General features: G+C 70.2%; 94 protein-coding genes (2 of these 94 only partly in view). 43 read left to right on the plus strand and 51 right to left on the minus strand.

The window, feature by feature from the left end:
* From G6O68_RS03830 to G6O68_RS03855, 6 genes are all read right to left on the minus strand, one after another.
* A protein-coding gene (locus tag G6O68_RS03830; protein WP_165244997.1) for an outer membrane beta-barrel protein crosses the window boundary here: on the minus strand, window positions 1–362 show its 5' portion. 1,360 nt of this gene lie to the left of the window's left edge; 362 of the gene's 1,722 nt are visible here — the first part of the coding sequence; its start codon is at window positions 360–362; its stop codon lies beyond the left edge, outside the window.
* Window positions 363–614: 252 nt separating this feature from the next.
* Complete coding sequence (locus G6O68_RS03835; protein WP_165244999.1) at window positions 615–2,087, minus strand: glutamate synthase subunit beta; 1,473 nt, start codon at window positions 2,085–2,087, stop codon at window positions 615–617.
* Complete coding sequence (gene gltB / locus G6O68_RS03840; protein ID WP_165245001.1) at window positions 2,080–6,651, minus strand: glutamate synthase large subunit; 4,572 nt, start codon at window positions 6,649–6,651, stop codon at window positions 2,080–2,082. The genes G6O68_RS03835 and gltB overlap by 8 nt, the downstream gene beginning before the upstream one ends.
* Window positions 6,652–6,972: 321 nt before the next feature.
* The gene (locus G6O68_RS03845) at window positions 6,973–7,935 is read right to left on the minus strand and encodes a LysR family transcriptional regulator (RefSeq protein WP_165245003.1); all 963 of its coding nucleotides are present in this window, start codon (window positions 7,933–7,935) and stop codon (window positions 6,973–6,975) included.
* Window positions 7,936–8,124: 189 nt separating this feature from the next.
* Window positions 8,125–11,502, minus strand: a complete 3,378-nt coding sequence (locus G6O68_RS03850) for a serine/threonine-protein kinase (RefSeq protein ID WP_165245005.1) — start codon at window positions 11,500–11,502, stop codon at window positions 8,125–8,127.
* Window positions 11,499–12,104 (minus strand): RNA polymerase sigma factor, encoded by a 606-nt coding sequence (locus tag G6O68_RS03855; RefSeq protein ID WP_240911029.1) that lies wholly within the window; start codon window positions 12,102–12,104, stop codon window positions 11,499–11,501. Before G6O68_RS03855 ends, G6O68_RS03850 begins: the two co-directional genes overlap by 4 nt.
* A gap of 197 nt (window positions 12,105–12,301) precedes the next feature.
* Here G6O68_RS03855 and G6O68_RS03860 point away from each other — a divergent pair, with 197 nt between their 5' ends.
* Window positions 12,302–14,320 carry a hypothetical protein gene (locus G6O68_RS03860; RefSeq protein WP_165245007.1) on the plus strand — a complete coding sequence of 673 codons (2,019 nt, stop codon included), beginning with the start codon at window positions 12,302–12,304 and terminating at the stop codon, window positions 14,318–14,320.
* A gap of 205 nt (window positions 14,321–14,525) precedes the next feature.
* Here G6O68_RS03860 and G6O68_RS03865 read toward each other — a convergent pair whose 3' ends face one another.
* From G6O68_RS03865 to G6O68_RS03875, 3 genes are all read right to left on the minus strand, one after another.
* Complete coding sequence (locus G6O68_RS03865) at window positions 14,526–15,164, minus strand: flavoprotein (protein ID WP_165245009.1); 639 nt, start codon at window positions 15,162–15,164, stop codon at window positions 14,526–14,528.
* A gap of 50 nt (window positions 15,165–15,214) precedes the next feature.
* Complete coding sequence (locus G6O68_RS03870; protein WP_165245011.1) at window positions 15,215–15,454, minus strand: hypothetical protein; 240 nt, start codon at window positions 15,452–15,454, stop codon at window positions 15,215–15,217.
* A 272-nt stretch (window positions 15,455–15,726) separates the two neighbouring features.
* Entirely contained in the window at window positions 15,727–16,560 is an 834-nt protein-coding gene (locus tag G6O68_RS03875; RefSeq protein ID WP_165245013.1) for a restriction endonuclease, read from the minus strand.
* A gap of 246 nt (window positions 16,561–16,806) precedes the next feature.
* On the opposite strand from G6O68_RS03875, the gene ispD reads away from it, so the two are divergent.
* Window positions 16,807–17,595: a 2-C-methyl-D-erythritol 4-phosphate cytidylyltransferase gene (gene ispD / locus G6O68_RS03880; protein ID WP_165245015.1), complete on the plus strand. Its 789-nt coding sequence runs from the start codon at window positions 16,807–16,809 to the stop codon at window positions 17,593–17,595.
* 1 nt (window position 17,596) lies between these two features.
* Here ispD and G6O68_RS03885 read toward each other — a convergent pair whose 3' ends face one another.
* Window positions 17,597–18,334 (minus strand): platelet-activating factor acetylhydrolase IB subunit, encoded by a 738-nt coding sequence (locus G6O68_RS03885; RefSeq protein ID WP_165245017.1) that lies wholly within the window; start codon window positions 18,332–18,334, stop codon window positions 17,597–17,599.
* Between the two features lie 100 nt (window positions 18,335–18,434).
* Window positions 18,435–19,127, minus strand: a complete 693-nt coding sequence (locus tag G6O68_RS03890) for a nitroreductase family protein (RefSeq protein ID WP_165245019.1) — start codon at window positions 19,125–19,127, stop codon at window positions 18,435–18,437.
* Between the two features lie 138 nt (window positions 19,128–19,265).
* On the opposite strand from G6O68_RS03890, the gene G6O68_RS03895 reads away from it, so the two are divergent.
* On the plus strand, window positions 19,266–19,889 hold the full coding sequence (locus G6O68_RS03895) for a 3-keto-disaccharide hydrolase (protein ID WP_165245021.1): 624 nt from the start codon (window positions 19,266–19,268) through the stop codon (window positions 19,887–19,889).
* Window positions 19,890–20,072: 183 nt separating this feature from the next.
* Window positions 20,073–21,659 carry an amino acid permease gene (locus G6O68_RS03900; RefSeq protein ID WP_165245023.1) on the plus strand — a complete coding sequence of 529 codons (1,587 nt, stop codon included), beginning with the start codon at window positions 20,073–20,075 and terminating at the stop codon, window positions 21,657–21,659.
* Between the two features lie 599 nt (window positions 21,660–22,258).
* Here G6O68_RS03900 and G6O68_RS03905 read toward each other — a convergent pair.
* Window positions 22,259–24,430, minus strand: a complete 2,172-nt coding sequence (locus G6O68_RS03905; RefSeq protein ID WP_165245025.1) for a carbon starvation CstA family protein — start codon at window positions 24,428–24,430, stop codon at window positions 22,259–22,261.
* Between the two features lie 101 nt (window positions 24,431–24,531).
* Window positions 24,532–25,086 carry a Uma2 family endonuclease gene (locus G6O68_RS03910; protein WP_165245027.1) on the minus strand — a complete coding sequence of 185 codons (555 nt, stop codon included), beginning with the start codon at window positions 25,084–25,086 and terminating at the stop codon, window positions 24,532–24,534.
* A 379-nt stretch (window positions 25,087–25,465) separates the two neighbouring features.
* Here G6O68_RS03910 and G6O68_RS03915 point away from each other — a divergent pair, with 379 nt between their 5' ends.
* Window positions 25,466–25,780 (plus strand): hypothetical protein, encoded by a 315-nt coding sequence (locus G6O68_RS03915; protein ID WP_165245029.1) that lies wholly within the window; start codon window positions 25,466–25,468, stop codon window positions 25,778–25,780.
* Between the two features lie 243 nt (window positions 25,781–26,023).
* Here G6O68_RS03915 and G6O68_RS03920 read toward each other — a convergent pair whose 3' ends face one another.
* The 6 genes from G6O68_RS03920 to G6O68_RS03945 form a co-directional block, all read right to left on the minus strand.
* On the minus strand, window positions 26,024–26,377 hold the full coding sequence (locus tag G6O68_RS03920) for a translation initiation factor (RefSeq protein ID WP_165245031.1): 354 nt from the start codon (window positions 26,375–26,377) through the stop codon (window positions 26,024–26,026).
* Between the two features lie 11 nt (window positions 26,378–26,388).
* Window positions 26,389–26,892 carry a DinB family protein gene (locus G6O68_RS03925; RefSeq protein WP_165245033.1) on the minus strand — a complete coding sequence of 168 codons (504 nt, stop codon included), beginning with the start codon at window positions 26,890–26,892 and terminating at the stop codon, window positions 26,389–26,391.
* Window positions 26,889–27,419, minus strand: coding sequence for a hypothetical protein (locus G6O68_RS03930; RefSeq protein ID WP_165245035.1), 531 nt, complete (start codon window positions 27,417–27,419; stop codon window positions 26,889–26,891). The genes G6O68_RS03925 and G6O68_RS03930 overlap by 4 nt, the downstream gene beginning before the upstream one ends.
* 45 nt (window positions 27,420–27,464) lie before the next feature.
* Entirely contained in the window at window positions 27,465–28,148 is a 684-nt protein-coding gene (locus G6O68_RS03935; protein WP_165245037.1) for an endonuclease III, read from the minus strand.
* Between the two features lie 50 nt (window positions 28,149–28,198).
* Window positions 28,199–28,483, minus strand: coding sequence for a 30S ribosomal protein S20 (gene rpsT / locus G6O68_RS03940; protein ID WP_165245039.1), 285 nt, complete (start codon window positions 28,481–28,483; stop codon window positions 28,199–28,201).
* A gap of 190 nt (window positions 28,484–28,673) precedes the next feature.
* Window positions 28,674–30,056: a tetratricopeptide repeat protein gene (locus tag G6O68_RS03945; protein WP_165245041.1), complete on the minus strand. Its 1,383-nt coding sequence runs from the start codon at window positions 30,054–30,056 to the stop codon at window positions 28,674–28,676.
* Window positions 30,057–30,215: 159 nt separating this feature from the next.
* Between G6O68_RS03945 and G6O68_RS03950 the strand changes: the two genes are divergently transcribed.
* Both G6O68_RS03950 and infA read left to right on the plus strand, forming a co-directional pair.
* A complete protein-coding gene (locus G6O68_RS03950) occupies window positions 30,216–31,112 on the plus strand; it encodes an SMP-30/gluconolactonase/LRE family protein (RefSeq protein ID WP_165245043.1) in 897 nt (298 codons plus the stop codon).
* Window positions 31,113–31,327: 215 nt separating this feature from the next.
* Entirely contained in the window at window positions 31,328–31,546 is a 219-nt protein-coding gene (gene infA / locus G6O68_RS03955) for a translation initiation factor IF-1 (RefSeq protein ID WP_165245045.1), read from the plus strand.
* Between the two features lie 78 nt (window positions 31,547–31,624).
* Here infA and G6O68_RS03960 read toward each other — a convergent pair whose 3' ends face one another.
* The 8 genes from G6O68_RS03960 to G6O68_RS03995 form a co-directional block, all read right to left on the minus strand.
* The gene (locus tag G6O68_RS03960; RefSeq protein WP_165245047.1) at window positions 31,625–32,626 is read right to left on the minus strand and encodes a hypothetical protein; all 1,002 of its coding nucleotides are present in this window, start codon (window positions 32,624–32,626) and stop codon (window positions 31,625–31,627) included.
* Window positions 32,627–32,671: 45 nt separating this feature from the next.
* On the minus strand, window positions 32,672–33,529 hold the full coding sequence (locus G6O68_RS03965) for a ParA family protein (protein ID WP_165245049.1): 858 nt from the start codon (window positions 33,527–33,529) through the stop codon (window positions 32,672–32,674).
* Window positions 33,530–33,702: 173 nt separating this feature from the next.
* Window positions 33,703–34,653: a CHAD domain-containing protein gene (locus G6O68_RS03970; protein ID WP_165245051.1), complete on the minus strand. Its 951-nt coding sequence runs from the start codon at window positions 34,651–34,653 to the stop codon at window positions 33,703–33,705.
* Between the two features lie 90 nt (window positions 34,654–34,743).
* On the minus strand, window positions 34,744–35,244 hold the full coding sequence (locus G6O68_RS03975; protein ID WP_165245053.1) for a peptide chain release factor family protein: 501 nt from the start codon (window positions 35,242–35,244) through the stop codon (window positions 34,744–34,746).
* Window positions 35,241–36,272 carry a bifunctional heptose 7-phosphate kinase/heptose 1-phosphate adenyltransferase gene (locus tag G6O68_RS03980; RefSeq protein ID WP_165245055.1) on the minus strand — a complete coding sequence of 344 codons (1,032 nt, stop codon included), beginning with the start codon at window positions 36,270–36,272 and terminating at the stop codon, window positions 35,241–35,243. The genes G6O68_RS03975 and G6O68_RS03980 overlap by 4 nt, the downstream gene beginning before the upstream one ends.
* Complete coding sequence (locus G6O68_RS03985) at window positions 36,269–37,372, minus strand: hypothetical protein (protein WP_165245057.1); 1,104 nt, start codon at window positions 37,370–37,372, stop codon at window positions 36,269–36,271. Before G6O68_RS03985 ends, G6O68_RS03980 begins: the two co-directional genes overlap by 4 nt.
* Window positions 37,369–38,208 carry an HAD family hydrolase gene (locus tag G6O68_RS03990; protein ID WP_165245059.1) on the minus strand — a complete coding sequence of 280 codons (840 nt, stop codon included), beginning with the start codon at window positions 38,206–38,208 and terminating at the stop codon, window positions 37,369–37,371. The genes G6O68_RS03985 and G6O68_RS03990 overlap by 4 nt, the downstream gene beginning before the upstream one ends.
* The gene (locus G6O68_RS03995) at window positions 38,205–38,771 is read right to left on the minus strand and encodes a D-sedoheptulose-7-phosphate isomerase (protein WP_165245061.1); all 567 of its coding nucleotides are present in this window, start codon (window positions 38,769–38,771) and stop codon (window positions 38,205–38,207) included. Before G6O68_RS03995 ends, G6O68_RS03990 begins: the two co-directional genes overlap by 4 nt.
* 215 nt (window positions 38,772–38,986) lie before the next feature.
* On the opposite strand from G6O68_RS03995, the gene G6O68_RS04000 reads away from it, so the two are divergent.
* From G6O68_RS04000 to G6O68_RS04010, 3 genes are read left to right on the plus strand one after another with little or no spacing between them, the layout of a single operon-like run.
* Window positions 38,987–40,072: a lysylphosphatidylglycerol synthase transmembrane domain-containing protein gene (locus G6O68_RS04000; protein ID WP_165245063.1), complete on the plus strand. Its 1,086-nt coding sequence runs from the start codon at window positions 38,987–38,989 to the stop codon at window positions 40,070–40,072.
* A complete protein-coding gene (locus G6O68_RS04005) occupies window positions 40,069–41,076 on the plus strand; it encodes a glycosyltransferase family 2 protein (RefSeq protein WP_165245065.1) in 1,008 nt (335 codons plus the stop codon). Before G6O68_RS04000 ends, G6O68_RS04005 begins: the two co-directional genes overlap by 4 nt.
* 6 nt (window positions 41,077–41,082) lie before the next feature.
* Entirely contained in the window at window positions 41,083–42,624 is a 1,542-nt protein-coding gene (locus G6O68_RS04010; protein WP_206108008.1) for a hypothetical protein, read from the plus strand.
* 12 nt (window positions 42,625–42,636) lie between these two features.
* Here G6O68_RS04010 and G6O68_RS04015 read toward each other — a convergent pair whose 3' ends face one another.
* Both G6O68_RS04015 and G6O68_RS04020 read right to left on the minus strand, forming a co-directional pair.
* The gene (locus G6O68_RS04015; RefSeq protein WP_165245067.1) at window positions 42,637–44,073 is read right to left on the minus strand and encodes an ATP-binding protein; all 1,437 of its coding nucleotides are present in this window, start codon (window positions 44,071–44,073) and stop codon (window positions 42,637–42,639) included.
* Complete coding sequence (locus tag G6O68_RS04020; protein ID WP_165245069.1) at window positions 44,070–44,747, minus strand: response regulator transcription factor; 678 nt, start codon at window positions 44,745–44,747, stop codon at window positions 44,070–44,072. Before G6O68_RS04020 ends, G6O68_RS04015 begins: the two co-directional genes overlap by 4 nt.
* A 278-nt stretch (window positions 44,748–45,025) precedes the next feature.
* Between G6O68_RS04020 and G6O68_RS04025 the strand changes: the two genes are divergently transcribed.
* Together G6O68_RS04025 and G6O68_RS04030 are read left to right on the plus strand one after the other, a co-directional pair.
* Window positions 45,026–46,378, plus strand: a complete 1,353-nt coding sequence (locus G6O68_RS04025; RefSeq protein WP_240911030.1) for a hypothetical protein — start codon at window positions 45,026–45,028, stop codon at window positions 46,376–46,378.
* Window positions 46,379–46,455: 77 nt separating this feature from the next.
* Complete coding sequence (locus tag G6O68_RS04030; RefSeq protein WP_165245071.1) at window positions 46,456–47,058, plus strand: Uma2 family endonuclease; 603 nt, start codon at window positions 46,456–46,458, stop codon at window positions 47,056–47,058.
* A 15-nt stretch (window positions 47,059–47,073) separates the two neighbouring features.
* Here the strand turns inward: G6O68_RS04030 and G6O68_RS04035 are convergent, their stop codons facing one another.
* Entirely contained in the window at window positions 47,074–48,576 is a 1,503-nt protein-coding gene (locus G6O68_RS04035; protein WP_165245073.1) for a DUF1501 domain-containing protein, read from the minus strand.
* 237 nt (window positions 48,577–48,813) lie between these two features.
* Here G6O68_RS04035 and G6O68_RS04040 point away from each other — a divergent pair, with 237 nt between their 5' ends.
* Entirely contained in the window at window positions 48,814–50,196 is a 1,383-nt protein-coding gene (locus G6O68_RS04040) for a DUF1501 domain-containing protein (RefSeq protein ID WP_165245075.1), read from the plus strand.
* Between the two features lie 50 nt (window positions 50,197–50,246).
* Window positions 50,247–50,813, plus strand: a complete 567-nt coding sequence (locus G6O68_RS04045) for a GlcG/HbpS family heme-binding protein (protein WP_165245077.1) — start codon at window positions 50,247–50,249, stop codon at window positions 50,811–50,813.
* Between the two features lie 10 nt (window positions 50,814–50,823).
* Here the strand turns inward: G6O68_RS04045 and G6O68_RS04050 are convergent, their stop codons facing one another.
* The 3 genes from G6O68_RS04050 to G6O68_RS04060 all read right to left on the minus strand — a co-directional run bounded on the left by G6O68_RS04050 (window position 50,824) and on the right by G6O68_RS04060 (window position 55,571).
* Window positions 50,824–52,431, minus strand: a complete 1,608-nt coding sequence (locus tag G6O68_RS04050) for a hypothetical protein (RefSeq protein ID WP_165245079.1) — start codon at window positions 52,429–52,431, stop codon at window positions 50,824–50,826.
* Between the two features lie 183 nt (window positions 52,432–52,614).
* Entirely contained in the window at window positions 52,615–54,447 is a 1,833-nt protein-coding gene (locus G6O68_RS04055; RefSeq protein ID WP_165245081.1) for a DUF11 domain-containing protein, read from the minus strand.
* Window positions 54,448–54,587: 140 nt separating this feature from the next.
* Window positions 54,588–55,571, minus strand: a complete 984-nt coding sequence (locus G6O68_RS04060) for a hypothetical protein (RefSeq protein ID WP_165245083.1) — start codon at window positions 55,569–55,571, stop codon at window positions 54,588–54,590.
* A gap of 310 nt (window positions 55,572–55,881) precedes the next feature.
* Here G6O68_RS04060 and G6O68_RS04065 point away from each other — a divergent pair, with 310 nt between their 5' ends.
* The 8 genes from G6O68_RS04065 to yidD all read left to right on the plus strand — a co-directional run bounded on the left by G6O68_RS04065 (window position 55,882) and on the right by yidD (window position 61,667).
* Window positions 55,882–56,952, plus strand: coding sequence for a LolA family protein (locus G6O68_RS04065; protein WP_165245085.1), 1,071 nt, complete (start codon window positions 55,882–55,884; stop codon window positions 56,950–56,952).
* 147 nt (window positions 56,953–57,099) lie between these two features.
* On the plus strand, window positions 57,100–58,878 hold the full coding sequence (locus tag G6O68_RS04070; protein ID WP_165245087.1) for an NADPH-dependent assimilatory sulfite reductase hemoprotein subunit: 1,779 nt from the start codon (window positions 57,100–57,102) through the stop codon (window positions 58,876–58,878).
* 27 nt (window positions 58,879–58,905) lie between these two features.
* The gene (locus tag G6O68_RS04075; RefSeq protein ID WP_165245089.1) at window positions 58,906–59,316 is read left to right on the plus strand and encodes a cytidine deaminase; all 411 of its coding nucleotides are present in this window, start codon (window positions 58,906–58,908) and stop codon (window positions 59,314–59,316) included.
* A gap of 92 nt (window positions 59,317–59,408) precedes the next feature.
* Window positions 59,409–60,383 (plus strand): DnaJ C-terminal domain-containing protein, encoded by a 975-nt coding sequence (locus tag G6O68_RS04080; protein ID WP_165245091.1) that lies wholly within the window; start codon window positions 59,409–59,411, stop codon window positions 60,381–60,383.
* Between the two features lie 45 nt (window positions 60,384–60,428).
* Entirely contained in the window at window positions 60,429–60,746 is a 318-nt protein-coding gene (locus tag G6O68_RS04085; RefSeq protein WP_165245093.1) for a chaperone modulator CbpM, read from the plus strand.
* A 14-nt stretch (window positions 60,747–60,760) separates the two neighbouring features.
* Window positions 60,761–61,030, plus strand: a complete 270-nt coding sequence (locus tag G6O68_RS04090) for a hypothetical protein (protein ID WP_165245095.1) — start codon at window positions 60,761–60,763, stop codon at window positions 61,028–61,030.
* Entirely contained in the window at window positions 61,027–61,413 is a 387-nt protein-coding gene (gene rnpA / locus G6O68_RS04095) for a ribonuclease P protein component (protein ID WP_165245097.1), read from the plus strand. The genes G6O68_RS04090 and rnpA overlap by 4 nt, the downstream gene beginning before the upstream one ends.
* Window positions 61,410–61,667, plus strand: coding sequence for a membrane protein insertion efficiency factor YidD (yidD, locus tag G6O68_RS04100; RefSeq protein ID WP_165245099.1), 258 nt, complete (start codon window positions 61,410–61,412; stop codon window positions 61,665–61,667). The genes rnpA and yidD overlap by 4 nt, the downstream gene beginning before the upstream one ends.
* Window positions 61,668–61,696: 29 nt before the next feature.
* On the opposite strand, the gene G6O68_RS04105 is transcribed toward yidD, so the two are convergent.
* Window positions 61,697–62,749, minus strand: a complete 1,053-nt coding sequence (locus tag G6O68_RS04105) for a DUF1559 family PulG-like putative transporter (RefSeq protein ID WP_165245101.1) — start codon at window positions 62,747–62,749, stop codon at window positions 61,697–61,699.
* A 918-nt stretch (window positions 62,750–63,667) separates the two neighbouring features.
* Here G6O68_RS04105 and G6O68_RS04110 point away from each other — a divergent pair.
* On the plus strand, window positions 63,668–66,004 hold the full coding sequence (locus G6O68_RS04110; RefSeq protein WP_165245103.1) for a hypothetical protein: 2,337 nt from the start codon (window positions 63,668–63,670) through the stop codon (window positions 66,002–66,004).
* 44 nt (window positions 66,005–66,048) lie between these two features.
* Window positions 66,049–67,467 (plus strand): c-type cytochrome domain-containing protein, encoded by a 1,419-nt coding sequence (locus tag G6O68_RS04115; RefSeq protein WP_165245105.1) that lies wholly within the window; start codon window positions 66,049–66,051, stop codon window positions 67,465–67,467.
* A gap of 156 nt (window positions 67,468–67,623) precedes the next feature.
* Here G6O68_RS04115 and G6O68_RS04120 read toward each other — a convergent pair whose 3' ends face one another.
* From G6O68_RS04120 to G6O68_RS04130, 3 genes are all read right to left on the minus strand, one after another.
* Window positions 67,624–69,300, minus strand: a complete 1,677-nt coding sequence (locus G6O68_RS04120; protein ID WP_165245107.1) for a serine/threonine-protein kinase — start codon at window positions 69,298–69,300, stop codon at window positions 67,624–67,626.
* A 27-nt stretch (window positions 69,301–69,327) separates the two neighbouring features.
* Window positions 69,328–70,155: a hypothetical protein gene (locus tag G6O68_RS04125; protein ID WP_165245109.1), complete on the minus strand. Its 828-nt coding sequence runs from the start codon at window positions 70,153–70,155 to the stop codon at window positions 69,328–69,330.
* A gap of 74 nt (window positions 70,156–70,229) precedes the next feature.
* Complete coding sequence (locus G6O68_RS04130; protein ID WP_165245111.1) at window positions 70,230–71,405, minus strand: DUF1501 domain-containing protein; 1,176 nt, start codon at window positions 71,403–71,405, stop codon at window positions 70,230–70,232.
* A 369-nt stretch (window positions 71,406–71,774) separates the two neighbouring features.
* On the opposite strand from G6O68_RS04130, the gene G6O68_RS04135 reads away from it, so the two are divergent.
* On the plus strand, window positions 71,775–73,409 hold the full coding sequence (locus G6O68_RS04135; protein WP_165245113.1) for a TolC family protein: 1,635 nt from the start codon (window positions 71,775–71,777) through the stop codon (window positions 73,407–73,409).
* Window positions 73,410–73,516: 107 nt separating this feature from the next.
* Here G6O68_RS04135 and G6O68_RS04140 read toward each other — a convergent pair whose 3' ends face one another.
* The 3 genes from G6O68_RS04140 to G6O68_RS04150 form a co-directional block, all read right to left on the minus strand.
* Window positions 73,517–73,936 (minus strand): ArsR/SmtB family transcription factor, encoded by a 420-nt coding sequence (locus tag G6O68_RS04140; RefSeq protein WP_165245115.1) that lies wholly within the window; start codon window positions 73,934–73,936, stop codon window positions 73,517–73,519.
* Window positions 73,937–74,324: 388 nt separating this feature from the next.
* Window positions 74,325–75,317, minus strand: a complete 993-nt coding sequence (locus G6O68_RS04145; RefSeq protein WP_165245117.1) for a copper-binding protein — start codon at window positions 75,315–75,317, stop codon at window positions 74,325–74,327.
* Between the two features lie 62 nt (window positions 75,318–75,379).
* The gene (locus G6O68_RS04150; RefSeq protein ID WP_165245119.1) at window positions 75,380–76,162 is read right to left on the minus strand and encodes a creatininase family protein; all 783 of its coding nucleotides are present in this window, start codon (window positions 76,160–76,162) and stop codon (window positions 75,380–75,382) included.
* Window positions 76,163–76,351: 189 nt separating this feature from the next.
* Here G6O68_RS04150 and G6O68_RS04155 point away from each other — a divergent pair, with 189 nt between their 5' ends.
* Both G6O68_RS04155 and purB read left to right on the plus strand, forming a co-directional pair.
* Window positions 76,352–77,581, plus strand: a complete 1,230-nt coding sequence (locus G6O68_RS04155) for a Glu/Leu/Phe/Val family dehydrogenase (protein ID WP_165245121.1) — start codon at window positions 76,352–76,354, stop codon at window positions 77,579–77,581.
* Between the two features lie 89 nt (window positions 77,582–77,670).
* Complete coding sequence (gene purB / locus G6O68_RS04160; RefSeq protein ID WP_165245123.1) at window positions 77,671–79,101, plus strand: adenylosuccinate lyase; 1,431 nt, start codon at window positions 77,671–77,673, stop codon at window positions 79,099–79,101.
* A 184-nt stretch (window positions 79,102–79,285) separates the two neighbouring features.
* Here the strand turns inward: purB and rpsU are convergent, their stop codons facing one another.
* Entirely contained in the window at window positions 79,286–79,480 is a 195-nt protein-coding gene (gene rpsU, locus G6O68_RS04165) for a 30S ribosomal protein S21 (RefSeq protein WP_197490704.1), read from the minus strand.
* 427 nt (window positions 79,481–79,907) lie between these two features.
* Complete coding sequence (gene csrA / locus G6O68_RS04170; protein ID WP_165245125.1) at window positions 79,908–80,102, minus strand: carbon storage regulator CsrA; 195 nt, start codon at window positions 80,100–80,102, stop codon at window positions 79,908–79,910.
* Window positions 80,103–80,565: 463 nt separating this feature from the next.
* On the opposite strand from csrA, the gene ispF reads away from it, so the two are divergent.
* From ispF to G6O68_RS04205, 7 genes are all read left to right on the plus strand, one after another.
* On the plus strand, window positions 80,566–81,051 hold the full coding sequence (gene ispF, locus G6O68_RS04175) for a 2-C-methyl-D-erythritol 2,4-cyclodiphosphate synthase (RefSeq protein ID WP_165245127.1): 486 nt from the start codon (window positions 80,566–80,568) through the stop codon (window positions 81,049–81,051).
* A 49-nt stretch (window positions 81,052–81,100) separates the two neighbouring features.
* Window positions 81,101–82,570: a cysteine--tRNA ligase gene (gene cysS / locus G6O68_RS04180; RefSeq protein ID WP_165245129.1), complete on the plus strand. Its 1,470-nt coding sequence runs from the start codon at window positions 81,101–81,103 to the stop codon at window positions 82,568–82,570.
* A 67-nt stretch (window positions 82,571–82,637) separates the two neighbouring features.
* Window positions 82,638–83,216: a crossover junction endodeoxyribonuclease RuvC gene (locus G6O68_RS04185; RefSeq protein WP_165245131.1), complete on the plus strand. Its 579-nt coding sequence runs from the start codon at window positions 82,638–82,640 to the stop codon at window positions 83,214–83,216.
* A 358-nt stretch (window positions 83,217–83,574) separates the two neighbouring features.
* Window positions 83,575–85,344, plus strand: a complete 1,770-nt coding sequence (locus tag G6O68_RS04190; protein ID WP_165245133.1) for a hypothetical protein — start codon at window positions 83,575–83,577, stop codon at window positions 85,342–85,344.
* Between the two features lie 30 nt (window positions 85,345–85,374).
* Window positions 85,375–86,175, plus strand: a complete 801-nt coding sequence (locus tag G6O68_RS04195) for a WD40 repeat domain-containing protein (protein ID WP_165245135.1) — start codon at window positions 85,375–85,377, stop codon at window positions 86,173–86,175.
* 34 nt (window positions 86,176–86,209) lie between these two features.
* The gene (locus G6O68_RS04200) at window positions 86,210–87,694 is read left to right on the plus strand and encodes a sulfatase (protein ID WP_206108010.1); all 1,485 of its coding nucleotides are present in this window, start codon (window positions 86,210–86,212) and stop codon (window positions 87,692–87,694) included.
* A 30-nt stretch (window positions 87,695–87,724) separates the two neighbouring features.
* Window positions 87,725–88,006 (plus strand): hypothetical protein, encoded by a 282-nt coding sequence (locus tag G6O68_RS04205; RefSeq protein ID WP_165245137.1) that lies wholly within the window; start codon window positions 87,725–87,727, stop codon window positions 88,004–88,006.
* 10 nt (window positions 88,007–88,016) lie between these two features.
* Here G6O68_RS04205 and G6O68_RS04210 read toward each other — a convergent pair whose 3' ends face one another.
* Together G6O68_RS04210 and G6O68_RS04215 are read right to left on the minus strand one after the other, a co-directional pair.
* The gene (locus tag G6O68_RS04210; RefSeq protein ID WP_165245139.1) at window positions 88,017–88,679 is read right to left on the minus strand and encodes a Uma2 family endonuclease; all 663 of its coding nucleotides are present in this window, start codon (window positions 88,677–88,679) and stop codon (window positions 88,017–88,019) included.
* Between the two features lie 92 nt (window positions 88,680–88,771).
* On the minus strand, window positions 88,772–89,173 hold the full coding sequence (locus G6O68_RS04215) for a VOC family protein (RefSeq protein WP_165245141.1): 402 nt from the start codon (window positions 89,171–89,173) through the stop codon (window positions 88,772–88,774).
* 355 nt (window positions 89,174–89,528) lie between these two features.
* On the opposite strand from G6O68_RS04215, the gene secA reads away from it, so the two are divergent.
* The 4 genes from secA to G6O68_RS04235 all read left to right on the plus strand — a co-directional run bounded on the left by secA (window position 89,529) and on the right by G6O68_RS04235 (window position 100,220).
* Complete coding sequence (gene secA, locus G6O68_RS04220) at window positions 89,529–93,158, plus strand: preprotein translocase subunit SecA (protein ID WP_165245143.1); 3,630 nt, start codon at window positions 89,529–89,531, stop codon at window positions 93,156–93,158.
* A gap of 330 nt (window positions 93,159–93,488) precedes the next feature.
* Entirely contained in the window at window positions 93,489–94,799 is a 1,311-nt protein-coding gene (locus G6O68_RS04225) for a 3-deoxy-D-manno-octulosonic acid transferase (RefSeq protein WP_165245145.1), read from the plus strand.
* Window positions 94,800–94,936: 137 nt separating this feature from the next.
* Window positions 94,937–95,293 carry a DUF3467 domain-containing protein gene (locus tag G6O68_RS04230; RefSeq protein ID WP_240911031.1) on the plus strand — a complete coding sequence of 119 codons (357 nt, stop codon included), beginning with the start codon at window positions 94,937–94,939 and terminating at the stop codon, window positions 95,291–95,293.
* 352 nt (window positions 95,294–95,645) lie between these two features.
* Window positions 95,646–100,220 (plus strand): hypothetical protein, encoded by a 4,575-nt coding sequence (locus G6O68_RS04235; protein WP_165245149.1) that lies wholly within the window; start codon window positions 95,646–95,648, stop codon window positions 100,218–100,220.
* Window positions 100,221–100,316: 96 nt separating this feature from the next.
* Here G6O68_RS04235 and G6O68_RS04240 read toward each other — a convergent pair whose 3' ends face one another.
* The 6 genes from G6O68_RS04240 to G6O68_RS04265 all read right to left on the minus strand — a co-directional run bounded on the left by G6O68_RS04240 (window position 100,317) and on the right by G6O68_RS04265 (window position 108,026).
* The gene (locus tag G6O68_RS04240) at window positions 100,317–100,823 is read right to left on the minus strand and encodes a hypothetical protein (protein ID WP_165245151.1); all 507 of its coding nucleotides are present in this window, start codon (window positions 100,821–100,823) and stop codon (window positions 100,317–100,319) included.
* Between the two features lie 126 nt (window positions 100,824–100,949).
* Window positions 100,950–101,219 (minus strand): hypothetical protein, encoded by a 270-nt coding sequence (locus G6O68_RS04245; RefSeq protein WP_165245153.1) that lies wholly within the window; start codon window positions 101,217–101,219, stop codon window positions 100,950–100,952.
* Window positions 101,220–101,664: 445 nt separating this feature from the next.
* Complete coding sequence (locus tag G6O68_RS04250; RefSeq protein WP_165245155.1) at window positions 101,665–102,417, minus strand: hypothetical protein; 753 nt, start codon at window positions 102,415–102,417, stop codon at window positions 101,665–101,667.
* Window positions 102,418–102,601: 184 nt separating this feature from the next.
* Entirely contained in the window at window positions 102,602–104,794 is a 2,193-nt protein-coding gene (locus G6O68_RS04255; RefSeq protein WP_165245157.1) for an HlyD family efflux transporter periplasmic adaptor subunit, read from the minus strand.
* A gap of 102 nt (window positions 104,795–104,896) precedes the next feature.
* A complete protein-coding gene (locus G6O68_RS04260; RefSeq protein WP_165245159.1) occupies window positions 104,897–105,829 on the minus strand; it encodes an efflux RND transporter periplasmic adaptor subunit in 933 nt (310 codons plus the stop codon).
* Between the two features lie 100 nt (window positions 105,830–105,929).
* A complete protein-coding gene (locus G6O68_RS04265) occupies window positions 105,930–108,026 on the minus strand; it encodes an efflux RND transporter periplasmic adaptor subunit (protein WP_165245161.1) in 2,097 nt (698 codons plus the stop codon).
* A gap of 424 nt (window positions 108,027–108,450) precedes the next feature.
* Here G6O68_RS04265 and G6O68_RS04270 point away from each other — a divergent pair, with 424 nt between their 5' ends.
* The 3 genes from G6O68_RS04270 (at window position 108,451) to G6O68_RS04280 (ending at window position 111,762) form a co-directional block, all read left to right on the plus strand.
* Window positions 108,451–110,046, plus strand: a complete 1,596-nt coding sequence (locus G6O68_RS04270; protein WP_165245164.1) for an OprO/OprP family phosphate-selective porin — start codon at window positions 108,451–108,453, stop codon at window positions 110,044–110,046.
* Between the two features lie 130 nt (window positions 110,047–110,176).
* Complete coding sequence (locus G6O68_RS04275) at window positions 110,177–110,569, plus strand: Fur family transcriptional regulator (RefSeq protein WP_165245166.1); 393 nt, start codon at window positions 110,177–110,179, stop codon at window positions 110,567–110,569.
* A 32-nt stretch (window positions 110,570–110,601) separates the two neighbouring features.
* A complete protein-coding gene (locus tag G6O68_RS04280) occupies window positions 110,602–111,762 on the plus strand; it encodes an NAD-dependent epimerase/dehydratase family protein (protein ID WP_206108011.1) in 1,161 nt (386 codons plus the stop codon).
* On the opposite strand, the gene G6O68_RS04285 is transcribed toward G6O68_RS04280, so the two are convergent.
* Window positions 111,683–113,476: an SUMF1/EgtB/PvdO family nonheme iron enzyme gene (locus G6O68_RS04285; protein WP_165245168.1), complete on the minus strand. Its 1,794-nt coding sequence runs from the start codon at window positions 113,474–113,476 to the stop codon at window positions 111,683–111,685. The genes G6O68_RS04280 and G6O68_RS04285 overlap by 80 nt on opposite strands.
* Window positions 113,477–113,643: 167 nt before the next feature.
* Here G6O68_RS04285 and G6O68_RS04290 point away from each other — a divergent pair, with 167 nt between their 5' ends.
* Window positions 113,644–114,615, plus strand: a complete 972-nt coding sequence (locus G6O68_RS04290) for an aldo/keto reductase (RefSeq protein WP_165245170.1) — start codon at window positions 113,644–113,646, stop codon at window positions 114,613–114,615.
* A gap of 113 nt (window positions 114,616–114,728) precedes the next feature.
* Window positions 114,729–115,343, plus strand: partial view of a hypothetical protein gene (locus G6O68_RS04295; protein ID WP_165245172.1) — the 5' portion only. 270 nt of this gene lie beyond the right edge of the window; 615 of the gene's 885 nt are visible here — the first part of the coding sequence; its start codon is at window positions 114,729–114,731; the stop codon falls past the right edge of the window.

A 115,343-nucleotide genomic window follows, 5' to 3' on the forward strand; every position in this document is an offset into this window, starting at 1 on the left:
TCCGGCAGCGTGGGCTGACCGACATCGCCGATCGGGGGCTCGCCGCCGCCGATGTTGCGATCCGCGGCCGGGACCGAGAGGTCCGGCTCCTGCTGGACGAGCCGCAGCCGCGAGTCGCGCGGCGGGGTCGCGGCGGTCGCCGGGGCGTCCTGCGCCCGCACCGTGCGTCCCGAGGCGGGCGAGGCGGTCGCGGCCTTCCCCCAGGTCGACGGGTCGAAAAACTTGCGGGCCCGGGACGGCTTCGAACCTTCGGCCCCGAAGCGGCCGAGTTCCTGGGCCCCCACCGTCCCCGGCAGAGCGACGACGATCAACGCCATGATGTAGGCCCGGCTTCGTGCCGGACCCGAGAACCATATCCTCATGGTATCTCTCTTTTCTTAGAATATTCTAATAAAGTTGCGCGGCCCGGAGGTCATCCTTGACCCCTCCTTAACGGCCTTTCGCGAGTGCCGTCACGCTGAAATAATCGGACCAACCGACACGAAGCATCAACCAATCCCTCAGAATCGCGCCGGGCGACGGCCGGAATGCGAACGGCCCCGGCCGGGCGACGTCGTGGTCGCCCGGCCGGGGCCGGGTTGGTGGACTGTGATGGATCCGATGAGTCCCAGGGATCAGGAGAAGGGGCGGGCGACGTTGCCGTGGTCCAGCGGGCGGGGCAGCTCGGTCGTGCCCATCAAGAACTCGTCGATGGTCGCGGCGGCGTGCCGGCCCTCGGCGATGGCCCAGACGATCAGGCTCTGGCCGCGGGTCATGTCGCCGGCGGTGAAGACCTTGTCGACGCTCGTGCGGCGGGCCTGGTCGCTCTTAACGTTCCCCATCGGGTCCAGCTCGACGCCCAACTGCTCCAGCAGCCCGCCGCGCTCGGGGCCGGCGAAGCCCATGGCGAGCAGGACCAGGTCGGCCGGGTAGACCTTCTCGGTGCCCGGGATCTCAACGAACCGGGGGCGGCCGTCCTCGACGACCATCTCGACGCGGACGGTCTCGAGCGCCGTGACGCGGCCCCCCTCGCCGACGAACCGCTTGGTGTTGATCGCGTACTCGCGAACGCCCCCCTCCTCGTGGGCAGAGGAGATCCGGAAGACGTTCGACCACTGGGGCCAGGGGTTGGCGGGGGTCCGGGTCTCGGGCGGGCGGGGGACGATCTCGAACTGGTGGACCGACCTGCAGCCGTGGCGGTGCGAGGTGCCCAGGCAGTCCGCCCCGGTGTCGCCGCCGCCGATGATGATGACGTCCTTGTCCTTGGCGGTGAGCGGCCCTTCGGCCGGGACGTCGTCGCCGGCCACCCGCTGATTCTGCGGGGTGAGGAAGTCCATCGCGAAGAGGACGCCCTCCAGGTCTCGGCCCTCGATGCGGAGGTCGCGGGGCTGGGTCGCGCCGCCGCAGAGGCAGACGGCGTCGAACTCGGCCAGGAGCTGGTCGGCCGTCACGTCGACGCCGACGTTGACGCCCGCCTTGAAGACGACCCCCTCCGCCTCCATCTGCTGGAGGCGGCGGTCGAGATGCCGCTTCTCCATCTTGAAGTCGGGGATGCCGTAGCGGAGGAGGCCGCCGATCCGGTCGGCCCGCTCGTAGACGGTCACGTCGTGGCCGGCCCGCGCGAGCTGCTGGGCGGCGGCCAGGCCCGCCGGCCCGGAGCCGACGACGGCGACCGTCTTGCCGGTCTTGACCTTGGGCGGCTGGGGGACGACCCAGCCCTCGTCCCAGGCCCGGTCGACGATCCCGACCTCGATCTGCTTGATCGTGACCGGGTCGGCGTTGATGCCCAGGACGCACGAGGCCTCGCAGGGCGCCGGACAGAGCCGGCCGGTGAACTCGGGGAAGTTGTTGGTCTGGTGGAGCCGCTCGATGGCCGAGCGCCACTGGTCGCGGTAGACCAGGTCGTTCCAATCCGGGATCAGGTTGCCCAGCGGGCAGCCCTGGTGGCAGAACGGGATCCCGCAGTCCATGCAGCGGGCGCCCTGGGCCTTGAGCTTCTCCTCCGGGAAGGGGTCGTAGACCTCCAGGAAGTCGCGCAGGCGATCGGGGACGGGCCGCCGGGTCGGCAGCTCGCGGGGGAATTCGATGAAGCCGCTCGGCTTACCCATGGGTCACCTCCATCTGCGCTTCGGCCTCTCCGACCTGCTCGGCGGCGGCCTTCTTCCGTTCTTCGAGGACGCGGCGGTAGTCGAGCGGCATGACCTTGACGAAGGTCTCCACCGCCCGTTCCCAGTCGGAGAGCAGGCGGGCCGCCACGGTGCTGCCGGTGTAGCCGGCGTGCTGGATTAGGAGGTCGCGGATCAGCTCCGCGTCCTCGGCGTCGGGCTTCTCCAGGTCGACCATCGCCATATTGCACCGCGAGGCGAAGTCGCCGGCCTCGTCGAGCACGAAGGCGAAGCCCCCGCTCATGCCCGCCGCGAAGTTCCGCCCGGTGGGGCCGATGATCACGGCGACGCCGCCGGTCATGTATTCGCAGCAGTGGTCCCCCGTCCCTTCGACCACCGTCTGCGCGCCGCTGTTGCGGACGCAGAAGCGTTCTCCGGCGCGGCCCCGGAAGAAGGCCCGGCCGGCCGTCGCCCCGTACAGGGCCACGTTGCCGATCAGGACGTTCTCCTCCGGGACGTAGTCCGCCGACTTGGGGGGGTGGATGACGATCTTGCCGCCCGACAGCCCCTTGCCGACGTAGTCGTTCGAGTCCCCTTCGATCGTCAGGGTGACGCCGCGGGGGAGGAACGCGCCGAAGCTCTGGCCGGCGGAGCCGTGGAACTTGATCTTGATGGTGTCGTCGGGCAGGCCCTTGCCGCCGTGGCGACGGGTCAGCTCGCTCCCCAGGATCGTCCCCACGGTGCGGTTGACGTTGCGGATCGGCAGCTCCAGGCTCACCGGCTCGCCGCGTTCCAGGGCCGGCTCGCAGGCGGGGACCAGGGTGGTCACGTCGAGCGTGTCGCGGAGGCCGTGGTCCTGCTCGACGACCTGGCGGACCTGGACCTCGGGGCCGACCTCGGGCCGGTAGAAGATCTTCGAGAAGTCGAGGCCCTGCGTCTTGTAGTGGTCGATCGCCCGCTTCATGTCGAGCAGGTCGCTGCGGCCGATCATCTCGTCGATCGACCGGAAGCCGAGCCGGGCCATCAGCTCGCGGACCTCCTCGGCGACGAACCGGAAGAAGTTGACCACGTGCTCGGCCTGGCCGCGGAACTTCTCGCGGAGCTTGGGGTTCTGGGTGGCGATGCCGACCGGGCAGGTGTCCAGGTGGCAGACCCGCATCATGATGCAGCCCATGACCACCAGCGGGGCCGTCGCGAAGCCGTACTCCTCGGCGCCCAGCAGGGCGGCGATGACCACGTCGCGGCCGGTCTTGAGCTGGCCGTCGGTCTGCACGACGATCCGGTCGCGGAGCTTGTTGAGGACCAGCGTCTGCTGGGTCTCGGCCAGGCCCAGCTCCCAGGGGGCCCCGGCGTGCTTGATCGAGGTCAGCGGGCTGGCGCCGGTGCCGCCGTCGTGGCCGCTGATCAGGACGACGTCGCTGTGGGCCTTGGCCACCCCCGCCGCGACCGTCCCCACGCCGACCTCGGCCACCAGCTTGACGTTGATCCGCGCCCGAGGGTTGGCGTTCTTCAGGTCGAAGATGAGCTGGGCGAGGTCCTCGATCGAGTAGATGTCGTGGTGCGGCGGCGGGCTGATGAGGCCGACGCCGGGCGTCGAGAACCGGACCTTGGCGATCCAGGGCCAGACCTTGTGGCCGGGGAGCTGCCCCCCCTCGCCCGGCTTGGCGCCCTGGGCCATCTTGATCTGGATCTCGTCGGAGTTCACCAGGTATTCGCTGGTCACGCCGAACCGGCCCGACGCCACCTGCTTGATCGCGCTGCGCTTGCTGTCGCCGTTGGGGAGCGGCTTGAACCGCTCGGGGTCCTCGCCCCCCTCGCCGGTGTTCGACTTGCCCCCTAGGCGGTTCATGGCGATCGCCAGGGTCTCGTGCGCCTCCGCCGAGATCGAGCCGTAGCTCATCGCGCCGGTGGCGAACCGCCGGACGATCGACTCGACCGGCTCCACCTCCTCGATGGGGACCGGCTTGCAGTCGTCGAACCGGAAGGCGAAGAGCCCGCGGAGCGTGTTCAGCCGCTCGCTCTGCTCGTCGATCATCCGGGTGTACTTCTGGAACACGTCGAAGCGGCCGGCCTGGGTGGCGTGCTGGAGCCGGAAGACGGTCTCGGGGTTGAACAGGTGGAACTCGCCGTCGCGGCGCCACTGGTACTGGCCCCCCTCCTCCAGCGTCCCGCCCGAGAGCTCGCGGGGGGAGAAGGCGCGGGCGTGGTGATCCAGGGTCTCTCGGGTGATCTCCGCCAGGCCGACCCCGCCGATCCGCGACGAGGTCTTGTCGAAGAACTCGCGGACGAAGTCCTCGTTGAGCCCGATGGCCTCGAAGATCTGCGCCCCGCGGTAGCTCTGGATCGTGCTGATGCCCATCTTGGACATCACCTTCACGACCCCCTTCTTGACCGCCTTCTGGTAGCGGTGGACCGCCTCTTCGAAGTCGATGTCCTTGAGGACGTTCTGGCGGATCAGGTCGTAGAGCGTCTCGAAGGCGACGTACGGGTTGATCGTCCCGGCGCCGTAACCCAGCAGGAGGGCGAAGTGGTGGTTCTCGCGGGCGTCGCCGCACTCGATCAGGAGCCCGGCGCGGGCGCGGAGGCCCTGGCGGACCAGGTGGTGGTGCAGCCCGGAGCAGGCCAGGAGCGACGGGATCGGCGCCAGCTCGGCGTTGACCCCCCGGTCGGACAGGATGAGGAGGCTCGCCCCGCCCCGGATCGCCTCACACGCCTGCTCGAAGAGGCTCTCCAGGGCCTTGCGCATCCCCTCGACGCCCGCCTTGGCCTCGAAGAGCATCGGCAGCGTGACCGAGGTGAACCCCCGCCAGCCGTCGAGCTGCTTGAGCCGGGCCATCTCGTCGTTGTCGACGATCGGGTTCTCCAGCGCGATCTGGCGGCAGGAATCCGGGGCCGGCTCCAGCAGGTTCTTCTCGCCGCCGGCGCCGGTGAAGACCGAGGTCACCAGCTCCTCGCGGATCGCGTCGAGCGGCGGGTTGGTCACCTGGGCGAAGAGCTGCTTGAAGTAGTTGTAGAGCGGCTGGGCGCGGTCGGAGAGGACGGCCAGCGGGGCGTCGTTGCCCATCGAGCCGATCGCCTCCTCCCCCTTCTCGCCCATCGGGCCGACGATGTACTTGAGGTCCTCCAGCGTGTAGCCGAAGGCCTGCTGGCGCTGGTGGAGCGTCCGCCGATCGGGGCCGGGCACCATCGGCGCGGCCGGCAGGTCGGCCAGCGGGACCATGTACTCCTTGAGCCATTCGCCGTAGGGCTTGGCGTTGGCGATCTGCTCCTTCAGCTCCTCGTCGCCGACGATCCGGCCCTGCTCCAGGTCGATCAGGAACATCCGGCCCGGCTCGAGCCGGCCCTTGGATTCCACGTTCTCGGGCTCGACCTGCAGCGCGCCGACCTCGGACGCCATGATGACGCGGCCGTCCTTGGTGACGACGTAGCGGCTGGGCCGCAGGCCGTTGCGGTCGAGGGTCGCGCCGACGCAGCGGCCGTCGGTGAAGGCGACCGCCGCCGGGCCGTCCCAGGGCTCCATCAGGCAGCTGTGATAGGCGTAGAAGTCCTTCTTCGCCTGGGACATCGACTCGTGGTTCTCCCAGGCCTCCGGGATGAGCATCATCATCGCGTGGGCCAGGCCGTACCCCGAGCGCACCAGCAGCTCCAGCGCGTGGTCGAGGCAGGCGGTGTCGCTGAGCCCCTCGCGGATGACCGGCCGGAGCTGCTCCAGGTCCCCCTCGTCGTACAGGGAGGACTCGAACAGGGCCTCGCGGGCCCGCATCCAGTTGATGTTGCCGCGGAGGGTGTTGATCTCGCCGTTGTGGGAGATCAGGCGGTACGGGTGGGCCAGCTCCCAGCTCGGGAAGGTGTTGGTGCTGAACCGCGAGTGGAACATGCAGATCGCGCTCGTCAGGAGCGGATCGCGGAGGTCGTCGGCGTAGTAGTCCTCGACCTGGTGCGGCGTGAGCATGCCCTTATAGACGAGGGTCCGGCAGGAGATGCTGGGGAAGTAGAAGAACCGGTGGTCCTCCAGCCCCGACTCCAGGATGCCGGTCTCGAACCGGTTGCGGATGACGTAGAGCTTCCGCTCGAAGGCGTCGGCGTCCTTGACGGCCGGGCCGCGGCCGATGAGGGCGTGGAAGACGGCCGGCTCGACCGACTTCGCGCCCTCGCCGAGCGAGGAGTTGTCGGTCTTGAGGCGCCGCCAGCCGAGGAAGACCTGCCCCTCGTCCGCCACCAAGTCCTCGAACAGCTTGCGGCCGAACTCCTGCTGGGCCGGGTCCGGCGAGGTGAAGAACGCTCCGACGCCGTAGCTCTCCGGCTCGCCCAGCTCGATCCCCAGCGGGGCGCAGCGGGCCTTGAGGAACTCGTGGGGGATCTGGATGAGGATCCCGGCGCCGTCGCCCGTGTTGTTCTCGCAGCCGCAGGCACCGCGGTGGTCCAGGTTGACCAGCGAGGTCAGGCCGTCGCGGACGATGGCGTGGGACTTCCGCCCCTTGATGTCGACGAGGAATCCCACGCCGCAACCGTCGTGTTCGTTCGTCGGATCGTAGAGACCCTGAGCGGGGGGGATTCCGTGTCGCATGGCGTAGGTCCTTCCGGGACTGGCGTCCCCTGACTATCGGGAGAGTGAGCGTTGGCGTCCGGGGCGGCCCGCGAGGGGCGGGCGGCGGCCCGGACGGGGACGATCGGTTTGGTTTCGGGCCTCCTCGGGCCCGGGGCCTCGGCCCGCCGCCCCCGGGCGTCCCGGCGGTCGGCTCGGACGTCTCGGGCACTCGACCGTCTCGGCCCGAGGGGGCGGCCTCGACGGCTGTCGCGGCCGGGCACGATTCGGCCGCGCGAGAAGGGGGCGGGCTGGCCCCGGCCCGACGGCCGTCGTGGTCCCGTCCCGGGGCCTCGGCGGTCGTCAGGGGGTGGTCGCGGCCGGGATCATCCGGCTCGCCGGCGGCCCCACGGCCTCCCCTCCCCCCCCGTCGCAGCCCGTCAGCAATTCCAGGAACCGCGACGTCGTGATGTCCAGCGTCTCGTGGCGGCGGTGGATGACCGCCAGGGGCCGCGTCAGCCGGTATTTCGGGTCCTGGCCCTCGATCGTCAGGGCGACCAGGGTGCCCGCCCGGATCTCCTCGGCGACGGTCGGTTCCGGCAGGATCGCGACCCCCGCCGAGATCTCCACCGCGCGTTTTATGTTCTCGATGTTGTCGAACTCGAGAGCGACGTCCACTTCGACGTCGTGCCGACGCAGGAAGCGGTCGACCGCCTTGCGGATCGAGAGCGCCGGGTCGAACGCCACGAGGGTCTCGCCGTCGATCTCGCGGACGTGCACCCGCTCCCGACGAGCGAACCGGTGCGAGGAGGGGACGACCAGGACCATCGTCTCCTCCCGCCAGGGGATCACCGCCAGCTCGGGCCACTTCTTCGGGTACGAGATCAATCCCAGCTCCGCCGCCCCCCCGGTCACGCGTTCCACCACCTGGGTGGGGTGCAGGTACTCCAGCCGCACACTCGCCTCGGGATGACGCTCCCCGAAGGTCTTCACATATCGGCTCATGTGGGCCAGGCCCACGGAGTAGATCGCCGCCACGCCCACCGTCCCCGTCGCCTTCCGTTCGTCGTTCAGGGTCTTGACCCGGTTCTCCAGCTCCAGGTATCGCGAGACCAGGTCCTTGCAGCCCTCGTAGTAGACCTTCCCCTCCTCCGTCAGGACCAGGGGCCGTTTCGACCGATCGATCAGCCGGACCCCCAGCCGGAGTTCCAGCTGATGGACCGCCTGGCTCGCCGAGGACTGCGAGATGTTGTTCTCCGACGCCCCCCGAGAGAAGCTCGACCAGCGGACCACGTCGCAGAAAAGTTGAAGGGACTCGAACTGCATTCGTCTTCGCCCACCCACATTTCTCGATAGTGCGCGCCGGGCCGTATCGGATTTCATAATAGTTAATCCGCTACGGGCGCGCAGAGTCAAGTATTTTTCCCGGAATTCGCGCCAACGGTCGGCCCGAGTCCCCGTAATGGACCCCGACGCGCCGCACGCCTCCGCCCGACCGGCACCGTCGGATGCTGGTCAGGGCGAGAAGGCGTCGTCCGGGAGGGGGAGGGACTGAAGGATCGCTCGGAAGTCGGGACGGGTCCGAAGGTCGTCGAAGTCGGGGTCGTCCAACTGCGTGCGGAAGGCGAGGCCGTCGCCGACATCGGGACCGACGGCGGCCGCCGCGAGGCGGGCGACCGCCTCGGCGGCGAGGCGATCGCGGTCGGGGCCGGCGGCGGCGGCCTCGGCGCGGGCGTAGATCCTCGCGACGGCGACCCGCTCGGCCAGGGTCTCGGGCGCGGGGTCCGGGGAGCGAAGGGCGACTTCCAGGGCCTCGACGCCCCGGCCGGCGCGGCAGAGCGTCGCGGCGCGGCCGCGACTCAGGAGGAGACGGCGGCGCGGGGGAGCCTCGCCGAGGGCCGCGTCCCAGGCGACCATGGACTCGGCGAAGCGGCCTTCGGCTTCCAGGACCTTGGCGCGGCCGGCACGCGCCCGGGCCAGGACGTCCCTGGCCGACTCGTCGGGCTCGTCTTGCAGGAGGCGCTCCATGTCTGCCGCGGCCTGGGTGAAAGACCCAAGGAGTTCCGCGGCGACGGCGAGGCTGGCGCTTCGGCGAGCGTCCCGTAACGCCCACTCGGCCAGGGTCGCGCGGGCGGCCGCGGCCAGGATCCGATATCGGGAAACGCCGGGCTGCTCCGCGAGCAGAGAGTCCAGCACCGCCAGGGCCTCCTTGACGTCGGCCTCGCCCTCGTCGCGACGGCCGGCGTCCCTGCGCACGACGCCGCGGTTGAGCAGGTCGCGAGCCCGGTCCTGACGGACCTCCGCCGCCTGGTCGCCGCTTCCCGTCCCGCCGAGCAGGGACAGGGCGGCGGAGTACGCGGATTCCGCGCGGGCAGATCGGCCGGTCGCGGCGAAGACGTCCCCAAGTTGGCGCGACGTCTCGGCGCGGAGCCTGCGGAACTCCGCCGAACCGGAGTGGAGCCGCGAGGCCCGATCGGCGGCCTCGACCGCGGCGAGGGCCTCGGCCTCGGCGCGCATGTACTCGTAGTCCTGGAGCAAGATCGCCGAGAGACCGGTCCGGGCCTGGATGAGTCGGGTCTGGTAATCCAGCGACGCCGGATGGTCGGCGGCCAAGCGCTCGCGGACCTTGAGCGCCTGGCCGTACTCGGCCCGTGCTCGGTCGCGCCGGCCCGAGGCGGCCTCGTAGGCAGCCATGTTCTCATGGGTGACCGCCAGGTCGTCCTGGTAGAGGGCGACCGTGGGGTGGTCCCGCACCAGGGCCTCCTGGATGGTCAAGGCCTCCCGGAAGTAGGCGGGGGCCTCCGCCATCCGGTCGGTGTTCTGGAAGAAGCTGCCGACGTTGTTGAGGCTGGAACTCAGCTTCCGGAGGTGCTCGGGCAGTTCGCCGTGCTCGCCGGCGAGCCGCCGGCGGGAGTCCAGGCCCTCGCGGAAACGTCGGCCGGCGTCGTCGAACCGGTTCCACTGGGCGTAGAGGATCGCCAGGTTGTTCTGGGTCGCGCCGAGGTTGTCGAGGTATCTGGCGTGATCGGGATGCCGGGCGACGAGCCGCTCGCGGATGGCGATCGACTCCAGGTAATGGCGCTCCGAGAGTTCAAAGTGCTGCTCGTCGCACTCGATGTCCCCGAGCGTCAGCAGGCAGGAGGCCCGGCCGTTCTGCGAGTCGGGGTCGTCGACCTCCTCGCGGAGCAGGCCGTCGAGGAGGCCGAGCGCCTCGCCCAGCCCGGCGCGGGCCTGGTCCGGCCGCGACGTCCGGGCGTGGACCTCAGCGGCCTTGATCAGGACTTCGGCCAGCGCCTTGCGGGTCGGGCGGTCGCGGGGGTCGTCGCGGAGGAAGCGGCGGGCCGTTTCGGCGGCCTGGCGGAAGGCCTCCAGGGAATCGTCCTCGCGGCCCACGTCGGCGTTGAGTTCTCCCAGCCGCGAGAGCACGTCGACCAGCATCGCCAGGGTCGCGCGATCGGCCTCCCCGCCCGCCTCCAACTCGTCGCGGAGCGACCCATAGAACTGGACCGGGGTGCTCAGGAGGGACTCCCGAAGTTCCTTCAGCTCGGGCTGCTTCAGGAGCACGTCGCGGCTGACGCCGGTGTAGAAGGACTCGATGGCGCGCGTCGCCAGGCCGAGGCGGCGCCGGGATTGGTCGAGGTGGCGCTCGGCGCGGCGCCACTGGACGGCGACGCCCACGACCCCCGCGACGACCGACGCGGCCAGCAGCGAGCCCAGGGCGGCGTAGGCCGGGTGGCGGCGGGCCCAGAGCCAGACCCTCCGCGCCGCGCCGACCGGGCGAGCCTCGATCGGCCGGCCCTCCTGCCAGCGTCGCAGGTCCTCGGCCAGGGCGTCGGCGCTGGAATAGCGGTCCTCGGGCTTCTTCGCCAGGCACTTCTCGCAGATGACCTCCAGGTCGCGCGGCAGGCCGGGGCGGATGCGGGAGGGGGGCGGGGCCGCCTCGTGGACGACCTGGATCATGATGTCCCAGGGCGAATCGCCGCGGAACGGGGGACGGCCGGTCAGGGCCTCGTAGAGGATCGCTCCCAGGGCGTAGACGTCGGCCGGGACGCCGACCGTCCAGCCGCCGGAGGCCTGCTCGGGCGCCATGTAGCTGGGCGTCCCCAGGATCTGGCCGGTCTGCGTCAGGCCGCTGTCGTCCCCCACGTGCTTGGCCAGGCCGAAGTCGGTGATCTTGGGGACGGGCGCCGAGGCGTCGGCCCCGTCGCGGTCCAGCAGGATGTTGGCCGGCTTGAGGTCGCGGTGGACGACCCCGCACTGGTGGGCGGCGTGGACGGCGCGGGCGAGGGTTTCCACCAGGGCCGCCGCGTCGGCGGGGGCATGGGCGTCCTCGGCGAACGACGAGGCCAGGTTGCCGCCGGCGACGTATTCCATCGAGAAGAAGGGACGGCCGTCGACCCCGCCGACTTCGTACACCTGCACGATGTTCGGGTGCCGCAGCCGGGCGAGGCTCTCTCCCTCGAGGCGGAACCGGACGAGCTCCTCGGGCCTCCCGCGGCCTGACGGGACCATTTTAATGGCGACCAGGCGGTTGGCCTCGATCTGGCGGGCGAGATAGACCACGCCCATCCCGCCCCGGCCCAGCTCCCGCTCGATCAGGTACCCGGGGATGCATGGCGGGGCGTCGGCGACGGACACCCAGCCCGGCGCGGCGTCGGTTCCGGCGCGGACCTCGGTGCGGGAAGTCGAGGGAGCCGGGGCGGGACCGTTCCAGCAGGTCTCCTCGTGCCCGACCTCGGTCGCCGTGGACGTCAGCCGTTCCAGGACGTCCTGGCAGGCCGGGCATTCGGCCACGTGCGTCTCTACGTCCGACCAGGCGGGGCCGTCGAGGCAGGTCTCGTCGAGCATCCTCCGGAGCATCTCGGGCGTCGGGCAGGAGATGGGCGCGTTCATGGTCCCCCTTCGAACCTCTGGATCTCCTCGCGGAGCATCTTCTGGACCTTGCTCTTGGCCTTGAACACGGCCGCGATCGACATGCCCACGCGGTCGGCGGCCGCGGCGCCCGAGAGCCCCGCGACGGCCGTGAGGTGGAAGGCGTCCCACGTCCTGGGCTCGACTCGGAGGCGGACGCGGGCCGTGGCCTCCTCCAGAACCTCGTGGTCGAACGCGTCGACGAGCCGGGCCTGGAGGTCGTCGCGGGCCTCCAGCGCGTGCAGCTGCTCCAGCACCCCCGAGTCGCCGCTGCCCCCCCCGCCGTGACGCTTCCGCGACTCGACCAGGTCGCACCAGGCGAAGTGGGCCACCGTCTTCACATAGGCCCGGAAGCTCTTCGACGGGTCGTACTCGAACGACCCGAGGCGGGCAGCCAGGCGGGCCAGGACCTCCTGGGTCACGTCCTCGGCGTCGGCCTCCTGGAGCCTCCAGCGCCGGCACCACTGGCGGATCAGCGGGCCGTAGCGTCGCACGAAATCATCCCAGTCGCCGGGTCCTGGCACCCCCACGCGGAGCCGGCCCAGCAGGCTGGCGCTGGTCCGCATCAGCATCCGATCGTCCACGAACACCTCCGGTCGATTGCACGCGATCATCCTAGCGAGAAGGACGGCGGCCGGCCGCAGGAAATCGAAAAAAATCCGGCGGGCGCTGTCAGGTTTCGGCCGGAAGGCCTGATCGTCTCCCGTCGGTTGCGGCGGGGACCACCCGCCGGCCGGATGCCAGAGACGACGGCCCGATTCGTAACCAGGGAGAATGACTGATGAAGCTCTTCGACATCCGCACCGCCGCCCGCATTCGCCGCCCCCGGCCCGACCGTCGCCAGGCCGTCAGCCTCGTCGAGGCCCTGGAGGGGCGTCGGCTCATGGCCGCGTCGATCACCCTCAACCCCACCACCCAGGTGCTGACGATCACCGGGACCGCCTCCCGCGACTACCTCCTCGCCCGGGAGATCGGGAATCAGATCAGCGTCGACGCCTACGACGGCAACGGAGTCCTGACCAACAAGACGTCCTTCGCGAAGTCGTCGGTCTCCAAGATCGTCATGAACGGCCTGGGCGGCGACGACACGCTCGTGGCGCAGCCCGTCTCCATGCCGGTCGCCCTCAACGGCGGCGACGGCAACGACGCCCTCTACGGCGGGGCCGGGGATGACACGCTCGAGGGCGGCGCCGGCGACGACGTCCTGTACGGCTCGACGGGCAAAGACACCTACAAATTCTCCGGCACGGCCAACCTGGGGACCGACACGATCATGGAGCGGTTCGCGGAGGGGGTCGACACGTTGGACTTCTCCGGCTTCGGCGCCGGCGTGAACGTCGACCTGGCCACCTGGGGGACGGTCCAGGCGGTCGCTTCCGGCAAGCTCTCGCTGAAGTTCGGCGGCACGGGGAACGACGTCGAGACCCTGGAGAACGTGATCGGCACGAACTTCGCCGACACGATCCGCGGCAACGCCCGCTACAGCACCCTCACGGGCAACGGCGGCAACGACGTCCTGGAGGGCCGCGGCGGCGACGACGTCCTCAACGGCGGGGCGGGCGACGACACCTACGTCTTCGGCTCGGTGGGCAACCTCGGATTCGACACGATCGTGGATTCCTCGGGCCGCGAAACGCTCGACTTCAGCAACTACGGCCAGACGGTCGTGCTCGACCTCGGGCGGACGGATCGGCAGGACGTCCTGTCCTACTTCCCCGGCGACGACGTCAACAACGGCTCGACGCGGCTGTCGCTGACCCTCCCCAGCTCGATCGAGGACGTGAAGGGGAGCCAGTTCAAGGACTGGATCAAGGGCAACTCCCTGAGCAACACCCTCTACGGGAACGGCGGCAACGACGTCCTGGAGGGGATGGGCGGCAGCGACACCCTCGACGGCGGCCTGGGCGACGACACGTATCTCTTCGTCGGCACCGCCAACCTGGGGACGGACACGATCGTCGAGCGGACCAACCAGGGGACGGACACGCTGGACTTCACCAGCTTCGGGGCCGCGGTGAACGTCGACCTGGCCGCGCTCGGGATCCAGACGGTCGCCGGCGGCCGGCTCGTTCTCCAGCTCAACGGCACCGGGAGCAACGCCGACAGCCTCGAGAACGTGATCGGCACGAACTTCGCCGACACGATCCGCGGCAACGCCCGCAACAACCTCTTGCAGGGCAACGGCGGCAACGACGCCCTGGAGGGCCGCGGCGGCAACGACCGGCTCGAAGGCGGGCGGGGCGACGACACCTACGTCTTCTCCGGGACCTTCAGCCTGGGGACCGACACGATCGTGGAGGACGACGACTCCCACGGCCCGAGCCCCGACGCTCGCGACAAGCTGGACTTCACCAACTTCGGCTACGCCATGAACGTGAACCTGGACACGAACTCGACCCAGACCGTGAAGTCCGGCGTCCTCAGCCTGCTGCTCACGAGCAACTCCGGCATCGAGGACGTGACCGGCTCGGCCTTCAACGACACGATCCGGGGCAACAGCCGCGCCAACATCCTTCGCGGCCAGAACGGCAACGACACGATCTACGGCGGCTCCGGGAACGACTTCCTTTACGGCGGCATCGGCAACGACCTCCTCTACGGCGAGGAGGGCTCGGACAAGCTCTACGGCGAGGCGGGCAACGACCGCCTGAGCGGCGGCATCGACGCGGCCATCGACGACCTCTACGGCGGCGCCGACGCGGACATCTTCCTCAAGGAGGAGTACTACGACCCGACCACTCGGACCTGGAAGAACCGGGACCGCTTCCTGGACTTCGCCGCCGCCGACACCTCCGTCTGAACGGCCGCCTTGGAGCTCAGAGCCTTGCCTGCCCCGCCCGCCCCGCCGGAACCATCCCGGTGGGGCGGCGGCGTGCGCGGGTCGGCGGTCGGGGGCGGGGGCCGTCCCAGGCGGCGATGAGCTGCGATCGACGCACATGGAGCGACGACTTCCTCAGGCGAGTCGTCCTCGGATGAACGAGTTGGTCGGCACCGGGGTCGGGGCTTCAATCGGCCGGGATCGCGCGTTCGGACCAGGCGCGGACGGCCTCGGCCAGGCTGGGGACCTCGGCCATGGCCCCCACGCCGAAGTCGCCGCAGGCCAGTCGTTTGCACTGGGGGGGGACCAGGATGATCGCCGGGGCCTGGCGGGCGAAGTGGGCCTCGGCGGTGTCGAGCGACCAGTCGGCGGGGGCCTCGCGACCGGTCCGGTCGGACCAGAGCTGCGCGAGGTGGCGGGCCGTCGCGGGCTTCCGCCACATCAGGGTGTTCATGGCCGGGGCCAGGATCATCGGCTTGTCGAAATCCCAGGCCCGGTACAGGCAGGTCAGGAGGTTGTCGCTCAGGCCGAGGGCGAACTTGGCTAGGCTGTTGGCGTCGAGCGGGGCGACGATCAGGAGGTCGGCCCAGCGGCGAAGCTCGATGTGCAAAACCTCGTCGCCTCGCGCGTAGCGGACGCCGGGCCACTCGTCGCGGTCGCGATGCAGGCTTGAGCCCGGCGGCAGCTCGGCCGGGTCGAAGAAGTAGAGCGCGGGCTCGGTGGCCGCCACGCGGACCTCGTGCCCCTGCGCGACGAGCGTCGCGCAGAGCGAGGGGACGCGGACGGCGGCCACGGAGCCGGTCGTGCCGACGAGGATGCGTGCCATGGGGGACCGGTGTCGGGGGGGCGTCGCGCCCGCCCCTCGGGGGTGATGGGTCAGCGATGGTTGGCCGAGAGCGGCTTGATCTCGGCGTTGACGGCGTCGACGAGGCGGTTCCAGAGCGATCGCTGGAGCTGCTGAGTCTGCCGCTTCGAGAGCATCAGCCGCCCCGAGGCCCGCTCGACGAGGATCGAGACGATCACCTTGACGTCGCCGTTGATGGGGCCGGCGAGGTCTTCGAATTCGGGCGGCAGATCCAGCGAGCGCAGAGGCGAATCCTGGGTGCGCGGAACCATGATGAACCCTCCATGGCCGGGGGTGGGCCGGGTTGTCGTCCGAGACGTCCTGGATGCCGAGGCTACCCCGGGCTCTCCCCGCCGGTCAAGCAAATAGTGGGCGGCCGCTTTCGGGGACGGGTCGGACGATTCCAGGAGCCGACATATCCAGGCCAATCGGCCCTCGGATGGGTCACCGTTCGGCCGCCTGGTCGAATCATAGGCCGCCCCCACCCGCGTTTCCATCGAAAACCCGGGCCGTCGCCGATCGATCCCGCGCGACCGCCCGGGGCTCAGAACCACGAAGGCTCCGGCTCCTTCCGCGCGCCCGGGCCCATGGCCTGGGTGACCAGCTCGACGATCCGGGGGCCGTCGACCAGCTCGATGGGGTGGTCGACGGCGAACTTCTCGGCCGCCAGCGAGAACGTGCTGGTGGTGACGAAATACCCCTTGTGGGCGTGCGCGTGGTGGACCGAGCCGAGGAACTTCTGCAGCTCGGGCGAGCCGACGACGCCCCGCTTGTGGTATTTGCACTGGACGATGGCGCGCAGCTCGCCGCGACGGAGGTGCAGGTCGATCCCCTCGTCCCCCGTGCCGCCGACCTGGGCGACCTGGTAGCCCATCGCCTCGAACAGCTCGCCGACGAACTCCTCGAACGTCTCGGGCGAGAGCGAGGTGAGCTGGGCCAGCTTCAGCTCGGCGCGACGGGCCTGGAGCCGGAGCCGCTCGGCGCGCTCCTTGTGGTCGCGGACCTCGTCGCGGAGCCGGGACGCCTCGGCCTCGTGCAGGGCCCGCTCGGCGGCGTCGACGCGGAGCAGGTAGCGGTCGATCTTGAACAGGGCGTTCTCGATCGTGTTGTCCAGTCGGCCCCGCTCGGCCCGGGTGAGCTGGTTCTGATAGCGGCGGAAGACGGCGTACTGCAGGTGCTCGACGGCCCCCGCCAGCTCGGCCGCCGAGGTGATCGCCGGGGCGTCCTCCTGGTACGGCGCGGCCTTCCACAAGAGGCCCTGGCTCGCGGCCTTCGCCGTCGGCGAGGCCGTCGCGGCCCCGTCCAGGGCCCCTTCGGCGGCCCTGGCGCGGAGCCATTCCAACAGGGTCGCGGCGCACTGCGGTCCCAGACACTCCATCGCGGGCGGGTCTCCTTCGGTACGTCTCGATGGCGGGGTCCGGCGCCGCGGACTCGGACGCGAACGCCCATACACCATTGTGCCCTCCTCAGCCGCTCCACGCCAGGCCCGGCGCGTTGACGAGGACCCGGCGGATCGCGAGAATCGCCGAAGGGGGCCGAGGCGATCCCGACGCTTCGCTGCGTCCCGGACGACGAGCGAGTGCCGCGCGCGAGGCCCCCGGGCCGAAGGGCCGAGGAGCAAGCCATGGGACGATTCGCCGTGATCCTGCCGGCCGCCGGCCGGTCCAGCCGCTTCGGCGACCCGAACGGGAAGAAGATCGACGCCGACCTCGCCGGCCGCGCCGTCTGGCTGCGGTCGCTCGACGCCTTCGTGAGCAGCGAGGACGTGGGCCAGATCCTCGTCGCCATCGCCGAGGACGACCGCGAGCGATTCGAGCGTCGCTATCGCGACAGCGTCGCGTTCCTGGGCCTCGACGTGGTCGTCGGCGGCGCGGAGCGGGCCGACACGGTCGCCGCGGCGCTGGCGAGGGTGAAAGACTCGTGCGACTTCGTGGCGGTCCACGACGCCGCCCGGCCCTGCGTCACCCCGGCCCAGGTGGCCGCGGTGTTCCAGGCCGCGCGGGAGCGCGGGGCGGCGATGCTGGCGGTCCCCGTGGCCGACACGATCAAGCGGGCGAACGCCGAGGGCGACGTCGCCGAGACGGTCCCGCGCGACGGCCTGTACCTGGCCCAGACGCCCCAGGCCTTCCGGCGCGACTGGCTCGTCGAGGCCTACGAGCGTCGCGACCGCGAGGCCAAGGCGGCCACCGACGACGCCCAGCTCGTCGAGGCCATCGGCCGGCCGATCGCGCTGGTGCCCGGCTCGTCGTCCAACCTCAAGATCACCACCCGCGAGGACTTGAACCTCGCCCGGGCCATCTTCGCGGCCCGGGAGGACGAGCGGCCCGTCTCCGGGGGCCACACCTTCGCCGACGAGCGGGCGAACTGGGACGACCTCCCGAAGATCAGGCCCTCCGACCTGTTCGACTCCTGAATCAGGACTTCTCGCCGAGGAGCTTCGCCAGGGTCGGCTCGATGGCGTCGGCCCAGAGCTCGTACCCCTTCGGGCTCAGGTGCAGGAAGTCGGGCATGATCTCCTTCGAGATCGTGCCGTCCTCCTGGAGGAAGACCTTGCCGATGTCCAGGTAGTGGACCTTCTCGCCGTCGAGCTTGGAGATCCGCTCGTTGACCTTCGCGAGCTTCTCGCGGGTCGCGTCGGGCTTCTCGCTGCGGGGGAAGACGCCCAGCAGGAGGATGTCGGTCTCGGGGAGCCGCTGGCGAAGGTCGGCGACGATGGCCTCGACCCCGGCGGCGATGTCCTCGGCCGGGCTGGAGCCGGCGTTGTTGGTGCCGATCATGAGCACCACGACCTTGGGGCTCAGGCCGTCCAGCTCGCCGTTCTGGATCCGCCAGAGGACGTGCTGGGTCTGGTCGCCGCCGATTCCGAAGTTGAGCGCCCCGCGAGGCGTGTAGTGCTCCTTCCAGGTGGCGTTGCCGCCCCAGCCCTGGGTGATCGAGTCGCCCAGGAAGAGGACCTTGGCGGACCCGTCCTCCGCGGCCTTCTTGGCCTCGCCGAGGAACTTCTCATGCAACTTGACCCACCATTCGTCCGTCTTGGGGTTGGGGGTCGCGGTGAGGGGGGCCTGGGCCGAGGCGGGGGCCGCGGAGGCGAGCAGGAAGGCGGCGGCGAGGGCCGCGACGAGCCGGGGGCCGTGGAGCGGGTTGAGCATCATTTCGTAGCCACTTCGGGTGACGGGAGGGGCGGGACGACGCCCCGAGGCGCCGTCTCCGTGCAGGTCGCATCGTAAACCCGCCGCGCGGGCCGATCCAGGCTCAAGGGGCCCAGGGCCGGCCGAAGTGCCCGGCGAAGGCCGACTCGTCGAGCCCGAGGCGGGAGCCGGCGAGGCACGGGGACGGCCCCTCGGCCTCGACCTCGGCGTAGCCCAGGGCGACCAGGCCGCAGACCGCGTGGTCGTCGGGCACGCCGAACTCGCGGCGGACCGCCTCGGCGTCGAAGTCGTCGACGAGGGCCGCGTCGACCCCGAGCGACCCGGCCGCGAGCACCAGGGTCGCCGCCGCGAGCATCGCGGCGCGGGTCGCCCAGAGTTCCCGGCCGGCGACGTCCCTCAGGACCGACCGCGCCCGGCCCCGGATCGCGGCGGCCTGCTCGGCCGTGCAGCCCCCCGAGGCGACCCGGCGCGCCAGCAGGGGCTCCAGGTCGGTGCGCTCGGGCTGGTGGTACCCCAGGACCACGACCACCGCCGCCGCGCGGCCGACCTCCGGGTCGTTCCGGGCGCAGCCCTGGAGCCGTCGGCGATCGGCCGCGTCCCGGACGACCAGGAACCGCCAGGGTTGCAGCTCGTAGGGCGACGGCGCGTGGGCGGCCGTCTCCAGGAGGCGTTCCAGGAGCGCGGGGGCGAGCGGCCGGGAAGGGTCGAAACGGGGCCTCGGGCGGCGGCGGCGGGCGGCCTCCTCGACGGTGAGCGGTCGGATGCCCTGGTCTCGGGCGTCGGTCGGGTCGGGCATGCGAGGCGAGGCTCCCGGGAGGGGGGGGGCGGCCCCTGGCACGCCCCATCCCCCCGTTATAGACTTGCAAACGCGAACTCGGGAGCGGCCCCCGGCCGATCCGAGCCCATCCGATCGACTACCAGGAGAACGACAGCAATGAACTCGCACAAGTGGACGCGCGGGGCGCTCTGCGCGCTGGCGATGACGTTCGGGACGGCCGCGTGCGCCAACGCCGAGGAGTGGACCTCCCTGTTCGACGGCAAGACCCTCAGCGGCTGGACCGTCGGCGGCGGCGGCGACAAGACCAAGTGGGAGGTCAAGGACGGCGCGATCGTCGGCTCGGGCGGGGCGTCGATGCTCTACAGCCCCAAGAAGTACAAGAACTTCAAGTACCGGGCCGAGGTCAAGATCAACGACAAGGGGAACTCGGGCCTCTACTTCCGCTCGCCGACGAACGGCGGCAGCTTCTCCGACGGCTACGAGGCCCAGATCGACAGCACCCACACCGACCCGATCCGCACCGGCTCGCTCTACGGCTTCGTCCACGTCTACAAGCGGCTGGTCGAGCCCGACCAGTGGTTCACCTACGAGATCGAGGTCGTGGAGAAGGAGTGGCGGGGCAGGAAGGCGCCGCACATCAGCATCCGGGTCAACGGCGAAGAGTTGTACATGTTCATGGATTTCGCGAACACCTTCAAGGAGGGCCACTTCGCGTTCCAGCAGCACGACCCGGGCAGCCGCATCGAGATCCGCAAGATCGAGGTCGTCGAACTGCCGTGACGGCGCGACGGTGAATGTTGTATGATCTTCGCGGGACGCGGCCGACCCGGGCGAACGCCGCCCCTCCTCTCTCGCCGGGTCCCCCCGGCGGGCCGCGTCCCCCTCGCCCGTCGCCCCGAACCGGCGACGGCGCCCCCGATCCAGAGCCCCCCTGCATCCAACGGAAACCTGTGAGAGGACACGATGGCGAATCTGTGGGTCCGTAAATCCATCGCCGCGCTGAAGGCCGAGGCGGCCGCCAGCGAAGAGCACGGCCTGAAACGCACCCTGACGGGCGTGAACCTGATCATGCTCGGGATCGGGGCCGTCATCGGCGCCGGCTTCTTCGGCCTGACCGGCGAGGCGTCGGCCCGGTACGCCGGCCCGGCGATCTCGCTCTCGTTCGTGCTGGGGGGGATCGTCTGCACCTTCGCCGGCCTCTGCTACGCCGAGATGGCCTCGACCGTCCCGGTCGCCGGCTCCGCCTACACCTACGCCTACGCCACCATGGGCGAGTTCATCGCCTGGCTGATCGGCTGGGACCTGATCCTCGAATACATGGTGGGCGCGACCACCGTGGCCATCAACTGGTCGGGATACGTCGCCAGCTTCCTCCACGACCGCGGCCTCGACCTGCCCCCGCGGTTCCTCGCCTCGCCGGGCACCAAGATGATCGAGGTCCCCGACGACGTCGCCGGACGCCTCCACCTCCGCCACGGCTGGTCGATGCTCGACTCCGTGAAGGACCGCCTGGCCGAGGCCGGCGTCGACTTCGCGAGCTTCCCCCAGGTCGAGGCCCTGTTCAACGCCCCGGCCATGCTGATCGTCGCCCTGGTCACCGCCCTGCTCGTCGTCGGCGTCCAGGAGTCGGCCCGGGTCAACAACGTCATCGTCTTCATCAAGGTCTCGATCCTGGTCCTCCTGATCGTCCTGGGCCTCCCCATGGTCGACAGCAAGAACTGGGGCGGCTCCTACATCCAGCCCTCCGTCGGGCCCTGGTACAACTTCGAGTACGGCTGGAGCGGCGTGCTCCGGGCCGCCGGCCTCGTCTTCTTCGCCTACATCGGCTTCGACGCGGTCTCCACCACCGCCCAGGAGGCCAAGAACCCCCAGCGCGACATGCCCATCGGCATCATCGGCTCGCTGGTCATCTGCACGGCCCTCTACTTCCTCGGCTCGATCGTCCTCACCGGCGTGGTCAACTACAAGCAGCTCCACGTCCCCGACCCGGTCGCGGTCGCCACCGACGCCATGAAGATGCCCTGGCTCTCGTTCTACGTGAAGATCGGCGCGATCATGGGCCTCAGCTCCGTGATCCTCGTCATGCTCATGAGCCAGCCCCGGATCTTTTACGCGATGTCCAAGGACGGCCTCCTGCCGGCCTTCGCCGCCAAGGTCCATCCGCGGTTCCACACGCCCTACATCACCACGATCATCACCGGCCTGATCGTCATGACGGCCGCCGCGATCCTCCCGCTGAGCGTCGCCGGCGAGCTGACCTCGATCGGAACCCTCTTCGCCTTCGCCGTCGTCTCGGCCGGCACGCTCTACCTGCGGATCACCCAGCCCGACGTCGAGCGCCCCTTCCGCGCCCCCGCCATCTGGTTCACCGCCCCGATGGGCGTCCTGACCGCCGTGGCGCTCATGCTTCCCCTCCCCGTCGACACCTGGATCCGGCTCATCGTCTGGATGCTCCTGGGCCTGGTGATCTACTTCCTCTACGGCAAGAACCACAGCGTCCTGGGCAACCGCGCCCCCGAGGACTCCCTCGTCGGCGCCGGCGAAGCCTGAGCCCCGGCACTCCCGCCCTCCCCCGGCCCGCGCCGGGGGAGGCGGCCCTTCCCCGCGATCGGCTTCGTTCGCGCCCGCCGAGAAACGAAGCCAATCGACCGAAACCCCGGTCTAGCCTAGCTTTAAAACCGAAATCGACGCCCCGGGATTGGGTTCGTTCGGCGCACTTTTCGAGACTCCTCGGTCAACCCCGCCGCCTCGGAGCCGTCGCAGGGCGTCGATCCGGGCACCACGACTCGGCGGTATCGAGTGCGGAGCGTCCCCCTTTCGAGGATCGGCCTGTAAACGGCACCGTCGGTCCCCGCTCGGGCCCGCTCCGCGGGGAATCGGCTTCGTTCGTCCCGCCCCGAAAACGAACCCATCGGACGCAAGCCCCATACTACAAGGCTTTTGCGACGAGAGTTCGGCCCGCGAAATTGGGTTCGTTCGACGCATTTCCCGCCCCCCTCGCTCCAGCCCCACGGTCCGGCCGGGCGTCACAGCCTCGGCGCGCGCAAGCCCGCCAGTTGGACTATGGTCCGGATCCTCGAATGGGATCCGAAGGTCGCACGAGAATCGTGGACCGGCGGGGGTCGTTGGGCTTCCGGGGCGCGGTCGGCTCAACCGCCCAGATCGGGCGTATTGAGCTCGCGGTCGCGGGGACCATCGGCGAGGGTCGGCCGGGGGGCGACCCAGCGGGCGATCGCCGAGGCCAGGATGACGGCGACGCAGGCGATCAGCATGGCGGTCAGCCCGATGTTGAGCGAACCCTTCAGGACGTCCCCGGCCCGGATCATCCCCCAGAACTTGCCGGTGATCTCGTAATAGGCGGCGGTGCCGGTGGTGGCGACGACGAAGGCCATCGGCAGGATCGTGGCCCAGGCGTAGCGGCCCCGGCCGGCGTTGAACAGGCCCGTCGTCACCACGGCCAGGGCGATGACGGCCAGCAGCTGGTTCGCCAGGCCGAACATCGGCCAGATGCTCTCCACCGACCCAGTGGCGATGAAGTAGCCCCAGGCGAAGACCACCAGGCCGGTCGCCAGCATCGAGGCCGGGAGCCAGTCCAGGTCGCCCAGCGGCTTCCAGATCCGGCCGAGGATCTCCTGCACCAGGAACCGCGCGATCCGCGTGCCGGCGTCGATCGTCGTCAGGATGAAGAGCGCCTCGAACATGATGGCGAAGTGGTACCAGAAGGCCTGGAGCGCCCCCAGGCCGGGCATCGCCTGGGTGAAGATCCGGGCCATGCCGACGGCCAGCGTGACCGCGCCGCCGGTCCGGCCGTGGAGCGACTCCTGGACCTCGCGCTCCATCTGGACCAGCTCGCTCGTCGGGGCCGGGTCGGGGCCGTGGCCGCCGTGCATGTCGAACTCGCCCGCCTTGAGGAACCGCGCGAAATCGGGGTTGGCCGCCAGGAAGTCGGGGCGTCGGCCCAGGTCGATGTTGATGTCGTAATACATGGCGCTCGGCAGGGCCGCGGCGGCGATCAGGGCGACGACGCCGACCAGCCCCTCCATCAGCATCGCCCCGTAGCCGATCATGCGGACGTCCCCCTCGCGCATGATCATCTTGGGGGTCGTGCCCGAGGCGACTAGGGAGTGGAATCCGGAGATGGCCCCGCACATGATGCAGATGAAGACGTAAGGAAAGATCGGCCCGTTGAAATATGGCCCGCCGCCGTTCGCGAAGAACGCGCTCACGGCCGGCGCCTCGAGCTTCGGGTTGGCCACCACCAGGCCGCCGACCAGCAGGAAGATCGTGCCGATCTTCAGGAAGCTGGACAGGTAGTCGCGCGGGGCGAGCAGGAGCCAGACCGGCAGCACCGCGGCGACGAAGCCGTAGCCGGCGACCGCGACGACCGTCCAGAATCGCGAGAGCGCGAAATACGGCTCCAGCGGCGACTTCGGCACCAGGCTCCCCAGCCCGGTGACCGCCAGGACCATCACCGCGCCGATGAGCGAGGCCTCGACCACCTTCCCCGGCCGGAGCTTGTACATGTACCAGCCGACGAACAGGGCGATCGGGATCGTCATGGCGATCGTGAAGGTCCCCCACGAGCTTCCGGGCACGAGCCGACGCGCGTTCTCGGGCAGCTCGAAGCCCGCGCCGTCGGCCGCCGCCCGCAGCGACTGGTCGGCCGGGACGGCGAGTTGGAAGGGCTCCTGGAAGTCCATCGCCTGGTCCTCGCCCGCGCCGAAGCGGTACTTGGAGCCGGGCGGCACGTCGTAGACCTTGGGGCCCCCCGGGGCCATCCGAGCGTCGACCTGGGCGCCCTCGGGGTAGGCCAGGACGGTCCCCTTCTTCATGGCGACCTCCTCGCCGCCGAGCGCCTTGACCACGACCACGCCCAGGCCCGCCAGGGCGATGACGATGATGTAGAGGATGGCGATCGACGCGGCCAGGCCCGCCGGCCGGCCGATCTCGGTCCGCGCCAGTCCGGCGAGGCTCTTGCCGTCGCGCCGGGTAGAGAGGGCCAGGACCATCATGTCCTGCACCGCGCCCGCCAGGCAGACGCCGATGACGATCCAGATCAGGCCCGGCAGGTAGCCGAACTGGATCGCCAGCACGGGCCCGATCAGCGGCCCCGCGCCCGAGATCGCCGCGAAGTGGTGGCCGAACAGGACCCAGCGGTTGGTGGGCTCGAAGTTCTGGCCGTCCTCGAAGCGGAACGCCGGCGTGACCCGCGAATCGTCGAGCGCCGCCACCCGACGGGCCAGGAACCCGCTGTAGAAGCGGAAGGCGATCGCCAGGATCGCCAGCACCCCGATCATCACCGGCATCGCGTGCATCGTCATGGACCCGTTCCCCTGGGCGCGGCTGTCACCGAAGCTCGGCGGATCGTCCCGCCGAGCCAGGCGATGATACCAGAGCCGGGCCCCGCGCAGCAGGCGGGGGTTCAGGCGAAGATCCGCTCCACGGCCAGGCGCCAGCCGGGGACTGCGGGCTCGGCGTCGGCCTCCTGATCCGGCACGAACTCGATCGGCCGGGCCGCATCGTCCGTGCGGTACTTGCGGACCATCCCGCCGATGGGGTCCACGTCCCAGACGACGAGGGTCCCGGCCTCGAAGTAGTCGGCGCGCTTCGCGGCCATCCCCGCCTCGGCGGGGCCGAAGTCGTTCTCGCTGCGGACCTCGACCGCGAATGTGGGCGGCCCCTGGAGGAAGCGCATCGGATTCGACGGCAAGGGGCCGAGATAATACGCCGCGTCGGGGGAGAACGATTCGCGACCGGAACTCAGCTCGGGGACCGCGAACCCGACGTTGTCCGGCAGGGCCACGCCACGGCCGGTCGCCTCGGCGAAGTCGTCAAGGCTCCGGAAAATGCGGGCCGCGACCCGGCCGGGGCGGAAGCCCGTGGGCAGGGCGTGGACGATCCTCCCAGAGACCAGTTCGGCCTTGCCTTCCACGCGAGCGAGGTCGTCGAGCGTGGCGGCCGTACGGGCGAGCGGCATGGGGGACCTCGATTGCAAAAAGAGCCCGCGTCGAGCAACCTACGAGTCCGCCACCCCGATTTTATCGACGTCCCGAAGATCGGGCAATCGCGGCGGGCGCGACGGCGTGGACGCGCCCCGGATTGTCCGCGCCCCGAGGTCCTCGTAAAATGTCTGAGGCATCAACCAACCAGGGAGCGTGACCATCATGGATCGAACCAGCTTCCGAATCGAATCCGACCTCTAGCGGCGACTGAAAGCCGAGGCGGAGATCAGCCTTTCCGGGCTCGCCCGCGATACCATCCGCGAGCACCTGTGAGCGGCGCCGTCAACCCGTCGAGTTCGCCTACGACATGGACAAGCAGCTGGGCTTCATCGACAGCGTCAGGGTCACGACGCCATGAACAATCCCGATCCACCTGCGCCGAGGATTTGCGTATCGGTTTCCGAGTTGCTGATCGCAACCACATTCCTGACGGTCTTTTTAGCGTTTCTTCTCGTGGCGCTCGAGGGCGCAAGGGAGCATCAGTCCGCGCCGCCTCTCATACCTATTCTCAACTCCTTGCATAAAAATCACCCTTGGATCTTCATCTTCGGCAGTCCGATCTCCGCCACGGCGACCGTCGCTTCCATCGCGGTCGTCGCTCGCCTCCTTCTCCCAGACGCCGTCCGTGCCCATTTCTGCTGGAAGAATACGGCACGCCATAAAGAGTGATTTACCCTGCATTCGTTAGATGTGGCGGCGTCGAGCGCGACGGTGCTGAAGGCGACGAGTGCAGCCCTTGCACTTCGGGGCCGGCGATAGGCGCCGCAGCAAGCGCGCCGTGCCGCCGGCCTCGCCTGGTCGTCGAGGAAGGATAGCCCCCAGCGACCTCGGCAAGGATCGAAGCACAGGAAAGGCTTCCGGCCCGATTCAGCCGGCGAGCTTCCCTGAGCCTCAAGGATCCACCCCGCGTCCTCAGCGGCGTTTCGTCTTGTAGCCGATCTTCTGCAGGGCCTTCTCGGCGGCCGGGCGGTGGTCGCCCTGGAGTTCGATGCGGCCTTCCTTGAGGGTGCCGCCGGTGCCGCAGGAGGCTTTCAGGCGGGCGGCCAGCTCGTCGAGGTCGTTCCCCTCGGGGTCGAGGCCGGAGACGACGGTGACGACCTTCCCCTTGGGTCGCTTCTCCAGGGTCAGGACGGCCGTCTGGGTCTCGGGCGGGATGCGGACGGGCTCCTTCGCCTTCGGGGGGCACGCACATTCCGATTCCAGGCGTCCGCAGGCCTCGCAGACGGGGGGGCGGTCCCAGGGGGTGCCGGCGAACAGGCGGGTCACGCGTGGGGTCCTCAGACGATGGGGTAGGAGTACCGGGGCTGGATCGCCACGCCGAGGTTCGCCCGCTTGCCGTAGAGGAATTTCAGGTGATAGTCGAGGTGGTTCACGTAGGTGACCACCAGGTCGGCCAGCGTCACCTTCCCCTTCTCGGTGTGCATGCCGTAGCGCGCGAAGTCGGCCTCCGTGGCGTGGCGGAGGATCCGCTCGGTCCAGCGTCGATTGGCGGCGAAGAGGGCGACAGCCTGCTCGATCGGGGCCTGCTGCATGTCCAGGCGGTCGTTCCAGGCCGACTCGTCGTAGGCGAGGAGCGTGGGCTCGGGCTCGGCGATCACGCGCTTCATGCGGTCGCTGGCGACGACGTCGCTGTCGGCCAGGTGGGCGACCAGCTCGGCGATGCTCCAGGCCCCCGGGCCGGGGCGGGCCAGGACGAGCTGGTCGGACAGGCCGTACACCGCGTATTCGAGGATCGCGGGGCCGAGGGCGTAGCGGTCGATCAGGAAGGAGATGGCGCTCATGGCTTCTTGCCTCGATTCGGGGCCTCGCCCGCCACGGGGTCGGTCGACGACCGCCGCCAGATGGAGAGCTGGGGATGGCTGTATTCGACGAACCAGATCTCCTCCTCCACGCCCAGCTCCTGCGCGAATCGGCGGGCGACGAGGTGGTTGACGACCTCGAGCGAGACGCTCAGAAAGTCCGTGCCGTCGTCGCGACCGTCGGCCGCGGGATTGTGGAAGAGGAACCGGATGACGATCACGCGCTCGTCGACCGGCCCGTCCGCCGAGAGGAATCGGCCGTCCATCTCGTAGATGGAATAGCCTCGGCTGGCCTTGCAGAGGGCCTTGACCCAGCGATCCTCGTCGAACCCTTTCTGCTTCCGGTTCCGGGCGATCGACTGCCGGACGAACGGGATCTTGCGGATCGCCGCCTCGTCGAAGAGGTCCTCCAGGACCTCCTGGATCTTGCCGAAGTAGCCGATCTTCTTGGGCAGGATGACCTCGTACATGCGGGCCGGCTTCGGCCCTTCGAGGCGGTATTCGGCCATGCCCTGCTCCTCGCGCGAACGGACGGTAGGGATGCGACGGGGAGGTCAGCCCACGTCGACCGGGCCGCCGTCGGGTAAGACGATTCGGAGCGGGCAAGGTTCGCAGCGCGGGCCGGAAGGCTTGCAGAAGCGTCGGCCGAGGTCGGCGAACCCGTCCGAGATCCTCGCCAGGATCGCCGGGTCGGATTCCGCCGCGGACGTCAGCAGGTGCGAGGCCTCGTCGTAATCCACGGTCGGGTCGATCCACCCGTGGCGGACGAGGATGCGATAGGACGCGCGGTCGACCGGGTAGGTCGCGGCCCCGAAGACGTGCAGGGCCACGGCGTCGGCGGTGCTCCGCCCGACGCCGTTGACGGCGGCCAGCTCGTCGCGGCGAGCGGCCTCGGGCCCGGATCCGGCGGGGATCTCGGCCTCCAGGTCGTCGCGGTGCGCGCGATACCAGGCGGCGATCCGCTGGAGCAGCCGGACGGCCTTCGGGTTGGCCTCGATGCGCGCGTCGCGGAGGGCGTCGACGACCTCTTCGAGGGGGGCGTCGGCCAGGGCGTCGGGTTCGAGCAGGCCGGCCCCGTCGAGGGCGGCGGCGATCCGGTCGCCCCGCCCGGAGGCGAGGCCGCCGGAGGCCGCGAAGGCGATCGCCGCCTCGAACCGCGAGTCGCGCTCGGGGGGGGCGGCGGGCCGTCCGCCGAGGGCGCGGACGATCGCCGGGATCGCTTCGTTCAGGGGGGGCATCGCGGGACCTCCGCGACGGGCGCCGATCGGTCGGCCCGGGTTCGGTCGGGTCAGGAGGCCGACTTGGCCTTCTCGAGGGCCGCCTTGTAATTGCGGGCGAGCTTGCTCTTGCGGCGGGCGGCGGTGTTCTTGTGGAGGACGCCGCGGGCGCCGGCCTTGTCGATCTTGGCGACGGCCGCGCGGAACTGGGTCTCGGCCGCGTCGAAGTCCTTCTCCGCCACGGTCTCGAGCGCCTTGCGCGCCGAGGTCTTCACGATCTTCTTGACGATCCGGTTGTGGAGGCGCTTCTTGGCGCTCTGGCGCAGCCGCTTGGCGGCCGAATCGGTCGTTGGCATAGGTCCGTCGATCTTCCCACGAGGATAACGAAACGAAAAACAGGCCCGCCCGCGCCCGGGTGACGGTCCGGAATCGCACGGCGCCGGCCTTCCGCTGCCGCGCGATCGGGCGCGACGGGGGCCGGCGACGAGGGGGGCCTCCTGTCAGGTCGGCCTGCTCAAGGCGAAGACTGTACCATGAACCGAGTTTTCAGTTCAAGTTGCGAAGTCGCTGGGCCACGTCGCGGTAGGTGTAGTCGTTGGAAGCGACCTCGTTGTAGTGCTCCTCGGCCGCCTCCATGTTGCCCAGGCTCTCGTTCACGCGGCCGAGCTGGTAATGGATGGCGTTGAAGTTCTCGACGTCCTCGGGCTCGATCGCCTTGAGGGCCTCCTGGTACGTCCGCTCGGCGAGCTTGCCGCGGCCGTCGGCCTCGAAGCTGAGGCCGGCCTGGAGCAGCGCCGGGACCTTCAGGTTGGGGCTCCCCTTGGCGACCTGGAACTCGCCGATGGCCTCGGCGTGCTTGCCGTCGCGGGCCAGGCAGCGTCCCAGCTCGTAGTGGAGCTTGTGGTCTTCCGGGCTGAGGGCGATCCGGCGGCGGTACTCCTTGATCTCGTAGTCCAGGAGCATCCGGGCGATCTGTTCGAGCTTGGACTTGGAGGTGACGTCGGTCGGGTCGTCCTCGACGCGCTTGGCCAGCGCGTCGTGCGCCCGCTTGAGCCGGATCATCTGGACCTCGGCGTAGTTCTGCATCAGCATCGAGTCGCGCGGGACGGCCTTGATGCCGGCGCCGAGGATCTTCTCGGCGTGCTCGAATTGGCTCCGCTTGCGGAAGATCTCGGCCAGCTCGATGTACGGCCAGACCTGCTTGGGGTCCTTCTGGATCTCCTTGTGGAGCCGCTCCTCGGGGGTGAGCTTCTCGGCCTTCATCTGCTCCAGGCGGGTGCGGACGTCCTCGGCGGTCTCGGACGGCTCGACCTTCTTGTCCTCGATCGCGTCCTCGTACTTGGCCCGCTTGATCGTGGCGCTGGCGGAGAGGCCGTTGATCTTGCGGTTGGCCTCGTCGTCGTGGGGGTCGAGCTTCTTGACGGTCTCCCAGGCGGCGATGGCCTTGGGCCAGGACTCGCACAGCTCGTGGACGTGGGCGGCGTGGCGGTGGAACTCGGCGTCCTTGGCGGCCTCGCTCTGGACCGACTCCAGGTACCACTGGGCGAGCGTATACTGCTCCATCATCTCGGCCGCCTCGGCCCCCTCGCGGGCCGCGGTCACGTCCCAGGGGTTGTTCGTGAACGCGTCCTCGAGGATCTCCAGGCAGGTCGTGTAGTTCTGCTTGCCGCGGGCCGAGCGGGCTTTCATGTGGAGCGGCTTGTTGGTCATCCCGACGAGCCGGCCGACCTTGGAGGGCTCGTTGCCGAACTTGCGACGCTGCACGCTCCGCAAGGCCTGCCGGAACGGGATGTTGTCCGGGGCCAGTTTGCAGGCCTGCTTGTACATGTCGATCGCGTAGGCGAAGTTGGACTTCGTCGCGGCGTCGTTGCCGTACTGGAAGAAGGTGCGGGCCTTCGAGAGATCCTGGGAATCCAGCTCCGGTGGCATCGGGCGTGCTCCTCACCAAGCCGGGATACGCGGCGGCGGTGGACTTGGGGACGACTTGAAGGTCGGAAGATTCAGGACCATTCTATCGGATCGCGCACCGCCCCACCACTGGCTGACGCCCCGACGACCCGGCCGGGACCTATCGCAGAGGACGACGACATGGAGATCCTGAGGGACGCCGGCCTGTCCGGCCTGATCGCGGGCGACCGCCTGGAGACGCTGGCCTCGGGATTCGAGTTCACCGAGGGGCCCCTCTGGCTTCCGGACGGCTCGATCCTGGTGCAGGACATCAAGGCCGAGAAGACCCACCGCATCCACCCCGACCGCTCGGTCACGCTGTTCCGCGACCGCAACGGCGCGGCCAACGGCCAGACCTTCGCGATCGACGGCGGGATCGTCTTCTGCGAGCAGACCGGCCGCCGGTTCTCGCGGATGGCCCTCGACGGGTCCGGCTACGGGACCGTCGTGGAGACGTGGGAGGGGAAGCGGCTGAACAGCCCCAACGACGTCGTCTGCCGGTCCGACGGCCTGGTCTACTTCACCGACCCGCCCTACGGCGTGAAGCCCGAGGACAAGGAGATCTCCTTCCAGGGCGTCTTCCGCTGGGATCCCTCGGCCCACCCCGGCTCGCGGCTGACGAAGCTGCTGGACGACTTCGAGAAGCCCAACGGCCTGGCCCTCTCGCCCGACGAGAAGACCCTCTACGTCTGCGACACCGCCCGCTACCACGTCCGAGCCTTCCGCGTTTTGGCCGACGGCGGGCTCGAAGAAGGATCCGGCCGGACCTTCGCCGAGCTGGACCCCGGCGAGAACGGCGGGCCGGACGGAATCAAGGTCGACCTCGCCGGCCGCGTCTATGTGGCCGTCGCGCTCGGCATCTGGGCCTTCGAGCCCGACGGCCGCCTGCTTGGCATCGTGCCGACCCCCAAGCGGCCCTCGAACCTCAACTGGGGCGACGCCGACGGCCGGGGCCTGATCATCACGGCCGTCGACGCCGTGCATCACGTCCGGTTCCGCGAGCCCGGCCTGACGCCGGTCTTCGCCCCCAAAGGATGAAAGGTCACGACGAGCGTTCATGTAGGGGATGATCTGTTCGGCGGGCGTCGCATCGACTACAATGGTCGTTGCGACGTTCCGCGCCCCTCGCGGAACGAGGCGACCCAGGCCGGCCATCCCCGCGAGTCGCCTCACCCCGCCCGTCGCGACGAGACCGAAGGCTAGACACGACCCCCGCCTCGCATGGCCGGCGCGGGTCGTCGCAGGAGACCCGCGTGCCTAAAGAAGAACCGATCCGCACCGAAGGGCGCATCGTCGAAGCGCTCCCGAATACGCAGTTCATGGTCGAGCTGGAGAACGGCCACAAGGTGCTCGCGCACATCGCGGGCAAGATGCGGAAGAACTTCATCCGCATCGTCCCGGGCGACCGGGTGACCGTCGAGATCTCGCCCTACGACTTCCTCAAGGGCCGCATCGTCTACCGCGAGCGCTGAGAGCGGGGCCCGACCCGGCCCCGTCGCACGCCCCCAGCGGCTCCCCGCCGTCCCCTCCCCTTCGGCTCCCGGCCGCGGTCAACGCTCCCGCCACCAGAGCCGAGGCCCGATCCCCAGGGCCACCGCCGTCGGCTCGACGTCTCGCCGGAACCGCGAGGCGTCGATCGGATACCCGGCCGACGGCCTGAGGCCCGGGACCCGGCGCGCCCAGAACGCGTTGAACACGTCCATCCAGCACTCCCGGACGGCCTTGCCCACGATCGACGCCAGCGCCACCAGCGCGTCGTCGGCGTCGGCTCGGGGCGTCAGGCGGAGGTTCAGCGACCGCCCCGGCTCGCGGATCGTATATTCGCTCAGCTCGGGACCTTCCGCCCCCCTGTCGATCCAGGTCCCGGGGAACGCGCCGCTCAGCAGGTCCAGGTAAAAGTGACGGCCGCCGTGCTTGTCCCCCCGGACGCGCGTGGGCCGGCCGTCCTCCGCGTGCTCCCAGACCGCGCGCATCAGGCGTTCGAAGGCCTCGAAGTGCACGGCGGCCTTCGAGGCGTGCCGCGACAGCCCCGCGTTGAACCGCTCCGGGCCGACGATCTCCACGAGGACCTCGGCCACGCGCCATGTGCCGCAAGGCGGCGCGAACGGCCGGGCGGCGAAGCGGTCGGGCAGGCGGGCGAACCAGTCCCCCGGCGGCCAGGGAAGCTCCGGCTCGCCGGGATCCAGCCAGCGCACGATCTCGGCCTCGGCCGGGTTGCGGTCGGCCAGGGTCGCGACCAGCTCGGCCGGGCATCCGGCGAGGGGGCGGCCGACGGCGTCGAGGAGCGCGAGGCAGCTCCCGAACAGCCGATCGCGCCCCTTCCCCCCCTTGAGGATCGCCTTGGAGTCGTCGACGAGGAAGCGGGCGTCGAGCCTCCCCCCGGCCGCGCGACGGATGGTGGCGGCCAGGTCGTCCCAGAGCCGCGCGGGGGGGTCGAGTTCGAACGGGTCGCGGCGGTCGCCGGCCTCGCACGACTCGACGACGACCGCGGTCATCACCAGGGGGCCGAGGTTCGGCCCGTAGCCCGCCTCGTCGATCCCCACCCATCGCATGACGGAAGGCCCTCGGCCGGATGGATGGGGTTTAAGCCCGCACGGTCAGGCGGCCGTCGCGTCGGCCGCCGGTGCCTCGTCGGAATCGGCGTCGGTATCGGCCCAGAGCGAGGCCGGCGCGCCGCCGAGGACCTCGGAGGCGAGCGACGCGTAGTCCTCGGCGCCCCGGCTTGTGGGGGCGTACTGGAAGATCGACTGGCCGAAGCTCGGGCACTCCGCCAGCCGGATGTTGCGCCGGATGCGGGTCTTGTAGAGTTTGGCGTCGGACCAGGGGGAGACCCCCTTCTTCTTGGCGTCGAAGAACGCCTGCAGGTCCTCGACGACCTCGCCGCCGTGGCGGGTGCCGGCGTCGTACAGGCAGAGGACGACCCCGCCGACCTTCAGGTCGCGGTTGACCCGCTTCGACACCAGGTTCACCGTCTCCAGCAGCTTCGAGAGCCCGTGCAGGGCCAGGAAGTGCGCCTGGAGCGGGATCATCACCTCGTTCGCGGCGCAGAGCGCGTTGAGGGTGAGGACGCTGAGCGACGGCGGGCAGTCCATCAGGACGAAGTCGTAGTCCTCCTCGTCGGCGGCGAGCTGGTCGCGGAGGATGACCTCGCGGCCGACGGTCCCCAGCAGTTCCAGCTCGGCGCCGGCCAGGTCGATGTGGCTGCCGACGATCGACAGGTTGTCGGCGACCTGCCGGCGCACCTCCTGGATGCTCTTGTTCTGGGTGAGCACCTCGTACAGCGACGGCCCGGACCGGCCCGGCAGGAGGCCGAGATGGAGGGTGGCGTGGGCCTGGGGGTCCAGGTCGATCACCAGGACCTTGTGGCCTTCCGCGGCCAGCGCGGCGGCGAGATTGACCGTGGACGTGGTCTTGCCGACACCGCCCTTTTGGTTGAGCACCGCGATCCGCCGCATCGTATCTCCCTCCGTGGTTCAAACTTGGGCGCGTCGGCCCGGCCGTGGTCCCCATCCTCCGTGCCGCGGCGACGATCGCCGACCGCGCGGGACCCGGCCCGAGCCTCGGGACGGGAGTCTATCCCTTCGCAACCGAGGCGCTAAGCTGAATCGGCCGGCCCGGCCTCCCCCCTTCAGTCCTTCGGGTCGAGCCGGCCCCGGTTCTTGGCCTTGTCGAGCTTCGGCCGGATTTCGAGGAACGCGTCGCGCGAGGCGTCGGCGGCGGCGCGGAGCCGCTCCAGCAGGCCCACGGCGGCCCAGCGGAATTCCTCGTCGTGCGGGCCCTGGGCCAGGAAGGCGTCCACTTCCCCGCTCGCGACCACGGCGTCCTGATGCTCCCCGAGGAGGTCCTGGATCTTGCGGGCCAGGCGCATAACCCGCTGGGACCGCTTCTCGACCTTCGGGCCCAACGCCGAGGCGATCAGCTCGGTCGTGTAGCGGGCGCGCTTGGCGCGCTTGCGGACCTCGTGGAAGACCGGATCGGGGGTGTGGGCGTCGAGCCCCTCGGCGTCCTTCCGCAGGCGCTTCCAGGCCGCGGCGACCAGGGGCGGCAGCACCTTGCGGCAGGGCTTCTTCGCCTTCGCGACGAGCGGCGGGTCGGCGACGCCGGCGCGAAGCTCGTCCATAAGGGCCCGGAAGCGATCGCCGTCGAGGGTCTCTTCGATGATCCGACCGGCCTCGGCCCGGCGCGCGGAGAGCCAGTCGAAGAGGGGCGCGAGGGCCCGCCGATCCTCGTCCGACTCCCCTTTCGCGAACCGTTCGCGGAGGACGTCCAGGTCGCGGACCTCGCCGATCGCCGAGCCCAGCCAGCGCAACTCGCCCTGGAGCCGCGTGCCCCACTCGGGGTCGACCAGTTCGCGGAACGCCTGCAGCTCGCTGCGGAGCCGACGCGCCGAGGTGCGGAGCCGATGCACCCCCTCGACCTCGCCGCCGCGGGCCAGGGCCTCGGCCGCCTGGATCCGCTCGATGGCCGTCCGCAAGGACGAGGCGATCGCCGTCGAGGCGGGGTCGTCCGGCCCCGGCCGATCGGTCGGCTGCTCGGATTCGGGCAGGATCTCGCGAATCGGGTCGACTGAAGAAGCCATAGAAATCCAACAGTATGGGGGGTTTGCGCCGTCGGTGGCTCCCCTCACCATACGTCCGTCCGGCGATCGACACAAGGCCGAGACGGGCGGTCAGCGCAGCGGATGCAGGCCTCGCGCGGAGCGTCGGGCGTTGACCTGTCCGAGGGCGCGGGGCTCGGCGGCGAGCAGCTTGACGAGCTGGGTCGCGGAGCAGCCGAGGGCCGTCGCGGCGGCCTTCACGTCGTCGTCGCTCGCGGCGAGCCGGTCGAGCGCCTCGGCCACGAGCGCGGGGAAGTCGTCGTGCTCGGGGCTGACGACGATCCGGCCGCCTCGCAGGCGGGACGCCCAGAGGGCGCTGGGCGCGGCATCGGCGGGGGTCCGGATTTCGAGGGCCAGCTTGAGGCGGAGCCGGAACAAGGCCTCGCGGCGGTTCTCGCCCTGGGAACGGCGCTCGGAGGCCTCGGCGACGATCCCGGTCGGCCGGTGGGTGAGGATTACGGCCGTCTCGACCTTGTTGCGGTTCTGGCCGCCGGGGCCCGACCGCCGAGTCGTCTTGAAGTCGCACTCGGCGGCGAGCCGGTCGGGATCGATCGCGGCGGGGTGGCCGCTCACGACGCGGGGATCCGATCCAGCAGGGTCGCCAGGTCGTCGACCGTCGCGACGCCCGTGGTGCCGACCTGGTGTACGACGACCGACGAGGCGACGGCCGCCAGCTCGACCGCCTCGCGCAGCGTCGCCCCGGCCGCGAGCGCCGCGGCCAGGTTGGCGGTCACCGAATCCCCCGCCCCGACGACGTCGATCGGCCCGCGGACGGGCAGGGCAGCGACGTGCACCACCTGCCCCTCGGGCTCGGCCGCGACGATCCCGCGCTCCGCCAGGGTGACGAACACCGGCCGCCCCGATCCCCGGGCCAGCTGGAGCGTGGCCCCCTTCACCTCGTCGATCGACTCGACGCGAGGGCGGTCGAGCATGGCCGCCAGCTCGGCCGCGTTCATCTTCAGGCCGACGCCCGGCCAGCCGCGAAGCCCCCGGCGCGAGTCGGCCAGGAAGAGGAGCCGGGGGTGCTCGTCGGTCAGGGCGTCGATCGCCTCCAGGAGCCCGCGCGTCACCACGCCGGTCTCGGCCGCATCGACCTGCTCCAGCACGATGATCGCGTGGCAGCGGGCCGCGACGGCCCGCAGGCTCTCGATCAGGCGAAGCTCCAGCAGCTTCGGCGTGGGCGTCCAGTTCTTCGTATCCAGCCGGTTCAACTCGACGGGGACCTCGCCGGGGCGGACGATCAGGGGCTTGCAGTAGGTGAAGGTGCGTCGGTCCTGGGCCGTCAGGAAGTGCTCGGTCGAGACGCTCGGCGACGATTCGAGCCCTCGCTGGAGTTCGTAGCCCTCGCCGTCGGCCCCGCGGAAGCCGACGACCTCGATCCGGCCGACGCCCAGCGCGACCAGGTTGTTGAGGACCGTGCCGGCCCCCCCCGGCTGCGCCCGGACGTTGGCGACGTTGTAGACCGGCAGGCCGGTCTCGATGGAGGTCTCGGCGCGGGCGGGGTCGATCTCCAGGTAGCGGTCGAGGCAGAAGTCGCCGACGACGGCGATGCGGAGGCCGTGGTAGAGGGAGGCGATCTCCCCGAACCGTTCCGGGGTCATGAAATCACCTGGCGATAGAGGTTGTGGATGAAGGCCGCGTTGTCGCACTGGAGGTAGTGCATCTCGCCCCCCATGCGGGCGTAGCTCTTGCAGAACCTCAGGTAATAGGCCGGGTTCGACTTCGGGGGCTCCCCCGTCGTCCAGTCCCAGCCGCCGCCGTCCTGCAGGTCGACGACGTAGATGGAATGGTCGGCGACGATCGGCCGGCCGTCCTGGAGCCGGAGGTTGTTCACGCAGCTCAGGCTCTTCTCGAAGACCTGGGGCCCCATGATCGCCGAGCCGACCGAGAGGACGACGCCGTGGTCGAGCGTCTCCACCGAGCCGCCGAACAGACGGAAGTCGTGCTCCGCGGCGCGACCGATCGCGGCCCCGTTGAACATGGGGTGGTTGGCGATGATGTCGTAGCCGATGCCGGGGTGGACGGTCATCGGGATCTTGTGCCGGAACGCCTGCGCCAGGATCGACGCGTGTTTCCAACGGTGCTCGACGGCGATCCGGCCGCCGGGGAGGCCGTGCGCCTTCATGGCGCGTAGGGCGTCGGCCCTGGCGGGGGCGAGCGGGTGGGCGGGCTCGTCGCGGAGGGCCCGCTCCAGCTCGGCGGGCGACGGCAGGTCGACGCCGTCCTCGACGATGAGGCGGCCGAGGCCGACGCCGTAGCCCTCGCCGCGGAGGCCGGCGGCGAGGAGCGCCAGGTGGATGTTGCGGCCGGTCTCGTCCCAGGAGCCGAACGCGCCGAGGGGGACGTTCTCGCGAACGCTCTCGGTGGAGCGGCCGAGCCAGGCGTACTCCCAGTCGTGGATCGTGCCGGCGCCGTTGGTCGCCAGGTGGGTGATCCACTCCTTCTCCATCATCCGGCCCAGGATCGACGCGGCCCCGTTCCGGAGCAGGTGCGCGCCGTAGATCAGCATCACGCCGCCGCCCAGCTCGCGGGCGCGTCGGATGCGCCGGGCGCACTCGGCGATCTGGAGGGCGGAGGCGCCGGAGACGGGCTTCGGCTCGGCGTCGGGGTCGAGGAGGACGTCCTCGACGGTCGTCAGGCTGCGGCGCTGTTCGAGCGGGTAGACGCGGAGGCGTTCCAGGTCGAGCGGTCGGGTGTTCATGATCCCAGGATCCGCTCCAGCAGGGGCTTCGCGTCGCGATAGTCGGGGATGACGACGTCGGCGCCGACGCCCGTGAGTCGCTCGCGCTTCCAGGCGTCCATCCGGCCCGAGCCGTTGGCGGCCTCGTCGCTGGCGACGGCGACGGCCAGGCCGCCGGCCTCCTTGGTATTCTGGATCTCGACGTAGCCGTCGCCGAACGAGAGCAGCTCCTCGCCCCGGATCGCGTTCTCGCGGAGGATCCGCTCGATCACCATCTTCTTCGAGAACGTCTTGTAGTCGTCCTGCGCGCCGTAGATGTGGGGGCCGAAGTAGCGGGTCACGTCGAGCAGCTCGGCCTCGCGGCGGACGAACGGCTCGTCGGTGCCGCTGGCCAGGTAGAGGGTCAGGCCGCGGCGGGTCAGGTCCTCCAGCAGCTCGCGCGAGCCGTGGACGAGCAGGTCGTCGGGCTTGATGGAGCCGTCCTTGAGCCCTTCGAGCCGGTGGGAGATCCGGTCGTCGAGGCGTCGGAGATACTCGTGCTTGTACCAGAGCGGGTCGTGGGGATGGCCGCCGCGTTCGCGGATCCGTTCGGCGAGCTGGATCATCTGGTAGATGGTCTGCTTGCCGTTGAGGTGCATGATGTCCTCGAACGCCAGCCGGCGGCGGTCCTCGTCGGACTCGCCGTCGAGCGCGGGGAGCATCTCGACGAACATCGGGACCATGACCTCGGGCCAGCCCTGGCGGACCAGCGACAGCGTGCCGTCGAAGTCGAACAGGACGCGGCTGATCGCCGGTCGGGGGGCGAACGACGGCAGCAGGATGACTTCGCCTTCGAAGGTCGGGCTCGCGGGCGTCACGCCGTCTCCTTTATTTCCATGAACGCGTAGCAGATCAGGTGGTACAGGGTCATCTGGACGTCCTCGACCCGGCCGTAGTGGCCGTCGGCCACGACGATCGTCTCCTCGGCGAGCGGGGCCATGCCCCCCTTCTTCTCGCCGACGAAGGCGATGGTCCGCAGGTCGCGGTCGCGGGCCCACGCGAACGCCTTGACGAGGTTCGGCGAGTTGCCGCTGACGCTGGAGCCGATCAGCACGTCGCCGGGGCGGGCGTAGTTCTCCAGGGGCCGGACGAAGACGTCCTCGTAGCAGTAGTCGTTGCCGATCGCGGTGAGCCAGGCGACGTTGTCGGCCAGGGTGATGACGCGGAACCGGCGGCCGAGGGCGTCGCTGGCCCCCTTCCCCAGGTCGGTCGCGAAGTGCGACGCGCTGGCGGCGTTGCCGCCGTTGCCGATCACGAAGATCTGGCGATCCTCCTCCCAGGCGCGACGGACCGTCGCGACGACGCGCTCGACGGCGTCCAGGGGGATCGAATCCAGGGCCCGGTGCTGGGCCTCGATGTACCGCGCCAGCCACGCCTGCATCGGGGAGCCTCGCTTTCTCAGGAAAGGGGTCGTTCGTCGACCCCCACGATCATAGCCCGCCGCCGGCGCGCGGGCGAGGGGCGCTCGGCGAATCCCCGGGGGCGCCGCGAGGGCCCCTCCGGGGTTGCCCGGTTCCGGGGGCGCCGGTACCTTGATAGCCGACCGCGACGCCGCGTGTGCGGCCCGCGCCCCCCTCCGCGTGCCGAGTCCCCCTCGTGAACCCCACCCCCCCACCGAGCCCGGCCGGCTGGCGCAAGCCGGCGATCCGCGCCTTGAAGGCGGCGGTGGCGGTCCTCGTGTTCTGGGGCGTCGGCCGGCACGTCGCCCGGACCTGGGACGAACTCTCGCGCGACGGCGCGACGCCGCGGATCGAGCCGTGGTGGCTGGCCCTCTCGGGGCTAGCCTACCTCATCGGCCTCGTCCTCTGCGGGGCCTTCTATCGCGACGTCCTGACGGCGAGCCCGACGCCGATCGGCCTCTTCCCGGCCGTCCGGGCGTACCTGATCAGCCACCTGGGGAAATACGTGCCGGGCAAGGCCGTCGTCGTGGTGATGCGGGCCGCGCTGTCGACGCCCTACGGGGCCCGCGCCTCCACCTCGGCGGTGGCGACGTTCTACGAGACGCTGGTGATGATGGCGTCGGGCGCCCTGATCGCGGCCCTGATCTTCGCGTCCGGCGGGGACTCGCCGGTGATCGCGCTCGACCGCGAGGTTCTGGGCTTCCGCGAGGTCCGCGCGTTCGTCCTCTTCGCCCTCATCGCCGGCGGCCTGTCGGCGGCCTTCCTGACGGTGGTCGCCCCTCCGGTGTTCCGGCGGCTCGCGGGCGTGTTCGCGAGGAAGGTCCCGGGGATGGGGGTCGACGCGCTGTCGGACTTCACCTGGGGCCTGATGGCGCGGGGGCTGGCGCTCACGGGGATCTCGTGGCTGTTCCTGGGCCTGAGCCAGGTGGCCGCCGCGAAGGGGCTGTCGGGGATGGGTTCGCCGGAGCTGGACCTGACGGTCATCCCGGTGGCCGTGGCGAGCGTGGCCCTGGCGACGGTGGCTGGGTTCGTGGTGGCCGTCGCGCCGGGCGGCCTGGGCGTGCGGGAGAGCGTCCTCATGTACGCCCTGGGGCCGGCATTCGGACCGGGGCGCGCCGTGGCCGCCGCCCTGATGCTGCGGCTGGTCTGGGTCGCCGTCGAGGCGCTGGCGGCCCTGGTCCTGGGGCCGCTGGGGCGGCCCGCGAAGCCGAACGAACCCGAATCCGAGGCCGTCGCCGCCGAGGTCTTGCAGGAGTCCGTGCCGATGTCGGAGGCGCCATGATCAGCGTCGTGGTCCCGGTCTACAACGAGGAGGAGAGCCTCGCCCCCCTGCACCGCGAGCTGGACGCCGCGTTCGCGAAGCTGGGGGCGGAGGTCGAGTTCCTGTTCGTGGACGACGGCAGTCGCGACGGCTCGTGGCGGGCCGTCGCGGAACTCGCGGCGCGCGACCCCCGGGTCCGGGCGATCCGCTTCCGCCGCAACTTCGGCAAGGCGTCGGCCCTGACGGCCGGCTTCCAGGCCGCGCTCGGCGATCGCGTCTTCACGCTCGACGCCGACCTGCAGGACGACCCGGCGGAGATCCCCCGGTTCCTCGAACGGATCGACTCCGGGCTGGACGTGGTCAGCGGCTGGAAGCGGACCCGGCACGACCCCTGGCACAAGGTGTACCCCAGTCGGGTCTTCAACGCCCTGGTCAGCCACCTGACCGGCTGCCGGCTGCACGACCACAACTGCGGCTTCAAGGCGTATCGGGCCGAGGTGCTCCGCGAGGTCGGCATCTACGGCGAGCTGCACCGCTTCGTCCCGGCGCTGGCGTTCGCCAAGGGGTTCCGCGTCGGCGAGATCGAGGTGAACCATCGGCCTCGCGAGTTCGGGAAGTCGAAGTACGGCTTCACCCGGTTCCTCAAGGGGCTGCTGGACCTGTTCACGGTCGTCTTCCTGACGCGGTTCCGCCAGCGCCCGCTGCACGTCATCGGGGCCTCGGGGCTGATCCTGTCGACCGTGGGCGTGGCCGGGATGCTCTACCTGGCCTTCGTCTGGTTCGCCAACTTCTGGCAGGCCGACCCCCATCCGATCGGCACCCGCCCCCTGCTCTTCTACTCGATGGCCCTGCTCCTGGTGGGGGCGCAGCTGTTCAGCCTGGGGTTCCTGGCCGAGTTGGTGACCTCCTACGGCATCCGCGCCGACGACACCTACAGCATCGCCGAGACCATCCGTCCCGTCGGCCCGAGCCCGGCGGACCGCGTCGCGGCGGTCCCCACGGCCCCCTCGCAACCGGAAGCCTGACGAACCATGAGCACCGCCGACCCCCTCGCCCCCGGGCCCGAGCCCCTCGCCGAAGCCCCGGCCCCGGCCCCCCGCACCGAAGCCCGGCGCGTCCTGGGGACGCTCCTGATCGCGACGGCCACGGCGCTGGCGCTGGGGTCGTTGCTCCGCCAGCCGACGATGATGGGCGCCAACGACATCTCGCGCTGGTGCACGGTCTGGAGCCTGCTGGAACGCGGGACCTACGTCATCGACGAATGCCCCTGGCACCACGAGACCCAGGACAAGGTCCAGATCCCGGCCGACCCGCCCCGGGTCGGCGAGGACGGCGAGCCGGTCAAGCACTACTACTCCAGCAAGCCGGCGCTCCTGCCGACCCTGATCGCCGGGCTGCTCTACCCGGCTCGGATGATCTCGGGCGTGCCGCTCGACCGGGTGGCGCTCCAGCAGCGCGAGCCGCGCTGGAGCCAGGTCCCGGACCCGGACCGCCCCGGCCGCGTGATGGGCGTCCTGACCACCCCCGACCAGCCGGTGAAGTGGCCGGTGTACATTTTCTACTTCAAACCGGTGTTGATCCTGCTGAACATCGTGCCGTTCTGGGGCTTCCTCGTCCTCTTCGGCCGGATCCTCGACCGCCGCGCGAAAACCGACTGGGCGTGGGCCTACTGCCTGTTCGCGGCGGCCTTCGGCACCTACCTGCTGCCGTACACCCAGACGCTCAACAACCACACGATCGCGGCGTTCGCGGCGTTCTTCGCGCTCGACCAGTTCCTGAAGATCTGGGACGGGGGGTCCGTCGGCGCGGGGCGGTTCGCCCTGCTCGGCCTGCTCGCCGGCTTCACGGCGACGAACGAGCTGCCGGCGCTGGCGTTCGCGGGGCTGCTGGGGCTCGCGCTCCTGTCGCGGTTCCCGGCGAAGGCGCTGGCGTGGTACGCGCCGTTTGCGGCGGCGCCGCTCCTGGCCCTGGTCGCCTGCCAGTACGCGGCGTTCGGGGAGTTCAAGCTGGCGTACGAGGAGTTCGGGACCGACGCCTACAAGTTCGAGGGGAGCCTCTGGAAGACCCCCCTGGAGCTGGACTCGCTGAACCTCCCGTGGACCGACCCCGAGGAGGCGGCCCGGCGGGGGATCGCGGGCGAGACGTACGCCAAGTACCTGTTCCACATGACGCTGGGCCACCACGGGTTCTGGTCGAGCACGCCGATCTTCCTGGTGGCCGCCTTCGGGCTGTTCGGGCTCCTGCGAAGGCGGGGGCCGACGACGGCGGCGGCCTGGCTGACCCTGGCGCTGACCATCGTCCTGCTGGCCTTCTACACGTGGAATCCGAAGGCGCGGAACTACGGCGGCTCGGCCCAGGGGCTGCGCTGGCTCTTCTGGATGATCCCGTTCTGGCTCCTGATGCTGCCGACGGCCCTCGACGCGATCGCGGCCCGTCCGTGGGCGCGGCGGCTCGCCGTGCTGGCGCTCTTCGTCTCGGTCGCGTCGGTCGGCTACGCGATGCGAGGGCCCTGGAGCAACCCCTGGATCCAGGACATGCTGGAGCACCTGGGCCTGTACACGCTGCCGCGCTGAGCGGCGGGGCGATCAGCGGTCGCGGGCGACGGCCGGCTCGGGCGCGTCCCGGCCGCCGGGCTCGAAAGCCCGGGCGGGGAGCGTGAAGGTGACCCGGGTGCCGACCCCGGGCTCGCTCCGGACGTCGATCTCGCCGTGGTGCGCCTTGGCCACGGCGAGGCAGATCGACAGCCCGAGCCCGGTGGCGCTCGACTTCCGGGGGCGGGCCGAGTCGATGCGGTAGAACCGCTTGAAGATGTGGGGCCGGTGCTCCGGGGCGATGCCGATCCCGTCGTCCTCGACGTAGAGCGTGGCGTGCTCGTGGCGGAACTCCAGGCCCACGCGGATCACGCCGGCGGCCGGCGTGTACTTCACCGCGTTGTCGATCAGGTTGAAGAGCAGGCGACGGAGCTGGTCGCGGTCCCCCTGGGCGACGCAGGCGGGCGTCGGCTCGACCAGGACGAGGTCCTGGTCGGCCTCGGCGGCCACGGCCCGCATGTGGTCGGTCACGTCGCGCACGAGGAGGTCGAGCCGGACGTCCTCGAACGAGGGCTTGACCAGGGCGTCCTCCCGGCAGAGGAACAGGAGGTTCTCGGTCAGCCGGGTGAGGTGTTCGATCTCTTCCAGCATGCTCTCCAAGGTCCGCCGATACTCGGCCGGATCGCGCTCGGTGCGGAGGGTCACCTCGGCCTCGTTGCGGAGGGCGGCGAGCGGGGTGCGCAGCTCGTGGGCGGCGTCGGCGGTGAACCGCTGGATCTCGCCGAACGAGCGTTCGAGCCGCGCGATCATGCCGTTGAGCGTCCGGGCCAGGCGGCCCAGCTCGTCGTCGGGGTTGGGGGCGGCGAGCCGTCGATCGAGCCGGGTGGCCGTAATCTGGTCGGTCTCGACGGCCAGCCGATCCACCGGGGCGAGCGCCTTGCGGGCCAGCAGATAGCCGCAGCCGAGCGCGGCGAAGAGCAGGGCCGGGCCCGTATACAGGAAGACGTCGCGGAGCTGCCGCAGGTGCTTCGCGTTCATCTCCGTGTCGAGGGCGACCTGCACCAGGAGCGCGGCGTAGGGGGTGTGGATCGCCTTGCTGAGCATCCGACAGTGGCCCAGGCCGGGGATCAGCACGTCCTCGTAGACCACCTCGCCGTCCGGGCCCGGGGGCGTCTCCGGCGCGGGGAGGCCGGCCTCCACGATCCGCTCGGATCGCAGCCAGGCGTCGTTGCCGTCCTCCGTGACCTGCATCTCGAAGACGGGGTGGATCGCAAACTGCCAGACCAGCTGCTCGCGGAGCACCTCCGGGTTCTCGGCCCGGCCGATCTGGCCCTCGATGACCGCCATCTGGACGTCGAGGTTGCGGTCGGTCCGCGACTGGAGCAGGCGGATCATCAGCAGGTCGACGGTCGCGGCGAAGATGACCAGGACGGCGGCCAGGACGGCCCCGTACCAGAGGGTCAGCCGCCATCGGATGTTCAGGCGGGTCATCCCGCGTCCTTCAGGACGTAGCCGACCCCGCGCACGGTGTGGATCAAGGTGGGCCGGTCGGGCTTCTCGATCTTCTTGCGGAGCAGGGTGATGTAGACGTCGATGGTGTTGGTCAGGGTCCCGGTCCCCTCCTTCCACACCTCGCGGGCGATCATCTCGCGGGTGACCGGGGAGTTCTTGTTGCGCAGCAGGAACTCCAGGAGTTCGAACTCGCGGCGGGTGAGGTCGATCTCGACGCCCCCGCGGACCACGCTGCGGCCGACGAGGTTCATCTCCAGGTCGTCGGCCTGGAAGCAGAGGTCGCGGCTCAGGACGTCGCGGCGGATCAGGGCCCGGACCCGCGCCAGCAGCTCCACGAACGCGAACGGCTTGACGAGGTAGTCGTCGGCGCCCGAGTCCAGGCCCTCCACCCGCGCCTCGACCTCGTCCCGCGCGGTGAGGATCAAAACGGGCTTGGAGAAGCCCTCGGACCGGAGGCCCCGGAGGACGTCCATGCCGTCACGCTTGGGGAGCATCAGGTCCAGGATGACGGCGTCGACCACGTTGGTGCTGGCCTGCTCGTAGGCGTCGTGGCCGTCGGACGACGTGAGGACCTCGAAACCTTCCTCGCGAAGCCCGCGTTCGAGGCTCTGGAGCAACTTCGGCTGATCTTCGACGACAAGCAGGCGCGGCATGGAGATACCTCGAAGGTTCCGGGGACGTTCGACCCAACCGACCCCTCACCCGGCGACCAGGCCCGGGGAGATCCGCGGGGGGCCGGCTCGACGGATCGGTGCGTCGACACGTCCGGGTCGTCCCGGGCCTCGTTCCGTCTCGAACGCCCCGGAAGGGCTCCGACAAGGACTCCAGACTACTCCACCCGGGCGTGCGAGGACACGCCGCGCCGCCCATTAAAAATCATTATAGGACGATCCCCGACCGACCGGGACGCGCCGACCTTGCGGATTTCATCGTGTTTTCGCGATCGACGGACGATAACGACCGTGCGGGATTCGCCGTGCGGATCGCCGACTTCGTCGCCTCGCGCATCGGGGGTTTGTCGTCCATGGCCTTCCGGTCCCCCATGGTCCGGCCTCGCCGCCGGCCGTCGCACGTCTTGCTCGCGGCCGTGTTGCTCGCCTCGGCGAGCGGCTGCCTGGGCCCGAACGCGCTGCGATCGACCCGGATGAAGTACAACGAGGCGATCCGGGCCACGAACGACGAGCAGCTGCTGATGAACATCGTGCGGCTCCGGTACGCGGACTCGCCGGTGCTGATCGACCTGCCGAGCATCACCAGCCAGTTCGAGATGGCCGGCACGGCGAGCTTCCTGGGGGGGCGGGGGAACCAGTACCCGGGCGTCGCCAACATCGGGACCGGAGAGCTGGTCGCCCGCGACAGCCCCACGCTCAGCTTTCGACCCCGCGAGGGCAAGGAGGTGGCGCGGAGCCTGCTGACTCCGCTCTCGGCCGAGCTGTTCAGCGTGGTCAACGCCGGCGCCAACTTCGAGCAGCTCATGCTCACGACGATCGACGACATCAATGACGTCCCCAATGCCCCCCAGGCCGCGCTGATGGTCTCCAAGGTGCCGGACGACAACGCCGAATACCTCCGCGGGATCCGCCTCCTGGCGGACCTCTATCATCGGAAGGCCATCGAGCTGCGGATCGGCGAGCAGGAAGACGAGACGAACGCTTCCGACCCGATCACGCCGGAGGGCCTGGGGGGCGACGACCTCCTCAACGCCGCCGAGAAGGGCTACGTCTACCGCCACAAGGGCCAGGGTCAGTACTCCCTCTTGAAGCGCGACAAGGGCCTGGTCCTGAAGGTGCGCCCGGAGTACATCCAATCGCCCGAGATGCTCGAAGCCGCGCGGATTTTCAAGCTCCGGCCGGGCCTGTCCGGCTACCGGGTGAAGTCCGACCTGGCCGAGAACGCGCTCGAGGCCTCGCGGACGCTCGACGAGGGGGAGGAGACGATCTATCTCCACATGCGATCGATCCTCCAGATCATGATCTTCCTCTCCAAGGGGGTCTGCGTCCCCGAGGTGCACGTCGAGGGGGAGGTCGCTCCCAACACCCCGGGGCCCGAGGGCCGGCCCTTCGACTGGACGCGGGTCACCGCCGGCAACTTCTTCGTCCGGTCGTCCAAGCACCGCCCCCGTCACGCCGAGGTCGCCGTCCACTACCGAGACCACTGGTTCTTCATCCCCGAGAACGACGTCAACAGCCGCTCCATCCTGGCCATCCTGGAGATCCTGGTCTCCCTCGAAGACGCCGAGGCCAGGACCGGCGGCCCGCTGCTGACGATCCCCGTGGGCGGCTGACGAGCGGCCGCCCGATCCGGTTGCCTCGGGGCCTCTCGACAGCGGATACTGGAGCATCCACCCTGGAGGCCCTCACGATGTCGACCGTCAGCCCCACGGCGCATTCCTCTCAGTTGCCCTCGGCCGAAGAGATCTTCCGCATCCCGATCGACCTTTACGAGAAGATGGTCGAACTCGGCGGCCTCGACGGCGACGATCGGATCGAACTGCTGAATGGAGTGCTCGTCAGGAAGATGACGAAGAGCCCGCCCCACCACACCTGCACCGAGCTGTGCCGCGACGAGCTCGAGAAGCTTGCGCCGAAGGGCTTCAAGATCCGCAGCGAAGGCCCGATCCGCCTGCCGAAATACAGCGAGCCGGAGCCCGACCTGGCGATCGTGAGGGGCGGGATCCGGGACTACACGGGCCGCCACCCTCAACCCTCGGACGTCGTCCTCATCGTCGAGGTCGCGGATTCGAGCCTGGCGAGGGATCGCGGCGAGAAGCGGGACCTCTACGCCGGGGCGGGGATCCCGGCCTACTGGGTCGTCGACCTGGCCGGGCGTCGCGTCGAGGTCTATGGGGAGCCCCGCGACGGCCGCTACACGGCGACGAGCGTCGTCGCCGACGACGGCGCGATCGACCTGATCGTCGACGGCGCCGCCTGGGGACGCCTGGACGTCGCCGCGATCCTCCCCTGAACCGAAGCCCCGTCGTCAGGCGAGGACTTCGGGGATGACCTCGGCCTCGGCGACGAGCGGCAGGGGGCGGCCGAGGCGATCCTGGATCATCGTGTTCGGGTCGATGCCCAGCAGGTGGTACATCGTGGCGAGCACGTCCTTCGGCGAGACGCGGCGGTCGACCACGTCGCCGCCGATCTTGTCGGACTTGCCGACGACCTGGCCCCGGGCGATGCCGCCGCCGGCCATGACGATCGAGTAGCAGCGCGACCAGTGGTCGCGGCCCCCGCCCTGGACGTTGCCGATCTGCGGGGTGCGGCCGTGCTCGCTCAGGAGGACGACGAGCGTCTCGTCGAGCATCCCCCGGCGGTCGAGGTCCAGGATCAGGCCCGAGAGGGTCCGATCGAGGCCCGGCAGCAGCTCGTCCTTCATGCGCGGGAAGTGGTCCCAGTGGGTATCCCAGCCGGTGCCGGCCAGGCCGTACTCGTCCCAGAAGACCGAGACGAACCGGCCGCCGGCCTCGACGAGCCGACGGGCGGTGAGCGTCGCCTGGCCGAACAGGTTCATGCCGTAGAGGGCCCGGGTGTCCCAGGACTCCAGGTCGAGGTCGAACGCCTGGCGGAACGTGGGCGACTGGATCATCCGGTAGGCCGTCTCGCGATGGCGGTCGGCCCCGGGCGATCCGGGGGTGGCGGCCCGGCGCGCGTCCTCGAGCTGCTGGAGCAGCGAGCGGCGGCGGTCGAGCTGGTCCAGGGTCACGCCCTCGTTCGCCCCGCTGACGCCGTTGATCTGGAATCGGCTCTCGGGGGTGACGCCCCGATACAGCTCGTAATCGTCCCAGGCGAGCTTGGCGAGCGTCTTCTGGGCCTTCTTCGTGCCGGCGCCGAGGAACTCGGTGCAGATCGGGTCGTAAGCCTGGCCGAGGAAGCCGCCGTACGGACCGGCGCGGGCGACCTCGCCGATCCGCTGGCTGCTGAAGGCGAACGGCAGTTGCAGGTTGCGCGGGACCTCGGGCTTGTCGCCGACGGCCCGGGCGCGCTCGCCGTCGATGTAGTCGACGACCGAGCCGATGTAGGGCCAGTGGGACGGGTCGCGCGGGCTCAGCTCCATCGCCAGCGGGACGACCGGGTTGCCGGTCGTGGCGTAGGCGACGCCGTGGACCGGGTACAGGTGCGAGACCGACCGCACGACCGTGACCTTGTCCATCACCTGGGCCAGGTTGGGCAGGCCCTCGCAGATGTCGAGGCCCGGGACGCTGGTGGGGATGTGCCCGAACTCGCCCCGGATCTGCGAGGGGGCGTCGGGCTTGGGGTCGAACGTCTCGATCTGGCTGTGCGACCCGTAGAGGAAGAGCAGGATGCAGGACTTCGCCCGGCCGAAGCCCGGCAGCCCGGCCGTCGACGAGGCCGCCGTCGCCGCCAGCCCGCCCCGCCCCGCGCCGAGGCCCGCCCCGAGGAGGCCGAGCGACCCCACCTGGAGCAGGTCGCGCCGGGTCAGGCCGTCGCACAAACGCTTGGGACCGCCGAGGACACGGATCATCGCTCACCTCGCCCGACTTGCTGGAGGAGACGCCTGCGCCCGGAGCCCCGGCACAACCGCAACATACCCGCCTTTCAAGGATTATTCAACAATCGTCTCGCGAAGCCGCGCGGGCCCGGCTCCCCTCTTGGCATCGTCGCCATCAAATGTTAAACTTTACGACGCTTCGCGATTGGGGCCGGGCCCGCCCGAGCCCCGCTCGCGATGGGGATTCCTTCTCTGACGAGGGCGACGGCGATGGGCCAGCGACGGGAACGGGAATCGGTCGGCTCGCGGATGACCCGGCGCGGGTTCGTCCAGGTGGGGGGCTCGGGCCTTCTGGGGATGTCTCTGCCGGGCCTGCTCGCGGCTCGCAAGGCCTCGGCCGCGGCGGGGGCGACCGGACGCGCCAAGTCCGTGATCGTGATCCTGCTCAGCGGCGGGCTCGGCCAGCACGACTCGTTCGACATGAAACCCGACTCGCCCGACGGCATCCGGGGCGAGTTCAACCCGATCCAGACGGCCGTCCCCGGCGTCCACTTCTGCGAGCACCTGCCCCGCCTCGCGGCGCGGGCCCAGGACCTGGCGGTCGTGAGGTCGATGTCGCATCCGGAGGGGAATCACCTGGTCGCCGTCCACCACGTCCTGACTGGGAAGCCCTCATTCCCGCGCGGGGCGAGCGACCTGGACCGGGTGGCCTCGCGCGACGACTTCCCCTGCTACGCGGCGGTCGTCGACCACCTGCGCTCCCGGCAAGAGGGGATCCCGAACGGCGTCGCCCTCCCCCTCAAGCTGATCGAGGGTCCGCTGACCTGGCCCGGCCAGGACGCCGGGTTCCTCGGCCCCCGCAACGACCCCTGGCAACTCCGCCTGGACCCGAACAAGCCCGAAGCCCGCGACGACAGCCTGACCCTGCCCGAAGGGCTCGACCCGGAGCGGCTGCACCGCCGCCGCCACCTGCTGACGCAGACCTCGGCGGCTCCCGTCGCCGGCGACGCCTTCGTGGACCAGCAGGACGCCGCGCTGGCGATGCTCTGCAACAGCACGGTCGGCCGGGCGCTGGACCCGGGCCAGGAAGACCCCAGGCTGGTGGATCGCTATGGAAGCCACGTCTTCGGCCGCTCGCTCCTGATCGCGCGGCGGCTCGTCGAGATCGGTGTGCCGGTGGTCCAGGCGACGATGGGGATCGTGCAGACCTGGGACACCCACGTCGGCAACTTCCCGAGGCTTAAGGACGAACTGCTCCCCGCCCTCGACCGCGCGGTGTCGACCCTGCTCGACGACCTCAAGGCCCGGGGGCTGCTGGACGAGACCCTGGTGGTCATGCTCGGCGAATTCGGCCGCACGCCGAGGATCTCGCAGCTCACGCCGGGCGCCGTCCCGGGCCGCGACCACTGGCCGGCGGTCTTCCCGGCGGTCTTCGCCGGCGCGGGGGTCGTCGGCGGCCAGGTGATCGGCAAGTCGGACAAGCTCGGGGCCTACTCGGTCACCAAGACCTTCGGCCCCCCCGACCTCGCCGCCACCGTCTACAAGGCCCTCGGCATCGACCCGGCCGTGGAACTCCGCGACCGCCTCGGCCGCCCGCTCCAGCTCTGCTCCGGCGAGGTCATCGACCCGCTGTATACGGCCGTCGAGGTCTGATCCGTCGACGATTCCGCCCCGATCCCCCCCTCCCCGCCGTCGAGGATCGTATGCCCATCGCCCGCCTGCGCCCGCTCGCGTTTTGCGCCCTCGCCTCGCTGTTCGCCGTCCCGATCGCCCGGGCCCAGGAGGCGAAGCCGGCCGAGCCGCCGCTCGTCACGCGGGGCCGGATCGAGCTGAACCTCGCCGGGGCCGAGTCGATCCTGAAGGCCGCCCAGGCCAAGGCGAAGTCGCTCGGCCTGGCGATGAACCTGGCGGTCGTGGACTCCGGCGGGCACCTGCTGGCGTTCGCGCGGATGGACGGGGCGCGGCCGGCCAGCGGCCAGACGGCGCTGACGAAGGCCGTCGCCGCGGCGACCTTCCGCCAGGAGTCCGGCCCGCTCCCCCCCAAGGGCGAGCCCGACCTGCTCCTCAGCCTGAGCGTGCCCGCCGCGGCCGCCGCCTCGGGGGGCAAGCTGACGGCGCTCAAGGGGGGCGTGCCGGTCGTCTTCGAGGGCCAGATCATCGGCGCGGTCGGCGTCGGCGGCGGCTCCGGCGACCAGGACGCCGAGGTGGCCAAGGCCGGCATCCAGGCCCTGCTCGAGCTGCTGGCGGGGGCGAAGCCGGCCGCTCCCTGATCTCCGGCGCTCAGAAGTCGGTGAGCCACTGGAGCTGGAACAAGGTTCCCGTCTCGCCGGCGCGGTAGCCGGTGATGAAGTTCTGCGCGGGGGAGCCGCTGACCCGAAGCACCTCGAAGGTCGTCCTCCAGGTCCGGGTCCATCGCGGATACCAGTTGAGCCCGCCGCCATACTCCGTGCCGCCGCCGAACCGGCCGGTGACGTATGAGGTCCGCGCGAAGGCTTCGAGCTTGCGCGGCTTCAGAAAGTAGCCGGCCTGCAGCAGGCCGCCGTGGTCGAAGAAGTCGTCGTAGGGGGATCGCCCGCCCACAACGCGGAAGCCGTTGAGCCAGCGGAAGAAGTATTCACCCGAGATCCCCAGCCCGCGATACTTCATCGCCGCGTCGATCGTCCAGAGCTGGACGTCGGTCGAGGCCAGCTCAACCCCGGGTGCGAGGACGCCGGGGCGGAACAGCGGCGTTCCGTCGGAGAGGCGGATCAGCGTGTCCTCCGGATTCCGGATCGAGGCCAGGGTGAAGCCCTGGTTCGACTCGTGGGCGAGGTTGATGTTGGTCCCGAAACGATAGCTGCGGTGCTCGTGGCCGTCGAAGTCCGACACGCCGAAGCCGAAGTCGTCGGTCGGCTCCCACCAGACCGTCCCGCCGAAGGCCAGCGACGAGCCGACGCGGGTCCCCAGCCCCTGCGAGAATCGGCTCAGCGAGTTCGCCAGCATGGCGACGTAATTGAAGCCGTCGACCGGCTCGCCCTGGGCCCAGATCCCCGGGCTGATGTTGGGCCGGAAGAAGGTGGTCGCCATGAGCCGGTCGGAGCCCAGCGTGTAGCGGAAGGGCTCGTACCACTCGCGCGTGCCCGGGAGGAGCCAGTTGCCGACGCGGAGGTCGAACGCCTTGCTGAAGCGGTAGTTGATCCAGCCCAGGTACACCGTGTCGTTGATCGAGGTCGACGAGAACATGATGGCCGTGAACTGGAGCTTCGGGTCGATGGCGAATCCCGAGAACATCAGGAAGTTGCGGGCCACCTCGAACGAGTCGAAGTTGCGAATCTCCTGACGCTCGCCCGCGGCGTCGAACCAGGCCTCGCGGCTCCGCGCGAAGTTCATGTAGCGGGCCTGCGTGATGACGTCGAACCGCAGCTCGAACGGCGTGCGCTGAGCGTCCGACGCGCGGACCAGGACGAACGCGCCGAGTTCCTCGTCGTACTCGCCCACCCGGAACTTCGGCCGGGGCGGGGGCTCCGCGAAGGCCGAGCCCAGGCCGGCGGAGGCCGGATTCGGGACCGGCGACGGAGGGGCGACGTGGGCCGTCGGCAGGTCGCCGAGCGGCGCGATCTCGACCACCGGGTCCGGTGCCGGCTCGACCTGCTCTAACCGTTGGTTCAGCTCGTCGACGCGCCTGTTGAGCGAGGCGTTCTGATCGGCCAATGCGGCGTTGCGCCGCTCCAACTCTTCCAGGCGGCGGGCGAGCTGATCCACCACCTCGGCGACGCCCGGCGGCGGCGAGGGCGACTGGGCGGCGACCGGCGTGAGCGCGGCCAGCCCGAGGACGAGCCCCGCCAGCCTCGACCCGAAGGCGAGCGGCCAGCTCCGACGACTTCGGCGGATTCGGCGGGGGCGGGGCATCCTGGATCCTCGGGGCGGGCGAGCTCGGTCGATCGGGGACCGCCGTCGCCGTCCGTCTTATCGGCACGACCGTCGCGGTCGATCCAGCAAATCGGCGGCCCCGGCGCGCGACGACGGGGGCCGCCGAAGGCCGGTGATCGGCCGAGGGGGCCCCCGTCGGGGGTAACGATCTCGTGGAGAGGATCAGCGGACGACCGCCTGGAAGGAGACGTAGCCCGAGGCGCCCGGGGGGATGGTCTCGCGGAGGTCCCAGCGCAGCTCGGTGGAACCGGCCTGGTTCTCGGCGACGGAGAAGGCCGCGCCCTTGGGGCCCTTCGCGGTGCCGGCGACGTACTCCAGCCTGGGCAGGAGGCTGTCGACGATGCTGACCGAGCGGATCGGCGTGTTGCCCATGTTGCGGTAGGCGATGGCGTAGGTGACCATGTCGCCCGGCTCGGCCTCGGTGACGTCCACCCGCTTGACCACGGCCAGGCCGGGGCGGTTGGGGGGCGTCTCCACGCCGGTCATCTCCAGCGTCGGCTGGCTGCGGATCACCTCGCCGGTCCCCTGCACCAGGTCGGCGATCACGGGGGATTCGGCCGTCTTGATGCCCGAGAGCCTCACCTTATCGCGGGCGACGACCGGGGCCTGGCGGCGACGTTCGGTCCCGACGGCCTGGGCCTGCGAGCCGATCTTCGCCTGCTGCACGTTGCCGTAGCCCATCGCGCCCCGGACGTCGGCGGTCTCGCCGGCGTAGACCTCGCCGCGGGCGGCCTGCACGCGGCGGCGGTCGCGGGCCATCTCGGGTGCCTGGTTCTGGACCAGGCGACGGATGTCGTCGGTCTTCTCGGCCTGGGAGGGCTTCTGGGTCAGCGTGTTGAGGTTCACGCCGTGGATCTCGACGTTCTCGATGGTCCCCGTGCTCACCTTGACCTCGGCGAACCGGGGGGCGTAGATGCAGACCCGGTTGGTGGGCAGGACCTTGGGGTCGGGATAGCGGTCGATCCCCACGTCGAAGCGGACGACGGCGTCGCGGGCGTCGACCCCCTGGAGCGCGCCGCCGGCGCCGATGCCGGCCTTCACGCCGTGGTCGCCGCCGTCGCAGAGATACTCGTCGCGCGGCAGCACGGGGCGGTTCCCGGGCTCAAGCGGCGGACAGGCCGGGCCGCTGGGGAGCGTGCAGGGGACGGGCCCGCAGGAGAACGGACAGCGTCCGGCCGAGGGGGCGGCCAGGCGGTCGAGCGCCAGGTCGCCGGTCGCCCCGGCCTGGATCTCGTCGAGCGTGGGCCGACGGCCGCCGATGCGGACGATGGCGACCACGCGCCCGAGGGCGGCGGCCACGCGGACCGGGTCCTCCGCCGGGCTGACCTCGACGAACGGGATCTGGTCCTTGGACATCTTGAGCGGCAGGGCCTGCTCGGGGTCTTCCAGATAGACCACCTTCGTCACCAGGCGGCCCCGGTCGATCGCGTCCCACAGGTCCTCTTCGCTGAAGACGACGCGGATCGGGTACTTGCCGGGGTCGATCTCGGCGGGCCGGTGCATGTGGCCGACGATCTCGACGACCGGGAACAGCTCGGCGCCCGGCCGGTTCGGGATCTCGCCGAGGCGGAGCCGGTAGCCGACGCCGCGCTGGAGGCCGGCGGTCAGGATGCCGCCGCCGTCGCCGACGCTGACCGGGACGGTCTGCGGGGCCAGGACCTCGACGGTGAGGCCCTCGGGGCCCTGGAACCGGACGACCTGGATGTTCGGGTCGAGCTGCGGGCTGACGGGGGTGCCGTGGCCCTCGGGGGTGACGACCCCCGGCGCGTTCGCGGCCGGCGCGGGGGCGGCCGGGGCCGGGTCGAGGCCCGGGGGGGCGGGCTCCAGGGGCTGCGCGGGGGTGAGTTCGGGGGCGACGACCGCCGCCGGGGGGGCGGCGGGGCCGTCCTGGGGGGCCGCGTCCACCCCTCGCGAGGCCGGGGCGAGGCCCAGGGCGATCGCGACGAGGCCGCCTCGGATCCACCGGCGGTCGAGTGGTTGTGCGTGTCGACTCATCGACCTCGATCCTTGCTCGTGAGGGAAGGGGACGGACGCTCGGCCCGGCTGGGTCGTCGAAGGCCCCGGCGGAAGGCGTCGCTGGTACGCTCTCGCCGGGGCCTTCGGGTTCGGGACGTCCTACGCCGCGATGGCGGCGATCAGGACTGCGGGGCCTCGGGAGCCGGGACCTCGGCCGGGGCCGGGTTCGGCGCGGGGGCCTCCGGCGCGACCGGCTCCAGGCCGGGGGCGGGCGGGGCGTCGAGCGGCACGGCCTCGGAGGCCGCCGGGGCGGTCACGCCGGCCGGGAGGTCGCCCGGGGGCAGCTCGGTGACCGGCGGCACGAGGCCGGCCGGGGCGGGGGCGGGGGCCGGGGCGGGATTCACCACGCCGCCGTCGATCGGGGTGCCGACGACCGGGCCGGAGGGGACGCCGCCGACCGCGCCGGCGGAGTTCTCCAGGTCGATGGCGCCGAGGCGGACGATCAGCAGGATCGTGCCCCGCTTGTCGGCCTCGATGATCGGGTCGACGCCGGGCTCCAGGCGGGTGGAGACCAGGGTCTCGACGCCCGAGACGGCCACTTCCTGATACTTGGGATCGGGGAGGTAGATGACCTTCGTGACGAAGTTGCCGCCGTCGACGACCTGGTCGAAATCCTCGGCCGTGAACTGGACCGGGATCGCGTTGTGCGCCAGGTAGGCGTCGGTGGCGGGCGTGGTCGGGGCGACCTCGATCGTAGGATACAGGGCGACGTTCTGACGGCCCGCGATGTTCGTGAGCTTCAGGCGGTAGATGTAGCCCTGGTTGAAATTGTAGCGGCCGGGGACGACCAGCGGCGCGCCGCCGTAGGTCCGCTCGCCGGCGCCGCCGGTGCCGGTCTGCCAGCTGATGTTCATGCCGTCGGGGTCGAGGAAGTAGACCTGGCTCCGCGTGTTCACGAAGCGGCGGCCCGCGGCGGCGCCGGCGCCCGCGCCGGGGCCGGCCATCGTGGCGGCGTTGAACTGGGGGCCGCCCGGGGGCGGCGTGTGCGAGCTGGCCACGACGTGGGGCCTCAGCCATTTCTTCAGGCCGACCCCGGCATCGCCGTAGCCGAACCCGTCGCCGGTGGCGGCCGCCGCCAGCAGCAGCATTCCGATGGTTTGCATGGAAATCCTCTCCAGCTCCCGCGACCGAAGCCGGCCGGCCCTGGGCCGAGCGCTTCCGACCTGCCGATCGGGGAGAATGCGTGTCGTCCTGACATCCAATGCGACCGACCCGGCCCGTTCGAGCCGTCGTGCCTCGCGACTCGCCCGGGACCGGCCCCCGCGAAGCCCCGCCGGGATGGCGAGGCGCTGCGGACCGTCCGCCGGACTTGCGTCTCCAGACGCCCAGGGATATGATCGGGCATCGACCCCGTACCCTTGAGAAATTGCGTACACCCCGACCATGCGCATTAATCGGATCGCCCGCCAAATCATGCTCGCCGCGACCCTCGTCGGGGCCTGGATCGCCACCTCGGTCCTCGCCCAGACGCCGGGCGGTCCGCCGCAAACCCCGCCGGGCCAAGCGCCTGCCGCGAACCTCCCGGGCGCGCCCCCCGAGGAGCCCCCCACCGAGGCCGAGCTGATCGTCGACGAGGCGATCAAGAAGGTCGCGGCCGTCAAGGCCGTTTCCGCCGACCTGCTGCAAGACGTCAAGATGCTGGGGCAGAAGTTCCAGATCAAGGGTCGCTACCTGAAGGCCCCCTCTTCCAAGATCTATCTCCGCCTCGACGTCTCCGGGCTCCCCGGCTCGGCGGGGACGATGCTCCAGGTCTGCGACGGCGACGTCCTCTGGGATTACCAGAAGATCCTCACGGCCGAGTCCTACCGCAAGCTCAGCGTCAAGCCGATCCTCCAGCGGCTCGACGCCCCCGAGATCGACAAGACCCTCCGCGAGCAGATCCTCTCCAGCCTCGGCTTCGCCGGGCCCGAGGCGCTGCTGGCCGGGGTGCGCAAGGCCGTCAAGTTCGACCAGAAAGAGGAAGGCGAGCTCGACGGCAAGGCCGTCTGGATCGTCAAGGGAGGCTGGCGCGACCGGACGGGCCTCGTCGTCCCCAACCAGGGCCCCGTCCCCGGCGTCGGCCTGCTCCCCCCCTATATCCCCAGCTTCGCCACCCTCTACCTCGACAAGCAGAACGGCTGGCCTTACAAGCTGGACCTCCGGGGCCGGAACTCGACGGCCCTGATCGACACCCGCAAGACCGGGATCGACGGCAAGAAGATCGGCGCGAAGAGCAGCATCGAGCGCCAGGACCCCAGCGAACTCGTCCTCGTCTACTCGAACGTCCAGTTCGACCCCGCCCTGAGCGACGCCGAGTTCGCCTTCCAGGCCCCGCCGAACGTCCAGCCCGAGGACAACACCGAGATCATCCTCAAGTCGCTGGACCAGGCCATCGAATTCCAGGCCATGCAGAAGCGGACCGAGGCGGCGAACGCCGCCGGATCCGTCCTCCAGCAGCCCATCGAGGTCCCGGCCGCCCCCCCCGCCGCCGAGATCCCCAAGTAACCCCCAAGCCCGACCCACCGCCGCGTGCGATCCCTCGGATGCGAACCTCCCCCCGCGGACGCCGTCCCTTTTTCCACCTGGTCAATACACGACCAAGATCGCTAAGATGGTGATCATTCAGACGAGATCCCGCGGAGAGGTGCGATCATGACGGAAGCGAACGGGGGCCCGCAGACGCCGAAGTTGAGCAAGAACGAAGGACTCAAGGCGGCCAGCGGCTACCTCAAGCAGATCCTGGCCGAGGAAGTCCACAACGACCTGCCCGCCTTCTCCGAGGACGCCAGCCAGATCCTCAAGTTCCACGGCTCCTACATGCAGGACGACCGGGACCTGCGGACGCGGCTGAAGAAGGAGAAGAAGGACAAGGCCCACAGCGTCATGGTCCGCGTCCGCATGGTCGGCGGGCGGATGACGGCCGAGCAGTACCTGGTCTGCGACGAGCTGGCCCGGGTCGTCGGCAACGGCACCCTCCGGATCACGACCCGGCAGGAGTTCCAGTTCCACGGGATCCTCAAGCAGGACATCGCGGTGGTGATCCGCCACCTCAACGAGAACCTGCTCTGCACCCTGGCGGCCTGCGGCGACGTCGAGCGCAACGTCCTGGCCTGCCCGGCCCCGATCCGGGACGCCCTTCACGACCAGATCAACCACGACGCCCAGCTCTGGGCCTCGCACGTCGCCCCCCGGTCCAGCAGCTACTGGGACATCTGGCTCGACGGCGAGAAGATCGAGAGCCTCCCCCCCGCCGGCGCGCCCCTGGTGAAGCAGCCCGGCGACGACCCGGTCGAGCCGATCCTGGGCAAGACGTACCTTCCGCGCAAGTTCAAGACCGCCTTCGCCTTCCCCGACGACAACTGCACCGACGTCCTGGCCAACGACCTGGGCTATATCGCGGTCGTCGAGGGGGGCTCGATCGTCGGCTACAATGTGGTGGTGGGCGGCGGCCTGGGGACCACGCCGAGCGCCGACAAGACCTTCCCGGCCCTGGCCTACCCGCTCGGATACGTCGGCCGCGACGAGATCCTGGCGGTCGGCGAGGCCGTGGTCCGGGTCTTCCGCGACTTCGGCAACCGCTCCGATCGCAAGCGGGCCCGGCTCAAGTACGTGATCTACGACTGGGGCATGCCCGCGTTCCGCGCCAAGGTGGAAGAATACCTCGGCCGCCGCCTGGCGGACCAGAAGGACCTCCCGATCACCGACGTCGACGACCACATGGGCTGGAACGACCAGGGGGACGGCAAGCTCTTCCTGGGGATCCCCGTGCAGAACGGCCGGATCAAGGACGAGGGCTCGCTCCGGCTGGCCAGCGGGCTGCGGGCCTTCTTCGAGAAGTACAAGACCCCCGGCCGGCTCACCTGCCAGCAGAAGCTCCTGCTGACGGACCTCGACCCGGCCTGGAAGGGCGAGATCAACGCCTGGCTGGCGGAGTACGGGATCGCCAGCGTCGAGGAGGTCTCGACCGTCCGTCGATGGTCGATGGCCTGCCCCGCCCTGCCCACCTGCGGCCTCGCCGTGACCGACGCCGAGCGGGCCCTCCCCTCGGTGATCGACATGCTCGAAGCCGAGCTGGCCCGCCACGGCCTGGAAGAGGAGCGGCTGACGGTCCGCATGACCGGCTGCCCGAACGGCTGCGCCCGTCCCTACAACGCCGACGTCGGACTGGTCGGCCGCTCGGCCAAGATGGGCCCGGACGGCATCCCCGGTCCGGGGACCTACACGGTCTTCCTCGGCGGCCGGACGCTGGGCGACCGGCTCAACGTCGAGTTCAAGGACTACGTCCCGCACGACCGGATCGCCGCCGAGCTGTCGCCGATCTTCGCCCGGTTCAAGGCCGAGCGTCGGCGAGGCGAGACGTTCGGCGACTACTGCCACCGGGTGGGCGTCGAGGAGCTGGCGCAGATCGTCGAGACGGCCGCCGCCGACTGAGCCGCACCGGACGGGAAAGGCGGGACGATGCTCTCCGACGACGACCTCGCCCGCCTGCTGGAAGCCGCCCGGGGGGCCGCGGCCCGCGCCTACGCCCCCTATAGCGGCTTCCGCGTCGGCGCGGCGGTGCTGAGCGGCCGGGGCGAGGTGTTCGCCGGCTGCAACGTCGAGAACGCCTCGTACGGCCTGACGATCTGCGCCGAGCGGAACGCCGTCTTCGGCCTGGTCGCGTCGGGCGAGGCCCCGCCGACGGTCCTCGCGGTCCTCATCTACACGCCGACCCCGACGCCGACCGCCCCCTGCGGCGCCTGCCGCCAGGTCCTCAACGAGTTCGGCCCCGGCTGCGAGGTCGTCTCGGCCTGCGACGGCCCCGAGCGGCTCCGGACTACGCTCGACCGGCTCCTGCCCGACGCCTTCGGCCCCCGGAACCTGGCCTGACCCTCGCGAGGCCCCGCCTCGCTTGAATCGCCCCCCCGCGCGGGCTAGAATGGGACGGGTCGATCCCCTGGATCAAAAGGTCGTAAAGCGTTATGCCTGATCGCGATTACTACGACATCCTCGGGGTGGCGCGCGACGCCACGCCCGACGCCGTGAAGAAAGCCTACCGGAAGCTGGCCAGGCAGTACCACCCGGACGTCAATCCGGGGGACAAGACCGCCGAGAAGAACTTCAAGGAAGTCCAGCAGGCTTACGACGTCCTGTCGGACCAGGAGAAGCGGTCGATGTACGACCGCTACGGGGCCGCAGGATTCGAAGGCATGGGGGCCGCCGGGCCGCGCACCAGCGCCTCGGAATGGACCGCCCGATTCGGCCAGCCCGGCCAGGAGACGGTGGACTTCAGCGAGTTCTTCGGCGGCTTCGGCCAGGGCGGCGGAGGCGCGGGCGGCGAGGGAGGCTCGGGGCTGTTCGAGGACCTGCTCGGGAGGATGCGCGGCGGCAAGGCGGCCGGTCGGCCCCGCGCCGGCCGCGACGTCGAGGCGAGCCTGTCGGTCCCGTTCCTGACCGCGGTCCGCGGCGGCCAGACCTCGATCGAGGTCCAGCGCGGCGACGGCCGCCGCGAGAGCCTGGTCGTCAAGATCCCGCCCGGGGTCGACGAGGGCTCCAAACTGCGGCTCAAGGGCCAGGGAGAGCCCGGGCCCAAGGGCTCGCCGGCCGGCGACCTGACGATCGTCCTCGCCATCGAGCCCCACCCGTACTACAAGCGCGAGGGCCGCGACCTGCTGGTCGAGGTCCCCCTGACCGTCGCCGAGGCCGTCCTCGGGGCCAAGGTCGAGGTCCCCTCGCTCGACGGCATGAAGTCGCTGACGATCCCCGGCGGGGCGTCGAGCGGCCAGAAGCTGCGGCTCAAGGGCCAGGGCGTGCCGGGCTCCGGAGGCAAGCCCGACGGCGACCTGTTCGTCCAGGTCAAGATCGTCGCCCCGAAGAACGTCGACGAGGAGAGCCGGCGGCTCATCCAGGAGTTCGCCGATCGCAACAAGCAGGATCCGCGGGCGGGGTTGTGGTGACCTCGGCCCCCCGCACGCATCCGAGACGCTTTATCCGAGCCGGCCATGAACGAACGGATCATCCCCCGAGAAACCGTCGCCCGGCACCTGTCGATCTCCACCCAGGTCCTCGTCCGCTACGAGGAGCTGGGCCTCGTCCGCCCCGCGCGCGAGGGGGACGTGCAGGGCTATGAGCCGTCCCAGGTGCGGCGGATCTGGTCCATCATGAGCTACCAGCGCGACCTCGGCGTCAACCTGGCCGGGGTCGAGGTCATCCTCCAGCTCCGCGACCGGATGTCGCACCTGCACCACCACCTGGCGGACCTCGCGTCCGAGCTGCGGAGCCTGGTCGACGAGCCCGAATCCCCCGATCGTTCCTCTTGAACGGGGGACGGCCCGTGCCGAACGAAGGGGCCGCCCCCGCGCCGAAGACTCGACTCGGGCGGATCCTGCGCGAGCATCCCGAGGCCCGAAGCCGGCTCGGCCGGGCCGTCGGAGGTCTGCTCTCGGCCCTGCTCGCCACGATCGCGGCGATCGGCGTCCTCTTGATCTGGCACCTGAGGCGTCGGGCCGACCTGGTGCGGTCGCGACTCGGAACCGCGCCGCCGTCGCCCCTGCCCGACCCCGCCGACCTCCGTCCCGAACCGCAGAAGGATCGCCCCGCGTGACCACCCCGGACCTGAGCTTCCGCCCGCATGAACGCATCAAGGACCCCGCCGACTTCCGCCGGGCCTTCGATCGCAAGCGCTCGGTCTCCGACGGCGTGCTCATCGTCTACGGGGTCGAGAACGGCCTGACGCACCCCCGCCTGGGGGTCTCGGTCTCGCGCAAGCGGGTGCGGAAGGCGTCGGGGCGGAACCGGATCAAGCGTCTGATCCGCGAGGCGTTCCGGCTGGCAAAGGCCGACCTGCCGCCGGGGGTCGACCTCGTCGTCCTGCCCCGGGCGCCCGGGGCCAGCTTCGCCGAGGTCCAGGCCTCGATGGCGGTCCTGGGCCGCGACGCCGCCCGTCGCCTGGGCGCGAGGCGGCGGGACCCGAAGCCCTCGCCATGACCGTCGCCGGAGCGGGACGGGCGATCCTCGCCCTCCCCGGCCGGCTGGTGGTCGGCTTCCTCGTCGCCCTGATCCGGGCCTATCAGGTCCTTGTCAGCCCGCTCCTGGGGAACGTCTGCCGGTTCCACCCGAGTTGCAGCCGTTACATGATCGAAGCCCTGCGCAAGTACGGACTGATCGTCGGCCTGGCGAAGGGGCTCCGTCGCGTGGCGAGGTGTCACCCCTGGAACCCCGGCGGCTACGATCCGCCCTGAGCCGGGGCCCCGGGGGGGCGGGCCGTCGATCAGAGCGAGTCGGCCGACACCACCTCGCCGCCGTTGCGGGTGGCGATCGAACGCCAGGTCGGCAGGCTCACCGAGTCCTTGACGAACTGGACGTGGCCGTCGCAGAAGAGCATGCAGACGCCGCCGGGGTGGTTGCTGCGGGCCGTCTTGATCGCCGGGTTGTGGGGCGGGCTGGACTGCCAGCAATCGAACGCGCGGGCGTTGGGGGTCAGGTAGTGGTTGTACAGGGTCGTGCGGTAGTCGCCGTCCCACCAGCCGAATCCCTTGTCCAGCCGCCAGGCGGTCGGCGCGGCGCAGCCGGCGTCGCTCAGGGGTGTGGAGCCGATCGCGGCGGCGCGGCGGACGTCGCCGGGCGGCGTGGCGGAGGTGACGGTCGAGGCCCCGCCCCCGGCCAGGCCGATGAGCTGCTCCGACGCCGCGACCGTCCCGCTCAATCCGTCAGAGATGCTTGAGGCCGATTGCGGCGGCCCCAGGATGAACGCCCCGTTGGGCTGGACCGTCACCCCCGCGTCGCCCGGGTTCGCACTTCCGGGGGAGCCGTCGCCGGTGCAGAACTGGTAGTTCGCAGGCCCCGAGAGCACTCCCCCCGGCAGCGTGGTCGGCGGCGGGGTGGGATCGCTCGGGCAGAGGAAGAACGCGACCTTCGCGGCCATGACCGTCGTGTTCGCGCCGAAGGGCGTCCAGGGGGGCGTCCCCAGCACGTTCGACGGCCCCGCGGCGGTCGGCCAGTCCATGTTCAGCGCGTTGTAGACCGTGGACTGCTCCAGGTACGGCGAGAGCTGCGCCAGCACCGACCATCGGTAATGCAAAGCCGGCACCCCCGGGTAGACCTGGCCCGCCCTCGGGTACAGGAAGCCGACCGGGAAAGCGTTCAACGACGAGTGGTAGTTGTGCATCGCCAGCCCGATCTGCTTCAGGTTGTTGGTGCACTGCGCCCGCCTCGCCGCCTCCCGCGCCGCCTGCACGGCCGGCAACAGGAGCGCGATGAGCACGGCGATGATCGCGATGACCACGAGCAATTCGATCAGTGTGAAGGCCCTTCGACTCGACATATTCCAACCCTTTTGGATGGATAGACCTGGGTGCGCGCGCCGGCCCGCCCCGGCGACGCCATCCAGGCGCGCGAGCGGGCGAAGCGGGCGCGATTCCAATCACGAAGACGGGCGTGGCGCGGCCCGACGCTCCGCGGGGGAGCGACGGGTGAGGACGGCCTCGGCGGCGCGGGCCGCGAGGCTCAGGCGCAGACGCCCGCCTTCGGGGGTCGGACGAGTCGTTCGGCGTCGCCGGCGGAGGGCCGGTCGGAAGCCGGGAGAGGGAGGCGGCCTTGCACGAGGGCGTCGGTCCGGCCGACCGCCTCGGCGAGGGCCTCCTGGAGCGTCGGGGATGGGCCGAACTTCGTCGGCGTCGCGTCCTCGCCGCAAGGGGCCTCGGCGAGGCAAGGTCCGGAGGGATCGGGGAGTGGCTCGGGATCGGCCGCCGCCGAACGGCCCGCATCGTCGCTCGCTTCCGGCGCCGCCGGGGGGGGCGTCGGCTTCGGGGTGGACTTCGGGGCGCAGCAGCAGACCCCGCCCCGACAGCGCGGGCCGCACTTGCAGACCCGAGCGTGTTCGTCGGGAGCGGACGCCGACGCCCCGGGACCCGTCGCCGCGATCAGCGCAAGGGCTGACAGGACCGCGAGAATTCGCGGAACGGCCCAGTTTCGGGATCGTCGCCGGGTGGGGGCGGGCATTCGGGGTCGGCCCAGGTGCTGGGTGGGGGTGGCGCAGGTGCGATGGGTCCAGCTTGCTCGGCCGGATGGTCGTTGTCAAGCGGCGACGCCCCCCCGCCCGCGCGACGGCCTGATCCTTGACAAACCGCCGACGGCGTGCGACGTTGAACGTTCGTTGAACAGCCCTCCCCACCCACCCCCCGCGGCGTCCACCCTCCACACCAGAACGGGCGCGTTTGAACAAGTGCACGGAGCTGGATCCATGACTCGACCCGGGCGATGCGGCCTGCTGGTACTGGGACTTCTGGCCTCCGGGACGTCGGGGGCCTGGGCCGACCCGCCGAAGCTCGCCGACGCGTCGCCGGCCGGGGCTCGTCGGGGCGAGGCCGCGGAGGTGACGCTGAGCGGGACCGGCCTGGGGGCCAACCCCCGCCTGATCGCGGCCTTCCCCTGCCAGGTCGAGGCGCTGCCCGCCGAGCGGAGCAAGCCGGAGGCCTGGGCCTTCCGGTTGATCATCCCCGCGAGCGTGCCGATCGGCGCGTACCCCGTCCGGGTGCAGACCGACGAGGGGGTGTCGAACCCGATGCTCTTCGCCGTGGGCCAGCTCCCGCAGGTCGCGGAGGTCGAAGACAACGGCAAGTTCGAAGCCGCCCAGGCCTTGCCGGCGACGCCGCTGGTCGTGGAGGGCCGCGCCGCGGGCAACGACGTGGACCAGTTCCGGTTCGCGGGCAAGAAGGGCCAGAAGATCGTCGTCGACGCCCAGTGCGCGCGGATCGGGTCGGTGCTCGATCCTTCGATCAAGCTCTCGCAAGCGACCCCGACCCGCCGGTTCGTCGCCGCGGCCGACGATACGCCGGGCCTGCTGACCGACGCACGACTCACGGCCGAGCTCCCCGAGGACGGCGACTACGTCGTCGAGCTTTCCGACTCGCGCTACGCCGGCGCGGGGCGGCCCGTCTATCGCCTGCTCATCGGCGAGATCCCCATCGCCGAGGAGGTCTATCCGCTCGGCGGGCGCGAGGGCGAGACCGTCGGCTTCGAGCTGCGCGGGGGGACCTCGGCCGACCCCCGGGCCGACGCCGGCCGATTGAGCCCGCTGCCGCACGCCTCGGTCGCCTGGCCGAAGTTCGGCGGCGAGGCGGGGGGGCTCGACGTGGAGTCGCTGAATCCGCTGGTCGTCTCGCGGCTGCCCGAGCTTCGGGAGCCGGCCGATCCGGCCGCGCCGCCGATCCGCGTCGCCGCGCCGGTCGTGCTCAACGGCCGGATGGAGGCCCCGGGCGACGAGGACCGCTTCGCGGTGGCGGTCAAGCCGGGGTCGAAGCTGCGAGTCCGGGTGGAGGCCGCATCGCTCGGCTCCTCGCTCGACGCCGTGCTCCAGGTCCTGAACGCCAAGGGCGCCCAGATCGTCCAGGGCGACGACCAGGCGACGGCCGGACCGATGCGAGCCGGAGTCGCGGTGAAGCTGATCGACCCCGACCCGGCCCTGGCGGTGGACGTCCCCGCCGACGTCGAGGAGATCACGCTCGTCGTCCGCGACCTGGAGAAGCGAGGGGGCGTCGGATTCCCGTACCGCGTCGTCGTCGAACCCGCGACGCCGGACTTCAAGCTGGCCCTGGAAGCGTCCGAGGCGAACGTGCCGCGCGGCGGGACGACGGTCGTCGGCCTGACGCTGACGCGCGAGGGTTACGACGGGCCGGTGACGCTCTCCGTCGTCGACCCGCCGGCGGGGCTGACGTTCCGCCCCGGGAGCGTCGCGGCGGGCCAGGCGGTGGGCAAGCTCTCGCTGTCGGCGACGGCCGACGCGGCGTTCGCCGTGGCCGACCTCAAGATCGTCGGCGAGGGCCAGGGTCCTGAAGGGCCGATCCGGCGCGTCGCCGCCCGGCGCGACGTCTTCGCCCAGCAGGAGTACCTGGCGACCAACGCCCTCCAACGCGAGACGCTCGCGACGGCCCCCGCCGCGCCGAGCGTCGTGACGCTCGACGTCCCCGCCGGGCCCGTCGAGGCGATCCACGGCCAGCCGGTCGCGATCCCGGTGACGATCGCCCGCACGGCCGGGGCCGACGCCGCGATGGACCTGAACGCCCTCGCGCCCCCGGCCGGCTTCACGGCCGCCGCCGTGAAGGTCGCCGAGAAGGCCGATCGCGCGGACTTCGCGGTGGTCGTCGCGGCCGAGGCGGCCCTCGGGGCGACGACGCTCGGCCTGTCGGCCAAGGGGAAGTTCGGCGAGGTGGAACGGACCGTCGAGGCCCCCGCGTTCACGCTCAACGTCGTCCGGCCGATCGACCTGACGCTGGAGGCCCCGGCCGTCGAGGCCGCCCCCGGCGCGACGGTCGAGATCAAGGGCAAGCTCGCCCGCAGAGGGGCGTTCAAGGACGCCGTCGTCGTCAAGCTCGACGGACTCCCCGCCGGGTTGACGGCCGAGCCCGTGACGGTCGCGCCCGAGTCGTCCGACTTCGTCGTCAAGGCTGTCGCCGCGGCCGACGCCAAGCCGGCCGAAGCGGCCGCCAAGGTCCTGGCCGCCTTCCAGGTGGACAAGAAAGACTACGCCTTCCCCCCCGCGCCGCTCGCCGTCAAGATCGTCGCCGCCCCGCCGAAGTGACCTTCCCCGAAGCCGCCAGCCACTAGACCCCCGGGAGCCCGCGCATGTTCCGGCCCTGCTCGTCGCGACGACGCCTGATCGCCTCGGTCCTGCTGCTCTCCGCGCCGCTCTCCGCCCCGGCCCTCGCCGACGAGCCGCCGCCGGCCGAGAAGCCCGTCAGCTTCATGGCCGACGTCGCTCCGATCCTGGTGCGGAACTGCATCGCCTGCCACAACCCCAAGAAGCCCGAGAGCAAGTACGTCATGACGAGCTTCGCCAAGCTCGCCAAGGGGGGGAAGGTCGGCGAGGACATCACCCTGGAGCCGGGCAAGCCCGACGAGAGCTACCTCGTCGAGCTGATCCGACACGACGGCGACCCCCGGATGCCGTACAAGCAGGACCCCCTGCCCGCAGCCGAGGTCGCCCTGATCGAGAAGTGGGTGTCCGAAGGCGGGAAGTACGACGGCGAGTCGCCCGACGAGGACTGGACGTTCCTGCTGCGACGGACCCGCAAGGTCGAGGTCCCCGAGGCCTACCCCGTCGCCGTGCCGATCACGGCCGTCGCGGTCACTCCCGACGGTTCGAAGGTGGAGGCGTCGGGCTATCACGAGGTGACGGCCTGGAATGTGGCCGACGGCGCGCTCGCCGGCCGGCTCCGGGGTCTCCCCGAGCGGACCTACGACGTCGCGTTCAGCAAGGACGGCAAGTGGATGGCGACGGCCGGCGGCGACCCCGGGCTCTACGGCCTGGCGAAGCTCTACGCGCTGGAGCCGGGCGCCGAGCCGAAGTTCGTCCGCGACATGGCCGAGGCCCAGGACGCCGTCTTCGCCGTGGCGTTTTCGCCCGACGGGGCCAAGGTCGCCGCGGCCGGGGCCGACCGCGTCCTGCGCGTCTACGACACGGCCAAGGGAGACCTCCTGCTCCAGATCGAGGACCACGCCGACTGGATCCTCGACGTGGCGTTCAGCCCCGACGGCAAGCTCCTCGCCACCGCCAGCCGCGACAAGTCGAGCAAGGTCTTCGACGTCGAGAAGAAGGAGTCGCTCGTCACCTTCCCGGGACACGCCCAGCCGGTCTACAGCGTCCTCTTCGCTCCGGACGGCAAGGCCGTCGTCTCGGCCGGCGGCGACAATCAGGTGCGGATCTGGACGATCGACGGCGAGGCCAAGGAGGCCCGCAAGATCGGCGGCTTCGGCGGTGCGGTGTTCGCCATCGCCCTCTCGCCGGACGGCCAGGCTCTCGCCGGGGCCGGTGCCGACAAGATGGTCCGGCTGTTCAACTTCGCCGACGGCAAGGCCCTGCGGACCATCGAAGGCCACAAGGATTGGGTCTACTCCGTCGCCTTCTCCCCCGACGGCAAGCTCGTCGCCTCCGGGAGCTGGGACGGCGAGGTCCGCCTGTCGAACTTCGAGGACGCCAAGCCCCTCCAGTCGTTCCTCGCCGCCCCCGGCTACAAGCCCCCGGGCGACCAGGCGGCGCGCTGATCGAGCTTCTGGTCACGCCTCGCGCAAGATGATGGGGCGACGAGCACCAAGGCCCGTCGCCCCATCGATTCGTCCGCCATCGAGGCGCTTCTCTCGACACCAAACCGACGCGTTGCGGCGGAACCCGCCCGGGAAGCGGGGGGCGTCACCTTCCGCTCACACGGGCGCCGGGGCGGCGACGGGCTCGACGAGGTCGTTCCACCAGGCGTCGGCCTTCTCCTCGTCCCATTCGCGGGCGGCGGCGCAGGCGGCCAGGTCGCGGGCCAGGGCCTTGACGTTCGGGTAACGATCGTCGGGGTCCTTGGCGAGGCAGCGGAGGATCACCCGCTCCAGGTCCTCGGGCACGTCGTCGCGGATCTGCGAGGGCGGCACGACGGGATCGCGCACCTGGGCGATCATGACGGCCATCGCGGTCGCGCCGTCGAACGGCGGGCGGCCGGTCAGGGCGTAGTAGGCGATCGCGCCGAGGGCGTAGACGTCGGTCCGGGGGTCGACGGGGCGGTCGCCGGTCGCCTGCTCGGGGGACATGAACGCGGGAGTCCCGCTGACGCTGCGGTCGGTCGTCAGCTCGGGGGCTTCCGGATCGGCGGTGAGCTTGACCAGGCCGAAGTCGAGGATCTTGGCCACGTCGGCCTCTCCCCCCCGGATCGCCACGAAGATGTTGGCCGGCTTGAGGTCGCGGTGGATGATCCCCAGGGCGTGGGCCTCGGCCAGCCCGCCGCAGACCTGCCGCATCAGGTAGAGGAGGCGGGCGGCGGGGACCGGCCCGTACTGCGAGACCAGCTCCTGGAGGCTCATGCCGGGGAGGTATTCCATGACGTAGTAGAACGTCCCGTCCTCCGTCTGGCCGTAGTCGTAAATCGCGATCGTGTTGGGGTGCGAGAGTCGCGCCGCCGACTTGACCTCGCGTTCGAAGCGGGCCAGGGCCAGCGGGTCGCCGCCGTCACCCTTGATGAGCTTGAGGGCGCAGGGACGCTTCAGGAGCTGGTGCTCGGCCAGGAAGACCTCGCCCATGCCGCCCGCGCCGATCCTCCGGCCGAGGTGATACTGGCCGAACTTGCGGGCGTCGTGCAGGTCCTTGCGCAGGCCGTTGAGGATGTGGGCGCAGTAGATCGCCAGCGAGGCGCCGGCCATCAGGGCGACGACGTTCGAGCCCGCGTGCTCCGAGGACCGCATCGACTCCAACTCCGCGATCAGGTCGGGGTGTTCGAGCTCCATCAGGAGCGTGAAGGCCAGCACGGGCACGAGCGCCATCGACAGGATGGCCTTGGCGGCCGTCACCGCGTCGTTGGGAATCAAAGCCCCGTACAGGAGCACCAGGATGATCGTGCCGATCACGCCGTTCTTCAGGTAGTTCGCCATCGCCACCGCGTCGCCCTGGCGGAGGTACTCGACGCCGAAGAGATACTGCGAGATCCCGATCGAGATCGCGAAGGCCCCGAACAGGGCGAACTCGATCCCCCTGACCGCCCTGCGCGACAGGGGGATCTGGCTCAGGAGCACCGCGGCGGCTGCGGCCGCGACGAGGAGCTGCGCCCCCCGGATCACGCCGGTCCCCCAGTGCTCCCAGAGCTTGCCGGTGACCAGCGCCCAGGCCAGGAGCCCGGCCGAGAGGCACGCCAGGAAAAGCGCGGCCGCCGCGAGCCGACGGCGTCGCAGGTCCTGCGTCTCGGCCACCAGGCTCCCGGCGGTATCGCCGATGACCCCGGCCCAGGAGTTCATGCGGGCCGTCGGCAGGCCGTCGTCGGCCACCGTCAGGTTGGTCTCGGTGGGGATGAATTCGAGGTCGGCGTCGGGGGCGTCGGCGCCCGCATTCTTCTGATCCGTGCTCATGTTGAGGCTCGTTGTGGACGGGGGGGTTCAGCGTCCCTGGACGGAGGAGGTTTCCGAGTCGCCGGCCTTCGCGGCCGACGTCTTGGAGAGCGACGGGAGGAACAGGAAGGCGAGGACCACCAGGGCGATGGTGAGCATGGGCATGGCCACCCGGCGGACGGGCCGGCGGAGCTTGTTCCAGTGGTCGATCATGTACTTGATCGTGTAGGGCGGGAAGAGGAACAGCAGGCCGGTGACGGGCCCCTCGCGGAAGGGGACGGCCAGGATGTTCGCCAGCCCGGTGACGATCCGGCCGATGTTGAGCAGGACTACGACCTCGGCGCCGAACAGCGCCATGCTCCGATTCCGGGCGGTGGCCCCCATGAGCATGATCATGATGAACGGGACCGAGATCAGGTAGGCGAACTCGTTCAGCCGCCGGAAGGTCTTCTGGATCGAGCCCAGGCCCCATCGCCAGGCGATCTTGACCTCGCCCGCCGCGCCGGCGCTCCGGCCTCGCTCCACGGCGGGGATCTTGTAGTTTTCGACCAGGCCGTACGGCTTGGAGTCCCCCAGGTCGTCCAGCGGGGACGGCTTGGGGGCGGGCTTGCGCAGCCCCGGCATCTTCTCGATGGTCAGGGGCGCCAGGGCCACCTGGCTGGTCATGCGCTCCAGCCACGCCGGCGCGCCGGTCGCCGCCCCGGCCGCGTCCGCCCTCGTCATCGACGCCCCGGCCGCGGCCCCGACCGCCACGGGCGTCGGCGGGGGAACGGCGATCCGCTCCCCGCAGCGTTTGCAGCGGCCGACCTTGCCGGCCGCCTGCTCGCCCACCTCGAATCGGGCCCCGCACTGCGGACAGAAAAACACGATGCTCATCTCGGACGCCCTCCACGAACCCGCGTCGGCTCGCTTTTTATCGCCACTTCACGTCGTCCGATGCATCCGATCCGTCAGGAGAACAGCTCATGGACCGGCCCGTCGTCGCTCGTCCCGTCGATCGACGAGGAGTCGAGTCCGAGCGCGTGTTGCATCGTCGCCACCCATTCCCGAGGTGAGACCGGCCGGTCGACGGGCGCGGCGGCGTGCCCGTCGCTGGCGCCCACGACCCGCCCGCCCCGCACGCCCCCCCCGGCCAGGGCCGCGCTCCAGACGCCCGGCCAGTGGTCGCGGCCCCCCGAGACGTTGATCCGTGGCGTGCGGCCGAACTCGCCGACGGCCGCCACCAACGTCGTCTCCAGCATCCCGCGCCCCTCCAGGTCGTCGAGAAGCGCGGAAATGGCCCTATCGAACGTCGGCAGCACCTCGCGCCGGTAGTCGTCGAGCGTGCTGAACGGCCGCGAGCCGTGGCAGTCCCAGGTGACGCGGTCGAACACCGCGTCGTACATGTTCACCGTCACCACCCGCGTCCCGGCCTCGACGAGCCGCCTGGCGAGCAAGCAGCTCCGGCCGAACCGGGTCGGGCCATAGGCTTCCCTGATACGGGGAAGCTCGGCGTCGAGCCTCAGCGCCCGACGCACCGCCGGGTCGACCGGGTCCAGCGGCGGACGATCGGGGTCGAGGAAGGTGGGCGAGCAGCTCGAACCCAGCCCCCCGGCGGTCTGGCCGCGAGGAAGCTCGACCCCGGTGTTGCCGATCGGCCCCGGGACCGCCGCGAAGGCCGGCGCCGCGCCCTCGACGCCGAGGAGCCGCGCCGCCGTCGCGCCGAAATGGGGGTGCTCGTCGACCCGGCTCAGGCGGCCGGTCTGCATCAGTTGCAGCCCCGTCTCGTGGATCGGCGCCTCGTCGTGGCAGAGCGAACGGATCAAGGCCAGCCGATCCATCCGGGCGGCGAGTCGGGGGAGGTGCTCGCAAATCCGCACGCCGGGGGTACGGGTCGCTATCGAATCGAACGGCCCGCGCACCCCATCGGGAGCGTCGGGCTTGGGGTCCCAGGTCTCCAGTTGACTCGGGCCCCCCACGAGCATCAGCAGGATCACCGCGCGATCGCCAGGCGGCACCGCGCGGCCGAGTGGCAGCCCCCTCGGCCCGACGACGCCCCACGCCCCAAGGCCCGCTCCCGCTCGCAGAAACTCGCGACGGTCGATCCCCGCGCGAAGTCCCGTCGTTTCCGGTCGGTTCTGGCTCATCTGCCGCCTCACTCCCCTGCCCGGCTCGGCCCCGCCTCGGAGGGAATCGCTCCGATCGGCTCTGGATAACGTAACCCTCCGGAAGGTCGCAAAATAGTGGCCTCCTCCGAATCTCCGGTATCACGCGTGAGACACGCGTCGGGACTTCCGCGACCAGTTGGGGCGGGGAGAGATTTCGGATTCCAGCGATTCCGCGGAAAAGACACGCTTTGCCGAATTCAGGCAAGCCCGGAGGTCTAGCTAAGATCCCTTCAACCTCCCCGGAAAGATCGACCGATAAGCATCGCAGAGCAGGATGCTCGGAGATCCTGGGTCGATCGTTGGGTGAGGCGCGGGCCGCGCCTCCAAGGACAGACGAAGGAGGAGCTGGTGACGACCCAATGCGGCGGGAGGCGGAAGAATTCGTGGATCCTGGTCCTGAGCGGCCTGGCGTTCCTGGGAATTCAGACGGCGTCGATCGGCGAGGCCCGGGCGCAAGGCGCCCCCGCCGAGGCGGCGGAATCCCTCCCGAGGTCCCTGGGCGAGGCGACGCCCGGCTCGATGGATTCGCGGCTGGGGACGGCCCCGGGGACCGACACCGGGCCCTTCGGTATACAGCCGGGGCGCGATCAGCCGCTGATGGGGGCGGGCGGCGGCACGTCGACGCCTCGCGTGCCGACCTCGATCAGCTCCCCGGATGACAGCCCGACGCCCCGCCCTCGCGCCCTCGGTGCGCCCGAGGCGCTGCCGATCCCCCGGGCCCCCTTGTACGGCTCGCTCTCCTTGCCCGACGAGGAGGAAGCCGCCGGCCCTCCGGGGGGCATGACGATCGAAGAGGCGATGGACCGCCTGATCCAGGAGAACCTGGACCTGCGTTCGAAATCGTTGGAGATCCCCCAGGCCCGCGCGGACGTCTTGACCGCCAGCCTCCGTGCCAACCCGATCTTCTTCGCCGACGCCCAGATGGTCCCCTACGGGCGGTACACCGAGCAGCGGCCGGGCGGCCAGACCCAGTATGACGTGAACATCTCCCACCCGGTCGACTTCTCGCGCAAGCGGCGGGCGCGGACGGTTTACGCCGATCAGGTGCTGCACATCACCGAGGCCCAGTATCAGGACGCCGTCCGACTCGAGCTGAACAACCTTTACACGGCCTATGTGGACATTCTTTCCGCCAGGCAGATCAACCGCTACGCGGAGGCCAGCTCCGAGGGGTTCGAACGGCTCATCCGGGCGACCCAGCTCCTCTATGAGAAGGATATGGCGTCGCGGGCCGACGTGAGCCAGGTGCGATCTCAGCAGGAGATCGCCGCCGTCGGCGTGCTCGACAGCGAGGAGAACCTCAGGCGCGCCAAGCGGACGCTCGGGATGATGCTGAACATTCCGCCGGACCAGGCCGAGATGCTGGAGTTCACCGGCTCGATCGAAGATCGGGCGCCGCCGCCGCCGCCGACCGAGGAGCTGGTCCAGATGGCCCTCGCGTGCCGCCCCGACGTCGTCTCCTTCCGCCTGGGCGTCCGCGCAGCCGAGGCGGGCCTGCGGCTGGCGATGGCGAACCGTTATCAGGACGCCTACGTCCTCTATCAGCCGTACACCTTCCAGGACAACTCGCCCACCGGCACCAAGAGCGCCTACTCCTGGGCGCTCGGGCTCACCGTCCCGATGCCGATCTACAACCGCAACCAGGGGAACATCGAGCGGGCCCGCATCAACATCGAGCAGTCCAGGGTCGAGCTCGCCAACATCGAGCGCAAGGTCCAGACCGAGGTCGTGCAGGCGGCCCGCGAGTACGCCGTCACCCGCGAGATCGTGCAGCGGATCCGGACCGAGATCATCCCCGCCTCGGAACAGTCGAAGAACGACCGGTTCACCCTGTTCCAGAGCGGCGAGGCGAACGTCGTCACCTATCTGGAGGCCCAGCGGGTCTACAATGACAACGTCAAGGCTTATCTGGACACGGCCGTCCGGCACAGGCGGAGCATGCTGAACCTGAACACGGTGGTCGGCCGCCGGCTGCTGCCATGATAGGACGGGGGGGCTGTCGGGACGAACGCAAGAAGGCCGGGGCGAGTCGATCGCCCCGGCCTTCTTTGTGCACTTATTAAAACAAACCCCTCACCCCCAGGTCGGCGTCAGCCGATGAGGTTCGTGACCACCCGGGCCAGTTCGGAGCCGGTGTCGGTGAGGCTGTAGAAGTTGTTCTTCCCCTGGCGACGGGGGGCGATGATGTTGCCGTGGCGGAGCAGCGCGAGGTGGTGGCTGACCGCCGGCTGGCTCTGGCTGAGCTGGGCGCAGAGGGCGCCGACGTGACGCTCCCCCTCGGCCAGGATCAGGATGACCTGGAGCCGGGTGGGGTCGCTGACGTGCTTGAGCAGGATCGAGGCGCGCTTGGCCTGCTGGAAACGCTGGTCGGCCGCCTTGACCGCCTTGGTTCGACCGGGGGCCGCTTTCGTCGCGGCGACCGCCTTGGGCGCGACCACCTTGGGCGCGACCGCTTTGGGCGTGGCCGCCTTCGGGGCGGCGGACTTGAGGCTTGCTTTGGCGACTGCCATGACTTCGTCCTCCTAAGCTGTACGTAACTCTGGCGATGCGACGCCGGGGACGACGACCCGGGCGTCTCGGCCCCGCGAGGGCGGGGGCGGCGAGGACGATCTTCCGGGGGCGGACGTCGCCTGGGGGGCATGCGGGACGGGCCCGAGCACGGGCCGACCGACCCGGCGGCACGCACAACGAGACGTTCACAGCCTTGCGCGAACGTATCTCAACGTGGGTGCTTGTCGACATTTTATAGTTCGTTTATCTCTTGTCAATCGGAATCTGCAAACTTTAATCACGTTGATCCGTCCATTTGTTGGCGCGTGCCGGAGGCCCTCGGCGCGCGGCGCCGCCGGGCCCGAAAACCTTAGGGCTCCAGCGACTCGCGTCCCGCGTCGGGGCCGATCAGGGGGCGGCGGCGGGCAGGATCTCGGCCACCGTCTTGAGCATGTCGGACGTCGTCCAGGCGTTGGCCTTCGTCCCCACCTCGAGCCGGGCCAGGCTGCCTTCCGGCCCGATCACGGCCGTACAGAGGTTGTGCACGATCTCGCCCTTGACCGGGCCGAAGGTCAGGCCCAGGCGCGGGGCGATCCGCCCCAGGTCCTCGTGCGACGCCGTGGCGTAGGTCCAGACCGGCGGCTTCGCCCCTCGGATCCGCGCATGTTCGCGCAAGACCTCGGGCGTGTCATGGTCGGGGTCGAACGAGAGCGAGACCAGCCGCACCCGCGAAGACCGCTCCGAAGTCGCCGAAACGGATCGAAACAATTCCGAGAACCTCCGATCCATGGCCGGGCAGAACTCGGGGAGCGGGCAGCGCGTGTAGATGAACGTAAGGACCACCACGAACCCCCGCAGTTCGGACAGCTTGCGCGACCGGCCGTCCTGGTCGATCATCGTGAAGTCCGGCACCTCGTCCCCGAGCTGGAGCCGCTCGGGGCGGGCGACGAGCTGCGGCAGCCCTTTCGTCACCTCCAGCACGAGCGGCGAGCCGATCGCCGGCTTCACGACCTCCAGGTCCACCAGGTCGTAATCGACCGTCTCGCCGCGACGCGACTGAACCCTCAACTTTCCCTCGACCACGTCGCCGGCGCGGAAGTCTTCGAAGTCGGTGGCTTCCGGCATCTTGAAGGGCATCGTCATCGCCGGCATGAAGCCCGGGATCGGCTCGTGGCGGATCTGCAACTCCCGCCCCGCCGCGTCGACCTTGCGCACCTCGCCCCGCAAGGGATAGTCCCTGGTCTCGACGACTTCCGCTTTAACGTCCGAGGGACCGTCCTTCTTAGGCGACTCGGCCGGGTCCGACGTCCGCGAGGAGCAGGCGGCGAGCGGGAGGGCCGTCAGGATCAGGGCCAGCCGGGCCCCGGCGCCGAGGATCGTCGAGGCGGCTCGAATCGTCATGTTCCGATCTCCAGTCATGAAGCCGCGAGCATCCGGGGAGGGCGGCGCGATCCGGGGGCGGCTCATCCCGAGGACGGGCGGAACGGGAAGTCGTCGTCGAGCGGCGAGGCGGCGAGGTCGGCGAGGAAGGCGCCGATGCGATCGGCCACCAGGTCGGTGTAGGCCTCGCCCTTGGCGGCGGTGGCGGCGCGGGGGTCGCCGGATCCCGAGTTGGTGGTGAGCCGATGCCAGGGGCGGGTGAGCTCGACCCACCCCCTGGCGACGGCCTCGAAACGCGAGGGTCGCACGGCCCCCTCGTCGGCCTGGTCGAGCGCCACGAGTTCGGGGAAGAAGGCCAGGCCCATGCTGGTCTCCATCTCGCCGGCGTGATCGTCCTGCTTCTCGAAGATCGAGGCCGAGCGGTCTGCCCCGACCTTGAACCAGTTGCACAGAAACAAATGAACGGGCGTCGACCCGTGCAGCTCGCGGAGGACCCACTTGAGGTCGTTGCCGCCGTGGCCGTTCAGCAGCAGGAGCTTATTGACGCCGTGCTTGGCCAGCGACGCGACCAGGTCGCCGATCACCCGCGCGAGGGTGGACGGGTTGAGGTTCATCGCCAGCGGGAATTCCATCTGGTTGGTCTCGGTCCCGTAGGGGATCGCCGGGAGCTGGAGGACCCGGGCGCCCCGCGCGGCGGCCCGCTCGCAGGCGCAGGCGGCGACGACCTCGACCTGGAAGGTGTCGGTGCCGTAGGGGAGGTGGAGGTTGTGGGGCTCGGTGGCGCCCAGGGGGAGCACGGCCGCCTGGAACGGGGGGCCGGCCTTGACCTGTCCGTACGTGATCTCGGCGAGCTTCCAGGGGGACATCGCGCGGGCACCTTCCTGGGGGATTCAGCGGGTTATGGAAGCGGGGGGGCGGCGGGCCGGCCGGGGGGCGGACGGGCCCGCCATTGCCGTTGCGGGTGGGGGGGAGGTCCGGTTAGGATCGGTCCGGGTCGTCCGTCCACCCGTCCCCGCGGGACCTCACCGCTCCGTTATCCTTGGATCGGCGTCGCGATGCAAGCGTTCGAGGCCACCAGCCACTATTTCGACCAGGCCGCCAAGCTCCTCGACCTGTCCGACAACATCCGGACGCTGCTCGTCACGCCCGACCGCGAGGTGCGCGTCGAGGTCGTCATCGAGATGGACTCCGGCCGGATCGGCAACTTCATCGGCTATCGGGTGCAGCACGACAACGCCCGGGGGCCGTTCAAGGGGGGCCTTCGCTACCACCCCCAGGTCGACCAGGACGAGGCCCGCTCCCTGGCCAGCCTGATGACCTGGAAGACGGCCCTGGTGGACCTCCCCTTCGGCGGGGCCAAGGGGGGGGTGAACTGCGACCCCACCAAGCTCTCCCGAGGCGAGATCGAGCGCCTGACCCGGCGGTTCACCGAGAAGATCCAGGACGTCATCGGCCCGGTCAAGGACATCCCCGCGCCCGACATGGGGACCGACGCCCAGGTGATGGCCTGGATCATGAACGAGTACGGCAAGTACGCCGGCTTCAACCCGGCCGTGGTGACGGGCAAGCCGGTCGAGCTGCACGGCTCGGCCGGCCGCGAGGCCGCCACCGGCTACGGCGTCGCGATCATCGCCCGCGAGATGCTCGGCGCGATGGGCCGGACGGTCGGCGGCTCCACAGTCGCCATCCAGGGCTTCGGGAACGTCGGCGGCTACACGGCCCGGTTCCTGGCGAAGGAGGGGGCGAGGGTCGTCGCCGTCTCCGACGCCTACGGGGCGCTCGCCAACCCCGACGGCATCGACGTCGCCGCGCTCGACCGCCACGTCGCCGTCGCCCGCAAGGTCGTCGGCTTCGAAGGGGCGGAACCCTCGACGAACGAGGACCTGCTGCGGTCCGAGGTCGACATGCTGATCCCCGCGGCCCTGGGGGGCGTCTTCGACAAGCCGACGGCCGAGGCCGTCCGCGCCAAACTGATCGTCGAGGGGGCCAACAGCCCCACCTGGCCCGAGGCTGACGAGGTCTTCAACGCCCGTGGCATCCCGGTCGTCCCGGACATCCTCGCGAACGCCGGCGGCGTGATCGTCAGCTACTTCGAATGGGTCCAGAACCTCCAGAACTTCAAGTGGCCGCTGGAGCAGATCCAGCGCGAGGAGGAGCGCAAGCTGGTCGACGCGTTCCACGACATCCACGACCTGGCCGCCCGCAAGAAGATCTCGATGCGGACGGCCGCCTTCTACCGGGCCATCGCCCGCGTCGGCCGGGCCCACGCCCTGGCCGGCATCTGATCGGATCGGACGAGGACCGCCGCGCGAGCCGCGGCGTCCGCCGGCGTCCCCATCCTCCCCCCCTTCGCCCCCCATCGATCGATCGGCCCATGAAAGACTATCAGACCTACGACAATCCCCTGATCCAGCGCTACGCCAGCCGCAAGATGGCCCACCTTTGGTCGCCGCAGGTCAAGTTCTCGACCTGGCGCCGGCTCTGGGTGGCCCTCGCCGAGGCCGAGCGCGATCTCGGCCTGAACATCGCCGACGACCAGATCGAGGCCATGAAGGCGGCCGTCGAGGACGTCGACTTCCCCGCCGCCGAGGCCTACGAGCGCCGGTTCCGCCACGACGTGATGGCTCACGTCCACGCCTTCGGCGACGCCGCGCCCGCCGCCCGGCCGATCATCCACCTGGGGGCGACCAGCTGCTACGTCACCGACAACACCGACCTTATCCTCACCCGCGAGGCCCTGACGCTGGTCCGCGACCAGCTCGTCGGCGCGATCGAGGCCCTGGCCGATTTCGCGACGAAGTGGAAGGACCAGCCCTGCCTCGGCTACACCCACTTCCAGCCGGCCCAGCTCGTGACGGTCGGCAAGCGGGCGACCCTCTGGTGCTATGAGCTGATCCTGGACCTGGGCGAGATCGAGCGCCGGCTGGACGACCTGCGGTTCCTGGGCGTCAAGGGGACGACCGGCACCCAGGCGAGCTTCCTCGCCCTGTTCGACGGCGACCACGGAAAGGTCCGCGAGCTGGACGCCCGGGTCGCGGCGGCGTTCGGCTTCGAGAAGACCTATCCGGTCTCGGGCCAGACGTATTCACGAAAGGTGGACTCGCTGACGGTCGCCGCCCTGTCGTCGATCGCCGAGTCGGCCCATCGCTTCGGCATGGACCTGCGGCTGCTGGCGCACGAACAGGAAGTCGAGGAGCCGTTCGAATCCGAGCAGATCGGCTCGTCGGCGATGGCTTACAAGCGGAACCCGATGCGGGCGGAGCGGATGTGCTCGCTGGCGCGGTATGTCATGAGCCAGGTGTCGGGCATGGCCGATACGGCGGCCACCCAGTGGCTGGAGCGGACCCTGGACGACAGCGCCATCCGGCGGCTTATCCTGCCCCAGGCGTTCCTGGGGATCGACGCCGTCCTCACCCTCTATAACAATGTAGTGCCGGGGCTGGTCGTGCACCCGCCGGTCATCGCCCGGCGCCTGGCCGAGCAGTTGCCGTTCATGGCGACCGAGAACTTGCTGATGGCGGCGGTCCAGGCCGGCGGCGACCGTCAGACGCTCCACGAGCGGATCCGGGTCCACTCGCTGGAAGCCGCCGCGCGGATGAAGGCGGGGGCCGGCGCGAACGACCTGGTCGACCGGCTCCGGACCGACTCGGCCTTCCCGAGCCTGGACTTCGAGGGGGTTATGGACCCGGCCAAGTTCACCGGCCGCTCGTCCGCCCAGGTCGACGAGTTCCTGGAGGCCGAGATCGAGCCCATCCGTCGCCGCTACGCCGGCCGATCCGCGACGACCGCCGAGGTCCACGTCTGAGCCCCGAGGCTCGGCAGTACCGTTCGGAACAGACTTCGAAACGACGCCCGACGACCCGGGGAGGCGATTCCTCCCCGGGTCGTCGGGCGTCTTACGCTCCGTGTTTCAAGGCTGGGGTCGCCGCGAAAGGTCGCGGGACGCGCCCGGCCGGGCGGAATGAGGAATCAAGCCGGGGAGGCGAGACTCAGACCCGGGAGCTCTGGTGCTGACGGGCCTTGCGGAGTCGCTTCAGTTCCTCGCGACGGCGCCGCTCGCTGGGCTTCTCGTAGTACGCCTTGCGGCGCATCTCTTTGCGGAGGCCGCTCCGCTCGCAAAGCTTCCGAAACCGTCGGACCGCTTCCTGAATCGACTCTCCCGCGCGAACCCGTAACTTCACCACGTTGATCTTCCCTCTTTTCCCTTCAGATGGATCGGACCGGTATCGCCTTCCGAACCGGCGGCCCCGAGGAACTCCAACACAAGCGAGCCCTGCGATCGACCGCGCACCGGGCGTCGACGCGGCCTCCAGGCCGAGTCGGGAACCCTCATCGGGCCAGGACCCGAGGCTCCGCTTCCCGCGTCGCGGCTCGCACGAACCGGCGAGAAACCCAAAGTATACCCAGGGCTCCCGCCCTTGGCTAGCTTCAGATCCCGCCCCGCCCCGGGAATTCGTCGGACGGTCCGGACGTCTCGCCGGCCACCCTCCGGAGGCCCCGAAGCGGGCTCATGTCCCCCGGCCCGAAGGCCGATCCTCTTACTTCCAAGAGAGAATGACGCTCGGAGCCGGCCCGCATCATTCGCCGGCCCGATCCTGCGGAGGCGAGGGCTCAGACGCCGGCCAGGACGGCTTCCTCGACGCGACCGGCGGCCCGCTTCGCGAGCAGCTCCTCGCGGTACACCTTCACGTCGCTGGGGGCCTCGATGCCGATGCGGACCTGACCGCCTTCGATCTTGACCACGGTGATCACGATCCCGCCGTCGATGACGATCTTCTCGTTGACCTTGCGGCTGAGAACCAGCATCGCGTTCCTCCTTGCTCGGTGGCTGTAGCGTCTTGCGATTGGGTAAGCGTCCTTCGCCGGGTCCTCTACGAAGCCCAGTCGACTTCGTGTCTCGAACCCCCAGCCGGGTCGCCCTTGACGCTAGTTACTCTAAGCAGCCGGGATGCCACGGTCACCTCGACCGAATCCGGGAATCGACGCAAATCTTGATCGAAAAGGGATTTGAAATTTTTCTCAAGTGTCACGCCAGGCCTCGAACCCTCTAGTCAAAAGTACACGACTTGAACCTTCTCTTCCCAAAATTCCAAAGACCGGCTTCCCTTTCGTCAAAATGGGAACGGGAGCCAGTGTCGTTGCTTGGGATGGTCACCGGCCCGGGCGGTGGTTACGATTTCGTGCGCAACCCGTCGCGCCCCGGCGGGGGCATCCGGCGGCCTCCGGGGGGCCCCGACGTCCCGTCGCCCGACAAGTGGAAAGCGGACCCGTGCGCGTAGGAATCGGTCACGACACGCATCGCCTGGTGGAAGGACGCCCTTTGATCCTGGGAGGGCTGCGGATCGAGCACCCACTCGGCCTGGCCGGGCATTCCGACGCCGACGTGGTCTGCCACGCCCTGGCCGACGCCCTGCTCGGCGCGGCGGCCCTGGGCGACATCGGCGAGCATTACCCGGACACCGCGCCCGAGTGGCGCGGCCTGGACAGCACGCGGCTCCTGGCCGAGGTCGTCGACAGGGTCGCCGCCGAGGGCTGGAAGCCGGTCAACTGCGACGTGATCGTCCACGCCCAGGCCCCCAAGCTCGGCCCCCACAAGGCCACCATCCGGGCCAACCTGGCCCGGCTCCTCGGGCTCCCCGAGGGCGCCGTCAACGTGAAGGCCAAGACCGGCGAGCACGTCGGGCCGGTCGGCCGGGCCGAGGCGATCGAATGCCACGCCGTCGTCCTGATCGAGCCGCTGGTCCCCGGCCGCTGAGCCGACCGCCCGCGTCCCATCCCCTTTCCCGCGAGAGAACGCGAATCCCATGGCGCTTCGAGTCTACAACACGCTGACCCGGACCAAGGAGCCGTTCCAGACCGTCGCGCCGGGCAAGGTCGGCATGTACGTCTGCGGGCCCACCGTCTATTCGAACAGCCACATCGGCCACATGGTCGGCCCGGTGATCTTCGACACGGTGAAGCGCTACCTCGCCTACCTGGGCTACAAGGTCTCCTGGGTCGTCAACATCACCGACGTCGACGACAAGCTGATCGTCCAGGCCCAGAAGGACGGCACGACCGTCAAGGACCTGGCCGAGCGGGTCACGGCCGACTATCTCGACTGCCTCAAGGCCCTGAACGTCACGGGCATCGACCACATGCCCCGGGCGACCGAGCATATCGGCGACATCATCGCCATCAACCAGGGCCTGATCGACAAGGGGTTCGCCTACGCCTCCGGCGGCGACGTGTACTTCGACGTCTCGAAGGCCGACTCCTACGGCAAGCTCAGCCACCGCGACCCCGAGGAGTTGCAGGCCGGGGCCCGGATCGAGCCCTCCAGCCTCAAGCGCAACCCCGGCGATTTCGCCCTCTGGAAGGCGTCCAAGCCCGGCGAGCCCTCGTGGGAGAGCCCCTGGGGGCCGGGCCGGCCGGGCTGGCACATCGAGTGCTCGGCCATGAGCCTCAAGATCCTGGGCCAGCATTTCGACATCCACGGCGGCGGCCTCGACCTGGTCTTCCCCCACCACGAGAACGAGCTGGTGCAGTCCGAGTCGTTCACCGGAGTCCCCTTCGCCTCCTACTGGATGCACAACGGGCTGCTCACCCGCGAGGGCCGCAAGATCTCCAAGTCCGACCCGGACACGATCGTCCTGATGGCCGACCTGCTGGGCGAGTACGAACCCGACGCCATCCGCCTGCTCCTGCTCTCCAGCCACTACCGAAGGCCGATCGACTACGGACCGACCCGCCTGGCGGAGATCGCCCGCAGCCTCCAGACGTTCCACCACGCGTTCGACCGCTTCGAGGAGCTGACCGGCGAGCGTTTCGACGCGCTGGAGGCCCCGACGCGACGGCACGACCGCGAGGGGGACGAGTCCGCCGAGGTCAAGGAGCATCGACGGGGCTTCCTCGACGCGATGGACGACGACTTCAACACCGGCGGGGCGGTCGGCGAGCTGTTCGAGATCGTCCGCATCCTCAACCGGACGGCCGCGGGCCTCACGCCGGACTCGCCGTCGCACGAGCTGATCGAGTACCGGGCCGGGATGACGGCCCTGAAGGAGCTGAGCAACCTCCTGGGCCTGTTCGGCAAGCTCCCGGACAAGAAGCAGGCCGGCGGCGACGCCCTGACGGGCGACCTCATGAGCCTCCTCATCGAGCTTCGGGCCCGCCTCCGCAAGGAGAAGCACTACGCCCTGGCCGACGAGATCCGCAACCGCCTGACGGGCCTGGGGGTCGTCCTGGAAGACGGCCCCGAGGGGACCCGCTGGCGGGTCGAACCCAAACGCTGAGTCGATCCCACACCAGCACGGGGGGCGGCACGAGGCCGCCCCGTCCCCGGACGAAGGAGTCGGCCCGATGACGCCCGAATCGTGCGAATCCGAAGGCGGACTCGAAGGCGCGAAGCCCGTCGACGGGGCGGCCCCGCCGGTCTGGGGCCGGGTCGTCGGCATCGACCCGGGCCTGAACGTGACGGGCTACGCCGTGGTCGACCCCGGCCCTCGCGGGCCGATCGTGGTCGAGGCCGGCGTGATCCGCCCCGGCTCGTCGAACCGGGCCATGGGCCAGCGGCTGGACTACCTCCACCGCAACATCCTCGAGCTGCTGGCCGCGTATCCCCCCGGGGCGCTCGCCCTGGAGAAGGTCCACAGCCACGTCAAGTTCCCGCGCACGGCGATCCTCATGGGCCACGCGCGGGGGGTCATCGTCCTGGCCGCCGCCTCGCGGGGCATCCCCGTTTTCGGCTACGCCGCGTCCCGGGTCAAGAAGACCCTGACCGGCAGCGGCCGCGCCCCCAAGGAGCAGATGCAGCGAGCCATCCAGACCGAGCTGGGCCTGGACGAACTCCCCGAGCCTCACGACGTCGCCGACGCCTGCGCCATCGCCCTCTGCCACTTCCAGATCGGCCGCACCCTCCGGAGCCTCAAGGGGCGGTGACCCGCCGGGCGGGCGATTGGGTTCGTTCGCGAGCGAACCCAATTCGCGATCACCCCGAATTCCACCGCAAACCCTTCCGGGGTCAAGGGATCCGGCACGACGAACCCGCCCGAAATTGGGTTCGTTCGGCGTGCTTTCCTCGGTCCGCCGACCGCGCCTGCGCCCGGGGGGCCAGGAGCTTGATCGGACGGAACACCGCGACTACATTGCCAAGGAGCGGACCGGAGAGGGAGTCCCTCAAACTGATCATGGGCCCGGACGCCCGATCGGAGAGGGATTCGCGAACGGACCGCCCCGATCCCGCCCGAACCGGCACCGGCACCGCCCCCCTCCCCCACCGCCCCCGAGGACGCCCGCCATGAGATCCCTCCCGACCGCCCTGGCCCTGGGGGCGGCGATCGCCCTGCTCTCGCCCGTCCCGACGAGGGGGGACGACGCCCCCTCTTGGGACGTGATGGCCGACACCTGGGTCGCGACGGACGGGCTCGGCCGGGTCGTCCCGGGCTCCGACGAGGTCGGCCCCCCGCGCGAAGGCCGGACGACGGGGATCTTCTACTTCCTCTGGAACGAGGGGCAGAACCCGGTCTACGACCTGTCGAAGATCCTTACGGCGAACCCGGACGATCCGAAGTTCGGCCCGCCGGGCGCATTCCACCACTGGGCCGAGCCGCTGTTCGGCTACTATCGCGACGACGACGCCTACGTGATCCGCAAGCACATCCAGATGCTGACCGACGCCGGGGTCGACATGCTGTTCTTCGACGTCACCAACGCCCTGACGTACGACTCCGTCCGCGACGCCCTGCTGAAAGTCCTGGACGAGTTTCGCGCCTCGGGCCAGCGCACGCCGAAGATCGCCTTCCTGGCGAACTCCGCCAGCGCCAGGACCGTCGAGCACCTCTACCAGACCTTCTACAAGCCAGGGAAGGGCCGCGACCACTGGTTCGCCTGGGGAGGCAAGCCGCTGATCCTGACCCCGCCGGACGGGCTGAGCGACGAGGTGAAGGCGTTCTTCACGATCCGCCACTCCTGGGCCTGGACGAAGGGGCAGGCGTGGTTCGGCGACGGCCGCGACAAGTGGCCCTGGCTCGACCACACGCCCCAGGCCCCCGGCTGGCACGAGTCGCCGGACAGGCCCGAGCAGATCGTGGTGGCGACCGCCGAGCATCCCATCAGCAACATCGGCCGCAGCTTCCACGACGGCGCCCAGCCGCCGCCGGAGGAGCGCCGGCCCGAGGCCGGGCTGTACTTCGCCGAGCAGTGGAAGCGGGCCCGCGAGGTCGACCCGCCGTTCGTCTTCATCACCGGCTGGAACGAGTGGATCGCGCAGCGGTTCCTCGACCGCAAGGGGGAGATGTCGATGGGGGGCGTCCGCCTCAAGCCGGGCGGGACGTTCTTCGTCGACCAGTTCTCGCCCGAGTACTCGCGCGACATCGAGCCGATGAGAGGGGGCTTCGGCGACGCCTACTACTACCAGCTCGCCTCGGAAATCCGGCGCTACAAGGGGGCCCGCAAGCCGGCCGACGTGGCCCGCGTGAAGGTCCGCATCGACGGCTCGTTCGGCGACTGGCAGGCCGCCGGCCCCGAGTTCCGCGACACGCTCGGCGACACGGCCCGCCGCCGCCACCCGGGCTGGAAGGGAGAGCCCGAGTTCGTCAACGAGACCGGCCGCAACGACCTGACGGTCGCCAAGGTGGCCCCCGGCGACGAGTTCGTCTCGTTCTACGTGAAAACCCGCGAGCCCTTATCGGCCCCCGCCGAGCGCTGGATGACCCTCTGCCTCGACGTGGACGCCGACCCCAAGACCGGCTGGCTGGGCTACGACGTCGTCGTGAATCGCGAGAAGCCCGCCGACGGCATGGCGACCGTCGAACGCCTCAAGCCCGACGGCTCGACCGAGCCCCTCGAAGCCGCCGCCGCGATCGCCTTCGGCGGCGCCGAATTGGAGCTGTCCATCCCCCGCCCCGCCCTGGGCCTGGCGTTCCCCGGCGACGTCTCGAAGCGGGTGGCGATCGACTTCAAGTGGCTCGACAACATCGCCGTCGGCGGCGAGGCGCCCGCCTTTACGCTCGACGGCGACGCCGCCCCCAACGACCGGTTCAACTACCGGGCGACCTGGGGCGAGTAAACGGCCGGCGGCGGCGAGGAGCGAGCAGTGGTGAAGACGTCGCGTCGAATGCGGTTCGCGGTCGGGGTCTTCGCCGTCTTGTTGCTCGGTCGCGTAGCGTTTCTTGGCGCGGTAGGGCCGCGGCCGGCGGCGACGCTGCGGGGATCGCACGTCTTCCAGATCGCCTTCTCGCCCGACGGCCGGACGCTGGCCTCCACCGATGTCGACCGGGCGATCAACCTCTGGGATGTCGACGGGCGAAGAGTCCGCGCCGTCCTTGAGGGTCACGACGCTTTCGTCGATTGGATCCGGTTCTCGCCCGACGGCGAGACTCTTGCCTCGTCGACCTCTCGCGAGGGGGAAGGGCGGAATCTCTGGGACGTGGCCAACGGGACCTTGATCAGGGAGACGACGCGGGCCGAGGCCCCCGACTGGGCCCGCGAGCCGCCGTCCGAGCGGATGCAATCGGGGCGGGTCGGGGCCCGGCTGGCCCAGAGCGATGGCCTGGGACACTTCCGGGCCGTCGAGCTGCTCGACGTGGCAACCGGCGAGGTCATCGCCAGCTTGGCCGGGCACCGGGATCAGGTCAACGCGGTCGCGTTCTCGCCGGACGGCGCGCTGGCGGCCACGGGGGGCGGGTCCCTCGACCATCCCTGGCCGGTGAACAGGGCCGGCGACGCCCGCTTGTGGTCGGTGAAGACGGGCAACCTGCTGGCCGTGCTCGGCGGCCACTGGGGCCCCGTCTCGGACGTCGCGTTCTCGCCCGACGGTGCGATCCTGGCGACCGCGAGCTACGATGGCTCAATCAAATTGTGGAGCGTCGCGAAGCTTGTTCGCGGCGTCGCTTACTGATGCATTCGGATTACAGCTTGGCGGATCATCACACATGACGATGTCCCGAATTTTGACGGCCTTCGCCCTCACGACTCTCGCCTGGACCGGACGGGCCGAGGAGCCGGGGAAGCCGAGGCCCAACGTCCTGTTCCTGGCGGTCGACGACCTCCGACCAGAGTTCGGGGCCTACGGCTCGCCGCACGTGAAGACGCCGAACCTGGACAAGCTGGCGGCGCGGGGGGTGACGTTCGATCGGGCGTATTGCCAGCAGGCGGTCTGCTCGCCCTCGCGGTCGAGCCTGCTGACGGGGATGCGGCCGGACTCGACCAAGGTTTACGACCTGGTCAAACACTTCCGCGAGGCCCTGCCGGACGCCGTCACGCTGCCGCAGCTCTTCAAGCAGAACGGGTACCACGTCCAGGGCATGGGGAAGATCTTCCACCCGAGCGTCCAGGACCCGCCGTCGTGGTCGGTCCCCTGGGAGATGGCGCAGGCGCCGATCTACGGGCTGGAGGAGAACCGCAAGATCCGCCAACGCAAGTCGGCGGCGGCGAAGGCGGCCGGCAAGACCGGCAAGGCCGCGAACCGCGCGTCGCTCGGGCCGGCGTATGAATCGGCCGACGTGCCCGACGAGACGTTCGTCGACGGCAAGATCGCGGCCAAAGCCGTGCGGACGCTCGGCGAGTTGAAGGCGGGGCGCGAGCCGTTTTTCCTGGCCGTCGGCTTCGCGCGGCCGCACCTGCCGTTCGTGGCTCCGAAAAAGTACTGGGACCTGTACGACCCCGCGAAGATCGCCCTGGCCCCGAACCCGTTCCGGCCGGAGGGGGCGCCCGATTACGCCCTGCTCGACAGCGGCGAGCTGAGGGGCTACCACGGCATGCCGAAGAAAGGTCCGATCCCCGACGAGGCCGCGCGGACGCTCAAGCACGGGTACTACGCGGCCGTGAGTTACATGGACGCCCAGGTCGGCCGGGTGCTCGACGAGCTGGACCGGCTCGGCCTGCGCGAGAGCACGATCGTCGTCCTCTGGGGCGACCACGGCTGGAAGCTCGGCGAGCACGGCGCCTGGTGCAAGCACTCGAACGTCGAGCTGGACACCCGCGTCCCCCTGATCGTCGCCGCGCCCGACCTCGCCTCCCCCGGCGCGCATACGAAGACGCTCGTCGAGTTCGTCGACATCTATCCCACGCTTGCCGACCTGGCCGGCCTGACCCCGCCGAAGGAGCTGGAAGGCGTCAGCTTCGCGCCGGTGCTCCGCTCGCCCGATCGCGCGTGGAAGTCGGCCGCGTTCAGCCAGTATCCGCGACCCGGACTGATGGGCTACTCGATGCGGACCGACCGCTTCCGCCTGACCCGGTGGGTCAAGAGGGCCGACCCCTCGCAGGTGGACGCCGTCGAGCTGTACGACCTCCAGGCCGACCCCGACGAGAACCGCAACCTCGCCGCCGACCCGGCCCAGGCCGAGAACCTCAAGGCCTTGACCGAGCGATGGCAGGCCGGCTGGCGCGGGGCCTTGCCGAAGGCCGAGACCCCTTGAGTCGGATCCGCGAGGAAGTGGGAGGCCGGGATGTCGGACGTGAATCGGATGCGACTGCTGATCGTCTTCCAGCTCGCGGCCGTCGCGGTGACCGGCTTCGGCTTCCGATCGTGGGAATATGGTGGCGACGTGGCTCGATGGGCCGAGCCGGCGGCCGTCCTGGCGTTCCTCGCGTTCGGGGCGTCGCTCGTCGGCTTCCTCGTCCTGCTGGCCGGTTCTTCGATCGCGGGGCCGCGACGCTGGCTGCTCGTGGCCGTCGAAGGGCTCATCGTCTGGGCGGGCTTCCTGGCGTCGCTGCCGGGCGTCCAGTAGCTAGGGCGGGTCAGCGGCCGGCCGGTCCGGTGCGTTCGGCCTGGGCGAACCACTCGGCCAGCGGCAGGAGGAAGCCTGGGAGCACGGCCCCGCCTTCGAGCACGTCGGCCGCCGTCAGGACGACGGGCGCGGCCGGCGACTCGTAGACGCGGACCTCGCGGGCCTTCGGGTCCACGTACCATACCAGCCGCACGCCGGCCCGGAAGTACTCGTCGAGCTTCCGGGCCATCTCCCGGCGGGTGTTCGACTTGCTCAGGATCTCCACCGCCAGGTCGGGCGCGACCGCCGGGATCTCGCCCCGGCTCAGGTCCTTCGGGTACCGGTCCCAGGAGATGAAGGCGACGTCCGGGATGCGGACGAGGCCGGGGAGCAGCCTCATCGTCCCGTCGGAGCCGAGCACCACGCCGAGGTCGTGCTGGAGAAGGTAGAGGTTGAGATGGAAGGCCAGCAGGATCGCCCACCGCGACTCTTCAAAACCCATCGCCTTCTCCACCAGCACGCCGTCGACGAGTTCGTACAGTCGGTTCTCGCGATCATGGGCCTCGATCACGTCGCGCTCGGTGGCCGTGCCGGGCGTGGGGACGAGCCGCACGCGCGAGGCGGGGACGTCGCCGAGCCGCTTCAGCAGTTCGGCCACGGTCTGGGGGGCCGTCGTCTTCGTCCTGACGGGCATGGGCGGTCCTCGATAGTCGAGAGGCGGTGCGCTCCCCTGGATTCTGCACCTCGATCGGGCGGCGAGGCAAGGGGACGCGGCCTTCCGGTCCGTTAGGATTTCGGTCGGTAGGAGTCGAAGTGCCAGTGGTGGCCCTCGGGATCCCTCGCGGTGTAGGCGCGCGAGCCGTAATCCGTGTCCTTCGGGGACTCGACGATTTCGGCCCCGGCGGCGAGGGCCCGGTCGTGGTGGGCGTCGACGTCGTCGACCGCGACGCAGACCGATTGATGCCGGCCCGCCAGGTCGAGCGGGCTGCGCCAGCCGGAGTCGGGCTTCGCACCGCCCAGGAAGAGGATGCCGCTCCCATACGTCAGCTCGGCGTGGGCGACCGTGCCGTCGGGGGTTCGGTAATCCTGCAAGACCCGGAAGCCGAACGCCTTCGGCAGCCAGTCCAGGGCGGCGGCGGGGTCGCGGTAGAACAGGGCCGGGTGGAAACTCGGGGCTTGGGGGGACATGGATGATCCTTTCGCGAACGGATCGAGGGCGAAAAGTCGACATGGCGTCGGAAAGGGCCCGAAAATCGGGAGGCCGTCTCCCGGTCGTCGGGCGTAGAATACCAGGGTCGGGCCGGAGGCCCATGTCAGCTTTCTCCGACGCCTTCGGCACCATCGGAATCGTGCTCGCGACGCCGCGTCCGCCCCGCCGGGGCGAAAAAGCGTGGGCCGGGCGTCCCATGAGGGGATCGTGAAAGCCGAAGGGCCGGCGTGGGACGTCTCGCCGTCGCGATTGACGAAATCCGCACGTCCGTTGTAAGATGCAGTATTGCAATGACTTGCTGCAACGTATCATTCGCACGGGGACCACGCGGCAATGGAAGTGCTGACCGAGCTTTGGGATAAGACGACCGACGCCCTGTCGGCCCTGTCGGAGGGGGTTTCGGAAGGTCTCGTGCGGGTGTTCGGCAGCTCCAACGAGCGTCGCATCCGCCAGATGCGGCCGATCGTGGCCCGGATCAACGAGCTGGAGCCTTCGGTCCAGGCGCTGTCCGACGACGAGCTGAAGGCCAAGACCGCCGAGTTCCGCCGCCGCCGCGAGGCGGGCGAGACGCTCGAGCAGATCCTGCCCGAGGCGTTCGCCGTCTGCCGCGAGGCGGGCCGCCGCTACCTGAACATGCGGCACTTCGACGTCCAGCTCATGGGCGGCATGGTCCTGCACGGCGGCAACATCGCCGAGATGGTCACCGGCGAGGGCAAGACCCTGGTCGCCACCCTGGCGGCGTACCTGAACGCGCTCGACGGCAAGGGCGTGCACGTCATCACGGTCAACGACTACCTGGCCCGCCGCGATGCGGAATGGATGAGCCCGCTCTACCAAGGCCTGGGCATGACCGTAGGGGCGATCCAGTCCGAGATGGACTCGGCCGAGCGTCAGGACATCTACGGCCGCGACATCACCTACGGCACCAACAACGAGTTCGGCTTCGACTACCTGCGCGACAACATGAAGCCGACGGCCGAGCTGCAGTGCCAGGGCTCGCTCCACTACGCGGTCATCGACGAGGTCGACAGCATCCTCATCGACGAGGCGCGGACCCCCCTGATCATCTCGGGTCCGGCCTTCGACGACGTGCGGAAGTACGCCGAGGCCGACCGGATCGCCCGGCTCCTCAAGCGCGACCTCCACTTCGAGGTCAAGGAGAAGGAGCGGACCTGCCACCTGAACGACGCCGGCATCCGGGAGGCCGAGAAGATCGCCGGCCTGGAGAGCTTCTACACGCCGGGCAACATGGAGTGGCCCCACCTGATCGACAACGCGCTGAAGGCGCACCACCTCTACCGCCGCGACCGCGAGTACGTGGTCCAGCCCAACGGCGAGGTGGTCATCGTCGACGAGTTCACGGGCCGCCTGATGGTCGGCCGCCAGTGGTCCGACGGCCTCCACCAGGCGGTCGAGGCCAAGGAGCGGGTGAAGATCAAGGAGGAGAACCAGACCCTCGCCACGATCACGCTCCAGAACTTCTTCAAGCTGTACAAGAAGCTCTCGGGCATGACCGGCACGGCCATGACCGAGGCCAACGAGTTCTACAAGGTCTACGGCCTGGACGTGGTCGCCATCCCGACCAACCGGGGCCTCAGCCGGGTGAACTACCCGGACGTGATCTTCCGCTACGACCGCGAGAAGAACCAGGCGCTGCTCGACGAGATCAAGGAGGTCCACGCGACCGGCCGGCCGATCCTCGTGGGGACGGTGTCGATCGAGAAGTCCGAAGAGCTGTCCGAATATCTGACGCGGTACGGCATCCCCCACCAGGTCCTCAACGCCAAGCACCACGAGCGCGAGGCCGAGATCGTCGCCCAGGCCGGGCGGAAGGGGGCGGTCACGATCGCCACCAACATGGCCGGCCGCGGCACCGACATCATCCTCGGCGGCAACCCCGAGTTCATGGCCTGGGACGACCTCAAGCGCCTGACCAACGAGGACGGCCGGCCGCTCTACGAGACCCGCCTGGACGTCACCCCCGAGGCCTGGCACCAGGCCGTGTCCAAGTACGAGCCCGCGATGAAGGCCGAGGGCCGCGAGGTCGCCGCCGCCGGCGGCCTGCACATCATCGGCACCGAACGCCACGAGAGCCGCCGGATCGACAACCAGCTCCGCGGCCGCTCCGGCCGCCAGGGGGACCCCGGCTCCTCGCGGTTCTTCCTGGCGCTCGACGACGACCTGATGCGGAAGTTCGCCGGCGAGTGGGTCTCGGCCGTCCTGACCCGCCTCGGCATGCAGGAAGGGGAGGCCATCGAGAGCAAGATGGTCAGCCGCCGCATCGAGGGGGCCCAGAAGAAGGTCGAGGAGCGCAACTTCGACATCCGCAAGAACCTCCTCGAGTACGACGAAGTCATGGACGAGCAGCGGAAGCGGGTCTACTCGTTCCGCCAGGCCTTGCTCGACGGCTCGTCCCCCAAGGTCCGCATCCTGGAGATGATCGACTCCCAGATCCAGGACGCCGTCGACCGCTTCCTCGCCGACGACTACGGCCAGGCCAGCTTCGCCGAGTGGGTCTCCCAGCGCCTCGGCGCCGACGTGACCGCCCGCGACTTCCGGGGCGTCGAGTTCGAGGACGCCGGCGACATCGTCCGCCGCCGCGGCGAACGCCACCTCTACGAGTCGATCCGCGAGGCGATGGAGGAGAACGTCCCCGCCGACGCCGAGCCCTCGGAGTGGACCTGGGGCGCCCTGGTCAACTGGGCGAACAACCGTTTCGGCGTCTCCCTCAAAGAGAAAGACCTCCGGAAGTTCGAACACCGCTCCGGCGACGAGACCGAGCTGGACCGCCCGGGCCTGGAAGAATTCCTGTACGAGCAGGCCAAGGAGTCGATCGAGAAGCTCGACCTCGAGCCCGCCCGCGAGTTCCTCCAGCCGGATTGGGGGCGCCGCAGCCTGGCCGGCTGGGCGCACCACAAGTTCGGCATCGCCGCCGACGCCTCCGAGTGGAAGGGCCTCGACCGGGCCCAGATCGCCCGGAAGCTCAAGGAGCAGGCCCGCGAGCTGTACGTCGCGAAGGAGGCGGAGCTTCCCGTCCGGATCGCGTCGACCCGCTTCCTCGGCGACCGGTCGCACGCCCAGAACCAGGCCCCGCGCTACGACCGCGAAGGGCTCGCCGCCTGGGCCTCCGAGCGGCTCCACAGCCTCGTCGACCCGGCCGAGCTGCAGACGATGCTCCGCCCCGAGATGGAGGCGCACCTCATCGCCCTGGCCCGCAAGAAGTACGACGGGGCCCGGCTCTCCGAGGAGCTGGCGACGCGCCTCGACGCCGCCTTCCCCCGCGGCCCGAAGAGCGCCCCGTCGCCGGCCGCCCTCGCCGAACTGGTCGAATGGGCGAACCGCCACGTCGGCTCGACCCTCACCGCCGACGAGCTATCCGCCCTGCCCCCGGACGAGGCCCGCGAGCGGATGACCGCCCTCCTCGACGCCAAGATCCGGCCCGAGATGCGCGAGATGGAGAAGGTCCTTCTGCTCCAGATCCTCGATTCGAGCTGGATGGAGCACCTGCGGGCGATGGACCACCTCCGCAGCTCGATCGGCCTGCAAGGCTACGCCCAGATCGACCCCAAGGTCGAGTTCAAGCGCGAGGGCATGCGGATCTTCGGCGAGATGTGGAACGGGATCGGCGACCGCGTCACCGACCTGATCTTCCGCGTCGAGCAGTTCGACCCCGAGTTCCTCTCGTACCTCGGCTCGCGTTGGAAGCTGGACCGGGCCCAGGCCATCCACCAGGAGGTCGAATCGGCCTCGTCCTCGGTCGCCGCGGTCCCCGACTCGGGCAACGGCGTCCGTCGGACCCAGGACGCCGCCATCCAGGCCGGCGAATCCGGGGCCGATAAGAAGAAGGAGCCCGTCCGCAACGTTGGCAAAAAGGTGGGTCGCAACGACCCCTGCCCCTGCGGATCGGGAAAAAAGTTCAAAGCCTGCCACATGCGCCAGCAGTCTTCGCCCGACGTCTTCTGAGCTTCCGGCCCGATCTCCGCCGCTCGCCGAGCCCTCGGGGACGCCCCGTGGGGCTCGCGCGATCGAGCGGAGTCAGGACCCGTCGCATCGCCCGCGCGAGGCGGTCTGATCCGTTTCAGGGCAATCGTTTGCGTCGCGGAACGAGGATTCGGGCGGGACCGGCGGGCCGATCCCTTCAAGGATGAAGGCCGGACGCCCCGGCGGCCGCGAGGGGCGGGACCGACTCCCGCCGGCCGGGCGCCGGGTGCGACGGCGGGCACGGCGATTGCTTTACGACTCGCGTCTCGTCGAGCGGACCACTCGCTCTCTATCGGGAAAGGATTCCCCGGGATGCCGCTGGTTTTGAACCTGATCTACGTCGCGACGCTGATCGTGCTGTCGCCGGTCATCGCGTTCCGGATGGTGCGTTCGGGCAAGTATCGCGACGGCCTCTGGGAGAAGTTCTCGGGGGACGCCCCGAATCGCATGGGCGAGGGGCCCTGCCTCTGGTTCCACGCCGTCAGCGTGGGCGAGGTCCTGCTGCTGCGGCCGCTGGTCCGCGAGATGGCCCGCCGCCGGCCGAACTGGGAGATCGTGATCTCGACGACCACCCCCACCGGGCTGGCCGTGGCGAGGCGGACCTTCCCCGAGCTGATCACCTTCTACGCCCCGTTCGACTTCAGCTGGGCGACCCGGCGGGCGATGGCCCGCGTCCGGCCGACGGTCCTGGCGCTCGTCGAGCTGGAGCTGTGGCCGAACCTGATCCGGGCCGCCAAACGCTCCGGGGCGAACGTCGCGGTCATCAACGCCCGCCTGAGCGAGCGGAGCCACCGGGGCTATCGCCGGATCCGGGGGCCGCTCGGCCCCACCCTGCACCGCATCGACGCGGTCGCGGCGCAGGACGAGGACTACGCCCGCCGGTTCGTCGACCTGGGCGTGCCCGTCGACCGCGTGAGCGTGACCGGGTCGGTGAAGTTCGACGGCCTGGAGAGCGACCGCAACAACGCGAAGACCCGCAAGCTCCGGACGGAGTTGGGCCTGACGGCCGCCGACCTGATCTTCGTGGCCGGCAGCACGATGGACGGCGAGGAGGAGGCGGCGCTCGCCGCGTATCGCGCGGCTCGTCGCGACCATCCCCGCCTGCGGCTCGTGCTGGTGCCGAGGCACGCCGAGCGGTTCGAGGCCGTGGCCCGCTGGCTGGAATCCGAGGGCGAGACGGTGGTCCGGCGGAGCGAAGGCCCGGCGTCTCCTCCCCCCCCAAGCGGTTCGGCGCCGGTCGTCCTGATCGACACCCTCGGCGAGCTGGGGGCGGTCTGGGGCCTGGCGGACGTCGCGTTCGTCGGCGGCAGCCTGCTCCCGGGCCGGGGCGGGCAGAACATGATGGAGCCGGCGGCCTACGGAGCGTCGGTGATGTTCGGCCCCCACACGGCCAACTTTCGCGAGACCGTGGCCCAGCTGCTGGCGCGCGACGCCGCCCGGCGGGTCGCCGGGGCCGGCGAGCTGGCGGCCCGGCTCCGCGAGGACCTCGACGAGCCGGAGAAGGCCGCGGCCCGCGGCGAGGCGGGGCGGCGGTTCGTGCTGGCCCAGCACGGGGCCTCCGGGCGGACGCTCCACGAGCTGGACCGCCTGGTCGAATCGTCGCACGCGCAAAAATCGGCTTGATCGGTTTTTCCGTTTCGCGATAGTCTTCACCTGATATCGTGGACCCGGGACCGAGAGATCGCCGTGTGCTCTCCTCTCCCGGACACGGTCCTGGACCCCGCACGGCGGCCTACGATAGGAATAGGATGGATCTGGAAATGAGCGAGCCCGAGAACCCCACGCCGCAGCAGCAGGTGACCACCGAGGTCGTCGTCGACGATTCCGCGACGGTGCCGTCCTACTCGAACTTCTGCCGCGTGACGGCGACGCCCGAGGAGGTCATCCTCGACTTCGGCCTGAACCCTCAGCCGTTCGCCCAGGGCCGGCAGGACGTCAAGGCCATCCAGCGGCTCGTCATGAACTTCTACACCGCCAAGCGGCTGCTGACCGCGCTGGGGATGACGATCCAGCGCCATGAGGGGACTTTCGGCTCGATCGAGCTCGACGTCCGCCGTCGCGCCCAGGTGCCGCAGCAGGCCCAGACGAGCCCCGGCCCGAAGGGCGTGGTCGAGTAAGCCGACCGCCCCGAATCCCGGAAAGCCCACCCGCGGGAGGCCGCGGCGAGCAACCCTCGCCGCCGCCTCCCGCGTCTCATTCCCCGCCTCCCGCCCGCACGCCCCCCTCGCCCGGCCCCGGGCCGCTCCTAGCGATTTTTCCGCTTGCATCGCCCCTTTCCCTGATCGCCGCGGGCCCCGACGGCCGATTCAGATGTTGACAAAAGATCCGCGTGCGCGGGTTGCACCCCGAGTCCGGGTCTTGCCGGATGTTTCGACTCATCGTCAAACGCCAGGTGCGCCGATACTGAGGATTGCCGGGCGTCTCGGCCTCGGTTCAGGACGGACGAGTCCAGCGATAGGAGATAATGGAATGTCTCAGCCATCCCGACCGCGGGCGCAAGGCCCAGCGCAGCGTCGTAACCGCAACCTCAAGCTCGAAGGCCTGACCGCGCTCGAGCGGCGTGACCTGCTGGCCCCCGTCGTGCCGGTGTATCCGCTCCAGGCCGAGTTCACGGCGGCGGACACGCCGACGAACGCGTTCCTGGGGACCGTGGTCGTCAGCTCGAACACCGATGCCGACACGCTCACCAGCGCCGCGCCGATCACCTCGGTGGCCCAGCTGACGCCCCTCTCGTCGTTCGGCGGCGACATGGTGCGGATCCAGGCCGGCCCGGGCGGCATCTTCGGCAACGGCCTCTATGCGATCTCTCGCGGGGCCGGCGACAACGAAGGCGCCGTGGACCGTCCGGGGGTGATCTACCGGATCGACTCGGCGACCGGCAAGGCCAGCGTGTTCTTCGACCTGAACACGGTCATGAGCCAGATCGACCCCAACGCGCTGAACACCGACGGCGTGAACCCGGCGGCGAACTCGCTGGGCGGGGCGTCCGGCGGGGCGGTCGACGCCACCGGGTTCACCAACTGGTACGACATCGCGTTCGACCCCGAGGGCTACATCGACGGCAAGCCGTCGATGCTGGTCACCACCTCGGACCGGTCCGACCCGGCGAAGAACGCGATCTACCGGATCGGGGCCGACGGTTCGTTCCTGGGCGCCTTCGTGACCCTGACGGACGGCCAGGCGGCGACCAAGTTCAACATCAACCCGACGGCCGTGGTCGTGCCGGGGCCGGAGTTCCAGAGCTTCCTCCGCGGGGTGATCGCCGGCAGCGGCGTCAGCTCGACCGGCGGCACGCTGGCCGCCCTGTTCTTCGACGCCAACCAGTATTCGCCGGGCCAGGTGATCTCGAACGCCTCGACGCTGCCGAAGGGGGTGTCGCAGACCGGGATGAGCGCCGGGCCGATCACGGGCATGACCCAGGCGAACATCGACTACTTCTCGCCGGTGTACTCGGCCTTCACCGACTTCGGGACCCCCGCGGGCGGCGGGATCCCCGCGACGCCCGGCTTCAGCGGCGTGCAGGGCTCCAACGGCGACCTGCTGATCGGCGACCCGTCGCTCGACTCGGTCACCGACCCGCTGGTCGTCGACGCCAACCCGTTCCTGACCACGCCGTTCCGGCGGTTCCAGGACATCGCGTTCGACCAGTACAGCTACTTCGCCCAGTCGGTGGGCCTGGAGGCGGCCGACTCGACCACCACGACGGGGGGCGTCGTGACCGGGGTGACGGTCACCGGCCAGCCGACCTACGCCGGCAACCTGTTCGTCAGCGACCTGGCCTCGGGCCTGTACGTCTCGGTGACCTCGGTGGAGGACGCGGCCCTCGGCATCCCCGCGGGCGTCGTCGTCAACGTCCCGGTGCAGGGGAGCGGGATCGTCGGCCTCGAGCTGGCCGACCCCAGCCAGCCCTACAACGCCGCGACCAACCCGCTGGTGCCGATCGTCACCAACGGCAACACCACCGGCGGCAGCAACATCGGCGGCCGGGTCGTCCGGATCACGCCGGTCGGGATCACGACGGTGTTCGCCCAGGGCTTCAACACCTCGGGCGCCCAGGACTCGACCAGCTTCATGGATTCGAGCCTGAGCATCACCTTCTCGGCCGACGGTACGGTCTTCTACGCGTCGGACGGCGACGGCATCTGGCAGTTCAAGACGACCGCCAGCCTCGCCGGCTCGACCTCGGGCACGCTGATCGGCCTGAACGACCTCCGCACCCTGGCCGTGCCCTATGACGGCCGCGGCAGCGCGGTGGCCGTCATCGACACCGGCGTCGACTCGCTCTCCTCGCCGTTCCGCGGCCGCGTCGGGGCCGGCAAGAACCTCTACACCGGGGGCAACGGCAACATCGACGTCGCGTCGCTCGACACCGGGACCACGGGGACCGGCGGCGGCGGCGGCACCGGCGGAGGCACAGGCGGAGGCACCGGCGGCGGCACCACCGGCGGCGGCACCGTGCTGGCCAACAGCTTCGACGGCCACGGCACGCCCGTGGCGGGCGTCGTCGCCCAGTTCGTCCCCCAGGCCACCATCAACCCGGTCGCGATCTTCTCGCCCTACTTCGGCTCGCTGACGATCACCGTCGGCGGCACGACCGGCGGCGGGACGGGCGGCGGCACCGGCGGCGGGACGGGCGGCGGCAGCCTGACCGCGACCGCCAACGCCCTGACGAGCACGAACGGCGTCTACAACGGCCTCGCCTACGTCGCCTCGCAGCCCTACGTCAACGACCCGGTGCGGCCGGGCCAGGTCTCCCGGGTGATCGCCTCGACCCTGGCCTTCGGCACCACCCAGACGTGGACGAGCGAGGCCCAGGCCTTCCGCAACTATCCCCAGATCGTCATCGCCCTGAAGCTCCAGCTCCGAAAGTTCCGCCAGCTGGGTATCGCGCCGATCGCGGCCGCCGGCCAGTTCGGCTCGCCGCTGGGCCTCGGCTCGGGCGGGACCACCGGCGGCGGCACGGGCGGCGGCGGCGGCGGCGCCGGCGGCGGCACCGGCGCCACCGCCACCGGCCTGTTCCGCAGCAACGCCGACGACCCGTCGCTGGGCGACACCAACGGCATGTCGCTGCCGGCCATCCTGAACGAGACGATCTCGGTGACGGGCGTCTATCCGTTCCCCTACTACACGAGCGTGTCCACCACGCCGGACAACCCGGCGGTGGGGGCGATCCCCAACCCGGCCGGCCCGGTTCTGGTCTTCGGCAACGCCCTCACGATCGGCGGGACGGCCACCGGCGGGACCGGCGGCGGGACGGGCGGCGGCACCGGCGGCGGCACCGAGGCCAACGTCGCGGCCAACGTCGAGACCTTTGCGGCCTCCGACTTCGCCATCTGGAACGACCGGGTCCCGGGGGCCGTGAACCGCACGATCGCCACCGACTTCGCGGCCCCGGCCCTCGACGTCCCCACCTTCCGCCGGCGGTTCTCGGCACTCCAGGCCGCGGACGCGACCGACGAGACCTCGGGCGACGCCGCCAACCGGCTGACCTTCACCCAGGTCGGGACCTCGATGTCGACCGGCATCCTGACCGGCGCCTACTCCATGGTGGCCTCGGCCCTGGACTACTGGACCAACCTCAACAAGGACCAGGGGGTCACCTCGGACGCGTACCTGACGACCCCGGTCGGCGTCCGCTCGCTGTACTTCAACCCCCACGGGATCGGCGACCTCTCGGCCTTCAACACGCCGGACGGGATCAACGGCATCCTCGCCTGGACGGCCGTCCCCGCCTTCGACCTGAACGACGGCGGCAGCCTCTCGACCCCGGCCCTGGTCAGCTCGACCGACAAGCAGCACGGCTTCGTCGGGGCGAACGAGCCGCCGGCCTACGCCCGCGTCTCGATCAGCAATGCGATCGCCGCGATCGAGGGGACCATCGCCCTCAACTACCTGATCAGCCAGAACGTCCTGCCGATCATCGACGCCAACAACGACGGCGTCCTGACCGCCCAGGAGGTCCAGGACTTCACCGACACGGCCGCGACCAAGGGCATGCCCGAGGCCGGCGCCATGGCCCGACTCCTCGGCGGCACGGCCACCTACGCCCAGACCCAGGCCGGCGTCAACAACGTCGTCTTCAACGAGAACCCGGACTCCCCCGGGGCCCTGCAACGCCGCTTCAACTTCTTCGACTTCGTCGCGAACGGCCAGCTCAAGGGCGGGGTCAGCCTGGAGAGCCTCAAGATGCTCTCCCAGACCCTGCTCCCCAAGCCGGACTCGTACGTGGTCGTCGACCGCCAGCGTGCGTCGGTCAACGGCTTCCTCGTCGACCCGACCGCCCAGCGGAACACCACGGCCCTGCAGCACAAGCTGCCGCAGTACATGTGGGTCCCGCAGGCCACGGTCGCCCGGTACCGCGGCATGTCCCCGGCCCGGTTCAAGATCAACCGCAACGAGGCGCCCGGCAGCTCGTTCCCGGTCTACACGCTGTTCCAGAACTCGCCCGCCCCGGTCCAGCGGGAATCCCGCACCGTCTCCACGAGCAAGGTCGTGAACGGCGAGAAGATCAACGTCGTCCAGGTGGTCCAGGGCCCGGCGATCTCGAACAGGCCCGCCGCGACCACGCCGACGACCACCACGCCGGCCCCGACGACCCCCACGCCGACGACCACCACGCCGGCCCCGACGACCACCACGCCGACGACCACCACGCCGGCCCCGACGACCACCACGCCGACGACCGTCACCCCGCCGAGCCAGGTGCTGGCGGCCCTGGTCGACCTGGCCAACCAGAACCAGCAGGCGAGCAAGTCCGGGACCACGCTTCCGGCGGCCACGCCCCTGGTGACCGAGCAGGCGACGACGCCCGCGACCACGACGCCCGCTTCGACGGCCGCCGTCTCCACCGAGGTCCCGACGACGCCGACGGCCGAGGCCGACGCCGCCGCCAAGACCGCCGCGGCCGAGCTGGCCGTCCAGCAGCAGGCCGCCGCCCAGGCCCAGGCCGCCAAGGCCGCCGCCCAGAAGGCCGCCCGGGCCTCCGCCAACAACAAGACCACCCTCCAGAAGATCTGGGACGACATCAAGAACCCGTTCACCTGATCCGGACGGGCCCTCGAACGAGGTGAATTCTCACGGCCGGCCTCGATCCCTCGCGGATCGGGGCCGGCCGTTTTGCGTCCACGTTCTCGATCCTCGTCACCCGCCGAGGCTGCGGAGCCACGCTTCAAAGGAGGCTTTCTGTTCCTCCACCGAAGCCGGGTCGACTCCCGGGCCATCCTCGAAAATGTCGACGAGGTCGGCCATTCGGCCCTGCCTGCCCATTTCCAGCTGATACGCCTTGATGCCGACGCCCATGGATTGGCACATCGCCGACGGGTAGACGTTCCGACTGGAGCCGTAGCAGCGGGGCCTCAGGCCGAGCGCTTCGAGCTCGACTCGGATCGAGCGGAGCGCGGACCAGAACTCCTCGTCATCGCGTACGATCTCGCTTCCTTGGAAGGCGATCGACAGACGCACCAAGTCGGGATGCTCGGGGCTCTCCTCCCACAACCGGAACTCGCCTCGAATCACGCCGCCGTCCGATGCGAGGAGATCCACCGGAACTCGCTCGGGGTCCATGAACCGCCTCCTATCCGCATCGGCCGGGCCCGGATCATCGTACGGCGACGCCCGGGCGAGATTCCCCATCCGGTTCTCGAACATCGTGGGTCATCCGTGGCGAGGACCGAGAGTCAAGATACCGGACGTCGGCCGGCCGTCCGATCCGTGGAAAGCGTTCGCCTGGATTACGCCGAGCACTCCCTTCGCCGCATGTCGCATGCAGATTCCCTACTCGCTCTGGGACGCCCTGGAAACCAGGTCCTCCGCGACTGCGAACCTCAGGCGGACCAGGCGCGAGCGCCGGGAGACCGCCCGTCGATAGTCGGCGATCGGCGTCTCCGCCACGGATGGGGGAGCGTCGCCGTCTCCCCGGGGCAGCTCGACGACGAGAACGCGCAGGTCTCCGTCCAGGACCGTATAGATGTCCTCCCCCTGTTCAGGAATCCAGTCGAGGACGAATGCCGTCGCCAGGTCGACGCCTCGCGATCGAAGGAACAAGGCGAGCGGATCGTCGGCCGGCCCATGGCGACGAGCGGCGTTGGATCGCGCCAACTCATCCCTCAGGCAATCCTCGGTGAGACTTCCGATCAGACGCATGATCATGATAAGGATCTCACAGGGACTCAGCCTGGCGTCCCGAGGCGATCCGCGTCGCCAGGCGAGCGCATCACCTTAGTTGCGACTGACCATCCTCGCAACCGAGGCGGCTCTTGGCTACCGGACTGCAGACGCGCCCGTCGTTTCCCTCGCAGACCCGCTTCGTGCCGATCGAGCCGGGCGTCGACTCGGCCCCGCCGCCACAGGCCGTCGTCATTCTTGCCGCCGTTCCATCCTCGCGAGACGCGTCGGCTCCGGGGTGATCGGCGAGCTCAGGAAATTCCCCCGTGATCGGGCTGCAGGGGGAGGTGCCTGGCGGCTCGCGGCGTGCCCCGCGAAGCCGGGCTCAGTAGTCGGAATTTCTTGACACCCAGCCCGATGGCCAGTCGTAGGAACTCGAATCCCAACGCATTCCGAGTGGTTTCAGGAGACGCTGCAACTCGTGGAATGGGGCCTCGGCGCGGCTCGCGACCCAGAGGCAATCCTCGCCGCGTTCGATCTCGACCCCGATCACGAGATCGCGATGACCGTAGCAGCGGCTCGGGCCGGATGCGGCGTAGGCTGGCAAGGCGAGCCGCGGATAGTGGGACTCGATCGCGGTGAGGACGGCGTCCGTCCAGGGGCCGTTGGCCCGGCATCGGACGTCGTGGGACCACTTCAGGTCGCAGAGCAGCCTCTGAAGGGCGAACAGCGAGATCGACGGGCTCTCCTCCAGCCATTCGCCGTGTTCGTCTTCGGACGAGACGAAAACCGGCGGGTCCTCAGCCTGCCGCCCCTCGACGCCGACGCCCCATCGGACGACGGCCTGGCTCTCCTCATAGAAAACGATCCGCCCGTCCTCGATCCGCAGCCGATCCGGCCTCACGAAGACGTCCTGGCGGGACCAGGCGTCCGCCCGCCGTCCGGCGATCGCGTACCATTCGCGCAGGGCGGCCGGCAGGTCGACGCCCAACCGCATCGCGGCGGCGTCGAGGGTCGCCGCGGGATCGCCCTCGGCGGGCCGCAGCGGGGGATGCCACTGGTCGAAGAACTCGCGAAGCAGGGCCCAGCGCTCGGCTCGGGCCGGGGGGATCGACAGGAACGGTGAGGGATGCCGCATGGTCTTCGCCCCGTCCCGAGATCGCGGCCCGCCCCGGCGCGAGGGGGGAAGGACCGCGTGACGGGTCCAGGATACGTCGCGCGCCGACTGTCCTCCATCGGGTAAAGAGCGAGGCCCGGCGGCGATCGGGGGATCGCGGCCGGGCCTCGGGGTTTTGCGGTGGTCTGCGTCCGGGCGGGCCGGGTCAGATCGTGAAGTGGAAGGTCTTGGTGATGAGCCGCCAGAGCCACCAGCCGAAAGTGTGGGTGCCGGCGTCGATCTTGGCGAACCCGCGCTGGCCGGGGTGGTATTCCAGGTTGGGGTTGTCGATGGGGATGACGACCTCGTAGACGGCCGACTGGGGCTTGATCTGGCCGGTCTTGGGGTCGGTGCTGGCGGCGATCTCGCCGCCGGCGGTGTTGGACAGCTCGACCGGGATCTCCTCGCGGTTGCGCTTGGCGATCTGGGCGACGGCGCCGTTGATGGTGACCTCGGAGCGGCCGTAGACCTTGACCCAGGCGCGGGGGGCCTTGTCGCGGTCCATCCGGATCAGGTCGATGTCGGACTGGTCGACGATCAGGTGGGCTTCGAGCTTGTGGGGGTCGGCGACCTCGCAGAAGGGCTTGCCGGGCTTGACCCACTGGCCGAGCGTCTCGGGGTGGGGGACGCCGAGGACCTGGCCGTCGCGCGGGGCGGTGAGGACGAGCTTGCCGAGCTGCTCATTGATCTTGGCGATCGCCGGCTCCAGCTCCTCGGCCATCTGGACGCACTGGCGGGCCTGGGCGCGGCCCTCGTTCTCGGAGCTGCGGCCGTAGTGGAGGGCCTTGAACCAGTACGTGTCGTGCTCGGACTGGCGCTGGATGAGTTCCTTCTGCTTCTCGTGGTTGACCAGCTTGGCGATGACGTCGCCTTCCTTGACCCACGCGCCGTCGCGGACGTTCAGCTCGACGAGCCGGCCCTCGACCTCGGAGTAGATCTCGGTCGGGTGCGCGGGGGAGAGGACCAGGGTCCCCTGGATGCGCAGCGGGGTGGGGATCATCAGGACGCAGGCCACGACGGCCACGAAGGCCGCGGCGAAAGCGGCCGCACGTGCTTTCTTCACTTTGCGCATCCTCCCGGGCGTGCGTAGGAACTTGCCGATTTGATAGAGGGGCATCCCCAGGAGGGGCACGAGCGAGCCGAGGGCCAGCATGTAGCTGAGCGCCTGGAGCTTGTACGGCTTGAGGACCTGGGACAGGAAGAACAGGATGCTGAAGGTCACCACCCAGCGGTACAGGTAGCTGGCGACCGCGTAGGTGACGAACAGGCTCCGCCGCGACCGCGGCATGTAGCTCTGGACCGGGACCTCCAGGCCGAGCACCTTCTCCTGCAGCAGGTAGGTGAAGAACTGGGTGCTCTTGATCCGCAGGTTGGGGATCTCCAGCCAGTCCGACATGACGTAGTAGCCGTCGTACCGCAGCAGCGGGTTGGCGTTGAACAGGATCGTGTTCACCGAGCAGATGAACATGACCGCCATCGAGAGGCTGTTGAGCAGCCCCTGCTCGGTGTTGAACCAGACGAAGGTCGCCAGGCTGGCGAGGAACAGCTCGACGTAGATGCCCGCCGCCGAGATCCAGATCCGGTGCCACTTGTTGGGCAAAAGCCAGCTGTCGGTCACGTCGCAGTAGAGGGCCGGCGTGAGGACGAGGAAAAGCATCCCCATCTCGTGGACCTCGCCGCCGTAGTGCTTGGCGGTGAGGCCATGGCCGAACTCGTGGATGATCTTGACGATCGCCAGGCTGATCCAGAAGGTGAAGATCGTCCACCAGTTGAAGAAGCTCTGGAACTCGGGGAGCTTGGCGTAGAACTGGCTCCACTGGCTGATCACCAGGGTCACGGCGGCGAGCATCAGGCAGACGCTGCCGGCGACGAACCAGCGGGTGAAGATCCAGCGGAAGTACGGGTACATCCAGGTCAGCAGCCGCTCGGGGTCGATGACCGGGATCTTGATGAACAGGATGTTGGCGAGGAAGCCCCAGACCTTCTTCCACTTGTTCTTGCGGCGGCGGCGGATGAGCGCGGCGGCCTGCTCCGGGCTGTCGATCTGGACGACGCCGGCCTCGTGGAGCTGGGCCACGAACCGGGTGAGGTCCTCGATCGAGATCGTCTGCGGGCGGTACTTGCGCTCGAAGGCCCGCTTGACGTCCTGGAGGTTGTTCTTGCCGTCGAACTGCTGGAGCAGGAAGTACTCCTCGATCTTGAACCGGAAGTACTTCAGCGCCAGCGGGTCCTTCACGACGTAGTGGGTCATCCCCTCGTAGAACTGGGGCTGGACCACCAGGTCGGGGCGGAGCTTGACCCGCAGGTGCTCGGCGGCCTGTCCGAAGGGGGCCGGGGTTGTGGAAGGGGCTGCGCTCATCGATCGGCGATCCTCGGCGGGGCCGTGGGGGGCGTCATCGTCGTGCTGGGGCGGGACGCCCCCCCGGCCGGCGCGGCCGGTGGGGCAGGTCCCGGGAGAGGATCAGCGGGCCGGCGTCGTGCGGGGCCGGGCGGCGACCTCGTCGTCGTTGAGGTAGATGGTCATGGCCGCCTTCAGGCCGGGCCGCAGCTCCAGCTCGGGGTTCTCGAACTCGGCGCGGATGCGGACGGCGCTCTCGGCGATGGCCTGGACCTGGGGGTCGACGAACTTGATGACGCCGCGGAAGGTCTTGCGCTCGATCGGCTGGTCGCCTCGGCTCCCCTCCAGGCGGGGCTGGATCTCGACGACCTGGCCGACCTTGACCCGGAAGGCGTAGTCGAGCGGGATGAAGGCGGTGGCCGAGAGCCGGGCCAGGTTGCCGATCTGGACGACGGCCTCGTTGGCCCGGACGCTCTCGCCCGGCTCCTTGTAGCGGCGGATGACGATGCCGGAGAACGGGGCGTAGATCGTGTGCTCGCGGAGCATCTGGTCGGCCAGGGCCAGCTCGGCCATGTTGATGGCGATCTGCTCCTCGGCCTCCTTGACCTGGGCGACGGCGACCTTGTACTCGCCCTCGGACTTGGTCATCTCCTCCTGGGAGACGAGGTCGGCCTTGCGGGCGACCAGGCGGCGGTTGCGGGCGACGGCCGCCTCGGCGACCTCGCTGGCGGCCCGAGCCTTCTCGACCGATCCCTTGCTGTCGGCGGTCAGCTTGCTCTTGGCGACCGTCAGCTCGGCGATCTCCTTGTGGAGCGAGCCGATCTCGGCGCCCTCCTGGGCGGCGTCGCCCAGCCTCAGCTCCATCTTCTCGATGACGCCCTCGCGGAGGGCGGCGACGTCCGACTTCTCGATCCAGTCGATCGTGGCGAGCTGGTCGTGCGAGTCGAGGACCAGGGTGGCGGTCGGGGCGGCGGGGCCGTTCTGGGCGGACGCGGCCACGGAGAGGGTCGCCAGGGCTCCCAGGGCGACGGTCGCGATGGTCTTCAAGGGGGACATATCTCGGAGATCCTCCACTCGGGATGGTCGATGGCGGTGTGGGGGGGGCGGCCCGGCCGACGCGCCGGGCCCGCGGGTTGGAATCGTCGTCGGCCGGGGCTCACTGCAGGAACGGCCAGCGGAACAGGACCGACTCGTGCCAGACCTGGACGACCTTGCGGAACATGACGTAGGCCAGGCGGGCGTCGCCGCAGTCGATCCGGGCGCGGACCTCGGCGCCGGGGCGGAACTCCTGGTTGCGCTTCAGGAACTCGGCCCGCACGGCGTCGCTGAAGCCGACGGTCACCTTGACGGTGTGCCGCTGCTCGGCGCTCTCGGTCTTGGTCTCGGCCCGCGAGGCGATCCGCCGGACGTAGCCCTGGTAGCGGTGATCGGGGTCGGTCGCCACCACGAAGTAGGCGGAGACGGCGGAGCCGGCGGGCTTGGTCCCGGCGGCGATCTCGGCTTCGAGCTTGGACTGGGCGGCGAGGACCGGGCCCATGTCGTCGTCGGGCACCTCGACCTCCAGGACCCACTCGCCGTCGGTCTCGGCGAGCTGGAGCAGCTCGGTGCCGATGTCGACCGGGCGGCCCAGGAGGTTCTTCTTGACCTCCCAGGTGGTGATGATGCCGTCGTGCGGGGCGCGGACCGACATGTCCTCGATCTGCTCGCGGGTGATCTCGATCTGCTCCTTGGTGCTCCGGGCGGTGATCTGGGCCTCGGTGAGCTGGGCCTCCAGCTGGAGGGCCTCCTGCTTGGACTGCTCGCGCTGGCTGGCCACCTGCTCCTGCTGGCGGAGGATCAGGCCCTGGGAGTTGGCCTTGTTGAACTCGGCGGTGAGCTTCTTCAGCTCCTTCTCCAGCTCGCGGCTGTCCAGGCGGGCGATCACGTCCCCCTTCTTGACGCGATCGCCGTGCTCGACGGGGACCTCGACGATGATGCCCGGGTTGGGGGCGTAGACGGTCTGCCGCTGCTCGGGGAGCAGCGAGCCGCGGCCCTCGATGCGCAGGTTCCAGGGGACGAACGTGAGCGCCCCGATCAGGGCGACGACCAGGCCCAGCACCGCCAGGATCTTGGCGAGCATCCGGCCCCGGAAGAACCGCCAGGGGGAGCCCATCGCCTTGAGGACCGGCCGCAGGAAGATCCGGTGGTGCTCCTGGGCGTTCCAGAGGGCCGTGGAGGCGTGGCGGGCGACCACCTCGGTCCGGGCGTGCATGTCGGTCGGGGCGACCTCGTCGCCGATCTGCTCGGAGACCAGACAGCCGTAGGCGACCTTGTCCTTGCGCTCGGCCCCCTCCTCCTTCTCGGGCTTGTAGAGGAGGACGACGGCGACGGCCTTCGAGCCCGACTCGTCGACGTACAGCTCCAGCGCGTCGCGGATGTCGGGGGCGAAGCCTTCGGTGTGGCCGGTGTAGACCAGGTCCTCGCCCGAGCGGAGGACGGCCTTGCAGAGCTTGGTCAGCTCGCGGACCTGGTTCGAGCGCTGCTCGACGACCTCCTGGCCGCTGATCGCCTCGACGAGCGTCCGGCCCGAGAGCTTCAGCGCCACGCTCAGGCGGTCGCAGCCGACGAGCCGCTTGCCGTCGTTGACGACGGCGTAGGCGGTCTCCTTGAAGTCGAGCGTGTGGTGGATCTGGTGGGTGAACGTCTCCAGCTGGTTCCACATCCGCTGCTGCGAGACCATCTGCCGCATCTGGCGGTTCTTCAGATAGTTCGCCGCCAGGTCGGTGAGGTCGCCGACGAACCGGAGCGTGCTCTTCTGCTGGGCGGCCCGACGGTTCGGGTCCATCAGGATCTCGAGCAGGCCGACCACCTGCTTGTCGACGATCAGGGGGGCGAGGATGATCGTCAGGTGGGTCGGGTTGAACGCCTGGGGCATCCCCTCGATCACCGCGCCGGGGGGGATGACCTGGGGCTGGGTCGCCTGGACCATGCAGCCCAGCAGGGCGTCGTGGGGGGCGGTCTTGATGCGGCCGTCCATCAGGCCGGTCTGGGCGAAGTCGAGCTGGTACTGGAGCCGGAGCCCGCCCCGGCCGTCGAGCAGCCAGAACGCGCCGCCGGCCGCGGCGGTGGCCGCCACGGCCCGGTTGAGGAACTCCCCGTAGAACTCGCCGGGCTGGACGTCCGACTCGGCCAGATCGGCGATCTCGGCCACCAGCTTGCGGATCTGATTCTTCGTCTGCTCGAGCAGACCGGCGTCGATGGTTTCTTCCGGCATGGTGGTACCAGTTCGTTGAGGTCCGAGGCCCATTCGCACCCCGGCGGGATCTTTGTCCACTCGGCGACGGCCACGCCCCGCACCTTCTCGCCCGAACCGGATGCGCGACGCAGCTTGACGCAGACAACGGGACGGGATCGACGCCCACCTTCCTGACGCCTCCGTCGTTTTTCCCGATCGCGGGCCGGCGGCCGACCTGCCCTGCGATCCAAACCGAGCGGACGTCCGGGGATCGAGCGCGTCGGCGGGGCCGTCCCAGGCGGCCGACTTTGACGATCGGGGGATCAAGCCGGCCCGATCCGAACGCCGATAAGCCTGCTGCGGCCTCGCAGGCCGACGGCCGCGATCGGCTTCGAGATCGACGTAAACCGGGCGAAAGGGGAAACCGACGAAAAGCGCGGGGGTCCTGGCAATCCTGGCGTTCGTGGCGATCTCCACGCCGGTCGGGGCCGACGAGCCCCCGGCCGCCGCCCCCCCCCGCGCCGACGCCGGCTCGGTCGACTCCCGCCTTCGCGAGATCGAGGCGATGAACCGGGCCATCCTGGAGCGCCTCGAGCGCTCCGAGCGCGAGCGTCGCGACGCCGACGAGCGCTATCGCTCGCTCGAGGCCAGGTACGACGACCTGCGGCGACGCCTGGAGGGCGAGGCCGAGGCATCGACGGATGACGAGGGCCCCGCGACCGGGCTCGATCCCCTGCCCCGCGCCGAGGAGTTCCGGGACTCGCCCTCGGACAAAGACGAGTCGACCGGCGACCAGGCCGACGAGGTCGAGCGGAGCGAGGAGGTCTGGGAGATGCCGCTGCGCGGGATCTTCGGCGACGAGGGCTTCGGCCTGCGTTCCTTCGACGACGAATACCAATTGCGCTTCCGGATCCTCGACCAGACCGATCTCAAGATCTTCTCGCCGGGCGATCAGCGGCCGGCGTCGAGCGGCCTGTACATCCCCCGCGTCCGCGTCTATTTCGAGGGGCGGCTCACCCGCCTGTTCGACTACGAGGTCTCGATCCAACGCAGCGTGGAAGGGGTGTGGGACCTGCTGGACGGGAACGTCGACGTCAACTTCAGCCGGGGCCTCCGGCTGAAGTTCGGGCGGACGCTGGTGCCGTACAGCTACGACTGGTACGACCACCTGGAGCAGTACTTCATCACCCCGGAGCGGTCGCTCTTCCCGCTCAACTTCGGGCTGTCGCGGTCGGCGGGGCTGATGGCCCACGGCCTCCTCTTCGACGATCGCATGCAGTACGCCGTCGGCGGGTTCGACGGCCACCTGACCGGACTGGCCGACGAGAACACGACCCGCGACGTCGTCTCCTACTTCAACTTCAAGCCGTTCCTGGCCTCCGAGCGATTCCCGATGCTCCGGGACTTCAATCTGGGGTTCTCGGGCTACCTCGGCCAGCAGGTCGTCCCCCAGCGGCCGCTGCCGCTCCGGACGTCGCTGCAATCCTCGGAGAACGACGAGGCCGCCCGCCGCGCCACGTCGCTGTTCCTCGACTTCGAGGAGGACGCCTTCATCAGCGGCCCCCACAGCGCGATGGCCGCGCACCTGGCCTGGTACGCCGGGGGGATGTCGTTCGAGGCCGAGTGGCAGAGCAGCCGCGACCACTACACGCGCAGCGGCATCCCGTTCCGGCTGTTCTCGGTGCCGGCTACCGGCAGCCACTTCACGCTCGCCTACTTCCTGACCGGCGAGAAGGTCCGGGATCGCAGCCGCGTCGACCCGCTCCGCCCGTTCGACCCCACGCGGAATTCCTGGGGCCCGGGGGCGGTCGAGCTGTTCGCCCGGTTCAGCGAGCTTCAGCTCAGCGACGAGGTCTTCCGCGCCGGGCTGGCCGACCGGGCGAAGTGGACCAACGGCATGGCCATGACCGACATCGGCTTCAACTGGTATCTGACGAGCTACCTCAAGCTCTACTTCGACTGGCAGCGGTCCTATTACGACACGCCCGTCCAGCTCAACGAAGGGCTGAGGAGCCTCACCAACGACCTCTTCTGGATCCGCGGCCAGCTCTATTATTAAGCCTACTCGGCGGAGCGACGTCGGAGGCCGCTTGTGCTTTCCGGTCTGAAGTCGATAATTCATGCACCAGAGGAGAAGCGACGGCCGCCCCGAGCCGCCGTCGCGCGTGCATGAAGGGGGTCGACGCATTTTGAATCGAAACACCGCGCAGCGCGAGGCGATCCGGCGATCGCTCCAGGAGGCCGGCCGCCCCCTGAGCGCCGTCGAGGTCCTGGAGCTGGCCCAGCGCGACGTGCCGGGGCTGGGCGTGGCGACGGTCTACCGGACGATCAAGACCCTGATCGAGGACGGGACCCTGATCGCCGTGCCGCTGCCGGGCTCGTCCGACCGCTACGAGCACCGGGACGCCGCCTCGCTCCACCACCACCATTTCATCTGCAACGACTGCGGCCGGGCGTTCGACGTCCCCGGCTGCTCGATGGCGTTCCAGGGGATGGCGCCGCCGGGGTTCGTCGTCAGCGGCCACGACGTGGTGCTCTACGGCCGCTGCGATCGCTGCAACCAAGGTTCGAACGGGTCTTGAACGCGGGATCGCGAAGGATCGAGGTCGACCGCATGAGCCATCCCGAAGGGGCCCGCCGGGCCCTCGTCACCGGGGCCACGGGCCTGCTGGGGAGCCATCTCGTGGCCCGGCTGCGGGCGCGCGGCGACCGCGTCCGCGCCCTCGTCCGCGAGTCCAGCGACACGACGTTCCTCGACGAACTCGGCGTCGAGCCGAGCCGGGGCGACCTGCTCGACGTCGCGGCCGTCGGACGGGCCGTCGAGGGCGTGGACGTCGTCTACCACTGCGCGGCCAAGGTGGGCGACTGGGGGAGCTGGCGCGAGTTCCAGGTCGGCGGCCTCGACGCCACGCGGACCCTGGCCGAGGCCTCACGCCGCGCCGGGGTCGGCCGGTTCGTCCACGTCAGCTCCACGAGCGCCTACGGCCACCCCCGCGACCGCGAGGAGCCGATCGTCGAGTCCCACCCGCTGGGCCAGAACATCTGGCCGCTCGACTATTACACGCGGAGCAAGGTCGAGTGCGAGCGGCTCCTCTGGGGCATGGCCGAGTCCGACGGCCTGCCGCTCACGGTCGTCCGGCCGAGCTGGATCTTCGGGGAACGCGACCGCACCACGATCCCCAGGCTGATCCGCGAGTTCCGCTGGGGTCGGGTCTCGATCGTGGGCCCGGGGGACAACCCCCTGAGCGCCGTGTACGCCGGCGTGGTGGCCGACGCCATGATCCTCGCAGCCGACGATCCGGGGTCGGCCGGCGAGGCGTACAACGTCACCAGCCACTCGGCGATCACCCAGCGCCAGTTCCTGGACATGCTGGCCGACGCGGTCGGCGTCCCGCGCGTGACCTGGCGTTACCCCTACTGGTACGCCTTCTACGGGGGCTACGCCCTGGAGCTTCGCGAGCGGCTGCTGCGCAACCCCAAGCCCCCCCGCGTGACGCGGTACGGGGCGTGGCTGCTGGGGCGTCGCCTGAGCTACAGCACGGAGAAGGCCCGGCGGAAGCTGGGCTGGACGCCCGCCCTGACGTACGCCGAGGCCATCGACCGCACCGTGCGCTGGTTCCTCGAAGACGAGGCCGCCCGCGTACCGCAGTGCCGCACGCCGGCTATGGTGGCGGTCCGACGCTCCCTCGGCGGCTTCAGAACGGCTCGACCGGCTGGGAAGGCTGCGCCGGCGGCGGGGCCGTCGGAGTCGGAGCGGGCTGCGACGGGGAGGTAGCCGGCGCGGCGATCGGGGCCGCGGCCGCCGGGGCGGCCGGCGGACGCTCGACCTGCAAGGCGCAACGGAAGCCGACGTAGTTCAGCCGCTTCTCCGGCGCGATCGGCTCGCGACTGGACGCCGCGCCGAGCTTGGCCCCCTTCACCACCACGTCGTATTTCCCCGCCTTCGCGGCCGGGCCGGTCGGGTCGTCGACGATCCGCCCGGCGAGCGAGCGGTAGTAGTTGCGGTCGAAGACGTCGGCGGTCCATTCCTGCACGTTGCCCGCCAGGTCGAAGACGTCGTAGGGGGAACGGTCCTCGGGGAACGACATCACGCGGTTCACCTGGCGAGGGACCCTCGGCTTGCTATAGTTCGCCGGCTCGTCGCCCCAGGGGTAGATGCGGCCGTCGGAGGTCCGGGCCGAGGCTTCCCACTGGGCCTCGGTCGGCAGCGCCTTGCCGGCCCACTCTGCGTAGGCGAGGGCGTCGGCCTGGCTGACCATCACCATCGGCATGGACTCGGCGGCCGGATTCTTGTCGTCGGCGGGCCAGGTCGTCGGCGGGCGTCCGCGATAGCGGGTCTCGGAGAGGAAGCGCCGGAACTGGCCGACGGTCACCTCGTGGCGGTCGATGTAGTACGCCCCGAGGCGGACCTTGTGCGCGGGCGAGGCGAACTGCGGGTCGCCGTCCTCACCCATGAGGAAGACGCCGCCGGGGACGAAGACCATCGTCGCGCCGTCGCGGTCGCCCACGATCGCCATCGGCCAGCCCGAAGGATCCACGCCGGACCCGGGCCGGGCCGCGAAACCGGGGGGGAGCCGACGATCGGGCGCCTCGCCCGGCGAGACGGCCTGGACCGCGGCCTCGGCCTCGCCGACGGCTGGCGGGGCCAGCGTCTCGGCCGAGTTGGCGGGGTTGATCAGGCTGGCGTCGCCGCCCACCTGCGCGTTCGGCGGCCGGGCGTCGACCACGGCCGGCGGCGCGGCGGGCTGCGCCGGGGGCTGGGGCGCCGGGGCGGCGGCCTGGACGGTCGGACCGTCCAGGAAGAGCGGCAGGTTTTGACCGGGGCGCTCCAGGGCCTCCTGGGCCTCGGCGGCCGTCCGGGTCTTCGGGTAAGCCTGGACGAGCTGGCCCAGGAGGGCGATCGCCTCGTCGGTGCGTCCGTTCCTGGCCGAGTCGCGGGCCCTCGCCATCATGGCGCGGGCTTCGAGGTCCAGGTCCGGTTTGCCGACCTGCGGGGGCGCCTCGACGACGTAGCCGTCGTCGGGGGGCAGGTCGTCCATCGGGAACGGGTCGTAGAGGAACAGGTTGTAGACGATATAGACGCCGAGCCCCAGGACGAAGACGAGCATGCCCCCGGTCGCCAGCCGGATGCGCTGGCGAGTCTCGTACGTGTCCAGGACGGGGGTGTCCTCGATGAGGACCTTCTTCTCCCCCTTCTCGTTCAGCTCGGCCTTGGGCTTCAGGCCGGTCTTCCGGGTCGTGCCGCTGTCGTCGGCCGTGCCGCGACGGCGGGGCGGCGGCGGTGGGGTCGGAGTTGCACCGCCCCGGGGATTCGGGATCGGCGTCCTCGGCGGTGCGGGCTCGTCGTCGGGGTCGGACTTCCACATGCGAGGCAGCGGCTGCCCCGCCGCGCGGGGAGGCGTGGGCTTCGCGAGCGGCGACGGATCGGCCTCGGGCCCTTCCGACTCCGGGTCGTCGGCCAGATCGTACTCGTCCGGTGCACCGTTCATGGTCCGGTGTTCCCTGATAATCGTCCGGGGGATGTGTCGTGGATCTCTCAAGCCTACTGCGCGAACGCCCGGGGGGACAGGCGGTTTCGCCGCCTACCCGTCGCCTCGACATCCCCCCGAGACATAGAATGGGCCATCGGTCGAACCGTGGTCGGGAGGCGAGGGCGATGCAAGAGCGGACGTTCGGGCGGCTGGGATGGCGGGTGGGCGAGGTCGGCTACGGCATGTGGGGGCTGGCCGGCTGGACCGGCAACGACGACGACGAGACCGCCTCCGCCCTGGAGCGGGCCGTGGCGCTCGGCTGCAACTTCTTCGACACCGCCTGGGGCTACGGCGAAGGGCGGAGCGAGCGGATCCTCGGCGCCCTGCTCCAGCGGCACCCCGAAGAGCGGCTCTACGTCGCCACCAAGATCCCCCCGAAGAATTTCCAGTGGCCCTCGCGCCGGGGGATGACCCTCGACGAGTGCTTCCCGCCCGATCACATCCGCGAGTACACCGAGAAGTCGCTGGAGAACCTCGGCGTCGCGACGATCGACCTCCAGCAGTTCCACGTCTGGGAAGACGCCTGGGCCGACGACGACCGCTGGCTCCGCACCGTCGAGGACCTGAAAAGCGAGGGCCTGGTCCGCGGCTTCGGCGTGAGCGTCAACCGCTGGGAGCCGACCAACGTGGTCCGCACCATCCAGACCGGCGCGATCGACGCGGTCCAGGTGATCTACAACATCTTCGACCAGGCCCCCGAGGACGAGCTGTTCCCGCTCTGCCGCGAGCGGGACGTCGCCGTCATCGCCCGCGTCCCGTTCGACGAGGGGACCCTCACCGGGACCCTGACCAAGGAGACGACCTGGCCCGAGGGGGACTGGCGGAACACCTACTTCGTCCCCGAGAACCTCGCCCGGAGCGTCGACCGCGCCGAGGCGCTACGGCCTCTGATCCCGGACGGCATGACGATGCCGGAGCTGGCCCTGCGGTTCATCCTCCGGGAGCCGACCGTCTCCACGATCATCCCCGGCATGCGGAAGATCCGGAACGTCGAGGCCAACATCGCGGCCAGCGACGGCGAGCCGCCTTCCGACGAGTTGCTGGCCGCGCTTCGCGAGCATCGCTGGGACCGGACGCCGACGGCCTGGTCCCAATGACGGGCCGGGCTCGATCTTCGCCTTGACCGACGCCGGGCGTTCGTCCACAATCGCGGCCGCGCGGAAGGACCGCGCCGATCGGTCTGGCCCGGTGCTCGCAAGGAGGCGTCCGCATGCCGCTCTTGACTGCCATTCTCGTCGCCGCCGGCGTCGGGGTCGCCCAGGCGCCCGCGCCCAGCAAGCTGGCCGAGGCCGCCGTCGCCGGGGTCTCGTCCCAGCCCCTCGCGCCCGCCGAGCCGCCGCACATCGCGTTCGAGATCCACGACGTCACGGCCGTGAGCCCCGACTGGCGCGGGAAGATGCTCCCGAAGCTCCAGCCGGTGGCGCGCGAGGAAGGCGTGGCCGTCTGGGCGCTCGACGCCGACGGCGTCCGCGAGCTGATCGCCACCTGCCAGGACAACCCCCAGGCGAGGGTCCTCCAGGCACCCCGAATGATCGCCCGCCTGGGCGACCCGGTGCGAATGTCCAACGAGGAGGAGTCCCACTACGTCGCCCACCTGAAGCGGATCTCCGACGGTCCGCCCAACGAGGGAACTCACATCGCCTTCCAGCCCGAGGTCGACAAGGTCCACGACGGCATCCGCGTGGAGCTGTCCGAGACCCGCCTCAAGGGCTCCGTCCTGTTCGCCAAGATGGCGATCCAGCACAACAAGGTCCTCGGCTTCCACACGACGAATTACAAGGAAAGCATCGTCGACGCGACGGCCGACCCGGAAGTCGTCAAGACC

This window comes from Paludisphaera soli (assembly GCF_011064595.1).
GTDB classification, from domain to species: Bacteria; Planctomycetota; Planctomycetia; order Isosphaerales; family Isosphaeraceae; genus Paludisphaera; species Paludisphaera soli.

Excerpts from the sequence above, each read along its gene's own strand:
- G6O68_RS03835 (WP_165244999.1), bottom strand. The coding sequence starts at position 2,087 with ATGGGTAAGCCGAGCGGCTTCATCGAATTCCCCCGCGAGCTGCCGACC.
- gltB (WP_165245001.1), bottom strand. The coding sequence starts at position 6,651 with ATGCGACACGGAATCCCCCCCGCTCAGGGTCTCTACGATCCGACGAAC.
- G6O68_RS03845 (WP_165245003.1), bottom strand. The coding sequence starts at position 7,935 with ATGCAGTTCGAGTCCCTTCAACTTTTCTGCGACGTGGTCCGCTGGTCG.
- G6O68_RS03850 (WP_165245005.1), bottom strand. The coding sequence starts at position 11,502 with ATGAACGCGCCCATCTCCTGCCCGACGCCCGAGATGCTCCGGAGGATG.
- G6O68_RS03860 (WP_165245007.1), top strand. The coding sequence starts at position 12,302 with ATGAAGCTCTTCGACATCCGCACCGCCGCCCGCATTCGCCGCCCCCGG.
- G6O68_RS03865 (WP_165245009.1), bottom strand. The coding sequence starts at position 15,164 with ATGGCACGCATCCTCGTCGGCACGACCGGCTCCGTGGCCGCCGTCCGC.
- G6O68_RS03870 (WP_165245011.1), bottom strand. The coding sequence starts at position 15,454 with ATGGTTCCGCGCACCCAGGATTCGCCTCTGCGCTCGCTGGATCTGCCG.
- G6O68_RS03875 (WP_165245013.1), bottom strand. The coding sequence starts at position 16,560 with ATGGAGTGTCTGGGACCGCAGTGCGCCGCGACCCTGTTGGAATGGCTC.
- ispD (WP_165245015.1), top strand. The coding sequence starts at position 16,807 with ATGGGACGATTCGCCGTGATCCTGCCGGCCGCCGGCCGGTCCAGCCGC.
- G6O68_RS03885 (WP_165245017.1), bottom strand. The coding sequence starts at position 18,334 with ATGATGCTCAACCCGCTCCACGGCCCCCGGCTCGTCGCGGCCCTCGCC.
- G6O68_RS03890 (WP_165245019.1), bottom strand. The coding sequence starts at position 19,127 with ATGCCCGACCCGACCGACGCCCGAGACCAGGGCATCCGACCGCTCACC.
- G6O68_RS03895 (WP_165245021.1), top strand. The coding sequence starts at position 19,266 with ATGAACTCGCACAAGTGGACGCGCGGGGCGCTCTGCGCGCTGGCGATG.
- G6O68_RS03900 (WP_165245023.1), top strand. The coding sequence starts at position 20,073 with ATGGCGAATCTGTGGGTCCGTAAATCCATCGCCGCGCTGAAGGCCGAG.
- G6O68_RS03905 (WP_165245025.1), bottom strand. The coding sequence starts at position 24,430 with ATGACGATGCACGCGATGCCGGTGATGATCGGGGTGCTGGCGATCCTG.
- G6O68_RS03910 (WP_165245027.1), bottom strand. The coding sequence starts at position 25,086 with ATGCCGCTCGCCCGTACGGCCGCCACGCTCGACGACCTCGCTCGCGTG.
- G6O68_RS03915 (WP_165245029.1), top strand. The coding sequence starts at position 25,466 with ATGAACAATCCCGATCCACCTGCGCCGAGGATTTGCGTATCGGTTTCC.
- G6O68_RS03925 (WP_165245033.1), bottom strand. The coding sequence starts at position 26,892 with ATGAGCGCCATCTCCTTCCTGATCGACCGCTACGCCCTCGGCCCCGCG.
- G6O68_RS03930 (WP_165245035.1), bottom strand. The coding sequence starts at position 27,419 with ATGGCCGAATACCGCCTCGAAGGGCCGAAGCCGGCCCGCATGTACGAG.
- G6O68_RS03935 (WP_165245037.1), bottom strand. The coding sequence starts at position 28,148 with ATGCCCCCCCTGAACGAAGCGATCCCGGCGATCGTCCGCGCCCTCGGC.
- rpsT (WP_165245039.1), bottom strand. The coding sequence starts at position 28,483 with ATGCCAACGACCGATTCGGCCGCCAAGCGGCTGCGCCAGAGCGCCAAG.
- G6O68_RS03945 (WP_165245041.1), bottom strand. The coding sequence starts at position 30,056 with ATGCCACCGGAGCTGGATTCCCAGGATCTCTCGAAGGCCCGCACCTTC.
- G6O68_RS03950 (WP_165245043.1), top strand. The coding sequence starts at position 30,216 with ATGGAGATCCTGAGGGACGCCGGCCTGTCCGGCCTGATCGCGGGCGAC.
- G6O68_RS03960 (WP_165245047.1), bottom strand. The coding sequence starts at position 32,626 with ATGCGATGGGTGGGGATCGACGAGGCGGGCTACGGGCCGAACCTCGGC.
- G6O68_RS03965 (WP_165245049.1), bottom strand. The coding sequence starts at position 33,529 with ATGCGGCGGATCGCGGTGCTCAACCAAAAGGGCGGTGTCGGCAAGACC.
- G6O68_RS03970 (WP_165245051.1), bottom strand. The coding sequence starts at position 34,653 with ATGGCTTCTTCAGTCGACCCGATTCGCGAGATCCTGCCCGAATCCGAG.
- G6O68_RS03980 (WP_165245055.1), bottom strand. The coding sequence starts at position 36,272 with ATGACCCCGGAACGGTTCGGGGAGATCGCCTCCCTCTACCACGGCCTC.
- G6O68_RS03985 (WP_165245057.1), bottom strand. The coding sequence starts at position 37,372 with ATGAACACCCGACCGCTCGACCTGGAACGCCTCCGCGTCTACCCGCTC.
- G6O68_RS03995 (WP_165245061.1), bottom strand. The coding sequence starts at position 38,771 with ATGCAGGCGTGGCTGGCGCGGTACATCGAGGCCCAGCACCGGGCCCTG.
- G6O68_RS04005 (WP_165245065.1), top strand. The coding sequence starts at position 40,069 with ATGATCAGCGTCGTGGTCCCGGTCTACAACGAGGAGGAGAGCCTCGCC.
- G6O68_RS04010 (WP_206108008.1), top strand. The coding sequence starts at position 41,083 with ATGAGCACCGCCGACCCCCTCGCCCCCGGGCCCGAGCCCCTCGCCGAA.
- G6O68_RS04015 (WP_165245067.1), bottom strand. The coding sequence starts at position 44,073 with ATGACCCGCCTGAACATCCGATGGCGGCTGACCCTCTGGTACGGGGCC.
- G6O68_RS04020 (WP_165245069.1), bottom strand. The coding sequence starts at position 44,747 with ATGCCGCGCCTGCTTGTCGTCGAAGATCAGCCGAAGTTGCTCCAGAGC.
- G6O68_RS04030 (WP_165245071.1), top strand. The coding sequence starts at position 46,456 with ATGTCGACCGTCAGCCCCACGGCGCATTCCTCTCAGTTGCCCTCGGCC.
- G6O68_RS04035 (WP_165245073.1), bottom strand. The coding sequence starts at position 48,576 with ATGATCCGTGTCCTCGGCGGTCCCAAGCGTTTGTGCGACGGCCTGACC.
- G6O68_RS04040 (WP_165245075.1), top strand. The coding sequence starts at position 48,814 with ATGGGCCAGCGACGGGAACGGGAATCGGTCGGCTCGCGGATGACCCGG.
- G6O68_RS04045 (WP_165245077.1), top strand. The coding sequence starts at position 50,247 with ATGCCCATCGCCCGCCTGCGCCCGCTCGCGTTTTGCGCCCTCGCCTCG.
- G6O68_RS04050 (WP_165245079.1), bottom strand. The coding sequence starts at position 52,431 with ATGCCCCGCCCCCGCCGAATCCGCCGAAGTCGTCGGAGCTGGCCGCTC.
- G6O68_RS04055 (WP_165245081.1), bottom strand. The coding sequence starts at position 54,447 with ATGAGTCGACACGCACAACCACTCGACCGCCGGTGGATCCGAGGCGGC.
- G6O68_RS04060 (WP_165245083.1), bottom strand. The coding sequence starts at position 55,571 with ATGCAAACCATCGGAATGCTGCTGCTGGCGGCGGCCGCCACCGGCGAC.
- G6O68_RS04065 (WP_165245085.1), top strand. The coding sequence starts at position 55,882 with ATGCTCGCCGCGACCCTCGTCGGGGCCTGGATCGCCACCTCGGTCCTC.
- G6O68_RS04070 (WP_165245087.1), top strand. The coding sequence starts at position 57,100 with ATGACGGAAGCGAACGGGGGCCCGCAGACGCCGAAGTTGAGCAAGAAC.
- G6O68_RS04075 (WP_165245089.1), top strand. The coding sequence starts at position 58,906 with ATGCTCTCCGACGACGACCTCGCCCGCCTGCTGGAAGCCGCCCGGGGG.
- G6O68_RS04080 (WP_165245091.1), top strand. The coding sequence starts at position 59,409 with ATGCCTGATCGCGATTACTACGACATCCTCGGGGTGGCGCGCGACGCC.
- G6O68_RS04085 (WP_165245093.1), top strand. The coding sequence starts at position 60,429 with ATGAACGAACGGATCATCCCCCGAGAAACCGTCGCCCGGCACCTGTCG.
- yidD (WP_165245099.1), top strand. The coding sequence starts at position 61,410 with ATGACCGTCGCCGGAGCGGGACGGGCGATCCTCGCCCTCCCCGGCCGG.
- G6O68_RS04105 (WP_165245101.1), bottom strand. The coding sequence starts at position 62,749 with ATGTCGAGTCGAAGGGCCTTCACACTGATCGAATTGCTCGTGGTCATC.
- G6O68_RS04110 (WP_165245103.1), top strand. The coding sequence starts at position 63,668 with ATGACTCGACCCGGGCGATGCGGCCTGCTGGTACTGGGACTTCTGGCC.
- G6O68_RS04115 (WP_165245105.1), top strand. The coding sequence starts at position 66,049 with ATGTTCCGGCCCTGCTCGTCGCGACGACGCCTGATCGCCTCGGTCCTG.
- G6O68_RS04120 (WP_165245107.1), bottom strand. The coding sequence starts at position 69,300 with ATGAGCACGGATCAGAAGAATGCGGGCGCCGACGCCCCCGACGCCGAC.
- G6O68_RS04125 (WP_165245109.1), bottom strand. The coding sequence starts at position 70,155 with ATGAGCATCGTGTTTTTCTGTCCGCAGTGCGGGGCCCGATTCGAGGTG.
- G6O68_RS04130 (WP_165245111.1), bottom strand. The coding sequence starts at position 71,405 with ATGAGCCAGAACCGACCGGAAACGACGGGACTTCGCGCGGGGATCGAC.
- G6O68_RS04140 (WP_165245115.1), bottom strand. The coding sequence starts at position 73,936 with ATGGCAGTCGCCAAAGCAAGCCTCAAGTCCGCCGCCCCGAAGGCGGCC.
- G6O68_RS04145 (WP_165245117.1), bottom strand. The coding sequence starts at position 75,317 with ATGACGATTCGAGCCGCCTCGACGATCCTCGGCGCCGGGGCCCGGCTG.
- G6O68_RS04150 (WP_165245119.1), bottom strand. The coding sequence starts at position 76,162 with ATGTCCCCCTGGAAGCTCGCCGAGATCACGTACGGACAGGTCAAGGCC.
- G6O68_RS04155 (WP_165245121.1), top strand. The coding sequence starts at position 76,352 with ATGCAAGCGTTCGAGGCCACCAGCCACTATTTCGACCAGGCCGCCAAG.
- purB (WP_165245123.1), top strand. The coding sequence starts at position 77,671 with ATGAAAGACTATCAGACCTACGACAATCCCCTGATCCAGCGCTACGCC.
- csrA (WP_165245125.1), bottom strand. The coding sequence starts at position 80,102 with ATGCTGGTTCTCAGCCGCAAGGTCAACGAGAAGATCGTCATCGACGGC.
- cysS (WP_165245129.1), top strand. The coding sequence starts at position 81,101 with ATGGCGCTTCGAGTCTACAACACGCTGACCCGGACCAAGGAGCCGTTC.
- G6O68_RS04185 (WP_165245131.1), top strand. The coding sequence starts at position 82,638 with ATGACGCCCGAATCGTGCGAATCCGAAGGCGGACTCGAAGGCGCGAAG.
- G6O68_RS04190 (WP_165245133.1), top strand. The coding sequence starts at position 83,575 with ATGAGATCCCTCCCGACCGCCCTGGCCCTGGGGGCGGCGATCGCCCTG.
- G6O68_RS04200 (WP_206108010.1), top strand. The coding sequence starts at position 86,210 with ATGACGATGTCCCGAATTTTGACGGCCTTCGCCCTCACGACTCTCGCC.
- G6O68_RS04205 (WP_165245137.1), top strand. The coding sequence starts at position 87,725 with ATGTCGGACGTGAATCGGATGCGACTGCTGATCGTCTTCCAGCTCGCG.
- G6O68_RS04210 (WP_165245139.1), bottom strand. The coding sequence starts at position 88,679 with ATGCCCGTCAGGACGAAGACGACGGCCCCCCAGACCGTGGCCGAACTG.
- G6O68_RS04215 (WP_165245141.1), bottom strand. The coding sequence starts at position 89,173 with ATGTCCCCCCAAGCCCCGAGTTTCCACCCGGCCCTGTTCTACCGCGAC.
- secA (WP_165245143.1), top strand. The coding sequence starts at position 89,529 with ATGGAAGTGCTGACCGAGCTTTGGGATAAGACGACCGACGCCCTGTCG.
- G6O68_RS04225 (WP_165245145.1), top strand. The coding sequence starts at position 93,489 with ATGCCGCTGGTTTTGAACCTGATCTACGTCGCGACGCTGATCGTGCTG.
- G6O68_RS04230 (WP_240911031.1), top strand. The coding sequence starts at position 94,937 with ATGAGCGAGCCCGAGAACCCCACGCCGCAGCAGCAGGTGACCACCGAG.
- G6O68_RS04235 (WP_165245149.1), top strand. The coding sequence starts at position 95,646 with ATGTCTCAGCCATCCCGACCGCGGGCGCAAGGCCCAGCGCAGCGTCGT.
- G6O68_RS04240 (WP_165245151.1), bottom strand. The coding sequence starts at position 100,823 with ATGTTCGAGAACCGGATGGGGAATCTCGCCCGGGCGTCGCCGTACGAT.
- G6O68_RS04250 (WP_165245155.1), bottom strand. The coding sequence starts at position 102,417 with ATGCGGCATCCCTCACCGTTCCTGTCGATCCCCCCGGCCCGAGCCGAG.
- G6O68_RS04255 (WP_165245157.1), bottom strand. The coding sequence starts at position 104,794 with ATGAGCGCAGCCCCTTCCACAACCCCGGCCCCCTTCGGACAGGCCGCC.
- G6O68_RS04260 (WP_165245159.1), bottom strand. The coding sequence starts at position 105,829 with ATGTCCCCCTTGAAGACCATCGCGACCGTCGCCCTGGGAGCCCTGGCG.
- G6O68_RS04265 (WP_165245161.1), bottom strand. The coding sequence starts at position 108,026 with ATGCCGGAAGAAACCATCGACGCCGGTCTGCTCGAGCAGACGAAGAAT.
- G6O68_RS04280 (WP_206108011.1), top strand. The coding sequence starts at position 110,602 with ATGAGCCATCCCGAAGGGGCCCGCCGGGCCCTCGTCACCGGGGCCACG.
- G6O68_RS04285 (WP_165245168.1), bottom strand. The coding sequence starts at position 113,476 with ATGAACGGTGCACCGGACGAGTACGATCTGGCCGACGACCCGGAGTCG.
- G6O68_RS04290 (WP_165245170.1), top strand. The coding sequence starts at position 113,644 with ATGCAAGAGCGGACGTTCGGGCGGCTGGGATGGCGGGTGGGCGAGGTC.